The 115,343-nt window shown below is 51.3% G+C and carries 108 protein-coding genes (1 of these 108 running past the window's edge); 58 read left to right on the top strand and 50 right to left on the bottom strand.

The window, feature by feature from the left end:
* The first annotated feature begins 31 nt into the window (after positions 1–31).
* The 3 genes from yaaA to ACJJI3_RS17150 are packed head-to-tail and all read left to right on the top strand — an operon-like array spanning position 32 to position 1,778.
* The gene (gene yaaA, locus ACJJI3_RS17140; protein WP_282930617.1) at positions 32–808 is read left to right on the top strand and encodes a peroxide stress protein YaaA; all 777 of its coding nucleotides are present in this window, start codon (positions 32–34) and stop codon (positions 806–808) included.
* Positions 805–1,416 (top strand): DUF938 domain-containing protein, encoded by a 612-nt coding sequence (locus tag ACJJI3_RS17145; protein WP_413663836.1) that lies wholly within the window; start codon positions 805–807, stop codon positions 1,414–1,416. Before yaaA ends, ACJJI3_RS17145 begins: the two co-directional genes overlap by 4 nt.
* A gap of 2 nt (positions 1,417–1,418) precedes the next feature.
* Positions 1,419–1,778, top strand: a complete 360-nt coding sequence (locus ACJJI3_RS17150; protein ID WP_282930619.1) for a hypothetical protein — start codon at positions 1,419–1,421, stop codon at positions 1,776–1,778.
* Positions 1,779–1,790: 12 nt separating this feature from the next.
* Here the strand turns inward: ACJJI3_RS17150 and phoR are convergent, their stop codons facing one another.
* From phoR to ACJJI3_RS17170, 4 genes are all read right to left on the bottom strand, one after another.
* The gene (phoR, locus tag ACJJI3_RS17155) at positions 1,791–3,170 is read right to left on the bottom strand and encodes a phosphate regulon sensor histidine kinase PhoR (protein ID WP_282930620.1); all 1,380 of its coding nucleotides are present in this window, start codon (positions 3,168–3,170) and stop codon (positions 1,791–1,793) included.
* An 84-nt stretch (positions 3,171–3,254) separates the two neighbouring features.
* Complete coding sequence (gene phoB / locus ACJJI3_RS17160) at positions 3,255–3,959, bottom strand: phosphate regulon transcriptional regulator PhoB (RefSeq protein WP_108735044.1); 705 nt, start codon at positions 3,957–3,959, stop codon at positions 3,255–3,257.
* Between the two features lie 110 nt (positions 3,960–4,069).
* Complete coding sequence (ubiA, locus tag ACJJI3_RS17165) at positions 4,070–4,951, bottom strand: 4-hydroxybenzoate octaprenyltransferase (RefSeq protein WP_444911815.1); 882 nt, start codon at positions 4,949–4,951, stop codon at positions 4,070–4,072.
* Positions 4,948–5,625: a chorismate--pyruvate lyase family protein gene (locus tag ACJJI3_RS17170; RefSeq protein ID WP_413663835.1), complete on the bottom strand. Its 678-nt coding sequence runs from the start codon at positions 5,623–5,625 to the stop codon at positions 4,948–4,950. The genes ubiA and ACJJI3_RS17170 overlap by 4 nt, the downstream gene beginning before the upstream one ends.
* A 74-nt stretch (positions 5,626–5,699) precedes the next feature.
* On the opposite strand from ACJJI3_RS17170, the gene ACJJI3_RS17175 reads away from it, so the two are divergent.
* The gene (locus ACJJI3_RS17175) at positions 5,700–7,016 is read left to right on the top strand and encodes a dicarboxylate/amino acid:cation symporter (RefSeq protein WP_444942570.1); all 1,317 of its coding nucleotides are present in this window, start codon (positions 5,700–5,702) and stop codon (positions 7,014–7,016) included.
* A gap of 10 nt (positions 7,017–7,026) precedes the next feature.
* Here ACJJI3_RS17175 and recG read toward each other — a convergent pair whose 3' ends face one another.
* Together recG and ACJJI3_RS17185 are read right to left on the bottom strand one after the other, a co-directional pair.
* Positions 7,027–9,132 carry an ATP-dependent DNA helicase RecG gene (gene recG, locus ACJJI3_RS17180; protein ID WP_444940384.1) on the bottom strand — a complete coding sequence of 702 codons (2,106 nt, stop codon included), beginning with the start codon at positions 9,130–9,132 and terminating at the stop codon, positions 7,027–7,029.
* Positions 9,111–10,034: a hydrogen peroxide-inducible genes activator gene (locus ACJJI3_RS17185; protein WP_282930624.1), complete on the bottom strand. Its 924-nt coding sequence runs from the start codon at positions 10,032–10,034 to the stop codon at positions 9,111–9,113. The genes recG and ACJJI3_RS17185 overlap by 22 nt, the downstream gene beginning before the upstream one ends.
* Positions 10,035–10,223: 189 nt before the next feature.
* On the opposite strand from ACJJI3_RS17185, the gene ACJJI3_RS17190 reads away from it, so the two are divergent.
* Positions 10,224–10,484, top strand: a complete 261-nt coding sequence (locus tag ACJJI3_RS17190) for a GlsB/YeaQ/YmgE family stress response membrane protein (protein ID WP_108735039.1) — start codon at positions 10,224–10,226, stop codon at positions 10,482–10,484.
* 141 nt (positions 10,485–10,625) lie between these two features.
* Positions 10,626–11,510 (top strand): sugar nucleotide-binding protein, encoded by an 885-nt coding sequence (locus ACJJI3_RS17195; RefSeq protein WP_282930625.1) that lies wholly within the window; start codon positions 10,626–10,628, stop codon positions 11,508–11,510.
* Positions 11,511–11,557: 47 nt separating this feature from the next.
* Here the strand turns inward: ACJJI3_RS17195 and ACJJI3_RS17200 are convergent, their stop codons facing one another.
* The 8 genes from ACJJI3_RS17200 to ACJJI3_RS17235 all read right to left on the bottom strand — a co-directional run bounded on the left by ACJJI3_RS17200 (position 11,558) and on the right by ACJJI3_RS17235 (position 20,859).
* On the bottom strand, positions 11,558–11,941 hold the full coding sequence (locus ACJJI3_RS17200; protein ID WP_282930626.1) for a Rid family detoxifying hydrolase: 384 nt from the start codon (positions 11,939–11,941) through the stop codon (positions 11,558–11,560).
* Between the two features lie 155 nt (positions 11,942–12,096).
* On the bottom strand, positions 12,097–14,214 hold the full coding sequence (gene spoT / locus ACJJI3_RS17205; RefSeq protein WP_282930627.1) for a bifunctional GTP diphosphokinase/guanosine-3',5'-bis pyrophosphate 3'-pyrophosphohydrolase: 2,118 nt from the start codon (positions 14,212–14,214) through the stop codon (positions 12,097–12,099).
* 51 nt (positions 14,215–14,265) lie between these two features.
* The gene (gene rpoZ, locus ACJJI3_RS17210; protein WP_413663830.1) at positions 14,266–14,529 is read right to left on the bottom strand and encodes a DNA-directed RNA polymerase subunit omega; all 264 of its coding nucleotides are present in this window, start codon (positions 14,527–14,529) and stop codon (positions 14,266–14,268) included.
* Between the two features lie 98 nt (positions 14,530–14,627).
* Positions 14,628–15,248 carry a guanylate kinase gene (gmk, locus tag ACJJI3_RS17215; RefSeq protein ID WP_444906844.1) on the bottom strand — a complete coding sequence of 207 codons (621 nt, stop codon included), beginning with the start codon at positions 15,246–15,248 and terminating at the stop codon, positions 14,628–14,630.
* Positions 15,249–15,471: 223 nt separating this feature from the next.
* Positions 15,472–16,716 (bottom strand): sterol desaturase family protein, encoded by a 1,245-nt coding sequence (locus ACJJI3_RS17220; protein WP_444911813.1) that lies wholly within the window; start codon positions 16,714–16,716, stop codon positions 15,472–15,474.
* 334 nt (positions 16,717–17,050) lie between these two features.
* Entirely contained in the window at positions 17,051–18,799 is a 1,749-nt protein-coding gene (locus ACJJI3_RS17225) for a S8 family peptidase (RefSeq protein ID WP_444940385.1), read from the bottom strand.
* 529 nt (positions 18,800–19,328) lie between these two features.
* On the bottom strand, positions 19,329–19,883 hold the full coding sequence (locus ACJJI3_RS17230; protein WP_444918598.1) for a rhomboid family intramembrane serine protease: 555 nt from the start codon (positions 19,881–19,883) through the stop codon (positions 19,329–19,331).
* 88 nt (positions 19,884–19,971) lie between these two features.
* Positions 19,972–20,859 (bottom strand): YicC/YloC family endoribonuclease, encoded by an 888-nt coding sequence (locus ACJJI3_RS17235; protein WP_444940386.1) that lies wholly within the window; start codon positions 20,857–20,859, stop codon positions 19,972–19,974.
* 109 nt (positions 20,860–20,968) lie between these two features.
* Between ACJJI3_RS17235 and rph the strand changes: the two genes are divergently transcribed.
* Positions 20,969–21,688 (top strand): ribonuclease PH, encoded by a 720-nt coding sequence (gene rph / locus ACJJI3_RS17240; RefSeq protein ID WP_413663824.1) that lies wholly within the window; start codon positions 20,969–20,971, stop codon positions 21,686–21,688.
* A gap of 66 nt (positions 21,689–21,754) precedes the next feature.
* Here rph and ACJJI3_RS17245 read toward each other — a convergent pair whose 3' ends face one another.
* Positions 21,755–22,522, bottom strand: a complete 768-nt coding sequence (locus ACJJI3_RS17245; protein WP_413663823.1) for an exodeoxyribonuclease III — start codon at positions 22,520–22,522, stop codon at positions 21,755–21,757.
* Between the two features lie 114 nt (positions 22,523–22,636).
* Here ACJJI3_RS17245 and pyrE point away from each other — a divergent pair, with 114 nt between their 5' ends.
* Together pyrE and ACJJI3_RS17255 are read left to right on the top strand one after the other, a co-directional pair.
* A complete protein-coding gene (gene pyrE, locus ACJJI3_RS17250) occupies positions 22,637–23,281 on the top strand; it encodes an orotate phosphoribosyltransferase (protein WP_444940387.1) in 645 nt (214 codons plus the stop codon).
* Positions 23,282–23,336: 55 nt separating this feature from the next.
* Positions 23,337–23,936 carry a hypothetical protein gene (locus ACJJI3_RS17255; RefSeq protein WP_444940388.1) on the top strand — a complete coding sequence of 200 codons (600 nt, stop codon included), beginning with the start codon at positions 23,337–23,339 and terminating at the stop codon, positions 23,934–23,936.
* A gap of 64 nt (positions 23,937–24,000) precedes the next feature.
* Here ACJJI3_RS17255 and slmA read toward each other — a convergent pair whose 3' ends face one another.
* From slmA to coaBC, 4 genes are all read right to left on the bottom strand, one after another.
* Positions 24,001–24,609 carry a nucleoid occlusion factor SlmA gene (gene slmA, locus ACJJI3_RS17260; protein WP_108735025.1) on the bottom strand — a complete coding sequence of 203 codons (609 nt, stop codon included), beginning with the start codon at positions 24,607–24,609 and terminating at the stop codon, positions 24,001–24,003.
* A 111-nt stretch (positions 24,610–24,720) separates the two neighbouring features.
* A complete protein-coding gene (argB, locus tag ACJJI3_RS17265; protein WP_444915165.1) occupies positions 24,721–25,638 on the bottom strand; it encodes an acetylglutamate kinase in 918 nt (305 codons plus the stop codon).
* 146 nt (positions 25,639–25,784) lie between these two features.
* Positions 25,785–28,160: a phosphomannomutase/phosphoglucomutase gene (locus ACJJI3_RS17270; RefSeq protein ID WP_444940389.1), complete on the bottom strand. Its 2,376-nt coding sequence runs from the start codon at positions 28,158–28,160 to the stop codon at positions 25,785–25,787.
* Between the two features lie 65 nt (positions 28,161–28,225).
* On the bottom strand, positions 28,226–29,431 hold the full coding sequence (gene coaBC / locus ACJJI3_RS17275) for a bifunctional phosphopantothenoylcysteine decarboxylase/phosphopantothenate--cysteine ligase CoaBC (protein ID WP_444942571.1): 1,206 nt from the start codon (positions 29,429–29,431) through the stop codon (positions 28,226–28,228).
* Between the two features lie 148 nt (positions 29,432–29,579).
* Between coaBC and radC the strand changes: the two genes are divergently transcribed.
* The 7 genes from radC to ACJJI3_RS17310 all read left to right on the top strand — a co-directional run bounded on the left by radC (position 29,580) and on the right by ACJJI3_RS17310 (position 34,271).
* Positions 29,580–30,254, top strand: a complete 675-nt coding sequence (gene radC / locus ACJJI3_RS17280) for a RadC family protein (RefSeq protein WP_444892377.1) — start codon at positions 29,580–29,582, stop codon at positions 30,252–30,254.
* Between the two features lie 215 nt (positions 30,255–30,469).
* Positions 30,470–30,706, top strand: a complete 237-nt coding sequence (gene rpmB / locus ACJJI3_RS17285; RefSeq protein WP_020413982.1) for a 50S ribosomal protein L28 — start codon at positions 30,470–30,472, stop codon at positions 30,704–30,706.
* 35 nt (positions 30,707–30,741) lie between these two features.
* Positions 30,742–30,897 carry a 50S ribosomal protein L33 gene (gene rpmG, locus ACJJI3_RS17290; RefSeq protein WP_020413983.1) on the top strand — a complete coding sequence of 52 codons (156 nt, stop codon included), beginning with the start codon at positions 30,742–30,744 and terminating at the stop codon, positions 30,895–30,897.
* Between the two features lie 97 nt (positions 30,898–30,994).
* Positions 30,995–31,810 (top strand): bifunctional DNA-formamidopyrimidine glycosylase/DNA-(apurinic or apyrimidinic site) lyase, encoded by an 816-nt coding sequence (gene mutM, locus ACJJI3_RS17295; protein ID WP_444940390.1) that lies wholly within the window; start codon positions 30,995–30,997, stop codon positions 31,808–31,810.
* 71 nt (positions 31,811–31,881) lie between these two features.
* Positions 31,882–32,034 carry a DUF5993 family protein gene (locus ACJJI3_RS17300; RefSeq protein ID WP_282934619.1) on the top strand — a complete coding sequence of 51 codons (153 nt, stop codon included), beginning with the start codon at positions 31,882–31,884 and terminating at the stop codon, positions 32,032–32,034.
* A gap of 11 nt (positions 32,035–32,045) precedes the next feature.
* Positions 32,046–32,594, top strand: coding sequence for a disulfide bond formation protein B (locus tag ACJJI3_RS17305; RefSeq protein WP_444940391.1), 549 nt, complete (start codon positions 32,046–32,048; stop codon positions 32,592–32,594).
* Between the two features lie 84 nt (positions 32,595–32,678).
* Positions 32,679–34,271, top strand: coding sequence for an amidohydrolase (locus tag ACJJI3_RS17310; protein ID WP_444940392.1), 1,593 nt, complete (start codon positions 32,679–32,681; stop codon positions 34,269–34,271).
* A gap of 46 nt (positions 34,272–34,317) precedes the next feature.
* Here ACJJI3_RS17310 and ggt read toward each other — a convergent pair whose 3' ends face one another.
* The 3 genes from ggt to rsmD form a co-directional block, all read right to left on the bottom strand.
* Positions 34,318–36,042 (bottom strand): gamma-glutamyltransferase, encoded by a 1,725-nt coding sequence (ggt, locus tag ACJJI3_RS17315; protein WP_444940393.1) that lies wholly within the window; start codon positions 36,040–36,042, stop codon positions 34,318–34,320.
* Positions 36,043–36,104: 62 nt separating this feature from the next.
* Positions 36,105–36,581 (bottom strand): pantetheine-phosphate adenylyltransferase, encoded by a 477-nt coding sequence (gene coaD / locus ACJJI3_RS17320; RefSeq protein WP_282930647.1) that lies wholly within the window; start codon positions 36,579–36,581, stop codon positions 36,105–36,107.
* Positions 36,582–36,667: 86 nt separating this feature from the next.
* Positions 36,668–37,258 (bottom strand): 16S rRNA (guanine(966)-N(2))-methyltransferase RsmD, encoded by a 591-nt coding sequence (gene rsmD / locus ACJJI3_RS17325; protein WP_444940394.1) that lies wholly within the window; start codon positions 37,256–37,258, stop codon positions 36,668–36,670.
* Positions 37,259–37,766: 508 nt separating this feature from the next.
* Here rsmD and ftsY point away from each other — a divergent pair.
* From ftsY to trmB, 6 genes are all read left to right on the top strand, one after another.
* A complete protein-coding gene (gene ftsY / locus ACJJI3_RS17330) occupies positions 37,767–38,717 on the top strand; it encodes a signal recognition particle-docking protein FtsY (RefSeq protein WP_444942572.1) in 951 nt (316 codons plus the stop codon).
* Between the two features lie 36 nt (positions 38,718–38,753).
* On the top strand, positions 38,754–39,440 hold the full coding sequence (ftsE, locus tag ACJJI3_RS17335; RefSeq protein WP_282930649.1) for a cell division ATP-binding protein FtsE: 687 nt from the start codon (positions 38,754–38,756) through the stop codon (positions 39,438–39,440).
* Complete coding sequence (ftsX, locus tag ACJJI3_RS17340; RefSeq protein ID WP_444940395.1) at positions 39,421–40,437, top strand: permease-like cell division protein FtsX; 1,017 nt, start codon at positions 39,421–39,423, stop codon at positions 40,435–40,437. Before ftsE ends, ftsX begins: the two co-directional genes overlap by 20 nt.
* Positions 40,438–40,659: 222 nt before the next feature.
* Positions 40,660–41,514, top strand: a complete 855-nt coding sequence (gene rpoH, locus ACJJI3_RS17345; RefSeq protein WP_282930650.1) for an RNA polymerase sigma factor RpoH — start codon at positions 40,660–40,662, stop codon at positions 41,512–41,514.
* A gap of 108 nt (positions 41,515–41,622) precedes the next feature.
* Positions 41,623–42,000 (top strand): DUF423 domain-containing protein, encoded by a 378-nt coding sequence (locus ACJJI3_RS17350; protein ID WP_444940396.1) that lies wholly within the window; start codon positions 41,623–41,625, stop codon positions 41,998–42,000.
* An 84-nt stretch (positions 42,001–42,084) separates the two neighbouring features.
* Complete coding sequence (gene trmB, locus ACJJI3_RS17355) at positions 42,085–42,870, top strand: tRNA (guanosine(46)-N7)-methyltransferase TrmB (protein WP_444940397.1); 786 nt, start codon at positions 42,085–42,087, stop codon at positions 42,868–42,870.
* 73 nt (positions 42,871–42,943) lie between these two features.
* Here trmB and ACJJI3_RS17360 read toward each other — a convergent pair whose 3' ends face one another.
* Positions 42,944–43,954: a hypothetical protein gene (locus tag ACJJI3_RS17360; protein WP_413663809.1), complete on the bottom strand. Its 1,011-nt coding sequence runs from the start codon at positions 43,952–43,954 to the stop codon at positions 42,944–42,946.
* 203 nt (positions 43,955–44,157) lie between these two features.
* On the opposite strand from ACJJI3_RS17360, the gene ACJJI3_RS17365 reads away from it, so the two are divergent.
* The gene (locus ACJJI3_RS17365; protein WP_444940398.1) at positions 44,158–45,096 is read left to right on the top strand and encodes an outer membrane beta-barrel protein; all 939 of its coding nucleotides are present in this window, start codon (positions 44,158–44,160) and stop codon (positions 45,094–45,096) included.
* An 86-nt stretch (positions 45,097–45,182) separates the two neighbouring features.
* Here the strand turns inward: ACJJI3_RS17365 and ACJJI3_RS17370 are convergent, their stop codons facing one another.
* Entirely contained in the window at positions 45,183–47,102 is a 1,920-nt protein-coding gene (locus ACJJI3_RS17370) for an ATP-binding cassette domain-containing protein (RefSeq protein WP_444940399.1), read from the bottom strand.
* Positions 47,103–47,210: 108 nt separating this feature from the next.
* On the opposite strand from ACJJI3_RS17370, the gene ACJJI3_RS17375 reads away from it, so the two are divergent.
* A complete protein-coding gene (locus ACJJI3_RS17375; protein ID WP_413663807.1) occupies positions 47,211–47,705 on the top strand; it encodes a TIGR02444 family protein in 495 nt (164 codons plus the stop codon).
* A gap of 115 nt (positions 47,706–47,820) precedes the next feature.
* On the opposite strand, the gene ACJJI3_RS17380 is transcribed toward ACJJI3_RS17375, so the two are convergent.
* Positions 47,821–48,783, bottom strand: coding sequence for a histidine kinase (locus ACJJI3_RS17380; RefSeq protein ID WP_444918587.1), 963 nt, complete (start codon positions 48,781–48,783; stop codon positions 47,821–47,823).
* 457 nt (positions 48,784–49,240) lie between these two features.
* Here ACJJI3_RS17380 and bamJ point away from each other — a divergent pair, with 457 nt between their 5' ends.
* Complete coding sequence (bamJ, locus tag ACJJI3_RS17385; protein WP_444906864.1) at positions 49,241–50,029, top strand: FKBP-type peptidyl-prolyl cis-trans isomerase; 789 nt, start codon at positions 49,241–49,243, stop codon at positions 50,027–50,029.
* A gap of 134 nt (positions 50,030–50,163) precedes the next feature.
* Here the strand turns inward: bamJ and rsd are convergent, their stop codons facing one another.
* The 9 genes from rsd to rpmE form a co-directional block, all read right to left on the bottom strand.
* Entirely contained in the window at positions 50,164–50,631 is a 468-nt protein-coding gene (gene rsd, locus ACJJI3_RS17390) for a sigma D regulator (RefSeq protein ID WP_413663804.1), read from the bottom strand.
* A 169-nt stretch (positions 50,632–50,800) separates the two neighbouring features.
* Positions 50,801–51,487: an LrgB family protein gene (locus tag ACJJI3_RS17395; protein ID WP_444918586.1), complete on the bottom strand. Its 687-nt coding sequence runs from the start codon at positions 51,485–51,487 to the stop codon at positions 50,801–50,803.
* Positions 51,484–51,870 (bottom strand): CidA/LrgA family protein, encoded by a 387-nt coding sequence (locus ACJJI3_RS17400; protein ID WP_413663802.1) that lies wholly within the window; start codon positions 51,868–51,870, stop codon positions 51,484–51,486. Before ACJJI3_RS17400 ends, ACJJI3_RS17395 begins: the two co-directional genes overlap by 4 nt.
* Positions 51,871–51,906: 36 nt before the next feature.
* Entirely contained in the window at positions 51,907–52,398 is a 492-nt protein-coding gene (locus ACJJI3_RS17405; RefSeq protein ID WP_282930663.1) for a disulfide bond formation protein B, read from the bottom strand.
* A complete protein-coding gene (locus ACJJI3_RS17410) occupies positions 52,395–52,997 on the bottom strand; it encodes an acyl carrier protein phosphodiesterase (protein ID WP_282930664.1) in 603 nt (200 codons plus the stop codon). Before ACJJI3_RS17410 ends, ACJJI3_RS17405 begins: the two co-directional genes overlap by 4 nt.
* Positions 52,998–53,031: 34 nt before the next feature.
* Positions 53,032–54,660, bottom strand: a complete 1,629-nt coding sequence (gshA, locus tag ACJJI3_RS17415) for a glutamate--cysteine ligase (RefSeq protein WP_413663800.1) — start codon at positions 54,658–54,660, stop codon at positions 53,032–53,034.
* 40 nt (positions 54,661–54,700) lie between these two features.
* Positions 54,701–55,132, bottom strand: a complete 432-nt coding sequence (locus tag ACJJI3_RS17420; protein ID WP_444918585.1) for a hypothetical protein — start codon at positions 55,130–55,132, stop codon at positions 54,701–54,703.
* A gap of 130 nt (positions 55,133–55,262) precedes the next feature.
* Positions 55,263–56,516: a malic enzyme-like NAD(P)-binding protein gene (locus tag ACJJI3_RS17425; protein WP_444940400.1), complete on the bottom strand. Its 1,254-nt coding sequence runs from the start codon at positions 56,514–56,516 to the stop codon at positions 55,263–55,265.
* Positions 56,517–56,898: 382 nt separating this feature from the next.
* Positions 56,899–57,111: a 50S ribosomal protein L31 gene (gene rpmE / locus ACJJI3_RS17430; RefSeq protein WP_108734996.1), complete on the bottom strand. Its 213-nt coding sequence runs from the start codon at positions 57,109–57,111 to the stop codon at positions 56,899–56,901.
* Between the two features lie 353 nt (positions 57,112–57,464).
* On the opposite strand from rpmE, the gene ACJJI3_RS17435 reads away from it, so the two are divergent.
* The 7 genes from ACJJI3_RS17435 (at position 57,465) to ACJJI3_RS17465 (ending at position 66,194) form a co-directional block, all read left to right on the top strand.
* A complete protein-coding gene (locus ACJJI3_RS17435) occupies positions 57,465–59,678 on the top strand; it encodes a primosomal protein N' (RefSeq protein ID WP_444940401.1) in 2,214 nt (737 codons plus the stop codon).
* Positions 59,679–59,760: 82 nt separating this feature from the next.
* Positions 59,761–60,339: an SPOR domain-containing protein gene (locus tag ACJJI3_RS17440; RefSeq protein ID WP_413663797.1), complete on the top strand. Its 579-nt coding sequence runs from the start codon at positions 59,761–59,763 to the stop codon at positions 60,337–60,339.
* Between the two features lie 165 nt (positions 60,340–60,504).
* Complete coding sequence (gene hslV, locus ACJJI3_RS17445) at positions 60,505–61,044, top strand: ATP-dependent protease subunit HslV (RefSeq protein ID WP_108734993.1); 540 nt, start codon at positions 60,505–60,507, stop codon at positions 61,042–61,044.
* A gap of 73 nt (positions 61,045–61,117) precedes the next feature.
* Entirely contained in the window at positions 61,118–62,434 is a 1,317-nt protein-coding gene (hslU, locus tag ACJJI3_RS17450; protein ID WP_282930670.1) for an ATP-dependent protease ATPase subunit HslU, read from the top strand.
* Positions 62,435–62,439: 5 nt separating this feature from the next.
* Complete coding sequence (locus ACJJI3_RS17455; RefSeq protein WP_444940402.1) at positions 62,440–62,814, top strand: gamma-butyrobetaine hydroxylase family protein; 375 nt, start codon at positions 62,440–62,442, stop codon at positions 62,812–62,814.
* Between the two features lie 265 nt (positions 62,815–63,079).
* Positions 63,080–64,615, top strand: a complete 1,536-nt coding sequence (locus ACJJI3_RS17460) for an alkaline phosphatase (RefSeq protein WP_444940403.1) — start codon at positions 63,080–63,082, stop codon at positions 64,613–64,615.
* A gap of 16 nt (positions 64,616–64,631) precedes the next feature.
* On the top strand, positions 64,632–66,194 hold the full coding sequence (locus tag ACJJI3_RS17465) for an alkaline phosphatase (protein ID WP_444940404.1): 1,563 nt from the start codon (positions 64,632–64,634) through the stop codon (positions 66,192–66,194).
* 55 nt (positions 66,195–66,249) lie between these two features.
* On the opposite strand, the gene ACJJI3_RS17470 is transcribed toward ACJJI3_RS17465, so the two are convergent.
* Complete coding sequence (locus ACJJI3_RS17470) at positions 66,250–67,062, bottom strand: CHAD domain-containing protein (RefSeq protein ID WP_444940405.1); 813 nt, start codon at positions 67,060–67,062, stop codon at positions 66,250–66,252.
* 123 nt (positions 67,063–67,185) lie between these two features.
* On the opposite strand from ACJJI3_RS17470, the gene ubiE reads away from it, so the two are divergent.
* From ubiE to tatC, 8 genes are all read left to right on the top strand, one after another.
* Complete coding sequence (gene ubiE / locus ACJJI3_RS17475) at positions 67,186–67,935, top strand: bifunctional demethylmenaquinone methyltransferase/2-methoxy-6-polyprenyl-1,4-benzoquinol methylase UbiE (protein WP_108734987.1); 750 nt, start codon at positions 67,186–67,188, stop codon at positions 67,933–67,935.
* A 55-nt stretch (positions 67,936–67,990) separates the two neighbouring features.
* Positions 67,991–68,620 carry a ubiquinone biosynthesis accessory factor UbiJ gene (locus tag ACJJI3_RS17480; RefSeq protein WP_444940406.1) on the top strand — a complete coding sequence of 210 codons (630 nt, stop codon included), beginning with the start codon at positions 67,991–67,993 and terminating at the stop codon, positions 68,618–68,620.
* Between the two features lie 2 nt (positions 68,621–68,622).
* Positions 68,623–70,233, top strand: coding sequence for a ubiquinone biosynthesis regulatory protein kinase UbiB (gene ubiB / locus ACJJI3_RS17485; protein ID WP_444940407.1), 1,611 nt, complete (start codon positions 68,623–68,625; stop codon positions 70,231–70,233).
* 51 nt (positions 70,234–70,284) lie between these two features.
* Complete coding sequence (hisI, locus tag ACJJI3_RS17490; RefSeq protein ID WP_282934621.1) at positions 70,285–70,677, top strand: phosphoribosyl-AMP cyclohydrolase; 393 nt, start codon at positions 70,285–70,287, stop codon at positions 70,675–70,677.
* Positions 70,678–70,684: 7 nt separating this feature from the next.
* A complete protein-coding gene (locus ACJJI3_RS17495) occupies positions 70,685–71,017 on the top strand; it encodes a phosphoribosyl-ATP diphosphatase (protein WP_282930677.1) in 333 nt (110 codons plus the stop codon).
* An 88-nt stretch (positions 71,018–71,105) separates the two neighbouring features.
* A complete protein-coding gene (gene tatA / locus ACJJI3_RS17500) occupies positions 71,106–71,369 on the top strand; it encodes a Sec-independent protein translocase subunit TatA (RefSeq protein ID WP_444892350.1) in 264 nt (87 codons plus the stop codon).
* A 29-nt stretch (positions 71,370–71,398) separates the two neighbouring features.
* Positions 71,399–71,992, top strand: a complete 594-nt coding sequence (gene tatB, locus ACJJI3_RS17505; protein ID WP_282930679.1) for a Sec-independent protein translocase protein TatB — start codon at positions 71,399–71,401, stop codon at positions 71,990–71,992.
* Positions 71,989–72,738 (top strand): twin-arginine translocase subunit TatC, encoded by a 750-nt coding sequence (gene tatC, locus ACJJI3_RS17510; RefSeq protein ID WP_413663789.1) that lies wholly within the window; start codon positions 71,989–71,991, stop codon positions 72,736–72,738. Before tatB ends, tatC begins: the two co-directional genes overlap by 4 nt.
* A gap of 311 nt (positions 72,739–73,049) precedes the next feature.
* On the opposite strand, the gene ACJJI3_RS17515 is transcribed toward tatC, so the two are convergent.
* Positions 73,050–73,223, bottom strand: coding sequence for a DUF3149 domain-containing protein (locus ACJJI3_RS17515; protein ID WP_282930681.1), 174 nt, complete (start codon positions 73,221–73,223; stop codon positions 73,050–73,052).
* 110 nt (positions 73,224–73,333) lie between these two features.
* Positions 73,334–73,567: a hypothetical protein gene (locus ACJJI3_RS17520; RefSeq protein ID WP_444906879.1), complete on the bottom strand. Its 234-nt coding sequence runs from the start codon at positions 73,565–73,567 to the stop codon at positions 73,334–73,336.
* 71 nt (positions 73,568–73,638) lie between these two features.
* Here ACJJI3_RS17520 and ACJJI3_RS17525 point away from each other — a divergent pair, with 71 nt between their 5' ends.
* Complete coding sequence (locus ACJJI3_RS17525; RefSeq protein ID WP_444940408.1) at positions 73,639–74,775, top strand: aminopeptidase; 1,137 nt, start codon at positions 73,639–73,641, stop codon at positions 74,773–74,775.
* Positions 74,776–74,917: 142 nt separating this feature from the next.
* Here the strand turns inward: ACJJI3_RS17525 and gap are convergent, their stop codons facing one another.
* Together gap and tkt are read right to left on the bottom strand one after the other, a co-directional pair.
* Positions 74,918–75,928: a type I glyceraldehyde-3-phosphate dehydrogenase gene (gap, locus tag ACJJI3_RS17530; RefSeq protein ID WP_444940409.1), complete on the bottom strand. Its 1,011-nt coding sequence runs from the start codon at positions 75,926–75,928 to the stop codon at positions 74,918–74,920.
* A 109-nt stretch (positions 75,929–76,037) separates the two neighbouring features.
* Positions 76,038–78,038: a transketolase gene (tkt, locus tag ACJJI3_RS17535; RefSeq protein WP_444940410.1), complete on the bottom strand. Its 2,001-nt coding sequence runs from the start codon at positions 78,036–78,038 to the stop codon at positions 76,038–76,040.
* 258 nt (positions 78,039–78,296) lie between these two features.
* On the opposite strand from tkt, the gene ACJJI3_RS17540 reads away from it, so the two are divergent.
* From ACJJI3_RS17540 to metF, 4 genes are all read left to right on the top strand, one after another.
* Entirely contained in the window at positions 78,297–79,253 is a 957-nt protein-coding gene (locus ACJJI3_RS17540; RefSeq protein ID WP_108734975.1) for a metalloregulator ArsR/SmtB family transcription factor, read from the top strand.
* Positions 79,254–79,325: 72 nt separating this feature from the next.
* Complete coding sequence (gene metK / locus ACJJI3_RS17545) at positions 79,326–80,546, top strand: methionine adenosyltransferase (protein ID WP_444940411.1); 1,221 nt, start codon at positions 79,326–79,328, stop codon at positions 80,544–80,546.
* Between the two features lie 107 nt (positions 80,547–80,653).
* Entirely contained in the window at positions 80,654–82,030 is a 1,377-nt protein-coding gene (ahcY, locus tag ACJJI3_RS17550) for an adenosylhomocysteinase (protein WP_369974263.1), read from the top strand.
* A 64-nt stretch (positions 82,031–82,094) separates the two neighbouring features.
* Complete coding sequence (metF, locus tag ACJJI3_RS17555) at positions 82,095–82,934, top strand: methylenetetrahydrofolate reductase [NAD(P)H] (RefSeq protein WP_444940412.1); 840 nt, start codon at positions 82,095–82,097, stop codon at positions 82,932–82,934.
* A gap of 57 nt (positions 82,935–82,991) precedes the next feature.
* On the opposite strand, the gene ACJJI3_RS17560 is transcribed toward metF, so the two are convergent.
* From ACJJI3_RS17560 to ACJJI3_RS17575, 4 genes are all read right to left on the bottom strand, one after another.
* A complete protein-coding gene (locus ACJJI3_RS17560; protein WP_444940413.1) occupies positions 82,992–84,941 on the bottom strand; it encodes an alpha/beta hydrolase family protein in 1,950 nt (649 codons plus the stop codon).
* A gap of 56 nt (positions 84,942–84,997) precedes the next feature.
* Positions 84,998–88,234 carry a TonB-dependent receptor domain-containing protein gene (locus ACJJI3_RS17565; RefSeq protein ID WP_444940414.1) on the bottom strand — a complete coding sequence of 1,079 codons (3,237 nt, stop codon included), beginning with the start codon at positions 88,232–88,234 and terminating at the stop codon, positions 84,998–85,000.
* A gap of 734 nt (positions 88,235–88,968) precedes the next feature.
* Positions 88,969–90,930: an alpha/beta hydrolase family protein gene (locus ACJJI3_RS17570; RefSeq protein ID WP_444940415.1), complete on the bottom strand. Its 1,962-nt coding sequence runs from the start codon at positions 90,928–90,930 to the stop codon at positions 88,969–88,971.
* A gap of 64 nt (positions 90,931–90,994) precedes the next feature.
* Complete coding sequence (locus tag ACJJI3_RS17575) at positions 90,995–94,228, bottom strand: TonB-dependent receptor domain-containing protein (RefSeq protein WP_444940416.1); 3,234 nt, start codon at positions 94,226–94,228, stop codon at positions 90,995–90,997.
* Positions 94,229–94,790: 562 nt separating this feature from the next.
* Between ACJJI3_RS17575 and ACJJI3_RS17580 the strand changes: the two genes are divergently transcribed.
* Positions 94,791–95,456 carry an RluA family pseudouridine synthase gene (locus tag ACJJI3_RS17580; RefSeq protein ID WP_444940417.1) on the top strand — a complete coding sequence of 222 codons (666 nt, stop codon included), beginning with the start codon at positions 94,791–94,793 and terminating at the stop codon, positions 95,454–95,456.
* Between the two features lie 64 nt (positions 95,457–95,520).
* Here the strand turns inward: ACJJI3_RS17580 and ACJJI3_RS17585 are convergent, their stop codons facing one another.
* Positions 95,521–97,875 carry a Tex family protein gene (locus tag ACJJI3_RS17585; protein WP_444942573.1) on the bottom strand — a complete coding sequence of 785 codons (2,355 nt, stop codon included), beginning with the start codon at positions 97,873–97,875 and terminating at the stop codon, positions 95,521–95,523.
* Between the two features lie 294 nt (positions 97,876–98,169).
* On the opposite strand from ACJJI3_RS17585, the gene ACJJI3_RS17590 reads away from it, so the two are divergent.
* From ACJJI3_RS17590 to ACJJI3_RS17615, 6 genes are all read left to right on the top strand, one after another.
* Complete coding sequence (locus tag ACJJI3_RS17590) at positions 98,170–99,420, top strand: efflux RND transporter periplasmic adaptor subunit (RefSeq protein ID WP_444940418.1); 1,251 nt, start codon at positions 98,170–98,172, stop codon at positions 99,418–99,420.
* Positions 99,420–102,551, top strand: coding sequence for an efflux RND transporter permease subunit (locus tag ACJJI3_RS17595; protein WP_444940419.1), 3,132 nt, complete (start codon positions 99,420–99,422; stop codon positions 102,549–102,551). Before ACJJI3_RS17590 ends, ACJJI3_RS17595 begins: the two co-directional genes overlap by 1 nt.
* A 131-nt stretch (positions 102,552–102,682) precedes the next feature.
* On the top strand, positions 102,683–103,429 hold the full coding sequence (locus ACJJI3_RS17600) for a 16S rRNA (uracil(1498)-N(3))-methyltransferase (RefSeq protein WP_444940420.1): 747 nt from the start codon (positions 102,683–102,685) through the stop codon (positions 103,427–103,429).
* A 44-nt stretch (positions 103,430–103,473) separates the two neighbouring features.
* Entirely contained in the window at positions 103,474–103,839 is a 366-nt protein-coding gene (locus ACJJI3_RS17605; RefSeq protein ID WP_282930692.1) for a hypothetical protein, read from the top strand.
* Positions 103,840–103,853: 14 nt separating this feature from the next.
* On the top strand, positions 103,854–104,501 hold the full coding sequence (locus tag ACJJI3_RS17610; RefSeq protein ID WP_282930693.1) for an HAD family hydrolase: 648 nt from the start codon (positions 103,854–103,856) through the stop codon (positions 104,499–104,501).
* 86 nt (positions 104,502–104,587) lie between these two features.
* The gene (locus tag ACJJI3_RS17615) at positions 104,588–105,163 is read left to right on the top strand and encodes an OmpA family protein (RefSeq protein ID WP_444926251.1); all 576 of its coding nucleotides are present in this window, start codon (positions 104,588–104,590) and stop codon (positions 105,161–105,163) included.
* 43 nt (positions 105,164–105,206) lie between these two features.
* Here ACJJI3_RS17615 and ACJJI3_RS17620 read toward each other — a convergent pair whose 3' ends face one another.
* Complete coding sequence (locus ACJJI3_RS17620) at positions 105,207–106,910, bottom strand: phytoene desaturase family protein (RefSeq protein ID WP_444940421.1); 1,704 nt, start codon at positions 106,908–106,910, stop codon at positions 105,207–105,209.
* A gap of 151 nt (positions 106,911–107,061) precedes the next feature.
* On the opposite strand from ACJJI3_RS17620, the gene ACJJI3_RS17625 reads away from it, so the two are divergent.
* Positions 107,062–107,268, top strand: coding sequence for a ParD-like family protein (locus tag ACJJI3_RS17625; protein WP_413663773.1), 207 nt, complete (start codon positions 107,062–107,064; stop codon positions 107,266–107,268).
* Complete coding sequence (gene map, locus ACJJI3_RS17630) at positions 107,261–108,046, top strand: type I methionyl aminopeptidase (RefSeq protein ID WP_444940422.1); 786 nt, start codon at positions 107,261–107,263, stop codon at positions 108,044–108,046. The genes ACJJI3_RS17625 and map overlap by 8 nt, the downstream gene beginning before the upstream one ends.
* A gap of 84 nt (positions 108,047–108,130) precedes the next feature.
* Here map and ACJJI3_RS17635 read toward each other — a convergent pair whose 3' ends face one another.
* Positions 108,131–109,093 (bottom strand): right-handed parallel beta-helix repeat-containing protein, encoded by a 963-nt coding sequence (locus tag ACJJI3_RS17635; RefSeq protein WP_444940423.1) that lies wholly within the window; start codon positions 109,091–109,093, stop codon positions 108,131–108,133.
* A 303-nt stretch (positions 109,094–109,396) separates the two neighbouring features.
* Here ACJJI3_RS17635 and ACJJI3_RS17640 point away from each other — a divergent pair, with 303 nt between their 5' ends.
* Together ACJJI3_RS17640 and ACJJI3_RS17645 are read left to right on the top strand one after the other, a co-directional pair.
* A complete protein-coding gene (locus ACJJI3_RS17640) occupies positions 109,397–109,645 on the top strand; it encodes a hypothetical protein (RefSeq protein ID WP_413663771.1) in 249 nt (82 codons plus the stop codon).
* Positions 109,646–109,659: 14 nt separating this feature from the next.
* On the top strand, positions 109,660–110,307 hold the full coding sequence (locus tag ACJJI3_RS17645; RefSeq protein WP_282930700.1) for an SOS response-associated peptidase family protein: 648 nt from the start codon (positions 109,660–109,662) through the stop codon (positions 110,305–110,307).
* Here the strand turns inward: ACJJI3_RS17645 and ACJJI3_RS17650 are convergent, their stop codons facing one another.
* The 4 genes from ACJJI3_RS17650 to ACJJI3_RS17665 form a co-directional block, all read right to left on the bottom strand.
* Positions 110,308–110,961: a DUF6058 family natural product biosynthesis protein gene (locus tag ACJJI3_RS17650; RefSeq protein WP_444940424.1), complete on the bottom strand. Its 654-nt coding sequence runs from the start codon at positions 110,959–110,961 to the stop codon at positions 110,308–110,310. It lies immediately after the preceding gene.
* A 106-nt stretch (positions 110,962–111,067) separates the two neighbouring features.
* Positions 111,068–111,865, bottom strand: a complete 798-nt coding sequence (locus ACJJI3_RS17655; RefSeq protein ID WP_444940425.1) for a prolyl hydroxylase family protein — start codon at positions 111,863–111,865, stop codon at positions 111,068–111,070.
* Positions 111,866–111,899: 34 nt separating this feature from the next.
* Entirely contained in the window at positions 111,900–113,231 is a 1,332-nt protein-coding gene (locus ACJJI3_RS17660) for an aldehyde dehydrogenase family protein (protein WP_444940426.1), read from the bottom strand.
* 65 nt (positions 113,232–113,296) lie between these two features.
* Complete coding sequence (locus ACJJI3_RS17665) at positions 113,297–114,211, bottom strand: CmcJ/NvfI family oxidoreductase (RefSeq protein ID WP_444940427.1); 915 nt, start codon at positions 114,209–114,211, stop codon at positions 113,297–113,299.
* A 1-nt stretch (position 114,212) separates the two neighbouring features.
* On the opposite strand from ACJJI3_RS17665, the gene ACJJI3_RS17670 reads away from it, so the two are divergent.
* A complete protein-coding gene (locus tag ACJJI3_RS17670; RefSeq protein ID WP_444940428.1) occupies positions 114,213–115,244 on the top strand; it encodes a LysR family transcriptional regulator in 1,032 nt (343 codons plus the stop codon).
* A gap of 23 nt (positions 115,245–115,267) precedes the next feature.
* Positions 115,268–115,343 carry the 5' portion of a YHYH protein gene (locus ACJJI3_RS17675; protein ID WP_444940429.1) on the top strand. Its footprint extends 938 nt past the window's final position, so 76 of the gene's 1,014 nt are visible here — the first part of the coding sequence; its start codon is at positions 115,268–115,270; the stop codon falls past the right edge of the window.

A 115,343-nucleotide genomic window follows, 5' to 3' on the forward strand; every position in this document is an offset into this window, starting at 1 on the left:
TTGAGGCGATAGCGAAGCGAGAAGGCACCCGATGTTAATAGTTATTTCACCGGCGAAAACCCTGGACTATGAAAGTGATATTCCCTCACTGGAAACCACCCAGCCGGACTTTTTGAAAGAATCAGCAGCCCTGATCAAAGAGCTGCGCGAACTGAGCCCGCAGCAGGTTTCCAGCTTGATGAAAATTTCAGATAAGTTGGGAGTCTTAAATTACGATCGCTTCCATACTTGGAAGCGTCCGTTTACCGATAACAACGCCCGCCCCGCCCTGCTCGCCTTTAAAGGTGATGTTTATACCGGACTGGAGGCGGAGACTATGGGTAAGCGGGACTTTGCCTATGCGCAAAAGCACTTACGTATGCTCTCTGGCCTTTATGGTTTGCTGCGCCCATTGGACTTGATGCAGCCCTATCGCCTCGAGATGGGTACTAAATTTGAAAATGCCAAGGGTAAGAATCTCTATGAATTTTGGGGAGATAAGATTACCGAAGCATTGAATGCGCAGTTGCAGGGCGTGAAGAGTCGCGAGTTGGTAAACCTCGCATCCAATGAATATTTCAAATCAGTCAAAACCAAGCAGCTTGATGCTCAGGTGATCACCCCGCATTTTAAGGACCTGAAAAATGGTCAGTATAAGATGATTAGCTTCTTCGCTAAAAAAGCCAGAGGCATGATGAGTCGCTGGGCCATTGACCAGAGGGTAAAGAAGGCTGAAGAGCTGAAAGGGTTTGATGTGGCCGGTTATGTCTATAACCCGAATATGTCCACTGAGTGGGATTGGGTATTTACCCGGGATGAACCGCAGTGAGTAGTACTGAATTGCCGAATGCGCCCTCCTGCGGGCGCAATCGCGAGCCGATTCTCCAACAACTGACTCGCCTGTTGGCTTTAAGTCGCAAAGTGCTTGAGGTTGGCAGTGGTACTGGTCAGCACGCAGTATATTTTGCTCCGCATTTACCGCATCTTGAATGGCAAACTTCAGAGCGATCGCAACAGCTGGAGGTAGTAAAGTCCTGGCTGGCGGAGGTCCCCAATAGCAACCTGCCACAGCCGCTAGTGCTCGATGTTGGCGAATTTTGGCCCGAGATTTCGGCTGATGCTATTTTCACTGCAAACACCTTACATATTATGTCGGCTGAACTGGTACAAAAGTTCTTTCTGCACAGTGCCGATGTTCTGGAGCCGGAAGGTTTGTTGATCGTTTACGGTCCAGTGAAAATTGCAGGAGAGTTTATTGGCCCTACTAATGCGGATTTTGATATCGAGTTGAAGGAGCATGATCCCGAGCGGGGGATTCGCGATCTCGAATGGCTCGATCAGCTGGCAGAGAGTGCGGGGTTCAGTCGCACAGAACTAAATTTCTTGCCGGCCAATAATCAATTAATTGTTTGGCGCAAAAATGATAATAAGGAGTAACTATGCCTGAGTGGTTTGAAATAGCGGTGATCGTAGCTTTTGCCATTGGAGCCGTATTCTTTTTTGCCAAGTACCGTGAGACAGCGGCGGCACTGCATGAGAGTGAGCGCATGAAAGCCCGTTTGTCGAATGACTTGAATCGCTATCGCGATGTGCCCAAGCTGCGCGCTCTGCGAGATGCCCTCATTGGTGCTAAGGCCCTGCCTACCGATGATGAGGGCAATGAGCACCTACTGCTGCGCGATGGGGATTTGCAGTTGCACCATTTGGTTTTGCGCCGGGAAGCAAACGCTCTGGGTAAAGAGGGCACGGCCAGCTATGTCAAAGACGGTAAAGAAGTAGAACTGCAGGAACTGGAGTAATCGAAAGCCGCTTTAATTAGCGGCTTCAGAACTCAACCTGGATGCTGGCTTTTGAGCCAGCTTTGCTGGCGGAAAGTGAAGCGTGAAGAGACTGCCCTGCCCGGGCGTGCTTTCTACACTCATTTCTCCATTGTGTCGCAGCAACACATGCTTAACGATCGCCAACCCGAGACCTGTGCCGCCACTGTCCCGTGAGCGGCCTGGATCAACTCGATAGAAGCGCTCAGTCAGGCGGGGAATATGGATCGAATCGATACCGATACCATTGTCCTCTACGGAAAAGTGCCCGCCTTTGTCATCCTGCCACCAGCGCAATTGAATTCCGCCCTCTTCGGGAGTGTATTTCACTGCATTTAAAGCTAAGTTGGCAAACGCACTGTGTAATTCGCCGGGGTCTCCATTGAGGTAGCAATCCCCTTTGCAATCAACTTCGATATGATGATGCCGATCGCCACTGAAGCTGCGCGCTTCCTGGGCCACCCTCTCAATCAGTTCTGGTACGGCTACAGCCATATCCCCGCTTTTGCGTTCTGAGGTCTCCAAGCGAGCCAATAGCAGCAGGTCATTGACCAGCGTACTCATGCGGCCAGTCTGCTCCTCCATTTGAGCCAGGGGTTTCCTCCAGGGAGGCGGTGCCATATCACTGCTTTGCAGTGTTTCCAGGTAGCCGGCAATTACCGTGAGGGGGGTGCGCAGCTCATGGGAAACATTGGCGACAAAATCCCGGCGCATCTGCTCGAGATTGTGTAAACGGGTGATGTCGCGAACAATGACCAAAGCCTCATCTTTACCGTAGCGGGTGACTTCCAGCTGTAACATGCGGGCTTCATTGCCAGGTGCGGGCAGAGTGAGGGGTTCTCCGCTGTTATCACCGTGCATATAGCTGACAAAGCCAGGGTCGCGGACAAAGTTGACTAATGACTGGCCGGAATCACTGGCTTGCAACCCAAGGAGTTCACCCGCTGCAGGGTTCCACCAAGCCAGGTTATCGCCGTCTTCCAGGGCTACAATGCCTTCGCGCAGTGCGCTGGTGCTGTCTTGCACTCGGCGCAACATCACGTGCAGCTTCTGCTTCTCGCGGCGGTGGCGCCGCTGCATACGGTAAAAGTCGTCGTAGATTTCGCCCCAAATACCAAAGGCGGTTGGGGCTGGGCCGCGTCTGCCGTTTGCCAGCCAGCGGTTGAAACGTTGCTGTTGCCACAGCACTGAGATCAGATAGCTGGCCAATCCCGCAATCAGGGCGAGAGACCAGCTGCCGGAGGTGACACCGAGAATGGTGCATCCCAGGGCGATAATTACGAAACGCGAGAACTCGCCAATACTGCGATCCAACATAGAGTTGCCGTGTTGCCTGATAGATGGCGGCAGTGGCACAGCCTCTTCCGCCCGCATTCAATACCTCATGGAACCAGGCCCGCACCCGTTAAGCGCGGAGGTTTGATTCTGCAGGGATCGGTACCGATCCAGAGAGGATTGTCACACTTTTTCTGCGGTTTGCACAGAAAACCGATACCCGGTGCCGCGAACTGTCTGGATATAGCGGTCGTGGCCATCAATGGCCAGGGCTTTGCGCAGACGGCGGATATGGACATCCACGGTGCGCTCCTCCACATAGACATTCCCACCCCATACATGATCGAGGAGTTGGGTGCGTGTATAGGCGCGCTCCTGGTGGGAGAGGAAGAAGGTGAGAAGGCGAAATTCTGTTGGCCCCATATCCACCGGCTGCCCTTTGATAGTGACTCGGTGACTCAGTGGGTCCAATATCAATGCGCCGGCGCTGAGGGGTTCTTCCGGGGTTGCCGGGCCCGCGCGGCGCAGTACGGCCTTTAAGCGTGCAACCAGCTCCCGGGGGGAGAAAGGCTTGGTGATGTAATCGTCGGCCCCGGTCTCTAACCCTTTGATTTTATTGTCTTCTTCACCTTTTGCCGTGAGCATGATGATCGGCAATGAGGTGGTGAGTTCATCGCGCTTGAGGCGCCTTGCCAGCTCTACCCCGGAAACATCCGGCAGCATCCAGTCGAGCAGCACTAAGTCTGGCTTCTCGTCGATAATCAGGGCGTGAGCTTCCTGGGCGTTTTCCGCCTCAAGGCAGCGGTAATCCGCCATTTCCAGTGCGACCCGCAGCATATCGCGCACTGCGGATTCGTCATCGACAATCAGGATCGTTTTACTGTGCATTTGCCTGCCATACCCGCTCTGTTGTCAGGGTTTCCCCAGTTATGGCCGAGGATTAAACGGGATTTATATGACAAATATATGACGCTCCACTTCTAGGGCCCACTCATCTTTCAATTCAGCAGAAAATGCAGCGATATGCCGGCGAAAATGGCAAACCCTACCCAATTATTGTTGATAAAAGCCTGAAAACAGCCCTCTCGCTCTCGGTCCCGAATCAGCCACTGCTGATAAACGAATAAACTGCAAACCGGCAATAGCGCCAAGTAGTAAAAAATACCGAGTGAGAACCTTGATCCAATAAGCAGCAGGGCTATTAGAACTAAAAGTTGTAAGGTTCCGGTGATCACCTTGTCCATTTCCCCAAACAAAATGGCGGTGGATTTAACGCCGATCTGAAGATCGTCATCGCGGTCCACCATCGCATAGAAAGTGTCATAGCACAGGGTCCAAACCAAGTTGGCGGTATAGAGCAACCAGGCCTCTGCTGGTACTTCTCCTGTAACCGCTGCAAAAGACATGGGGATTCCCATACTAAAGGCGGCGCCCAGGACCATCTGGGGTAGGTGTGTGTGGCGCTTTGCAAAGGGATAGCCGAATGCCAGAGCCAGAGCTAAAAACGAGAGGAGAATTGTGAGTGTGTTGGTGGTGAGTACCAGAAGGAAGGCGGCAGCGCTGAGGCCGGCGAAAAGCGCCAATGCAGACTTTGGCGTCAGTGCGCCGGTGGCCAGAGGACGCTCCGCAGTGCGCTTTACATGGGCGTCAATTTTGCGATCGGCGAAATCATTGACTGCGCAGCCAGCCGCTCGCATCAGGATCACACCGAGTGTAAATACGATAAACAAGTGGAAGCCCGGCCACCCCTCAGCGGCTAGCCATAGTGCGCACCAAGTGGGCCAGAGTAACAGCAGTGAACCTATGGGTTTGTCCATCCTCGCTAATTGCCAGTAGGGCAGCGCGGTGGGCCAGCGTTGTGCGATCTGTTGGCTGATCACAGTGAATCCTCAGTTGCGATAGTTTTGGCTGCTTCTTGCGCTATGGGGTCACCTGTCGGTGTGAAGTTGGGAAGAAAAGCCTCCGACACCAGTAAAGGCTTGTCCCGCAGCCAGAATAGCGAGCGGCGACCCCAGACTTCAGAATCCTTTTCCCCAAGTTCACGATCGGCGCAGCCAGGGGATTTTTGCAGCAAATTGAGGGCGATCTCCCCTCTGCGAATACCCGGTTCACTAAACAGCAGCTCCCCCAGCGGGCGGGTATCCAGGCTGCGCAGATTGCGAGATTTTCCTTGAAGGCTGCGTTCGGGCAAAACGCTGCGGGCATACACCCAGGGCTGTCCGCAACCGTAGAGCAAAACTTCCCGAATCAGGGCCCGGCTACCATTGTGTAAACCCAGTACAAGGCATTCTTCTGGGCGAGGTGTCTGCCAACCCTGATACAGCACGCGAACATAAAAGTCCCCGTCACTTTGCTGCTTGAGAGCGGCGGTGAGTGATCCGGAATAGGTCAGCCAGGGCACCAGATTTTTGGGTGGTTGCTGCTGGGTTTCAAGAGGCAAACTCTGCCAATCGCCAGAGGGCACAAATGGTGATTGGTGCAACGATAACTCCGCAGTCTGGATAAAGGCCCCATTGTATCCCGGCCGGTGGCAACAGGTCTCTCCCTGTTGCATTTTTGCTCCCCAGCACGGCAATGGATATAGTGCTCACTGCAATGAAAACAACGATTCATAAAGAGAAGCTTGTTATGGGGCTTACTACCAAAATCTTAGTGGGGATGGTCGCAGGCGGTGCCCTTGGTGCGTTATTCAATTATTTGAATATGAGCCAACTGCTTGGTCCAGGTGTTACGAATTTTATTAACCTTTATCTAACTGAGGGTCTATTCGACGTTATTGGTCGAATCTTTATCGCTTCACTGAAGTTGATGGTGGTGCCTCTGGTGCTGGTTTCTCTGATCAGCGGTGCTTGTTCCCTGTCAGAGGGTAGCCGAATAGGACCGCTGGCAGGTAAGACGATAGTGCTTTACATACTTACTACTGCCATTGCCATTACTTTGGCTCTGTGTCTTGCACTTATTTTCCAGCCGGGTGTTGGTGTTAATGAAGCCGCAGCTGAAGCTGCTTCAACTTTTGTGCCGAAAGAATCCCCACCGCTTTCCGAGGTGCTGGTCAATATATTCCCGACCAACCCTGTAGCCGCTATGGCTGAGGGGAATATGCTGCAAATCATTGTGTTTGCCTTGCTGATGGGCTATGCAATTTCCCGATGCGGGGAGCCGGGCCAGCGTGTAGCTGCTCTTTTCAGTGATCTCAATACGGTTGTTCTGCGTATGGTTGGGGTACTGATGGTTTTCGCCCCCTATGGTGTCTTTGCATTGCTGGCAAAGACATTTGCACAGCTAGGGCTCGATGTACTTTTACAGCTAATTAAGTACTTCCTGGTCGTTCTCGGAGCCTTACTTGTCCATGCTTTTGTTGTTTATTCGGTACTTTTAAAGCTTCTTACAGGCCTCAACCCTTTAGAGCTGCTCAAGAAAATGCGTTCAACAATGATGTTCGCTTTCAGCACTGCCTCTTCTGGGGCCACTATACCTGTCACCCTGGCAACCGTAGAGAAACGCTTGGGTGTGGATAATAAGGTTGCTGCATTTACTGTTCCTTTGGGCGCGACTATCAATATGGATGGCACCGCGATTATGCAGGGTGTGGCTACGGTCTTTATTGCCCAGTTCTTTGGAATTGAGATCGGCCTGACCGGCTTTCTGACGGTGATCCTGACAGCAACTCTGGCGTCTATTGGTACAGCTGGAGTGCCCGGCGTCGGCCTGATTATGTTGGGTATGGTATTGCAGCAGGTGGGTCTGCCACTCGAGGGGATTGCCATTGTGATCGGCGTAGATCGCCTGCTGGATATGGTGCGCACTGCGGTCAATATTACCGGTGATGCGGTAGTAAGTAGTGTGGTGGCGAAGAGTGAAGGTGCCCTGGACGAAGAGACTTACTACGATGCCAATTACAAGAGTGTCAGCATTAACGACAACAACACAGTAGGCGCCCACTAGGGCGCTCTCCTCAAGCCTCGGCAAATCGGGGCTTGTTCTGTAACCAGCGTTTAATCAACTGTTGTCGCATGCCCTCTGTCAATTGAGGGGAAATAGCAATTTTTTGCACTTGCGGCAGCAGCTCAGCATCCCTCTGCAAGTCTGCGATGCGGTGCTGGATCTCCCCTGTCTGGCGGGTGCCGAGGATTTCCCCGGGACCTCGCAGACGCAGGTCTTCCTCTGCAATAGCAAAACCATCACTGTGTTGACGCAGCGCTTGCAAGCGGGCGCGGCCATTCTGCGATAGCGGTGTGCCGTACAGCAGCACACAGTGGCTGGCGATGGAGCCGCGCCCGACCCTGCCGCGCAACTGGTGCAATTGGGCCAGGCCCAGGCGTTCGGGGTTTTCGATAATCATCAGGCTGGCATTGGGCACATCTACGCCCACTTCAATGACCGTGGTTGCCACCAGCAAATCCACTTCCCCGGCCTTGAAGGCGCTCATCACCTGCTCTTTTTGCTCGGGCTTCAGGCGGCCGTGTACCAGGGCCACGCGAACGCCTTCGAGCATTTCGGCGAGTTCTTCAGCGGTGGATTCTGCGGCCTGGGCTTGCAGGCTTTCCGACTCCTCGATAAGGGTGCAAACCCAGTAGGCCTGGCGGCCCTCGGCGATGGCGCTTTGCACCCGTTCCATAACCTGGTCGCGCCGATCATTGGCAATGGCAACGGTGTTGATGGGTTGTCGCCCTGGCGGCAGCTCATCGATGATTGAGCAATCCAGGTCGGCGAAGGCGGACATCGCCAAGGTGCGGGGAATCGGTGTAGCGGTCATAATCAGCTGGTGGGGTTGCAGCCTGCCGGTAGCTCCACTTGCCGCCCCTTTCTCACGCAGCTCCAGGCGTTGCTGTACGCCAAAGCGGTGTTGCTCATCGATAATCACTAACACCAGGTTGTGGAAAGCCACCTCTTCCTGAAAAAGTGCGTGGGTGCCCACCACTAACTGGGCATCGCCACTGGCGATCTTGCCCAGCTGTTTACGCCGCTCGGCAGTCTTTAAGCTGCCCGTTAGCTGAGCAACTTCAATACCCAAAGGTTCCAGCCAATTACAAAAATTGATCCGGTGCTGCTCTGCTAGGATTTCTGTCGGTGCCATGACTGCTACTTGAGCACCGGTCCCAATGCCCTTTAGGGCAGCCATAGCGGCGACCAGGGTTTTTCCCGCACCCACATCTCCCTGCAATAAGCGCATCATCGGGGCTTGTTGAGCCAGATCCTCAGCGATTTCCTCGCAAACTCTCTGCTGTGCGCCGGTGAGGGAAAATGGCAGACGCGACAAAAAGTCTCGCTCCAGGGATCGGTTAACGGACAGAGGTGGTGCCGCTACCCTAGCGCTATTGCGCCTCAACTCCAGCAGACTCAGATGGTGTGCCAGTAACTCTTCCAGGGCCAGACGCTGCTGGGCGGGGTGAGTACCTGCTGCCAGTTGATCTAGCTGGGTGCCAGCCGGAGGGGCGTGCAAATACAGCAAGGCGTCCCGGAGGGGGTAGCGCAGAGATTTGGGTAACAGCTCTGCCGGCAAGAACTCGGTAACAGCACCGTTTTTCAGTAGAACCAGTGCCTGCTCCACCAATCCTCGCATACGGGCCTGGCTCACACCTTCTGTTAGCGGGTAAACCGGCGTAAGGGTATCTGCGGTCTCCGCGTTTTCGATACCGACGATTTCCGTTTCCGGGTGGTAGAGCTCCAGGCCGTTGGCTCCGCGACGGGCCTCCCCAAAGCAGCGTATTCGGGTTCCTCGGGCAAAGCGGCTTCTCTGTGCGGCAGAAAAATGAAAAAAGCGCAGGGTTAAGGTGCCGCTGCCATCCTGTAATCTGACCACCAGGCTGCGGCGGCGGCCGAATACGACATCGGCAGCACTGACCTCTCCTTCGATTACCACATCCATACCGGCGGTGAGGCCGGCAATAGGCACCACCCGGGTGCGGTCTTGATAGCGTAGGGGCAAGTGGAAAACCAAATCCTGTAGGGAGTTGATATGGAGTTTGGCCAACACCTGGGCAAATTTATCCCCCACGCCTTTGAGGGTGGTAACGGGCAGCTCGGCCAGGTTGTTATCTATCCCACGGTCAGGTGACACTGGCTGATGGCCTCTCGCAGTATGTCGATTGCGCGGTGTCGGGGGAAGCTTGCCCGCCAGGCCAGTGCTACGGTGCGGCGTGGGCCCGGTGCGGTAAAGGGGCGGGTCTCCAGCAGGCCACTGGCGTACTGTGATGCGGTGGCGGCTGAGAGTGGCAATACGGTAATTCCAAGCCCTGAGGCCACCATATGGCGGAGTGTTTCCAGTGAGCTGCCATCTGCGGCTGTGCGTATGCTGCCGCCGCCCGCTTCTTTTTCCATGGTTAGTTGCAGGTGCGGACAAGCTTCCAGTACCTGATCACGGAAGCAGTGGCCCTCACCCAGCAGAAGCACATTGTCTTCAGTGAGTTGATCCGGGGAGATAACCTCCTGCTTTGTAAGTGGATGGCCTGCGGGCATCAATACAACAAATGGCTCGTCGTACAGGGGTTGGGTGACAACGTCGGGCTCGGTAAAGGGGAGAGCAATAATGATGGCATCCAGTTCGCCCTTGCGTAGCCTCTGTCTCAGCGTGGCGGTATATCCCTCCTCAACATAGAGTGGCATTTCTGGTGCCAAATGCTGTAGTTGGGGAATAAAGTGTGGGAACAGGTAGGGCCCAATAGTAAAGATGGCGCCAACAGACAGGGGGCTAGCCAGCTGGTCCTTGCCGGCGCTGGCAATGTCTTTGATGGCTGCTGATTGTTCCAGAACCAGCTGGGCCTGGGCGACAATTCTCTCGCCCAATGGTGTTGCCTGCACTCGAGTTTTTGAGCGCTCAAACAGGGCGACACCGAGCTCTTTCTCCAGTTTTTTTACTGCGATAGAGAGTGTCGGTTGGCTGACGTAACAGCGCTCGGCGGCACGGCCAAAATGCTGTTCCTGGGCGAGAGTTACGATATAGCGCAGTTCATTGAGAGTCATGGTCGAGGCAATTAGATGGCCATTAGTAATAGTAATTATTCATAAATAATCGCCGCTAGCCAATACCCTGTCTCAATCTGTAAGCTGAGAGCGAATATTGGGAAAATTTACTAGTTTTGGGAATTCAGGTGGGATTGAGGCGCAAAATTTTGCTATATCTGTAAGGGGCACACCGAACGGAGATACGTCATGGGAGTTCTGTCCTGGGTCATTCTCGGGTTGATTGCCGGCGCTTTAGCAAAGTGGATTATGCCCGGGAGAGATCCTGGTGGTTGGATAGTCACTATGGTCATCGGCATTGTCGGTGCCTTTATTGGAGGCTGGCTGGGTGCCCTGATTGGGTTCGGTGGCCCAGTGACTGGTTTCGGAATTGGCGACATAATAACGGCTACGATTGGTGCGATAATTTTTCTTGCGATCTATCGCATGTTCAAAAGGCGTGGCAACTAGTCCGCCTTTGGGGAGAGCCTCGGCGGCGAACTATAAGCATTCCGAATTTGAATTTGCCCAAATGACCCCAGCACCTTAGGACTGAATAGCACTGAATCAAGGGAATAAGGTGAGCAGCAAAGATTGTTCACCGGGAACTATATGACACAACAAGAAAAGCTTTGGATCCTTGGGTGTGGTGACCTCGGGGCGAGACTGGCACTGCATATAGACCGAAAGCAATACGCGGTTTATGGAATGCGGCGCAATCCCCTGGTAGCTCTGGCGAGTAAGCGCCGGGCAGATGTGGTGAATTGGCGCCGGGGGGATGCCACTAAGAAAGAGGATATTGAACGCTTGTTGTCTACGGGGGCGGATGTCATTCTCGCGACATTTACCCCCACTGAGCACACGCCAACCGGCTATCACCGCGCCTATGTGGAAACGGCAAAGGCAGTCGCTGAAGTTGTTCCGCACCTTCCATCCCCACCGCGTTTGGTTATTTGGGTTTCATCTACTCGTGTTTATGGCCAAAGCGGTGATGACTTTATCGATGAGCAAACCTTACCTCTGCCCAGTGGTTTTCAGGGAGATAGTTTGCTTGCAGCCGAAGAGATCATTCGCAACGCAATTCCCAACAGTTGCATTGTGCGCTTTGCGGGAATTTATGGGCCTGGTCGAGATCGCTTGTTGTCGCAGGTTCGCGCTGGTCGCTGCGCTCCTCCCCAGCCACCGCAATATAGCAATCGCATCCATGTCGATGATTGTATTGGTTTTTTATTGCACCTTATTGAAAGGCACAAACAGGGGTGGGTCCCGGAGCCTCTTTATATAGGCGCCGATAGCCAGCCTGTGCCGATGTACGAGCTGCAACAGTGGTTGGTAAAAGCGATGGGATATACCAGTGCCCACCTGCGCGAGATTGTGCAAACGAGCGAGCGCCGCTCGAAAAAGCTCAGCAATCAGTTGATGCTGTCCAGTGGTTACGAATTGAAGTATCCAGATTACAAGGTGGGCTATAGCGCTCTGTTGGAGTCGGAGGGCTGAGCTGCCCTCCTCAATTATTGCCACAGCATCGGCGAGAACTTCTTGCCTCAGGTCACCATAATCGCTTCGGCTTCAAAAAGGGCTCCCCGCGGCAACTCCTTGACGACGACGGTTGCCCTGGCGGGATAAGGCTCTTCGAAAAACTCTGCCATTATCTCATTTACAGCGGCAAAGTTGCTGCTGTCGGTAATGTAGAGATTGAGTTTCACAATATGCTGGAGCGATCCGTCAGAGGCCTCACAGACTGCACTGAGGTTGCGAAAGACCTGGTGGACTTCATCGCTAAAACCTCCGCTAATCATCTGTTGTGTCTCTGGGTCCAGAGCGATTTGTCCCGACAGGTAAACAGTATTATCCACTTTTACTGCCTGGGAATAGGTACCAGCTGCGGCGGGTGCCCGGTCGGTTTTAATAACGGCTCGATTGGGCATGGGGTACTCCATTACTTATCAATATTGTTGAAAAGGAAGACCTATACGGAACTTCCGAATAATCCCTTACTTATTTGCGGGGCTTTCAGAAGTCGGTTAAATATATCGCGCTTTGAAGCCTAATGGCAGTTCCCAATGGGATTCCCTTGTGTTCCTCAAGGGCGGGCGATGCGTATGACAGAAGGGAGGTTGCGCAGGCGCTTCATAACCCGCGCCAAATGTACACGGCCACTGACTTCCAGGGTCAGGGAGATCACGCTGTTGTGAGCATCCTTCTCATCCACATTGATCTGCTCGATGCTGGCGCCCTCTTCCGTAATACGAGTAGCCAGTCGGGCAATAATCCCTCTCTCTGACTCAACTTCTACCCGCACATCACCGAGGAACTCCCCTGTCACATCCGGTGACCAGTTCACCAGCATGATGTTTTCTGGGTGCTCGCGAAAATCACCGGTATTGCGGCAGGTGTCGCGGTGTACTACTACGCCTTTGCCCGAGCTGATATGGCCGATAATGGCATCCCCGGGAATAGGACGGCAACAGCGAGCGAAGCTGATCATCATGCCCTCTTGGGCATCGATCGTTAAGGGAGAAGAGATATTGCTGGCTTCAGTCTCTTCACTGGTGACGGGCGCGAGTAATTTAGCGGCAGAGAAGGCCACTTTACTGCCCATACCTATCTCTTCCAGCAGCTTGTCCAAAGTTGCGCATTTCGCTTCTTTGAGGCCCGCTTCTAATTGCTCTGGCGATAGCGCGTCTAGGCTCGTGTCGAACTTACTGAGTGCTTTTTCCAGCAGGCGCCGGCCCAGGGTAATGGAATCGTGGTGACGCTGGTGCTTGAGGAAGTGACGGATAGCACTGCGCGCTTTGGCGGTTACTACAAAATTGAGCCAGTTAGGGTTTGGCTGTGCAGTTTTGCGCGTGAGAATCTCGACTTTTTGCCCGCTTTCCAGAGGTTGGGACAAAGGGGCCAGGCGCTGATTGATACGCACGGCAACACAGGAGTTGCCGATATCCGTGTGTACGGAATAGGCGAAGTCCACGGCAGTGGCTCCTGCGGGGAGGTCAACGATCTGCCCTTTAGGGGTAAAGACGTAAACTTCATCCGGGAACAGGTCAATTTTTACGTTTTCAATAAACTCTAACGAGTCGCCGGCGCGCTGCTGCATCTCCAGCAGTCCCTGGACCCAGCGCCGTGCGCGCACCTGGCTGGTGCCACCGGTATTGATCACCTCATCGCCGGAGGCTTTGTACAGCCAGTGGGCGGCAATGCCACTGTTGGCCATTTCATCCATTTCCTTGGTGCGGACCTGAACTTCAATGGGCACCCCGTGCATACCCAGCAGCACTGTGTGCAGTGACTGGTAGCCATTGGATTTGGGGATAGCGACGTAATCTTTAAACTCAGAGATTACCGGTTTGTACAGGCTGTGCATAACACCGAGAACCCGGTAACAGGTATCCACACTGTCCACAATGATGCGGAAAGCGTAGACATCCATTATCTCCTTGAAGGACTTCTTCTTGGCGCGCATCTTTTGGTAGATGCTAAATAGGTGCTTTTCCCGACCAATCACCAGAGAGCTGATGCCCTCCCGCTGCAAGCGCAGTTCTATAGCATTCTGAATCTGTTCCAGCAGCTCTTTGCGATTGCCGCGGGCGGCGACCAGGGCGGCGCGCAAGCGGCTGGCACGCAGTGGGTAGATGGCAAAAAAAGCGCGATCCTCGAACTCGATACGAACGTCGTTCATACCCAGTCGGTGGGCGATGGGTGCGTAGATCTCCAGCGTCTCGCGGGCAATACGGGCACGCTTCTGCGGTTTCAGTGCGCCGAGAGTGCGCATGTTGTGCAGGCGGTCGGCCAGTTTGACCAGAATCACGCGGATATCGCGGGCCATGGCTAGCGCCATCTTCTGGAAGTTTTCCGCCTGCTTTTCTGCCGGGCTGTCGGTCTCGAACTGGGTTAGTTTCGAGACCCCATCGACCAGGTCGGCAACCTCTCCACCAAACTGCTCAGCCAGAGCTGCCTTGGGGATACCCGTATCCTCGATCACATCGTGCAACATGGCTGCCGCCAGGCTCTCGTGATCCATATGCATGCCCGCGAGAATAGTGGCAACTGCCAGCGGGTGGGTGACATAGGGCTCGCCGGAACGGCGCTGCTGACCATCGTGAGCCTGCTCCGCGTAAAAATAGGCGCGGCGGACGATTTGGATCTGGTCGGGGGGAAGGTATGAGGAGAGGCGGTGGGCCAAACTATCTATGGTGTGCAATGCCGCGCGCGCCTCTCGTAAAACTCAAAAAGTACCCAGTAAGAGACCTGATCAGACTTGCTGATCTGTTAGGTAGTTGGGGGCAACGATAGGAGCAGGTGCCTCTTCGCGTTCCGGCTCGTCGAGGATGGCGGCATCCACCAAGCCCTCTTCGATTTCGCGCAGGGCAATTACCGTGGGCTTATCGTTTTCTTCGGGAACCAATGGATCCCTGCCGCCTGTAGCGATCTGACGGGCGCGTTTGCTGCCGACGATAACGAGCTCGAAGCGGTTGTCCACATGCTCAAGGCAATCTTCAACGGTAATACGTGCCATAAACTTTCGTTTCCATTTGCTGTGCCCGAAGGCAAATTCTGTACAGGGGACCGGCTATTTTACCGGACCGGGAAATGTATGCAATTCGATCAATTGGTTCAGTGGCGCAACAGTGCCTGAAGTAGATCGCCGTGGCGCAGTTGCTGCAGCTCTAAGCGCTGTCGCTGGGCAACGATAATCGCACGCAGCTCTGTTAACGCTTGCTCGAAGTTATCGTTGATTACCAGGTAATCTGCGGCGACATAATGGGTCATTTCGTCGATGGCCTGGTCCATACGGCGATCAATGACCGCTTGATCGTCCTGACCGCGTCCGGTGAGGCGCTCGCGCAGGGCTTCCTGGGACGGAGGTAAAATAAAAATACCCACTGCATCAGGGCGCAGGCGACGAACCTGTTCGGCCCCCTGCCAATCGATTTCCAGGATTACATCGCGACCACTGGCAAGAGTCTCTTCGATCTCAGCTTTGGCGGTGCCGTAATAATTATCGCCATAAACTTGGGCGTGCTCAAAAAAAGCATCACGCTCCAACATTGCCAAAAATTCTTCTCGCTCGACAAAGTGATAGTCAACGCCGTGAGTTTCGCCTGGGCGCATGGCACGAGTGGTATGGGAAACCGATACGGTAACCTGGCTGTCGCTGTCTACCAGCGCTTTGACCAAGCTGGTTTTTCCTGCACCGGAGGGAGCGGAGACGGTGTAGAGGGTTCCTGTTTGCACAACTGATCCTGTTCGCGAGCAAAGAGCCCATTATAACCGAAGCTTGCGTCTGGAGATGAAAGAGTGTCATGAAGGGACAAGGCTAGCCCCCGACCGGGGTGGGGGTATCTGTTGGGAGATTCAGGGCGCGTTACCACCTGCGCGCCTGGGCCCGGCCGGGATAGCCTCGCGGGAGTTTCTCAATCACCGCCAACCACCTGTGATTAAGGGGATCTCCCTGTTGTTAATCGCTAACGAAAGTGACTCTATCCTCTTTGCGCCGGGTTGCCAACCACCACCATACCAAAGAGCTTGCGAGCAAGTAGGATATGAAGAGTGGTACATATGTATTGTTTAGTAGCGGAATAGCGCAGATGAGTGCTGCGAGTCTCAAAGTTTCGAGGCGCCCTGAAATAGGATGACCATCCAGTATCCTTCCATTAATTGCCAGGCAAATAATCAAGGCAATAACCGAGCCCATAAGTTGCCAGAAACTCAATACGCTGGTGAACCAGAGGAGAGATAAGGTTGTGGCGGTGTAACAGAGGTGTTGTGCGAATGCGTAGTTGCGCAAACCAGGGCTAATTTCAGGGTTGAAACGTTTAAAGTTTGTCAGATCGGTAGAGGCTACTGGCATGGATTTTTCTATATCTGCGGGTCTGTAGCCTGTGGGGCGGAACCAAAGAGTGCACTTGTCCCACCAGCTTTTCGTATGCCAGGCATCAATTGCCATGCGCTTTAAGTGTTGTAAATTGGCTGCTACAGGATCAAAGGTATTCAGGGGTTTACGCACACCGTAAAGACAGGGCTCAGATTCGAGTTCCTGCTGGTAGGTGCCAAATAAGCGATCCCAAAGTATTAATATTCCGCCGTAGTTCTTATCTACGTAGACAGCGTTCTGGGCGTGGTGTACCCGGTGATTCGAGGGGGTAATGACAAACCACTCCAACCAGCGGATCTTGGGTATTTTTTGTGTGTGAACCCAAAACTGGTAAATAAGATCAATTGCTCCGGCGACAATAACAATTTCTGCCGGCAAACCAATCAATAGAAGCGGTAGATAAAATATCCAATCCAGCTGTAGCCCCCCCGAAGACTGACGCAATGCTGTGCTCAGGTTATAGTCCTCACTCTGGTGGTGCACCAGGTGTTCTGCCCAAAAGATGTTTACCTCGTGACAGATACGGTGCTTCCAGTAGTAGCAGAAGTCGTATGCGAGAACCGCCAGGGCCAGGTGCCAGACATTGTCGATAGACCAGTTGAAACCAACCCATTGATAGTAGGGTTGTAGCAACGTAAACAGCGGGATATAGATAACGAGGAATAAGCTTTTATAGGTAAGCCCGATAATACGATTGAGAATCCCCGTGCTGAGATTGCCAATAGTGTCATTCAGCCTGTAGAGCCCCCAGCCTTTCCAGCGATCCAGGGCGAACTCCATAAGCATGGCGGTCAGAAAAAATGGAATGGAGAAAGTAAGCAGGTCCACAGAAACCCCATATTTTTATTATTAGATAGCGTATCTATCGAACTCTGCCACACGGCTACTGGGCCGCATATGCCAGTGAAGCATGGATTCTGAAATCAGTCAGTATTCGCTGAAGGGATTTTGACGTAATTAACTTTCAGGTTTACAAAAGTAGTGCCTGATTGGCACTAATCAAAAGATTGGCAAGAGCATGCGATACGTCGAATTGGTACCACGGCTAGGTGCGACTTTTGATGTTTTGGCATGGTTTTCTTCGTGAAAGGATTTTCTTTGGAGTTTATAAATAGAAAGACCGGCAAATGCCGGTCTTTTTTTACTCTGAACGGGTCGCTATTTACTCGCTAGCTTCCGCTTCCAAAGTCACACCGCTGTAGGATTCATACCCATAGACACTGATGTACCAGGTGCCGGAATCCGGGTTACTAATGGTGCAGCTCTCCTCGTTACCCCAGAGGTATGGACGACAGTCATATCGACGCAGGGTAGGATAGTTACCGTGGCGCACGTAGAGATCAACTTCGCCGGAGCCACCGGACATCTCTATAGTAAGGGTGGAAGTCCCCGACTCAACATCAATGGTGAAGTCATTCCAGCTGCCCTGGCTGCCAGAAAGGTTAGTTTCTGTCCAACCTGAACCATTGCTGCCACTGTCGTCATCGTCGTCGCCATTACCACTATCGTCGCCGCTCGCCATAGCTACAGCTGCTGCCGCGTCCACAATACCGGAGCCGCAGTTGTTGCAAGAAGAGGGGAAGCTGCGAGCGGTGCTGGTGAGGATCGATTCAACTTCATCCGGAGTAACGTCGGGGTTAACCGAATAAATCAGCGCTGCTGCGCCGGCGACATGGGGGGCTGCCATACTGGTGCCCTGGCTGTAATAGTAGCTATCGCTGCCCGCATCGGTAGAGCCGTTGTTGTAGGTGGAAAGGATACCGTCGGAATCGTTTGCGAAGCTCTGTGCGCCACCGGGTGCAGCGACATCAACCACATTGCCATAGTTGGAGTAATAAGAGCGGCCGCCGGTACGGTCAGTTGCCGCAACGGTAATAACCCCATCACAGCTGGCAGGCGAGTATTGGCTTGCGTTGGCACCACTGTTACCAGCGGCGACAACCACAGTAGCGCCGAGGCTGCGCGCAGTGTTGATAGCGCTTTGCGTGGTAGTGTCACAGCTACCGCCACCGCCGAGGCTCAGGTTCAATACTTGGGCTGGGTTTTGGTTGCTTGGTAATCCGCTGACAGAACCACCGGCACCCCAGATAATGCCGTCGGCAATATCAGAGGTATAGCCACCACAGCGTCCAAGCACACGAACGGGCACTATCTTCGCATCATAGGCTACACCGGCGATACCCATGTTGTTGTTAGTAACCCCGGCAATGGTGCCGGCTACATGGGTGCCGTGCCAGCTGCTGTCGCTCTCGGAGGGGATGCTCGGGTCGTCACCGCAGGCTTTATCTGTATACCAATCCCCTGGGTCAGTGGGATCGTCATCACGTCCATCTCCATCTACGGAGACGAAAGTGTCAGAAATCATATCGTAGCCTGGTAGGATATTGTCTACCAGATCGGCGTGGGGGAGATAACCGGTATCGAGTACGGCAACCACTACGCCATCGCCCTGGGTAACGTCCCAAGCTGAGGGCAGGTTCAAGCCGCCGGTGGACTCGTAGTAATGCCACTGGCTGAGATAGCTCGGGTCATTGGGCTCGGCCATCGCTTTCATAATCAGGTCCGGCTCTGCGTATTCCACATCCGGATCCTGTTTCAGGCGATCGATGATCGCGCTTACTTCAGCTCTACTTTTACGGCCTTCCAGGCGCATTACCTGGGCGCCAGTGGCCATACGGCGGAGGTGGCGCATCTTGTGGCCGGCGCGACGGGAAGCTTTTTCGACCGTCTCTGTGGCCATGGTGGCCGCCTTCCCAACTTTAGCGCTCTCCTTGTACTTTACGATGATGCGGTCGGTTAGCAGTGTTTTTTCCGCGTCCGCTGCGTGAGTAGCGAAAGGGGTAGCACACAGTAACGAAAACGCACTCGCCAGAGTCGTCTTTTGCAAAAGACTTTTCAATGATGATTTCATTATTGTTATATCTCCGAGATATTTTAAATCCGGCTATCAGTATCCCGATAGGCCGGAGACTCCTGAAAAACTCCGCACTAACAAAATAAATTTGCTTAACGGATAGGCCTAGAAACTGTCTTTCTCACAGTCGGTAAGTCAGTTTGACCAAAATTGGTACCAAAGTTTCAAAATGGTACTTCTTTATAACGTTCGTGAAATTATTATCCTCAGCTTAAGCCTTTAAATTTGTGTGGCTTTTGGCGACAAATTTATAAGTTTTGGGAAAAAAATCTGATAGTGAGAATTTATCTACGGAAGAGATGTGGAGGGGTTCACAGGGGAGAAATTGGATAATAAACGAATATTTTCAGATAAAAGAATTATCGTGCGTAGAAAAGATGAATCGCTAAACGCTTCTTAGTGACGTGTACGTAGCATTTACGTAGCTTGGCTTTGGGGCCTGCTTCCTGAGGGTACCCCAGTAATGAAAACCTTTGCTGGCTACTACTGGGGTTTGAGGTTAAAAGGTTGGTGTTAGGACATGTGTTTATCTGGCCTTGCTATAACTGGGAACTTTGGCCCACAGCTTTGCAGCCAGCAATCCAAAGATAAATCCAAATAGGTGGGACTCCCAGGAGATAAAACCACCCCGTGGCAAGACACCGAAAATAAGCCCTCCATAAAGGACGGCTACCACTATAGATATTAATAAACGGCTAAATTTCCTGCTGATAAATCCCGCAAGAAGCAAAAAGCCGAAATAGCCATAGATAACTGAGCTAGCTCCCAAATGATTGCCCCTGCCAGCAAAAAGCCAAACGGCCACTCCGGTGGTAATCACAACGAACAGGGTCACTTTAAGGTAAGTTTTTACCCCGTACTGCAGCACTAAGAAACTGAAGATGCATAGGGTGAATATATTCGAGAAGAAATGCCAGCTATTTCCATGCAGTAATGGTGCAGAAAAGATATGGGGGAGGTGGTTGATTGAGCGGGGAACAATACCAAAGTAATTAAGCGATCGGCCGCTCAGAATATTAATAATCTCAATTGCAGCAAGCACTAAAAAAATAGCGCCGACCCACTTCAGGTTGTGTCGCATTAATATTCCTTAAAGGGTGAGCTATCACAAATCCCCCTGTCTGGTGACAGAGGGGCATTCGCAGTCTCGGTGAGAATGCCCCAGAGGGTTATTCGATGTTTTGTACTTGCTCGCGCATCTGCTCGATCAATACTTTGAGCTCTACCGCAGCCTGGGTTGTGTCGGTAACCACAGACTTTGAGGAAAGGGTGTTGGCTTCACGGTTAAACTCCTGCATCAGGAAATCCAGCCGCCGGCCGATTGATCCACCGCCGGCTAAAACCCGACGTGTTTCAGAAGTGTGTGCACTGAGGCGGTCGAGCTCTTCATCCACATCAGCCTTCTGGGCCAATAGGACGATCTCCTGCTCGAGCCGGTCCTTGTCCAGCTCCACTTGCAACTCTTCCAGGCGGCTGCGAAGCTTGTCTCGCTGTGCCTCAAGAATTTGGGGAAGCAGTTCTCGAACTTTGGCCACCTGCTCTTCGATTCCCTTGAGTCGGGCCTCAATAAACTTGGCTAGCTCAGCGCCTTCGCGTTCACGGTTTGCGCGCAGCTGTCCCAGTGCCTCGCGAAAAGCCTCCAATATCGTTGCCGACTGTTGATCGGTATCCGCTTCCGGTTCACTGATAACACCGGGCCACTGGAGAATTTGCAAGGGATTGAGTGGTTGAAAATCCTCGCCACCCGCTACCTGTTTTGCCGCATGAATCAGCGCCTGGGCGAGGGGTTGGTTGATTTCCAGCCCAGTGTCTTCGGCGCTATTGGTCTTCAGGCTTAGGGTCAGTTCAATTTTGCCGCGGGACAGCGTCTTGCGCAGCGTATCGCGCAGTTGTGTTTCCAGGGAGCGAGCCGCTTCGGGCAAACGGAAATGTGGTTCTAGGTAGCGATGGTTGACCGAGCGCAGTTCCCAGATAGCGGTGCCGTTTGCGTAATTGGCCTCGGCGCGTCCAAAGGCTGTCATGCTGCGCACTTTGTTCTGTTCCCGTTGACTGGCCATAGCTGATCCCCTACAGGCGTATTAATCGGCCCGGCATAATAACACAGCGTTTGGATCGCCATGCTGGGGTATATAATGCGGGGCTTTCATTCAATGTTTGAGGTGGACTATGCAGCGTCCCAGTGGCCGCGCCCCTGCGCAATTGCGCCCGGTAAAAATTACCCGCAACTATACCCGTCATGCGGAGGGGTCTGTGTTGGTGGAGTTTGGTGATACTAAGGTTTTGTGTAATGCCTCTCTCTCCAGTGAAGTCCCAAGGTTTTTACGCGGCCAGGGCAGCGGTTGGATTACTGCAGAGTACGGCATGCTGCCACGCTCCACAGGCTCTCGTATGCCCAGGGAAGCGGCCAAGGGCAAGCAGAGTGGGCGCACCGTGGAAATTCAGCGCTTGATCGGGCGCTCACTGCGAGCGGCGGTAGACCTGGAGAAGCTAGGTGAGAATCAAATCACCGTCGATTGCGATGTTATCCAGGCCGATGGCGGTACCCGAACTGCAGCAATAACTGGTGCTTGTGTGGCACTGGTTGACGCCCTGCGTCATATGCAGAGGGAAAAAATCATTGCCGAAGATCCGCTTAAGAATATGGTAGCGGCGGTATCAGTGGGAATTTATGAGGGGGAGCCGTTACTGGACCTGGATTACCCGGAAGACAGTTCAGCGGATACCGATATGAATTTGGTGATGGCCGAAGATGGCGGCATGATCGAGGTTCAAGGCACTGCAGAGGGTGAGCCATTTACCGAAAAGCAGTTCGCTCAGATGCTGGGGTTGGGCAAGGCGGGTATTGATGAATTGATCGCTTTGCAAAAGCGGGCACTGGACGAGTAAAACAGCCGCCCCTTGGTTTGTATCCGGCCCTCTCCCAATAGGGAAGGGGCCGGAACTCCGTGCGATTCAGACTTCGATTTCGTAGTCCATGATTACCGGCAAGTGACTGGAGAATTTCACATTCTTATTGATTGCACCGTACTCAATGCGATTTTTTAGACCGTGAGAAACGATCTGCATATCAGTACGCCAGCCATCTCCTTCTCCGACAGTACCGCTGGGCCACCAGCTAAATTCGTCGGTATCTTTTACTACACGGCGAAAAGCATCGACATAGCCAACATCATTAAACAGTTGGTCCAGCCAGCGCTGTTCGTGACGCATAAAGCCGGGAGAATCCTGATGATCCTGCCAATTCTGTACGTCTGCACGACGGTGAGCCATGCCCCAGTTACCACAGAAAATAAAGTCGCGGCGTTTGCGGCTTATTTTTAGCAAGTGCGCCTGCATGTCCTCAAAGAATTGGACTTTTTTCTCTAACGACGTCTCATCTGAGGCGACTGGCGCGAGCAGGGAGCCAACACTCAGTCGCTCGAAATCCGCCTGTAGATAGCGGCCGTACATATCCTCACCATTGGCAAAGCCCATGCCGAATATGATGGCTTTGGGCTGGCTGCGGGTGTAAATAGCCACACCATTTTCGTGGGGGGTTCCCGAGTCGAAAAAGTAACTGTAATAACCGTCGGGGTGAAATATTGGGTGGTCCAATTCAGGCTCGAGAGAGCGCAGGTCCTGAAGGCAGATAATATCTGCGTCCTGCTCCGCCAACCAATCGTAGAGACCGCGTTGGGCGGCCTGATGAACGCCGTCTACCGACAAGCTTACTATTCGCATTATTAGCCCCTTACCAGCGGACTGTGTATCATTAGAAACATTATATGCATGCCTACCCCCGGGAATGCTACGGGGAGGTCTCCCTTCACCTTAGCCAATAGTTAACAATTTTCCATGCAGCAATATCAGCGCGATTTTATCCAACTTGCCCTGGATCATCAGGTTTTGTGTTTCGGCGACTTCACATTGAAGTCGGGCCGTCAAAGCCCCTACTTTTTCAATGCCGGCCGTTTCCACACCGGTGCTGCACTGGCAGCGCTGGGGCAGGCCTATGCCGAGGCGATAATCGCTTCGGGAGTGGAGTTCGATGTCATTTTTGGGCCGGCCTACAAAGGTATCCCGCTGGGTGCGGTGACTGCTGTGGCTCTAGCCCAAAAGGGGATCGATAAGCCTTTCTGTTACAACCGAAAAGAAGCCAAGGATCACGGTGAAGGCGGAACCTTAGTGGGTGCGCCGCTTAATGGCAAGGTTTTGATTATCGATGATGTTATTACTGCGGGCACAGCCGTGCGCGAAGTGATGCAAATTATCGAATCTCATGGCGCAGAGGCGGCGGGAGTTGTGATTGGTCTCAACCGCCAGGAAAAGGCTAGCGAAGATTGTGAATTCTCCGCTATTCAGCAAGTTGAGAGACAGTACAATATTCCTGTGGTCGGCATCGTGCAGTTAGACGATGTGATCAGCTTTCTCGAGCAGGAGTCGAATGATAGCGATACTCTGCAGAAAATTGTGGACTACCGGCAGCGCTACGGTGTCTAGGGTCAATAGGTCTTGCCCCTTCTAGCTGTGGGCAATTAATTCAGAGAGAAGAGCGATGCGAGTCGCCCCTATAGCACCACTATTAATCAGCACTCTTTTGTTGGTGCCTGTTCTGGCATCTGGCAATAGTGGGCAGGTCATGTATCGATACACTGATCACCAGGGTGTCCTGGTGATCAACGATGCTATTCCACCGGAATTTGTTCCTAACGGTTATGAGATTTTGGCTCTCAGTACTGGCCGTGTGATTGAAGTGGTCGCACCGCAGCTCAGTCCCGAAGAGTACCGGGCTAAGCTTAAGTTGGAGGCTCAGATTGAAGCTGATCGCAAGTTGCTCAAGCGCTATCACAGTATTGCGGATATCGAGAGTGCACGGTCGCGCAAGCTGGCTATCGTTGAGCAGGATATGGCCATTATGCGCTCAAATATTGGCAGCCTGCGCCGGCAAATTGTGCAGGAAGAAGCTTCTGCTGCGCGCACGCAGCGGGGCGGCCGTGAAGTGGCTCCCGAATTGTTGCAGAGAATTGCGGATCTGCAAAAAGAAATCGAGGTGCTTGAAGAGCGCCTCAACCGGCGTGCGGCTGAAGCGGATACCATAGGGGTTGATTTTGATAAGGCGGTAGCCCGCTATACCGAACTTAATGCTGAGAGCTAGCTAATTTCTCAATGCCTGAATAATTTCGGAGGGCTACCGCTAAACAGCCCTCATGAGGAAATGGTTATCTGGCTGCAGCCACTGTCTCACGGAAGAAACCAGCCGTTAATACGGGCCACTGTTCTGCCCAGTACTCTGTAGGCTTACGCTTAAAACCGCTGCGCACGTATTGGACGATACGCCCCTCCGCGCTCGCCAAAAGCAGGTTGGCAGCACCACCGAGAGGAAGAGTCGGGCGCAGGTGTTCGCGCAACTCGGCTTCGCGCAAGATCTGTCTAATTTGGGTTTCCAGTCGATCAAATAACTGCAGGATTCGTCCATGCAGCCTTTCAGTTTCACCGGTAAGCGCGTCGCCTGTGAGCAGGCGAGTGATTCCAGGGTTTCGCTCACAGAAAGCTAGCAGGAGCTGCAGAATTTTCTGGCAGCGATTGAGAGCCGAGGGCTCCTCCTGCAGGATCATTGCGATACGGCTGAAAATGGTCTCCTCAATAAATTCGATCAGCCCTTCAAACATCTTGGATTTACTGGGGAAGTGACGATATAGCGCGGCTTCAGAGAAACCAACTTCCTTGGCCAGTGCTGCTGTTGTAATACGTGCGCCGGGACTGACTTCCAGCATATGTGCTAGAGCTTCCAGGATTTGTTGACGCCGATTGATTTTTTCGCTGCTCATTGACTGCCTTTGGTCCGCTTGGGGGGCGGAATTTAGTTTTGCTCTTGTCGTCTTATTTTGACGGCGGCGGAATCCTACCGATTCGCCGGGCTGTCTTCAATTGCCAAGGGGCTAGTGGTCCACAGTTTGCGCTTCGATGTTGGTAATCAGGGTACCCACGCCTCGATCTGTAAATATTTCGAGCAATATGGCGTGGGGCACACGGCCGTCGATGATGTGAGCGGAATTTACCCCATCCTGAACAGCGTCCAGAGCGCAGGTGATTTTTGGCAGCATGCCGCCATAGATGGTGCCATCCTGAATTAAGCCCTCTACTTCATTGGTAGTCAGTCCGGTGAGAACCTCTCCCTCCTTATCCTGCAGGCCGGCGACATTGGTGAGCAACATCAGCTTTTCTGCTTTCAATTCCTCGGCGATTTTTCCAGCGACGAGATCGGCATTAATATTGTATGAAACCCCATTGCCGTCGACCCCAATGGGCGCAATAACTGGGATAAAGTCACTGTGGACCAGCATATTGATCACATCAATATTAACTTTCTCGACTTCTCCAACCTGGCCGATATCAATGATTTCAGAGGCATGTAGTCCCGCGCTCTCATTTTTTCGGGTCAACTTTCGCGCTTTAACCAGTAATCCGTCTTTACCGGTGATACCTACCGCGCGGCCCCCATTTTTGTTAATCAAATTGACGATCTGTTTGTTGACGGTGCCCCCTAACACCATCTCCACAACATCCATGGTTTCGCTATCGGTGACTCTCATTCCGTCTACGAAGCGGGACTCAATACTGAGCTTATTTAGCAGCTGCCCAATTTGAGGTCCGCCACCGTGCACTACCACTGGGTTCATACCTACCAGCTTCATCAGGATAATGTCTCGCGCGAAACTGTTTTGTAGTTGCTCATCCACCATGGCGTTGCCACCGAACTTGACCACAATAGTTTTGCCTGTAAAGCGCTGGATATAGGGCAGTGCTTCATTGAGGACCTGGGCACTTTTCAGCGCAGAGTTTAGATCTAGGGACATGGGCAGTTCCTTACACAGGGCGAAAGGGAATCAGGTTTGGGGTCCTGAATTGAGTCGCCAACGATTTAAAGCAAATGTGGTGGATTGTTTTCTAAGCAATAGGGGCAGTGGCCCGATGGCGGCGCAGTCTATTCCGCCGTTTTATCTTAATCGAGCAGCTGCCAGTCAGGTACAGTAATTGCGGGAGCAATCTTTCTGAGCTGTCCCATCACCTCAGTACGGATGCGCTCCAGGGCCTGTTCATTTTCAGCCTCAAAGCGCAGGGTTAGTGCGCTAGTGGTATTGGAGGCACGTACAAGCCCCCAGCCATCGGGAAACTCTATACGCAGGCCGTCGATAGTATTGATATCGGCATTGCCAAAATTCCCCTTATCGCGCAGCTGGTCTATCAGTGAAAACTTCTCAGTTTCCTCTACTGGTAGCAGGATCTCAGGGGTGCTGTGCATTTTCGGCAAGGTGTCGAGGAGTTCATCAAGACTTTGTTCGCGCAGTGCCATAATTTCTAGTACCCGCGCAGCAGCGTAGATACCATCGTCGAAACCAAACCAGCGGTCCTTAATAAAGATATGTCCGGAAAGCTCGCCGCCCAAAATGGCTTTGGTCTCCAACATCTTGGCTTTCATCGGAGAGTGTCCGGTCTTCCAAATAATGGGGCGGCCCCCATACTGGCTGATTAGCTGGGATAAACTGCGACTGCTCTTAACGTCGAAGACAATATTTTCTCCCGGATTGCGCGCAAGGATATCCCTTGCCAGCAACATAACCAGTTGGTCTGCCCAAGCGATACGGCCGCTGCTTGAAATTAGGGTAACACGATCACCATCACCATCCAGGGCCACGCCTAGATCTGCTCCTGTAGCCAGAACTTTTTCAGTCAAGGCCTCGAGATTTTCCGGTCTGGAGGGGTCCGGTGCGTGATTGGGGAAGTTGCCATCCACCTCACAATAGATCGGAGTTACTGCACAGCCGAGCTGCTCAAAGAGGCGAGGAGCCAGGTTGGAGGTGGCGCCATTGCCAGCATCGACAACCAAGTGCGGTTGCCCTGCGAGGGCGACATTATTAAAAACTTCATCGATATATTTATCGGTGATTTCTTGCTCCCGATTGGCGCCTTCCCCACTTTTGAATGGGCCTTTTTTCATCAACTGGTAGAGCCCCTGTAGCTTGTCTTCCGCCAGGGAGCGACCTTTCAGTACGATCTTAAAGCCGTTGTATTCCGCAGGGTTGTGGCTTGCGGTAACAATGACCCCGCTACTGGTATTTTTTCCTTTCGCACAAGCGTAATAGAGAAGTGGTGATGGAATCAGGCCGAGATTAATAGAGTTGCAGCCACTATCTAGAATTCCCTCAATCAGGCACTGGCTAAGTGTCTCACTGCTATTGCGTCCATCTCGGCCAACTAGTAAGAGATGTTCTCCAGCGTGCTGTGCCAGGGTGCCGAGCGCTCTACCTAGTTGATAGGCAAAAGGTTCGTTGATTTCCTGCCCGGCGATTCCACGGATATCGTAGGCGCGGAAAACATGCTGGGGATACTCAGAGGTCAGAGGCAGCTCGGGCTTGTCATCGTCACTTTCTGGCAAGTCCTTTGAACTATTTTCTTTTTCTTCGCTTTCTGAGTTCCCCGAATCAGAGTCCGAGATACTGGGTGCTGAGGCCAAGTTCTGCGGCAGAAAATCTGTATTGGGAGCCTGTGTAGTTCCTCCATCAGAGGCTTGTGGGTGCGCCTTATTAAGCTCGCTGCCACTAGCATCCTTACTTCTTTCCCATGGGGCTCTCGAATCGCGAGGTAGGAATTTCAGTAGGGCGAATAGGCTCACCAATATTCCAATGCCGGCTCCGATGTAAATCCAGGTTGTGGGCAGACTGTGCTGTTCGACAAAGGTTTGGGAGGGACTGAAGTGGAGGCTTAAATAGCTGTCCTCAAGTTGCTCTACAGTGTTGTAGCCTTTTCCTATGCCTGCGCGCCACAGTGTTTGTCGGTGGGCATCGGGAAACTTCTGCATTAACTGAACTTGTCCATGACTACCGCCCAGACTTTTTAAAATGTTTTCCAGCACGGAAAAGGGTTGGGTAGCCAGTAGTTGTTCATTTTCCAGGGTGATAACACTATGCAGTTGCCAGCTATTTTCCACACCGGTACGCAGTACTTCCATTGGTTGCTCAGGTGTTTCCTGACTGCGCTTTAACAGATCGACCAAGGCAAAGTTCAGGGAGGGATTTTGCCCTGAGCCCACTCGAACCTGTTCGGAAGAAAAGGCCTGGAGGGAGACCTGCTCAGGTAGTTTGGTAGATTCAATCAGAGTTGCTGCAGGGAGCTTCCTTGATTCAAGGGCCTGCAGGCGCTTCGAATAGTCTGCGACGTAAGACTGCACGACTTCAGCTAGTTCGGCAGTTTTTTGCTTGGCGGCTAGCTCAATCTGCGAATGATTGTGGGGTATTACAAGATACTGAATTAACAGATAGGCACCGCCCAGCCAAGCGACAACTACTAATAATAACGGTAAAAATAACCCTTTCTGCATGGTACCGCCTGGTTTCTTTTTGTTGTTGGAGCCCACAGATATCCCTGATTTGAGCGTAAATGTTGTCACTGAGCCTTGGAGGCGATGAGTTCAATGAGCTGTCGGGCTAGGTCGGTCTTTAATGCGGGAGCTAGTCGGCTCTGACCATCCGCATCTATCACAGTGACAGCGTTGTGATCGCTGTTAAATCCCGAGTCCGGTTGGCTCACATCGTTGGCAATGATCATATCGAGGTTTTTCCGCTGCAGCTTGCTCTGGGCGTGGGCGAGAACCTGTTCTGTCTCTGCGGCGAACCCGATAGTGAAAGGCCGCAGCTCAGTACGCATGGCTATGGCTGCAACAATATCGGGATTTTTGATGAGGGCAATTGCATCATCATCTTGCCCGTCTTTCTTTTTGATTTTCTGCTCAGCGACTTGGGCCGGGCGGAAATCAGCAACGGCTGCTGCACTGATAAAGATATCGCAGTGATCGGCGGCACTTTTGGCGGCCTCATACATATCCTGGGCGCTGATAATATCAATACGATTGACCTTTGGCGGCGTATCCAAATTTACGGGGCCGGCAATCAACGTCACTTCGGCACCGGCACTCTGCGCTGCCGCAGCCAGGGCGAAGCCCATTTTTCCAGAGCTGTGGTTGCTGAGGAATCTCACTGGGTCAATGGCTTCCCTGGTAGGGCCGGCAGTGATTACTACTTTGCGGCCCTGCAGTGAGTGGCTAGTGTGAAACAGGGACTCAGTGTGTTCCGCCAGGTTTTCTGGTTCCAACATGCGGCCGGGGCCCACGTCGCCACAGGCCTGGCTACCCGCGCCTGGGCCCCAGAATATGACTCCGCGCTCCTTTAGGGTCTGAGCATTGGCTGAGGTAGCTGCGTGGCGCCACATGGCTTGGTTCATGGCTGGTGCCAGGGCCAGGGGGGCTTCGCTGGCCAAACAAAGGGTGGTTAAGAGGTCATCAGCCATACCGGCAGCCAACTTTGCCATTACCTGGGCACTGGCTGGAGCAATCAGGATAAGATCAGCCCATTTCGCCAGTTCGATATGACCCATGGCGGCTTCTGCCGAGGGATCCAGCAAGTCTGTATGCACCGGATTACCGGATAGCGCCTGAAAGGTCAGTGGCTGCACAAACTCCTGTGCTCCGGCGCTCATTACCACTCGGACATCGGCACCGCGCTCTTTGAGCCTGCGAACCAGGTCGGCACTCTTATAGGCGGCAATTCCACCGCTGATACCTAAAAGTATGCGTTTGTCGGCCAGAGAGGACATAAATGCTGTTTCCGATTTGGTGCGAGCCGGTAAGATTAGCATTTCTGTGTCGTTTCTTATAAGACTGCAGTAGCGCCTCACAGGGGCAGCATGGAAAAGGTGTTCAGTAGATGTGCGATAGATAAGACACTGACTAACTGGGCTACAAATGAAAATAAAGGACTGGCCGGCAGGTGAGAGGCCTAGGGAAAAGCTGTTGGAGAGAGGGGCTGAAGCCCTGTCGGATGCAGAGTTGTTGGCAATTTTTCTGCGCGTGGGGCTACCTGGCCTCTCAGCAGTGGATCTGGCCAGGGGACTACTCAATGATTTTGGTGGCTTGCGTCCCCTATTAGAGGCCGAGCGGGATGACTTTTGCCGCGCGCGAGGGCTCGGCGACGCCAAGTTTGCCCAGTTGCAAGCGGCGCTGGAAATGGCCAAGCGGCACTTGGCGGAGACGATACAGCACGGCAGCGCACTGTGCAGTCCCGGAGCGGTCAGGGATTACCTGGCAATCCAGCTCAGGCACCGGCGCAGGGAAGTGTTCTGCTGCCTCTACCTGGATAATCAACATCGGGTGATCGCTTTTGAGGAGCTGTTCGAGGGGACTCTGAATGCAGCGAATGTCTACCCGCGCGAAGTAGTACAGCAAGCGCTGTTGAAGGGAGCTGCGGCGGTTATTTTGGCGCACAACCACCCGTCTGGTGTCAGTGAGCCCAGCCAGGCAGATATCTGGATTACCGAGCGTTTGACCCAGGCACTAGAGCTGGTGGATATCAAGGTTCTGGACCATTTGATCGTCGGTGAGGGCAAGGCGCTATCCTTTGCAGAGCAGGGATTGATGTAAAGGTGTCGTTCCCGGCGTTGAAATGTTGTACAAAACTTGCTCCCTACGGGCTCTTTTGGTATAAAACGCCGCTCTTTGCGGCCGGGCCAGATTCTGCACAGGTTCCGCCGCCATCCAGGAACCGGATTAGAATCCCGATTTTTATGTTCCCGCACTACCTTTTCCTCTTCAGGATTGGCGCCATGCGGGCACAAGCGTTTTGAAGAGGCCAACAGATGTCCAAGGTATGTCAGGTAACCGGTAAGCGTCCGGTCACCGGAAACAATGTATCCCACGCTAAGAACCGCACCAAGCGTCGCTTCGTGCCGAACCTGCACAGCCACCGTTTTTGGGTTGAATCCGAGAAGCGTTTTGTGAAGCTGCGTGTTTCCGCGAAAGGCATGCGCGTTATCGATAAGAAAGGTATCGACGCTGTCCTGACTGAGCTGCGCGCCCGCGGCGAAAAAGTGTAACGGCTGTAGCCAGCTAATAGATTGGAGATAGAGCAATGCGTGAGAAGATTCGTCTGAATTCCAGCGCCGGTACTGGCCACTTCTACACCACTACCAAAAACAAGCGCAACATGCCTGAGAAAATGGAGATCAAAAAGTACGATCCCGTTGTACGCAAGCATGTAATGTATAAGGAAGGCAAAATTAAATAATTGCCTACCGCTACTGTACAGAAAGCCCGGTTCTAACCGGGCTTTTTTGTGCGTATTGGAAATTGAGCAGCCAGTTTACACAGGGTAACTCCAGACGATGCCAGAGCTCCCAGAAGTAGAAACCACTCTCAGAGGCCTGCAACCTCACCTGGAGGGGCACAAAATTCGCTCCGCAAAAGTGCGCCAGCACCAGTTGCGCTGGCCCGTGGAAGCTGACTTTGAGCGCCGTGTCCGCAATGCCCGGATACTGAAACTGGAGCGCCGGGCCAAATACCTACTGGTGCATACTGACAAGGGCTGCGCTATTTGGCATCTGGGGATGTCTGGCAGCTTGCGTATGGTCGAGACTGCTCTGGCACCGGAAAAGCATGATCATATCGACTGGCGTCTGGATAGTGGTCTCACACTGCGTTACCGCGACCCGCGCCGCTTTGGTGCCCTACTGTGGACAGTGGCGGACCCACTGGCCCACGACTTACTCAGCCATCTGGGCCCAGAGCCTCTCTCGGAAGAATTTAGTGGTGAGTATCTGTTTGAAACCTCGCGCAAACGTAAGCAATCGGTCAAAACCTTCATCATGGATGGCCGTATCGTTGTGGGGGTGGGTAATATTTACGCCAGTGAATCTCTTTTCCTGGCGGGCATTCGCCCAGATCGACAGGCCGGTTCTATTTCCAAAGCCCGATACCAGCGCTTGGCTGAGTCCATAAAGCAGGTTCTCAGTCAGGCAATCGCCCAAGGTGGGACTACCTTGCGGGACTTTATTGGCGGTGATGGAAAACCTGGCTATTTCGCCCAACAGCTAAATGTTTATGGCCGTGTGGGTGAGTCCTGTCCCTCTTGCGGCCGAGCAGTCAAAGATATGGTTTTGGGCCAGAGAAATACCTTTTTCTGCTCTAGCTGCCAACGTTAAATCGCATCCTTCTGGCAGCTTTAGACAATACTAATATCATCGTATTGTCGATAAGGAGCTGCTTAGTGGTCATGATATTGCCTTTTCTTACGGTCACCCTGTCGATTTGGGCCGTTTGGAATGGTCGTCGCCGCTCTGCAATGGGCTGGTGGTTGTTGACCTTGCTGATCTTCATTATGTGGTGTGGATATCATATGACGCGAGCACTGTCGCTGTCTTTCTAGGGACCGTACCCATGATGGTGTTTATGGTCAGGAGGCTGGATAGCTTGGCGCTGTTAGCGGTAAGCATAATCCTATGGATTGCCTTGATCATGGAGTTGGCATCTCACCAACACCCCTGCCCTCTCTGTCTCTTACAACGTGTTGCCTTTGCCATGATTGGCATGGGATTGATGTTGAACCTGCGCTTTAGTATTCGTGCAGAGCATTACGGCGTTGTTATTCTTTCGTGTCTAGCCGGTCTGGCTGCTGCTGTAAGGCAGGTATTGCTGCATATCACTCCTGGCGATCCAGGGTTTGGCAGCCCAGTATTTGGCTTACATTTATACACTTGGTCTGCGCTGATTTTCTTTGTCTTACTGATCTACTGTGGCGTTGCATTAATGTTTGGCTTTAAGCGGCGAAGTTTTGCCACGAGAGAGTTTACTTTGATTGAAAAGTGCATTGCCATCTCGTTCTTCACTGTCGTGTTGGCCAATTTAGTCGCGGTTCTCCTCGAGTGCGGTCTGGGTCCCTGCACCAGTGGGTCATTTGGGTATCACTGGTTGTGGTCTCGAGGTTAGGCACACAAATGTGTCCGAGCTTTCTACACTTTTCCTGATAAGACCCGAGTCCCGGGGAATTGCGGAAAACTGTGAGGAGTCCCTATGCGCCTGGTCTGCCTGCTCATTTCACCATTGTTAATTGCTTGTGAACGAGCTGAATCCCCCTCGCCGGCCACCAGTGTTGAAACCGCCCAGCACGTTTTAAGGAATGCGTATATCTATACCGTCGACCCGGCCCGCAGTGTTGCCTCGGCAATGGCTATCCGCGATGGGCGCATTGTTTATGTGGGTACAGATCGGGGGGCAGAAGCCCTTGTAGGAGAGGGAACAAAGGTCACTGATCTCAGTGGAAAAATGGTATTGCCCGGTTTTATTCAGCAAATACCTGATGTTGGTATCAGTGACAGTTTGGATTTATCCACATATAAAACTGTAGAGGGGTATGAGAATAGCGTTCGTAAATTTATTCAGGCCAACCCCGAGAAGCAGCTTGTCGTTGGCAGCGGCTGGCGTCATGTCATTTTTGCACCACACAGACCACATAAAGCAATATTGGATCAAATAAGTGATTTGATCCCCATTATTCTTTTCTCAGAAGATGGCGCCAGTGTATGGACTAACTCTGAAGGTATTGCCGCAGCTGGGATTGATATGGAGTCTAATTTTTCTGAGGGCGGTAAAATCGAAAAAGATGAAGATGGTCTTCCCATCGGTATTTTTCATGGTCGTGAAGCGGTGGAGGTTTTTTCCCGTCTGATACCCGTAAATAATGAGGGTGAAAAACCAACTCGAAGTTTTTCAGAGATTAAGAATATTGCGGCTCAGAGAGGCGTAACTACTTTTTTTCAGGCTGTAATGCCGCTCAATGATATAAATAAATATCTCAGCGCCTTCGATCGCCCACTATCGTCAGAGAAATTGAGTTTGCGTATCCGAGCATCCTTTGAAATAGCGATGGATGTCACTGGTAAGAAACTTAGAGAATTGCAGAAGGTTGCAGAAAAATATTCCGGTGATGATTTCAAGATCAATTCGGTCAGCTTGAAAGCTGACAAGGTAGGTTTAGGTGATCAACGTGATTCAGGCCTATCGAGTGAACTTATTTCCAAGATAATTACTCGTGCTAATTCACATAATTTCCAGTTTTACCTGGATGCTAAGAGTAATAAAGAGTTGGCAGCTCTACAAAAGCTCATACAGATATCCCTGGATGGTGGCAGGGAGTTGGGATTGCGTAACACCCTGCTTAATATCAGTTCGGATAATGCTGGGAGTGTATTGTCAGCTGATAAGGAAAAACCGGTTTTATTGCTGTCAGTAGCAGCGCGCTCAAAAGTTTCTCCAGATGATAAAAGCTACTTAACTGAAAGTCGAAAATCTAATACAGAGCCTCGTCATATAGCCGTGGTTATGGACTCGGGATATGTTGCCGGGAGAGAGGTGTCACCAATCCAGAACATCCATGCTGGAGTCAGTAACCAGATATCATTGGAGACAATGATTGAAATGTTCACTTTTACCGGCGCAGTAACGAATCACCTGGAGCGGGATACTGGTAGTTTGGAGGTGGGAAAGTGGGCGGACTTTATTGTTTTGGACAAAAACCTGTTTTTAATTCCGCAGCGAGATATTGGTAGTGTCCGGGTGATACAGACTTATTACAAAGGTCATAAAGTCTATGACCGCAGGCGCTAAGGAGAGGAAGAAACCGAGGGGAAGTGCGCCCCTCGGTTGATCAATGTTAACGCCCTTGGGCGCTGCCCTCGCGGCGGGGGTCGGCTCCCCCGTACAGCTTGTTATTTTGCAAAGCGATGGCATGGATACCACTGTTGAGGCCCCTTTCGACAACCTCGTGTCCACGGGCTTCGAGTTTCTCGATAGTATCGGGGCTGAAAAAGCCGGGCTCCAATTCGACCCTCTTACCGATTGCACCGATATTTCCCGCAGAAATCGCTTCGGCAATCGGCATATTCAAGCCCAGGTGGTAGAGAATGGTGCGCGCGGTGTAGTCAATAATTCGTGAGCCGCCGGGGGAACCCACCAGAAGGCGCATGCTGCCATCTTTGTTGAAAACGATGGTGGGGGACATGGAAGAGCGTGGTCTCTTGCGTGCTTGAATGCGGTTGGCCACGCGCTCCCCACTACTGTTTTTTGGAGTGAAGGAAAAATCGGTGAGCTGGTTGTTGAGCAGGAAGCCCTTTACCATCAGGCGCGACCCGAAGCCGGTTTCAATACTGGTCGTCATACTGACGCCATTACCGTAGCGGTCGACAATCACTAAATGACTGGTGTTGGGCAGCTCTGGCGATTGGGCCATCACCCGCTTCACCCCGAGTTCGGCTGGGGTACCCGGAGTCGCAGCTGTGGCGGAGTCCGGGTCGATTAACTGCGCGCGGCGAGCCAAATAATCCCTGGACACCAGCGATTTACTGGGTACTTGGACAAAGTCGGAATCACCGGAGTAGGTGTTGCGATCGGCAAATGCCAGTTCCGAAGCTTCGATAAATAAGTGGGTGAGCAGATCACTGCCAGGCTCGAAGCGCTCCAGTGGGAACTGTTGCAGCATGCCCAGAATACCGCCTACCGTGGTACCTCCGGACGATGGGGCATCGGCACCACACACACGATATTCGAGAAACTCCGAACACAGGGGCTGGCGCTCCTTGGCCCGGTAGCTAACCATATCTTCGAGACTCAGGAGCCCTGGGTTGGCACTGTCATAGCGCACAGCTTTTACGATAGCCTTGGCAATGTCGCCGTGATAAAAGGCATCCGCACCGCCCTGGGCAATTGCCTCCAGGGTTTCCGCGTAAGCTGGGTTCTTCAAGTTGTGACCCACGGGCAGAGGTTTGCCATCACTGTTGAAGAAGTAGCTGGCAATTGCCGGTCGAGCAGCCACCTTCGGCATGCGCAGTAACAGCTGGTGAAGGCGCGGTGAGATCTGAAAGCCGGATTTGGCCAGGTGTATGGCCGGCTGAAATAACTGCTCCCAGGGTAACTTGCCATCGCGCTCGTGAGCCATTTCCAGCATTCGCACAACACCGGGAACGCCGACCGAGTAGCCGCCGATTACAGACTCAAAAAATGAACGCGGCTTGTTGTCGCGGATAAAGTAATTTTCGTCTACCTGAGAGGGGGCTGTCTCGCGCCCGTCGTAGTACTTGAGCTTCTTTGCCGCAGCGTCATAGCTGAGCATAAATGCTCCGCCACCAATCCCGGAGGATTGTGGTTCTACCAATCCCAATACCATCTGAGCGGCAATGGCGGCATCCACAGCGCTGCCGCCCCGGGCGAGAATCTGCTCGGCAGCCCGGCTGGCATGGGGGTTGGCAGTGACAGCCATATAGAAGTTGGCCGTTGAGGACTTAACGGCTGTGCGACCGGTATCAAACTCCGGTTGTGGTTCATCGGCAAAAGCGAAAGCGGGACTCAGAACCAGTGCAAAGGCGGCGAGAAGGTTGCGCACGTAACACTCCGCGGATTGTGGATAAATCCGCTCGAGTGTATCAGAAATAGCCAGATTCCGGCTTAACGAAATTTCTCTTCCAGCGCGCTTTGTACAGCAGCCGGAACAAACTTGGTGACATCGCCGCCCAGGGAGGCAATTTCACGCACTAAAGAGGATGAAATGTAGGACAAATGTTCTGCCGGTGTCAGGAACAGGCTTTCCATATTGGGCGCTAACTGGCGGTTCATATTGGCCAGCTGGAACTCGTATTCAAAGTCGGACACCGCGCGCAGACCGCGCAGTACGCCATAAGCATCTACCTGGCGCACCAGGTCGGCGAGCAGGATATCGAACCCAATGACTTCGACATTGGGCAGGTGACCGAGAACTTTTTGTGAAAGTTCTACCCGCTCCTCTAAGGTGAACAGGGGGTTTTTGCGATTGCTGGCAGCCACAGCCACGATAACGTGGTCAAACAAGCGGCATGCGCGCTCCACCAAGTCCAAGTGACCATTGGTGATGGGATCGAAGGTTCCGGGATAGACGACTTTTTTCATACGCCAAGGCTTAAATGCGGGCCGAATGGGATGCGAATGGTAAACAATTTACGGCTAAGGTCAAAACCGAATCTTTTTATTCTTCCCTAACCTGCCGGGCCAGCGCGACGAAACAAGCGCATACACACCTGTCCCGCACGTTTTTCTTTTTCCTGTTCCCAGCCAGGTATTGATGCAACCACTGTGTCTCGCGGTGTTTCCACATAGATTAATGCATCCTGCGAAAGATGGCCGGACAGGGCGCCTAGAGTTGCCTGCCAAAGATTGTCGGCAAAAGGGGGATCGATAAATACGAGGTCGTATTTACTTCCATTACTTCCGAGGAACTCTTCTGCACTACAGTTATGGACTTTGGCTTCCCGGGCGTTTAACTGTTTTAACTGTTCCGCCAGGGTTCGCGCAGCGTGAGTATTCAGCTCGACAAAATCTACCGAGCCGGCGCCTCGGGATAGCGCCTCCAGACCCAGGGCTCCTGAACCGGCAAAGAGGTCCAGGCAGTGGGCGTCGGGCAGGTAGAACTGTAGCCAGTTAAACAGAACCTCCCGCAGTCGGTCGCCGGTAGGTCTCAAGCCCTCCACTGGGGCAAACTGTAATTTTCGCCCGCGCCACTGTCCGCCAATGATGCGTAACTGTGAAAGGTTTTGCGGGCTTTGCTTTCGGGATGAACTTCTGGCCAAGGTAACTCTCTACTGGGGGCTTAGCGATGCTAAGATTAGCGTCTTTCTGCAAGCGGTACATCCGGACATACGAATGATTTTTGACTTCCTGCGCAAAAAGAAGAAGCGCAAGCCCGAACAAAGTGAGCCCCAGCAATCCCAGGCGGAGGTCACTGCTGCGTCTGAAGAGGAATCATCGGCGCAGAGCCCAGAGCCTTCAGCGCTAGAGCAAGAGCCCTCAGCGCTGGACAAAATGCCCTCAGACATAGAGGAAAAGTCGCCTGCCCAGGGAGAAACTTCCGCTCTGGAGGAGGCAAAGGTCCCTATCGATGTACCCACTACCCCAGCTTCTGCCCCCCAAGAGGAAAGTGCCGGCTGGGCGCAGCATACTGATGCGGCGGGCGAGCCGGAGGCCGTTGTCGAACCCTCACAGGTGGTTGCAGCAGCAGAGCCTGTAATAAAAGAAGAGGCCGAGAAGCCAGCCCCGATTCAACCCGAGCCAGCTCCAAAACCCAGAGCCAAAGAGCAGCTGAAACCGGAAGTCAAAAAGAAAGAGGGCTTCTTTGCGCGTATTCGTCGCGGCCTCAGCCGCACCAGCAACCAGTTTGTCGAGGGGATGGGAAACCTGTTCCTCGGGGCCAAGGAAATCGATGAAGATCTGCTGGAAGAACTTGAAACACAGCTGTTAATGGCAGATGTGGGAGTTGAGGCCACCAGCGAGATCGTCGAGCGCCTGACCGAACGAGTATCCCGTCGGGAACTGGCCGATGGCGATGCACTTTACAAGGCATTGCAGCAGGAGCTGGCTGACTTACTCGATAGTGTTGATGCTCCCCTGGAAATCGATATCAGCAAGAAGCCTTACGTCATTCTGGTAGTGGGCGTAAACGGTGTGGGTAAAACCACAACAATCGGCAAGCTGGCCCACCGCTTTCTCGGTGAAGGCAAGTCAGTGATGTTGGCTGCCGGTGATACATTCCGTGCCGCAGCAGTTGAGCAGCTGCAGGTTTGGGGGCAGCGCCACGATGTACCGGTTGTAGCGCAGCATACCGGTGCCGATAGTGCGTCAGTTATTTTCGATGCGGTTCAGTCTGCCCAGGCGCGCGGCGTCGATGTGGTAATTGCCGATACCGCCGGGCGCCTGCACACCAAATCCAACTTGATGGAGGAGTTGTCCAAGGTGCGCCGGGTGATGGGCAAGCTGGACCCCAGCGCGCCCCACGAGGTGCTGTTGGTACTGGATGCTGGCACTGGCCAAAATGCGATTAACCAGGCCTCTCAGTTCCGTGAGGCGGCCGGCGTTACTGGCTTGGTGCTGACCAAATTGGATGGTACTGCCAAAGGCGGCGTTATCTTTGCCCTGGCTCGTCGTTTCGGTATCCCGGTGCGCTTTATCGGTGTGGGTGAGCAGGCGGAAGATCTACAGCCATTCCGCGCTCGTGAGTTCGTATCCGCCCTGTTTGGCCGCGATAAGGCCTGATAATTCGCCTAGGAAATAACAAGAACAACAGAAGCCGTGATCACTTTCGATAATGTGAACAAGCGTTACGCATCGGGGCAGGATGCCCTGGTGCGAGTCAGCCTGGAAATCCCCCGTGGCGATATGGTGTTTCTCACCGGTCACTCCGGTGCGGGTAAAAGTACTTTACTGAGACTCCTGACCGCGATTGAGCGCCCTACTAAGGGCAGTATTCTTGTCGCCGGACAGAATCTCAACCGCCTGCGCAATGGCCAGATCCCCTACTACCGCCGCAACCTGGGTATTGTCTTCCAGAATCACCAGCTGCTATTCGACCGCAGCGTTTTTGACAATATTGCCCTGCCCTTGTCTGTTGCTGGTTGCAATAAGCGAGAGGTGGGGCGTCGGGTTCGCGCAGCTCTGGATAAGGTCGGCTTGCTGCACAAGGAAAAGCAAAATCCCATTATGTTGTCTGGTGGTGAGCAGCAGCGGGTTGGGATTGCCCGCGCAGTCGTTAACAAGCCCGCGATACTGGTTGCCGATGAGCCCACCGGCAACCTGGACCCAACACTCTCGCAGGAAATCATGCAGTTATTCGCGGACTTTAACGCTGTGGGGGTTACGGTGCTGGTGGCGAGCCACGACTTGGAACTGATTGCACGGATGCGCCGACGGGTATTGACCCTACAGGCTGGCCAACTGATATACGACGGAGTTCCGAGCCGTGAAGTACACCCAAGCTAAAGCGCAACGGCAGGCCAACCCTGCCGCAGACAAACGTGTGCGCAGCACCGGCGCTGTTGTTGCACAAACAGGGTTGGGCGATCGATGGAATAGCTGGTTGGGGCACCACCGTGAGATGGCCGCCGACTCCGTCAGTCGATTTTTTAGCGCACCCATGGCCAGTGCAATGACGGCGCTGGTGATTGCTATTGCCCTGGCCCTGCCGGCGGCATTGCAATTGGGATTGTTGAATTTCCAGCGGGCGGTGGCCGGTTGGGATGGGCAGCCACAAATTTCAGTTTTTCTACACAAAGATGCGAGACAGGCTGCGGTTAATTCCCTGGCCGACAAATTGCGCAGTGATCCCGCTATCGCGGAGGTAACTTATGTCTCCCCGGAAGATGCCCTGGCAGAGTTTGAACAGGCCTCGGGGCTTGGGGATGTATTGGTTGGCCTGGATGCCAACCCCCTGCCGGCAGTGCTGTTGCTGCGGCCAAGGGATGCGAAGGACGGCGATAAACTTCAGACTTTGGTGGAGAATCTGAGAGCCCAGGCACTGACGGATTCAGTGGTCTTGGATCTTGCCTGGGTCCAGCGCCTCGCCCAGATCACCGAACTGGGACAGCGTCTCTCCGCAGGTCTAGCCCTGTTATTGGCGCTGGGGGTGGTATTGGTGGTGATCAATACCATACGGCTGCATATCGAAAGTCGCCGGGAGGAGATCCTGGTAGTAAAGCTCGTCGGTGGCACTAACGCGTTTGTGCGGCGGCCGTTCCTTTACAGTGGCATTTGCTATGGACTATTTGGCGGGCTGGTGGCGTGGCTGTTGCTTGCAGGTGGTGTGGCTATGTTGTCTGGGCCAGTTGAGAGTCTGTCATCAAGTTATGGCAGCAGCTTCGAATTGAGAGGGCCGGGAGCCAGTTACTTCTTTCAATTAACGCTGGGGGCCTCCTCGCTGGGCCTATTAGGAGCCTGGCTTGCGGTAGCGCGACACACTCGCAAGATAGAACCTCGCTGACCGATCAGTCTGATCAAGAAGGATAAAGTGTTCTGGCAAAGGGAACCTGAGGCGTAAAAAGCCCCTCTAATCCCGCGAAATACAACAGAATACGGTAGTTGTTGGCGGGCTTTCTTATCTGCCCGTGCAAGTGCTACACTGAGTCCAGCTTGTCGCCGGATACAGTATCCGCCGGCAGCGGCCGGTAAGATCGGCCGACTAATAATGACAGGAGAGACCTGAATGGGAACCAGCCTACAGCCAGTGCATACGCTGTCTCCGGGCGCCAACCTGGGAGCTTATATCCAGACCGTCAGTGGTTTTGACGTACTGACCGCTGAACAGGAAAAGCACCTGGCAGAAGACCTCTATTACCGCGAAAATCTCGATGCTGCACGCCAGCTGGTCATGTCACACCTGCGCTTTGTAGTGCATATCGCCAAATCTTATTCCGGCTACGGGCTCAATGAAGCCGACCTGATTCAGGAAGGTAATGTCGGTTTGATGAAGGCCGTCAAACGCTTCAATCCCGAAAAGGGAGTGCGCTTGGTATCCTTTGCGGTACATTGGATTAAAGCTGAAATCCACGAATTTATTCTGCGTAACTGGCGTATTGTCAAAATTGCCACCACCAAGGCGCAGCGCAAATTATTCTTCAACCTGCGCGGTCAGAAGAAAAAACTCGCTTGGTTGACCAATGCAGAAGCTAAGGCCGTCGCCAAAGACCTGAATGTGGATGTCACCCAGGTCCATGAAATGGAAGGCCGCCTGGCTGCACACGATGCGGCTTTTGATGCGGGTGTCGATGACGATGACGATACCGCCTGGCAGGCACCGGCTCACTATCTGGAAGACCGCAGTTTTGATCCGGCCGCCCAGCTTGAGCGGGATAACTGGCAGGAAACCAACTTGACCAGCCTTGCCAGTGCCATGGCACAACTGGATGATCGCAGCCGCGATATTATTCAGGCCCGCTGGCTCAGTGAGGAGAAATCCACATTGCATGAGTTGGCTGATAAGTATGGTGTTTCCGCTGAGCGAATTCGCCAGCTGGAAAAAAATGCCATGAAGAAAGTGCGTGCTGCTATGGAAGCCTAAATCGGCGTTCTGGTACACGGGTAGAAAACCGCGCAGTAGCGCGGTTTTTTTTGTCCCGCCTGTTACAGGCATACCTGTCACCACTGGGTAAAACAAAAAGGGAAGGTAATGGCCAAACTCTATCTGCTGCTGTGCGCACTCTTTGGCGCTAGTGGTGTGGCTCTGGGGGCGTTTGGGGCTCACGGCCTGCGCGGTAAAGTGGCAGAGAACCTGCTAGAGGCCTATAAAACCGGAGTCCAGTACCAGATGATCCACGCCTTGGCGCTGTTTGGTGTGGTACTGCTAATGCAAAACTGGGGAAACCGATTATCGCTGACCCTGAGCGGTGCTCTTTTTACTTTCGGTATTATCTTCTTCTCCGGCAGTCTCTATGCCTTGGCACTGGGAGGCCCCCGATGGTTAGGTCCAATCACTCCTCTCGGTGGGCTGATGATGATTGCCGGTTGGCTAGTCCTGTTTTTTGCCGCATTTAATTTCTCTAAGTAGCCACCTTTACTGGGCTTACACTCAGATACCGAGCCCGAACAAAACATCAAGATATAAACCGTTTCGCATAAGAGGTCGCGAACAATGCAAGACGAATCTGCGGAAGATTTTCCCTACCGCACAGAATTTAAGAAGAAATCTATCCGCAGCTATGTGATTCGCGCGGGGCGAATGACAGAGGGGCAGCGCAATGCCTTTGACAATTATTGGGGGCAGTTTGGGCTCTCCCTATTTGATGGACCTCTGGATCGCCAACAGGTCTTTGGCCGCGAGGCGCCACTGGCGTTAGAGATCGGTTTCGGTATGGGGGATTCCCTGCTGGCCATGGCTGAAGCCGAGCCAGATAAGGATTTTATTGGTATTGAAGTACACCCGCCGGGGGTTGGCCGGTTGATCAATAATGCCGGCAAGGCAGGTATCAAGAACCTGCGTGTTTACATGGCCGATGCGGTCGATGTCCTAAACGATTGTATTGCCGATGGGAGCCTGGATCGTTTCCAGCTGTACTTCCCTGACCCCTGGCACAAGAAGAAACACCACAAGCGCCGGATAGTGCAGCCGGAATTTGTTCGCCTGATTTGCAGCAAGTTAAAAACTGGCGGTCTTATGCATATGGCGACAGACTGGGAGAATTATGCCGAGCATATGCTGGAAGTATTGCAGGGTGAAAACCTGCTAGAAAATACCGCCAGTGAGGGTGATTATGTTACCCGGCCAGAATGGCGCCCAGAGACCAAGTTTGAGCGTCGAGGGCAGAGACTGGGGCACGGTGTTTGGGATCTGGTATACCGCAGGTTACCTGGTGAAGCGCTGCCGCTAACTACCACTGACGTAGATGCGTCAACTGTTGAAGAGTCCAAAGGCGAATAATTCGCACTGACGATCGATGTTTGCCACCGGTGCTAACATGGCACCAGTGGCATGCAACAGCCCACCTCTATTGTTAGAAAAACTCATTCCAGTTTTTCTTGGCGGCTTCCCATCGGCGCTTGTCTTCTACAACATTCAGGTTGCGGATGGTGTTACTGTCATAGGACATCCAGTCCGACAGTTCAATATTATTTTGGGTGCCCGCAAAATAACGCATGCGAAAGCGGCGAATAAATTGGTTGGGAATAGCCATAAAGGCAACTTCACGTCCCTGGGTGACAGTGGAAACCTCTACGCATTGGTGGTTTCTTTTATCGAGCTCATAGATAAAACCGGTAGTGGCTAAGTCACCCTCATTTGTTCCATGCACAAAATAATACCTTTTTGGGCAATAAGTTTTGTTGTGCCAGGCAAAGCGCGCAACAATATTTGCATTGGTAGTGGTTGAGATGACTTGGTTAGATGCTCCGGTACCCAGGTGCGGATCAAAGCGGCCATTTTGATTCATCCAGGGAAAGAATCCCCCGGCTTGCCACAGCTTCTGTGGTGGGCGGGTATCGCCACGGTATAACAGCGTTGTCACTGTGTGCAGATTAAAACCACTGCGGCTAAATCGGTAATTAAATAGTGAGAAAGGGACGTCCAAATGGGCTTCGATGTTGGATATTGCTCTCCTCTCAGAGCTGAAAGCTTCACTGGCTTGTCGATACCAGCAGTAGGCTCCACCGAGTAAAGCTAAAACGGCATCTTTACGGCGTGTTATTCCATCGCTATCGAGTAGCTTGGTGGGTGTGGAGGGATCAAATCCAGTAAGCCAGGTATATAGGGTTTCCACTAGTACTTTGGCGACACGAGTAATCCTTCCATAATCATTTGTTTGAATTTGTACTGCCTGGCTTACTAATTGGTCGATCCGGGTTAGTCCATCACTACTGCGCTTGTGATACCACTTACTGTTGCTATTGGAATTATTTTGGAAGTCCTGTGCGTACTCACGGATACTTTTGGGGACATAGCAGGTGGTTTGTATGTTTTGTGGGTGAACCAAGTTCCTAACATAGTTATCGATATTGGGTGCCAGCAAGGGTTAACTCTCCTGTCTTTATTACTGTTTTTCGCCACTAGCCGTCTATGCTTCTAGTGGTGCTGTGATTATCGAATTTTATTTCCAATAAGAACCGGATTCAGGAAGCATCGCGAAAACAAAATCGAATTATTTTTATTAATAGATATTGATGTTAATAATAATTTGGGGGGTTGATCAAGGAAGGAATCTTGGTGTTTCTAATGAGAAGGCGTGACCCTCTGCTTTCATTTCTCTATAGCCTGCCGTTTATCTTACTCTTTACAATTTCTGAAGTCCGTGCTGATTTTGTTGGAACTTTAAACCTCTATGTTAATGGGGGTAAGCATTGGTTTGATGGCGACCGCCTACAAGGCACACCATTTCGCGGTTTTGAAATGCGAGATACCTCAGGTGTCGGTGCCGGTTTTGGCTTTAACATGACAAATCATTGGGCGATGGAAGGGGTTGTCGACTATTTCGTCGTGAGTGTTGCGGATACGCCCGAGAAAGTAGATGTGTATAACTACCGCATAGATCTCCTATATCAATTTGGAGGGCAGTTCTGCGGTAATTTTTGTTGGCAGCCCTATGTCGCGTTTGGCCTGGGTGAAATGCGTATTAATTACGACCGGCGTTACCGTAAAAAACACTGGCATCCAGATGACCCAAAGTATGTCTATGATCCGGATCATCCCTACGACCCATACTACCCCTATCCCTGGGATTGTCGTAAGAAATTCTATGTCCCTGAGGATCGGCCAGACGGCCACCATTATCCCTACCCGCCTTACCATTGTGACTGGCATGACCGGCAAAATATGGTGAATGTGGGAATGGGAATTAAATATCACCTGGGGCCCCGCTGGCAGGCCCGTGCAGATATACGGCTTTTCCAGGGGGTCGAAGAAGGTGGTGTCGATGGTTTTGCCAGCTTGGCGGTCGGCTATCAATGGCTTGAATATCCGGACTTTTGGTATGACGAAGATGCCGATGGTGTTATTGATGCCACTGATCAATGTCCGCAGACCCCAGTGGGAATCGATGTGCAATTAGATGGCTGCCCGCTGGATACAGATTTTGATGGTGTACCCAGCTATATCGATCAATGCCCAAATACACCGATTGGTATTGCAGTGGATGAATACGGTTGTATTCGTTAAGGACAACTAAAATCGATTTCTTCAGCGGGCGGCAGAAAGGTTCTGAAGCCCGCTGAAGATATTGTTTAAAATGATTTTCTATAAAATTACTCGCCGCGAATTTCTTCGAGCTTCTCAGAAATTTCCAGCCATTCCATTTCCAGTTCTTCCATTAATTCCTGCTGCTCCGACTGCTCTTTATTAAGTCGAGCTATTTCTTCCTGCTGGCCGCCGCTATATAGCGCTTCATCGGCAAGTTTTTCCTGTACTGCGGCCAATGCCTTTTCTGCCGTAGCCATCTGTCGCTCAATATTCTTGAGTTTGTTGGTCAGGGGCTTCAGTTGTTCGCGTAGAGCGGCGGCGGCGCGCCTTTGGGCCTTCTTATCCTCAGGGGCTTTTTCCTCTGTGCCAGTAACAGTGGAGGGGCTCTCCTCTTTGCGTTTCTTTTCCCGGTTAAAGCCGAGCAGCCACTGTTTGTAGTCATCAAGGTCGCCGCTATAGGGTTCGGCGCGGCCATTGGCCACCAGAATAAATTCGTCGGCAGTATTGGCCAGTAGATGACGATCGTGGGAAACCAATATGACGGCACCGGGAAACTCCGCCAGCGCCAGGGTCAGGGCGTGGCGCATTTCCAAATCAAGGTGGTTTGTCGGTTCATCGAGAAGCAACAGGTTAGGTTTTTGCCAGGCCAGTAGTGCCAGGGCTAAACGGGCTTTTTCACCGCCGGAAAAGCCCCCTACAGTTTCGAAAACCCGATCGCCGATAAAACCGTAGCCGCCGAGAAAATCCCGCAGCGATTGCTCCGAGGCATCGGGGCTCAGCCTTTGCAGGTGCAGCAATGGGGAACCGTTGCTATCCAGTGCTTCCAGCTGGTGCTGGGCGAAGTAGCCGATGGCCAAGTGTTCGCCACATTGGCGCTCGCCTCTGAGGGGGGCGAGTGTGCCAGCCAGGGTTTTGATTAGAGAGGACTTGCCCGCACCATTGGGGCCGAGCAGGCCGATACGGCGTCCCGGTTGAATGCCCAGCTGAACGTTCTTCACCACTATTTTTTCGGCATAGCCAATATCCGCCTCGCGCAGGTCGATTAACGGATTAGAGGTTTTCTCTGAGGATGGCAAAGTAAAATGAAAAGGGGAATCCACATGGGCTGGGGCAATCAGAGCCATCCGGTCCAGGGCTTTCAGGCGGCTTTGTGCCTGCTTGGCCTTGCTCGCTTTGGCGCGAAAGCGCCGCACAAAGTCTTCCATATGTGCGCGTTCGGCCTGCTGTTTTTCAAACTGTATTTGCTGCTGGGCCAGGCGCTCAGCGCGAGCGCGCTCGAAGGCACTGTAATTGCCGCTGTACAAGACCAGTTTTTGCTGTTCAAAACTGACAATGCCGTCGACCACTGCATCGAGAAAGTCGCGGTCGTGGGAAATAATCAGCAGGGTACCGGGGAAGCGTTGCAGCCACTGTTCCAGCCAAAGGGTGGCATCCAGATCCAAGTGGTTGGTGGGCTCGTCCAACAGCATAAGATCTGCGGGGCACATCAGGGCACGGCCCAAATTGAGGCGAATACGCCAGCCACCTGAGAAGCTGCGAACGGGGCGCTGTTGCTCTTCGTGGGAAAAGCCGAGCCCGTCGAGGAGTTGCGCGGCGCGCGCTGGGCCACTATAGCCATCAATACTGGCCATGCGCTCGTGCAGTTCTGCCAGTTTGTGACCGTCGGTATCGCCGCTTGCTTCGGCCTCTGCCAGTTGCTTTTGCAATAGCCGCAACTCGCTATCGCCGTCTAAAACGTAATCCAGTGCTGACTGCTCACTAGCTTCTACCTCTTGAGCCATATGGGAGATACGCCAGGTGCTGGGGAGGTCTACCCGCCCTGCATCGGTTTCCAGTTGTCCAAGCAGCAGTTTGAACAGGGTTGACTTGCCACAGCCGTTGGCACCGATAATTCCCACTTTGTGGCCGGGGAAGATTCTGCAATCTGCGCTGTCAAGCAAGTCGCGCTCACCTCGGTGCAGAGAAACCCCTTGTAAATTGATCACTGGAAAAACCTCATATGGATAGGCCGATGAATGCTAGGCTATTGAACAGACCCGGACTCCACAGAGACTGGGGCACTATGCCGATCAGCAAAGGGTCGGGATTCTAACGTGACAAATACTTCACCTCCATCTTCCCCCAAGGAAAACCCCCTCTGGCAGTTCAGCTTGGACTTTTACGCCTACCAGGATGTCGAGAAGTTCCTACTCGACTGCCAGGACAGAAATGGCGCTGACGTGTGTCTTCTGCTGTGGGCGAGCTATACAGCCGTTTGTGGCAAGGAAATCAGTGAAGAGGGATGGAGAGTCGCAGATCGAGGCGTTGCGCCGCGCAGGCGAATGATTCGCAGTGTGCGACACCTGCGTCGTTGGTTGGGGAGTTTGCGCCCCCATACCCAGCGGGCCTACGCACTGTGTAAACGCTATGAATTGAAGCTGGAGCAGTTACAGTTGGCCGCGCTGTGGAAAATTTATGCTGAGGACTGGCCGGGGGATCGTTCTGCACTGGAGCTAGCATCCCAGCAATATGGTTTGCAGCAAAAAGATCAGGCCCGCTGGGCGGGCCTGATCGAAAGCTACTTGGCTCACAGGGGGGCAGCGGGTTAAGCCACTGTTACACCCCTCTGGGCACTGTACTTTTCTGGGGTCGCCGGTAATACAGTCGTGAAAAGTACAGAGCCCAATTAAGCAGCACTATATTTGGCTGCGAGGAGTCCCGAGACTACTCGCCGCTGGGTTGCTCCGAAGAAAACAGGCTGTTTGCCGGAGTGCTAGGAGTAATCGTTGCTGCTGGGCGCGGAGCATCCATCGGTTTCTGCTGCTCAGCTGGAGCCATGGTTTTTGAATCGTCTTTGGGCTTCTCTACGGTTTCTGGCTTGCTGGCAGCCTTCACCTTTGGAGTTTCTGCGCTTGGCTTGACTGTTGCAGGCTTGGCTTCCGTAGAGGGTTTGCTCGCCGCTGGTTTTTTGGCAGCAGTAGTTTTAGCTGGAGCTTTCTTCGCTGGAGTTTTTTTCTCGGCAGTAGAAGCTTTCTTGGCTGGCGCTTTTTTCGCAGCAGTGGAGGCTTTCTTTGCGGGAGTTTTCTTTACAGCTTTAGTGGTAGCGGCGGTTTTTGCCGGTGCTTTCTTGGCACTAGTTTTCTTTTCTGTGGCTTTTTTTGCCACTGTCTTTTTTGCTGTTTTGGTGGTGCTGGTAGTGCTTGCTTTAGTGCGGCTCTTTGCTGCGGTTGCTTTAGGAGCAGCTACTTTTTTTGAGGTGGTAGCTTTACGGGCTTTTGGCTTGGATTTGTTCAGCAGTTTTTCTGCTTTTACACCGGCCTTACGTACAGCTTCGGCAGCTTTCAGCTCGGCTTTTGCCTGGGACTCAGTACCCTTTGCTTCGGCGTGTGATGCCTTTGCTTGCTGGAGTACTTCGTTATGCTTTTCTACATTGGCCTTGGCGGTTTCTACACGCTTTTGAGTGGCAGCTGTCTTTCGTGTCTTGGCTGCAGTTCTAGCGTCTACTAGTTTGGTTTTCGCTTTAGCTAATTTTTCTTTTGCGGAAGTCAGTGCTTTTCCGGCTTTTAAAACACTTTTGCCGGCATCGGTAACTTTCTTGTTGCGGGCTTTGTCCAGCTTGACGGTTAGCTTGGAAATTTGTGCTTCCAGTTCTGCGACTGAATTGACAGCTCTTTGTTTGGCAGCCATGAGTAAATGTCCTGACGTTTATTATCAATTGGAACATCCGGACAGTGTACGGATCAGATCTATATGTAATAGACATATTTAAATCGGGGATCTGAACACTGTAAATTGTTCTGAAACTGAAAAGCACCTCAAACAGTCCGGAACAATAACCGGCGACTGGTCGATAATAGCGCTGTTTTTAAAAAAAATGTATGCCGTAAGCAGCGAAAATAGTGCTGTAAATGTATTTTTTTCTCGCTGGTCCCTGGAACCTTAAGGTGGAATGTGGTGTCCTGCACAGTGTGCGCGTCATCGGTATGCACTTGCAGTCGCCTTAGGTTAGACTTGAGCGGACTGGCGGAAAAGGTGCGCCTGGAGGCTAAGGGCCGAATCAGGATTACTTGATAAGCCGCCGCAGGCATTGACCCAGGGTCAAGCGCGAATCATTCAACGCAATACGGACAAAGAGACAACACCCATGAATAAATACCCTTTGGCTGCAGCAATTGCCCTTGGCCTGGCGCTGACCGGCTGTAACGAACAGGGATCTAAGCAGGAAAAAGAAGTTGCCCTGGACACCCAGGAGAAGAAGGTCAGCTACATCATTGCCGAAGATATGGCGAAGCGCCTTGAAGCTCAGGATGTGAAATTAGATCCCCAAGTGGTGATGATGGCTCTTAAGGATGTCTCCAGCGGCCATGAATCCCGTTTGACTGAAGAAGAAAAGCAGCAAACTATCGCTGCCTTCCAAGAGCAAATGCAGAAGAAGCAGCAGGAAATGCTGGCTCAGCAAGAGAAAGAATTCAAAGAGACTGCTGATAAAAACTTGCAGGAAGGAAAAGCCTTCCTCGAAGAGAATGCCAAGAAAGATGGTGTTGTTACCACTGATTCCGGTCTGCAGTACAAAGTGATTACTGAGGGTTCCGGCGGCCAGCCCAGTGAGAACAGCACTGTTGAAGTGGACTACAAGGGTACCCTGATTAATGGTGAAGAGTTTGATAGCTCTTACGCCCGTGGTGAGCCGGTCCAGTTCCCAGTTAATGGTGTTATCAAAGGTTGGACCGAAGCGTTGCAACTGATGAAAGAGGGTTCCAAGTGGGAGCTTTACATTCCCTCCGAGCTGGCATATGGCCCGGGTGGTGCAGGCGGTAAGATCGGCCCTAACGCAACGCTGATTTTTGAAGTGGAGCTGCACAAAGCCAATGTTGGCAAGGAAGATGGCGCCGAGAAGAAAGAAGAGAAAAAAGAAGAGCCCAAAAGCGAGTAATTAAATTTACTACTTTGGATTCAATAAAGGCGCCCAATGGGCGCCTTTATTTTTTACCTTGAAAAATCAACAGCAAAAATATTCGATTAAAGGCGCCGGCTTCCCATCGCCTTTACAGTGATGAATTCAGTTTTTTAGACCAGCTGGTTTTTATGGGCTGTGTGCAAAAGTGCGATCATTCGATCCTCGGAACTAAAGCGGGTTTCCAGTGCTTCCCCCAGCTGTGACAAATCTGGGTTCAGGCTGGATAGATCGTCGGTTTCCTGGTACTTATCATTGAAATCGACAGCGACATCAGTGGTCACATCAATATCCCGGTAGAGTTCCCGCGCTTGTTGCAGCCCCTGTTTATCATCAAAAGCCTGGCCTTCAAGTATGAGCTGTTCGTATACCTCAAAGTGTCCTGCAGAGACGTAGTCCACCAGCAACTGGCAAAGATGACGAACACCGTTTTCGGTCTCCGAATCCCCATCGTTAAATTCTTTCTTCTCAGATAGATGGTAGTAACTTACCAGCAGGATTTGTCGGGACTGTAGCCAGCGGTCAATGATTTCACTGACGCCACCCCAGCGCTCGCGCGCAGATTTACAATTTTCCAGCATCTCCAAGAATCCTTTGGTTACTTTTGCCGTGATAGCCAGCTTTATTGCTGATCCCGAAGGCCCTAAGAAGATAGGAGATTCCCCCGCCGACGGCAAGGTGCAGAGTGTGATCTACGCCAGAATACAACGATGCCTGCGGCGATCTTCGGTGGAGCAAATCTAGGGTGTTTTATCCACTGATAATGAGCGGCAAAATCAGCGCTGTGAGCGCACCGCAGGTACCCATCGCCAATGCTGCACAGGCGCCGCACAGGGCGCTGATTTCTAATGCTCGTGCGGTCCCCACCGCGTGGGCATTGATGCCGAGTACGATACCAATAATGCGCTCATCGTGAATATTGAGCCTACTCATTAAAGCTGGGCCAGCGATAGCACCGACCACCCCGGTCAAGACCACAATAGCTGCAGTGAGGCTGAGAGAAGCGTGGATTGTTTCCGCCAGGGCCAATGCGATGGGTGTGGTAATAGATTTGCCACTCAACGCCAGTAGTACTGACTTGCCTGCGCCAAATACCAAGGCGATTAATACCGCTATAACCGGGGCCAAAATCGCACCCACAAAAATAGTGACAAGTAGCGGCCAACCGGCTTTGCGGATAATCACTAGATTTTGTTTGAGAGGGACAGCCAGGGCAACAACTGCTGGACCTAACAAACTGTACAGTAATGCACTGGAGCCCTGATAACTCTCATAGGGGATATGGAGAACACTCAATGTTATTGCGGTCAAAATGCTAGCGCTGATGATAGGGTGTAGCAGAACAGTCTTGTAGCGCCGGTAAAGGGTAACGCCGACAAGAAAAGCTATGACATTCAAGGGCAATACAAAGATTGGGCTCGCCAGAAGTTCATTCACTCTCTATTACCCCCAGAGCGAATCAGCAATTTCTTTAGTAGCTGTGCGCAAATAGCGATACTGATCAGTGTGCCAATCACAATAGCGGCGATTAAGGCTAGCCAGTCGGATAGAGTCAGGCCCTGGAAAAAAAATACCCCGACAGCCGCGGGTAGCAATAACAGCGGCAATAGGTAAAGCAGTTGTGAGCTGACTTTGGCAAGGCCTGCGGGAGCCCCACCATTGAACACGAGAATCACCAGTAGCATCAGCATCCCTATGACAGATCCCGGAATGGGTAGTGACAGGCTTGAGCTGGTGAAATTGCCCAGCCAGGTACAGGCAACCAGAATGGCAGCTCCCCCCAGCCAGCGGAGTATGTTGTGCAGCGTGGATTTTGACATGTAGGAAATGGCGGCCGGTAAAGCCGCCGGAGATTGTTAAGCTCTGCGGAATGCTTGCCAGCCACCGAACAGGATCAGACCGGCAAAACCGATAGCGGCCCAACCGGGGATACTCAGGCCCATCATGGTCCACTGTACTTCAGCACAATTGCCATCGCCGCTCAGCAGCGCCTTGAGCACATCGGCCATCGGGAAAACTTCAATCATATAGCTGACGCTTGGACCACAGGCCGGCACTTGGTCTTCCGGCAGGCTTTGTAGCCAAAGCTGGCGACCGGCAAAGTAGAGACCGCCCATTGCCCACAGGGATACCAGCAGGCCGTAGACACGACGGCCAATGGTGGCAGGGTTGTGCAGGAATGCGATCAACGAAACTACACCAACACCCAATAGCATTACCCGCTGGGTAATACACAATTTGCAAGGCTCCAACCCCTGCACGTACTCGAGATAAAAGGCGGAGCCGAGTAAAAAGGCCACCATTAGGAAGACCAGAAGAAAAGTGATGCGCGGGTTGGGTAAGGTCATGGTAATTCGGGTCCTGAATAGTGCTGTCGAAAGCGGTTCGCTTCGAGATTCAAGTCGGTTAATAGTTTATTGAAATTGCTTTCCAGTTTGTTCCGCCCGGCGATAAGTTCAGGCAGTAGCTCCTGCAGTGCTACCGGGCGGCGCAACCGCTGCCCAACCCGCTCCAGGGTCAGCTCGATTACCCGCTCCTCGCGGTAACTTTGCAGCAGTTTAATTTGCTCGGCGCGCTCAATAAATGCCATTGCGCGTGGCGGAATATACCGGCTGTCGAAATGAAAGTCTCTCCAACAGCGCCGGCAAAACTCATCCAGCGCTTCAGGGTGCCACTGCTGCCAGTTTTCTGCCAACAGGTGATCAAACCATATATCCAGTGCGATGCCGGCATAGCGACGCCAGCGCGGGTCCAGTTGCGCCAGGGCATCCCTGTAGGCCGGGTGAGCATCGGTGATGGCATCGATGCGACGGTGCAGGCGAATACCATGCTCAATATCCGTTGGCCAACTGTCATCCAGGGGACCTTTAACAAAGTCCCCCAGGAGCCCACCCAGTCGCCAGCGCGGTTTGGGCCCGGACAGTAACAGGTGTGCCAGATAGTTCATAAGCCTCGCTCAGGCTGCGGCACTGTATCAGCCGCTAGTCCTGGCAGCAGTTGTATTGGGCATAGTAACGGCTCAGGAATGTTTCAAAAGTACCGCTATCCTGCGCTTCAATTTCTTTTTGCTTGAGCAGTGAGGTTTCTGCCTGCTGTAAGAAGTCTTGCAGATAGTCGCTGTCCAGAGGGCGCTCCAGGAAGTAGCGGCGGTGCTGTTCGGCTTTATCCATAGCCCACTGGGAAAAGGTAATGTTTTGTTCGCGCATCTCTGCCAGTATCTGCTGTGCCGGTGTGAGGATATCCCCTTTCACCTTGGCCTTCTGCACGCCCACTGAGCCGCGGTATTGCGAGCCGCCCCAGGCGTTATCCAGCAGTTCTGCCACTGAGTCGACCTCTTCCAATAACTGGGTGGCCCAGTCGCTCAGTTTGCGCTCGCCACCGTTATCCAACAGTGTTAGTTCCGGCTCGTGACCCCGGTAGACGATACGCTGTTGGTTCTCCTGGGTACTGCGGTAATCGGCATCACTGGTTTTGGGGCTGTCAGTGAGCAGGCAGTGCAATAGGAAGCTATCGAGAAAGCGCATCTGCTGGGCGTCAATTCCCAGGGGGGCGAAGGGGTTCAGGTCGAGACAGCGCACCTCAACATATTCGACACCGCGATTATCCAGGGCTGACAGCGCTGTTTCGCCCCGTTTGGCGGGGTTCTTGGGACGGATCGGTGAGTAAAACTCATTCTCGATTTGCAGTATGCCTGTGGACAATTGCTGGTAGTCGCCGCCTTCATTTTTAACCCCCATTTCCTGGTAGGGGCCGTAGGAACTGCTGATCGCTGAACAGAGCGTCGATAAATAGCTGCGCAGGTCGTTGTAGCAAACCACCAGTGACTGCTGCACGTTGCTGTTGTAGCCCAGGTCGCCCATACGCAAGGACGTAGCGTGGGGCACGTGCAGAGTGTGGTCATCCCCATTGAAGGGCTCAAGACTGTGCTCGCGGCCATCGACAAAAGAAGCGCATACCGCAGGTGCGGCGCCAAACAGGTAAATCAGCAACCAGTAATTGCGGCGGAAATTGCGAATCAGATCGAAGTAGCGACGGGTTTTAAAACTCTTTAAATCCTCGCTGCTGCCTTCGATTTCATGCAGCCACAGCCAGAACTCTTCAGGAAGCGAAAAGTTGTAGTGGATACCGGCAATGGTCTGCATGGCTCGGCCGTAGCGCAGCCCCAGGCCCAGCCGGTAAATAGTTTTCATTGTGCCGCTGTGAGAGCTGCCGTAGCGGGCAACGGGAATATCTTTATCTTCGCCAATCGCACAGGGCATGCTGTTAACCCACAGGCGCTCGTCACCGATCTGGTTGTAGGTGTAGCGGTGGATACGGTCCAAGACCTGTAACGCTTCCTCTGGGGTTGCTACTGGTGGCGTAATAAATTCCAGTAGGGCCTCAGAGAAGTCGGTAGTAATACTTTCATGGGTAAGTGCGGAGCCCAGTGCTGTGGTATGCGGCGTTTGCGCAAGGGCACCATCGGGAGCGACACGCAGGCTCTCTTTCTCGACACCGCGGAGGATGCCTTTGAGCAGTTGGGCTGGTTTGGCTTGCGATAGCGCGGCCAGGTGGGAAATGGGCACTCGAATCTCCTTGGTACTACCGGAACGCTTCTTTATCGCTGCCATCTCGGGCGACTCTCTGTGCCGGTGCTGAATGTTCTGGCGCTCAGGCGGCGGATTCAGATTTGTTTTCGTCAGGCTGTGCGGGCGTTTCAGCGGGCGCTGGTTCCGGGGCAACCTCAGGCGCTTCTTCCGGTGCGACTTCAGGCGCAGGCTGGGGTTCTATCTCCGGGTTGGCCTGTTCTGGCAGTTCCTCAGGTGTTGAGGGGGGGATTTCAGGGTCACCCTGACTCACATCACTGGATACCGGTGCCAGAGCTTCCTCGGGGATCTGGGGCTGCCCCTTAATGCTGAGTTCGCACAGTAGCAATTCAATGCGTAGGCTCACATTGCGAGTATTAGCCTCGAACATCTGGTTGATAGCGACGTCTTTATGCTCGCTGCGAAACAGTTTGTTCGGTTCGCGGCCATCGGTCCATTCGCCGCTTTTACTCAGGAACTGCTGGTGCTGATTGGTCAGCACGTACACATGACTCATTATGTTGGGCAACTTTGATGCTGTGACAGAAAGGCAGTTTAGCGACGGGGGCTTTGTGGCTCAAGAACTCCGTTAGAGCGAAAGCGGTAAATGCCTGCTCTAACGGGTTAAGTGAGGAAATCTGTGATCTTTACAGGGTTTCCAGGGGATAGTTGTCCGGGTAGGGCAGGCGCGCGCAGCCACTGTCTACGGCGGCTCGTGCTACGGCCGAAGCCACTTCTGGTAGTAAACGAGGGTCGGTTGGCTTGGGCAGGATATAGTTGGGCCCGAAGTTGAGCTCGATACCGCCATAACCTTCGCGCACTGAATCCGGTACCGGCAGGTGGGCAATTTTGCGGATCGCCTCAATCGCTGCCAGTTTCATCTCTTCATTAATGCGCGCAGCGCGAACATCCAGGGCACCCCGGAAAATAAACGGGAAGCAGAGGACGTTGTTAACCTGGTTCGGGTAGTCGGACCGGCCTGTGGCCATAATCAGGTCGTCGCGCACACTGTGAGCCAGCTCGGGTTTAATCTCCGGGTTAGGGTTAGAGCAGGCGAAGACCACCGGTTTTGGGGCCATGCGCTGTAGCTGCTCGGCGGAGAGCAGGTCCGGGCCGGACACACCGAGGAATACATCCGCGCCGGCGATGGCATCGTCGAGGGTCCGCATATCGGTATCCCGCGCCCACTCACCTTTGTAGGCGTTAATATCCGTCCGTCCCGAGTGGATAACCCCACGGCTGTCGAGCATGGTGATCTGCTCTTTGCGCGCTCCGGCGGCCAGCAGCAGTTTGCAGCAGGCCGTCGCAGCGGCACCTGCGCCCAGGCAGACCATATGCACTTCACTGATTTTCTTACCCTGAATCTCCAGAGCATTGAGCATACCGGCAACGGTCACAATGGCGGTGCCGTGCTGATCATCGTGAAAAACCGGTACCGGGCAGCGCTCGATTAGGGTCTCTTCAATATGGAAGCACTCTGGCGCCTTAATATCTTCGAGGTTGATACCGCCGAAGGTGTTGGCGATTGAGGCCACGGTCTGAATAAACTGCTCCGGGCTGCTGGCATCAACTTCGATATCTACTGAGTTGATATCGGCAAAGCGTTTAAACAGCAGTGACTTGCCTTCCATCACGGGTTTTGAGGCCAGCGGGCCCAGATTGCCGAGACCGAGAATGGCACTGCCATTGGAGATGACTGCTACCAGATTACCTTTGCCGGTGTATCGATAGGCTGCTTCTGGGTCCTTGGCAATTTCTCGCACCGGTTCGGCGACGCCGGGGCTGTAAGCCAGGGACAGGTCTTCCTGGGTTTCGGCAGGGGTCGTCAGTTCTACTGAAAGTTTGCCGGGACTGGGGAGCGCGTGGTAATCGAGCGCTGCCTGGCGCAATGAATCCGTCATTTGGGGGCTTTTCTCTCGAATACTGTGGGCAACACTTAAGTGTTATCCCGGTTACTGCGGGGGCCAGAGAATAACCGAGGGAAGCTTGGCGCTACAAGCGTGAAAATCTGCAATATGTGGTACGGACTTCTATTTTTATCGTGCTTGTCGACGATTTTCGGGATAAATAGCCGCAATATTTTGATTTATAAGGATAAAGTGGTTGCCAATAGCGGTAAGGTTAAGCGATTCAAGTCGATTTTGATTTTGTACACAGACGCTTACGGCTGCTGGATACGATGGGGAATAAATAGATACAAAAAAGGCACCATCGCAGTGCGAGGTGCCTTTTTGGAATGGGCCCTGCCGCAAGCGGCGGGTCCATTCGAGCGAAGAGCCCGGATTATTTGCCGATACGGCTGCCGAAACGCTTCTTGAAACGGTCAACACGACCACCAGTGGTAGCCTGCTTCTGCTTGCCAGTGTAGAAAGGGTGGCACTGAGAGCAAACGTCGATTTGCAGGTCTTTGCCCAGAGTGGAACGGGTTTTTACAACATTGCCGCAGGAACAGGTAGCGGAGATGTCGGTGTAGTTAGGATGGATATCTGCTTTCATGATTGCCTCTTTTCGAAACCGCCACTCGATCTTTTGCCGAGCACGGCATCGTCATTGGTGCAGGAACCAGTATGGTTCCAGGCTGTTTAAAAAGTCGGCGCATACTATCAGATTAATGTCGCGGTTCAAGCACAATTGGGTGGCGAAATAACTGAGGATGGCCACTTGTTAGCATTGCACAACAGCTTTGATAACAATTGACCTCACTAATTCCTCTGTGACGCCTAAGTCGCCAATTCGGCCTTAAGGAGTTATTCAGAGGCTCCTTAACAGTCATTATCCCCGACGAAGCCCTGCAACTTGCCACATCTGCCATTACACTAGCGCCTTTTGCTTGAGTGAGTGGGGGCCAGGTGCAGGAGTCAGTCCAACAGAGAGTCATTTTAAGGCTGGCAGTGCCCGTGCCCCTGAGGCGCTTGTTTGACTATTTGCCGCCGGAGGGACTTTCGCCGGAGTCATTGCGGCCCGGCCAGCGCCTCTGGGTGCCCTTTGCCGGGCGCAAGTTAGTGGCAGTACTGTTGGATATCGTGCAGGAGTCGCCGCACAGCAGTTTGAAGCCAGCGCTGGAACTGGTGGATTCGGAGGTTCTGTTTGGTGATGGCAGCCGCAAGCTGCTGTCCTGGATTGCCGACTATTACCAGGCGCCCCTCGGCGAGGTCTACGCCGCTGCCCTGCCCGTGGCACTGCGCAAAGGTAAGCCGTCTGATCATTGGGCGGAGCAGTGGCTTCAGCTCACGACAGAGGGAAAGGGCTTACCGAAAACTGCACTGGCACGCGCCCCCAAGCAGCAGGCTCTGTTCCAGTTGCTGTTGAGTGATGGCAAGCAGAGCCGAACCCATCTTAAGACCCTCGGCCACAATACCCCCGTGATTCGCGCCTTACAGGATCGCGGCCTGGTGGAGTGGATTCCAGGCCCTACCGTACCTGCGCCGCTACCCGCAGCAGAGAGTACACCGGCTCCGGAGCTGAATAGCGAACAGCAACAGGTGCTCGACAGTATCGATTGCAGCGGCTTCTCTGCTTCATTACTGGAGGGCACCACCGGCAGTGGCAAGACCGAAGTTTATCTGCGCCTGATGCAGCGGGTTCTGGATAGCGGTCGCCAGGCATTGTTACTGGTGCCGGAGATTGGACTTACGCCGCAAACGCTGAGGCGTATTGCCGCACGATTTCCCAAGCACAGTATTGCAGCGCTGCACTCTGGCTTGGCCGACGGCGAGCGCGCTCAATCCTGGTTGGCGGCAGCGGGTGGGCAGGCAGATATTGTGATCGGCACCCGTTCAGCCATTATGACCCCCCTGCCCAGGCTCGGCGTTGTGATTGTCGATGAAGAACACGATGCTTCTTTTAAACAGCAGGACGGTGTGCGCTATTCGGCCCGGGACTTGGCCGTGGTTTTGGGGCGCAATAATAATGTGCCGGTGGTTTTGGGTTCGGCCACGCCCTCTCTGGAAACCTTGCACAACGCTCTGAATGGGCGCTATCAACACCTGCGTATGCGCTATCGCGCCGGTGATGCCAAGCCGCCGCAAATTCACGTAGTACCGACACTGCGGGAGCCTTTGGAAGAGGGATTTTCTCCCCAGGTGCTGCGCCATATCGGCGATACCCTAGCGCGAGGTGAGCAGGCCCTGGTGTTTATCAACCGGCGCGGCTTTGCCCCCGCGCTGACTTGTGATGATTGCGGCTGGCTGGCGGATTGCCCGCACTGCTCGAGCAAGCTGACTATGCACCGGCGGCAACGCCAGTTGCGCTGCCATCACTGCGATTACCGCCGCCCGCTGGTTGATAGCTGTCCACAATGTCACAGCCGTTCGATCTCGGCCCTGGGTGCCGGCACGGAACGCAGCGAGGAACTGTTGGCCCGTCGCTTTGCGGACTACCCAGTGATACGTGTGGACCGGGATACCACGGCGAGCAAACAGGCGCTGGATAAATTGTTAGCACCGGCGCGAGAGGGCGAGCCCTGCCTGTTGTTAGGAACCCAGATGCTGGCCAAGGGGCACCATTTGCCCAAGGTCACTTTGGTAGTGATCCAGGATGCCGATGGCGGCCTGTTTAGCGCAGATTTCCGCGCGCCAGAGCGTACCGGCCAGTTATTGGAACAGGTGGCGGGTCGTGCGGGGCGCGGCAGTCTCAGTGGGCGGGTATTGGTTCAGAGCCGCTTCCCCGAGCACCCGCTTTTACAATTGTTGCTGGAAAAAGGCTATGGCGCTTTTGCGCGCCAGTTGCTGAGGGATCGCACGGTTGCACAGTTGCCTCCCGCGAGTGCTATGGCACTGGTGAGGGCGGAGTGTGAAGAGCCCGGTTGGGCCGAAGAGTTTCTACAAAATGCGCGACTCTTTATGCAGTCCCTGGCACCCCCATCGCCCCAGATCCAATATCTGGGGCCGGTGCCGGCACTACTGGAACGCAAATCCGGGCGCTTCCGATTTTATATTCAGGTCACCGCACAAAACCGAGCCCACCTACAGCCGTTGCTGGCGCGAGTGTGTGCCTGGGCGGAGGGCAATAAAAATCGCCGCCTGCGCTGGGCCGTGGATATGGATGCGCAGGAATTATCGTGAATATGCGCTGGGTTACGCGCCTGGCACTAAATTGGCGGTACAATTCACAAACCGCTAAAACCTTGCAGGGAAGAAATTTTCGATGAGCCGTCGCACCAGTAATCGCCGCAGTAAAAAAGCCGCAGGCAAACCCGCATGGGTTTGGTTTGTCCTGGGGAATTTTGTCGGTGGCTTTGCGGTGGCCGTACTGTTTCTTCAGGGCATGGACAAGGACAGCCGGGGAATAAGCAGCATTAAGCCAAAGGCGGTGCAGCAGCGAGAGGAAACATCGCCTCAACCGCGTTTTGATTTTTATACAAAATTAAAAGAAAACGAAGTCACGGTACCCCCGCCCAAAGTGGCACAACCGGCGCGCCGCAGTGACTCCACCAACAGTTCCCAGAACAGTAGCTCATCGGAACCCGATCGCAGCACCCCGGCACAGGTATATATCCTGCAGGCGGCATCGTTTCGCGATGCCTCTGAAGCGGAGCGCTTGCGCGTTGAGCTGACCCTGGCCAACCTGGATGTCAAAGTGGAATCGGCCACCGATAGCCGGGGTACCTGGCACCGGGTATTGGTGGGCCCTTACAGCAACCGCTCCCGGATGGCCAAAGCGCGCCAGACACTGGCTGAGCATCGCCTGATGCCGCTGGTGCTAAAACGCCCGGCGACCCAGTGACCATCAATTCCGTTTATTAAGGTGTGTTGCCCCACTCAGTAATTGTGACCTCTCTTATTGAAATCGGCGCGTACCGTCCTCACTTACCTAGTCTGAAGACAATTCCCCGGCGCGGGCACTTCGATGCCCGCTGCCAGAGTACACGCGCAATCCGAGAGGTCTCCATTGGAACAGTATCGCGGAACTACTATTTTATCCTGTCGCCGCAACGGCAAAGTTGTGATTGGCGGCGACGGCCAGGTGTCCATGGGCAACACCGTTATGAAAGGCAATGCGCGCAAGGTGCGTCGCCTGTACAAAGATAAGGTTATTGCCGGTTTTGCCGGTGGTACTGCAGACGCTTTCACCCTGTTCGAACGTTTTGAAGCCAAGCTTGAGGCCCACGGTGGCCAGCTGACCCGCGCCGCTGTGGAGTTGGCCAAAGATTGGCGTACCGACCGCGCCCTGCGCCGCTTGGAGGCCCTGCTGGCGGTTGCCGATTCCACTGCCAGTTTGATTGTGACCGGTAATGGCGACGTGATTCAGCCGGAAGACGACCTGATTGCTATCGGTTCCGGTGGCCCCTTCGCCCAGTCGGCAGCCCGTGCGCTGCTGGACAATACCGATATGGATGCCCGCTCTATTGTGGAGCAGGGACTGAAGATCGCCGGTGATATCTGTGTTTACACCAACCAGAACCACACCATCGAAGAACTGGCTTATTGATTACCGGGTACACCCTAGAGTGACCGGCTGGCGGGCTGTTTAAGCCCCCGCAAGAATTTTTGCAGGAATTTGTATGTCCCAGATGACACCCAGAGAAATTGTCCACGAACTCGACCGCCATATTGTCGGCCAGCAGGAGGCCAAGCGTGCGGTAGCCATTGCGCTGCGCAACCGCTGGCGCCGTATGCAGGTTAGTGAAGACCTGCGCGCCGAGATCACGCCGAAAAATATTTTGATGATCGGCCCTACCGGCGTGGGCAAGACGGAAATTGCCCGCCGCCTGGCCAAACTGGCGAACGCGCCCTTTATCAAGGTAGAGGCGACTAAATTTACCGAAGTGGGCTATGTCGGTCGGGATGTAGAGTCGATTGTCCGCGATCTTGTCGAGATGGCAGTGAAGCAGGAACGCGAGCAGGCCATGGCTGGTGTTGAGCAGCGCGCCATGGACGCCGCAGAAGAGCGCATCCTCGATGCCCTGCTGCCGCCGGCGCGCTCCACCGAGCCCACCGATAAGGATTCCAGCACTCGCCAGTTATTCCGCAAGAAGTTGCGCGAAGGTGATCTCGATGACAAAGAGGTTGAGGTGGATCTGGCCGCTGCGCCCATGGGCGTTGAGATTATGGCCCCTCCCGGTATGGAGGAAATGACTAACCAGCTCCAGGGCATGTTCTCGAATATGTCCCAGGGCAAGACCCGCAAGAGCAAGCTGCCGGTGAAACAGGCCCTCAAGCAGCTTACCGACGAGGAAGCGGCCAAGCTGGTCAACGACGAAGATGTTAAGACCCGTGCGATCCGCGCTGCTGAGCAGAATGGCATCGTATTTATCGACGAAATCGATAAGGTTGCCAAGCGTCAGGAGAGCGGCGGTGCCGATGTTTCCCGCGAAGGGGTACAGCGCGATCTGCTGCCACTGATTGAAGGCAGCACGGTTAACACCAAGTACGGCATGATCAAAACCGATCACATCCTGTTTATTGCCTCCGGCGCCTTCCACCTTTCCAAGCCCTCGGACCTGATTCCCGAGTTGCAGGGTCGCCTGCCCATTCGCGTGGAATTGAATTCGCTGAGCTCCGCAGATTTCGAGCGCATCCTCACCGAGCCGTCCGCTTCCCTTACCGAGCAGCAAAAAGCATTGCTGGCCACTGAGGGGCTGGAACTGCAATTTAGTGAAGACGGTATTCGCCGCATCGCGGAAGTGGCTTTCGAGGTGAATGAGCGCACCGAGAATATCGGTGCACGCCGTCTGCACACGGTATTGGAGCGCTTGCTGGAGGAAATTTCCTTTGATGCGGGCGATGGCAATACTTCGCTGAACATTGATGCCGCCTATGTTGACAGCCATCTGGGCGAGTTGAGCCAGAACGAAGACCTGTCGCGTTTTATTTTGTAAATATAATGAAACCGCAAAAAATCCGATTAAATCGCGCAGAGAAAAGCCTGCATCTGGTATTTGGCGATGCTGAATTTACCTTGCCGGCAGAGTACCTGCGCGTCTACTCCCCCAGCGCCGAAGTGCGTGGCCACGGTGCCAGCGAACCGGTGCTGGTCAGTGGCAAAATGCATGTGGGTATCGATACGGTGGAGGCGGCTGGCCGCTATGCGCTAAAAATCGATTTCGACGATGGCCACGACACCGGTATTTATACCTGGGAGTATTTGCACGAACTAGCTGAAAACTATTCGTCCAACTGGGAGGCTTACTTACAGCGCCTGCGCGATGCCGGCCAGGGCCGCGACCCGGATGAGAGTGTGGTGAAGTTTATCGGCTAGTGGCAAATTAATCGGTAATGACAACCGCTCCCCAGGGGGCGGTTCCACGCTTCTCTCTCTTAATATCCCTCCACTCTTCTCAATAATTTATTACCGAAATAATTAATTTTTGGTACGTCTTTGCCAAATATTGTCGCTTCTAGGTAGTTCTTTGATATTCATTGATTTTCAGAGCAAAGATATTAACAACGTAACCGGCGCGTAATTCTTTTGTCACATTTTGGAACTCTAATGCTCGCCAAATTAACGAGTTTCGGAGGCCCCCATGGCAAAAACAATTGTCCGCGCACTGAGCGCCTTTTGTCTGATTCCTCTCGCTTCCGCTGTTTCAGCGGCAACCCTGCCCGACTACCAAATCAATAGTGCATGGTACACGGAAAGTGCTGACCGATTGGAAGAGCGCGCTTCGCTTTCCCGCGAGGCAAAAACTGCGAAGAATGTAATTCTGTTCGTCGGCGATGGAATGGGCATTTCCACTTTAACCGCTGCCCGTATTCTTGAAGGCCAGCTAGTCGGTGAGAGCGGCGAAGAAAATGCACTCTCTTTTGAAGAGTTTCCGTATACCGCACTGATCAAAACCTACAACACCAATCAGCAGACCCCGGACTCTGCCGGTACCATGACCGCCATGATGACCGGTGTAAAAACCCGCGCCGGTGTAATTAATATCGATGGCGATGCACTGCGAGCTAATTGCGCCAGCACTGAGGGTAAGGAATTAAATACCTTCCTGGAAATGGTGGAGAGCCGTGGCAAGGCCACCGGCATTGTTTCCACCGCGCGTCTGACCCACGCCACGCCTGCAGCCACTTACTCGCGCAGCCCGGAGCGCAACTGGGAGTATTCCGCCGAGGGTGATTGTTCCGATATCGCCTCGCAGATGGTTGAGATGTCTGCCGGCGACGGTATCGATGTCATGCTCGGTGGTGGCCGCCGCAACTTTGTTACCACCGACAACGACGGTAGACGTGAAGACGGCCGCGACCTGACCAGTGAATGGCTGGAGCGCTATGACGGCGAGCAGACTGCTGTGTACGTGGAGAGTGGCTCCGAGCTGGAAGGCGTCGATATTGCCTCCACCGATAAGTTATTGGGGCTCTTCACCAGCAGCCACATGAGTTACGATGCGGACCGCATCGCCAAGGACAGCGATGAGCCGAGCATTGCCGAGATGACTGATACCGCCATCGAGCTGTTGGAAAAAGACAGCGATGGCTACTTCCTGATGGTAGAGTCCGGGCGTATCGACCACGGCCACCACGCCGGTAATGCCTACAACGCCTTGCACGATGCCATCGCCTTTGCGGATGCGGTACAGGTTGCTTTGGATAAAGTGGATCTTGAAGACACCTTGATCCTGGTGACCGCCGATCACAGCCATGTGATGACTATCGCCGGCTATCCGACTCGCGGTAACCCGATACTCGGTAAAGTGGTTGAGAATGACAGCAGCGGTGCCGCAGAAGCGGAAGAAGGTCTCGCTGCGGACGGTAAACCTTACACCACCCTGAGCTATGCCAATGGCCTGGGTTTTGCCGATTTAGGTGAAAATACCGACGCGGATGAGCGCTACGATATCGCCGCCGATACCGGACGCAAGGATCTCTCCGGCGTGGATACCGAAGCGCCGGGCTTCCACCAGGAAGCAATGGTGCACCTGGAGTCTGAGAGCCATGCGGGCGAGGATATCAGCTTGCACGCTATCGGCGCCGGCGCCGAGCGGGTACAAGGTAGCCTGGAGCAGAGTGCAGTCTTCCACGTGATGACTGCTGCGACCGACCTGTCGCTGACAGAAGAATAACTGGGGGTAATTCACCATGAGACATTTTAAGAAAACAGTACTGGCTTTCTCTGTCGCCCTACTGGCCACCGCCTGTAGCGACGATAACTCAAACTCTGACGACGTAGTGGAATTACCCGAAGAGGAGCATGTCGGTGTTTCCTCTGCTCAGAGCAACAGTAGCTGGTTCCAGGAAGCCCAGCAGGCGATCGAAGAAGCGAGCGCTGTAGAAATCAACAACACCCCCGGTGCCGCCAAGAACATTATCCTGTTCGTTGGCGATGGTATGGGCATCTCCACAGTGACCGCCGCCCGTATCCTGGCAGGTCAGCAGCAGGGCCTCGATGGTGAGGAATACCAGCTGAGCTTTGAGAAGATGCCGTTTACCGGTCTGGTCAAAACCTACAACACCAACCAGCAAACCCCGGATTCTGCCGGCACCATGACTGCGCTGGTTACCGGTGTTAAAACCAAGGCCGGTGTATTGAGTGTTGCCGAAAATGTTGCGCGCGGCGATTGTGCTACCAGCCTCGAGTATCCGCTGACGACGGCAATTGAGCTGGCTGAAGACCTGGGCAAGAGCACCGGTATTATCAGCACCGCGCGTATCACCCACGCCACTCCGGCGGCTACTTATGCCAAGGTACCTGAGCGCGGCTGGGAAGAAGAAGCCCCGGATGGCTGCACCGATATCGCTGCTCAACTGATAGAATTTGAAGCCGGCGATGGTATCGATGTGGTGATGGGCGGTGGCCGTCGCAACTTCCTGCCCAGTGATATTTCCGATATCGAAGGTGAAGCGGGGCGCCGTGAAGATGGGCGCAATCTGGTGGATGAATGGAAGGCCCGTTACGACGACGGTGTAAATAATATTGCTTACGTTGAAGACACTACCGCTTTTGAAGCCGTAGATGCCTCCGCAACCGACAAGCTATTTGGCCTGTTTAATTCCTCACATATGGAATTCGAGGCTGTTCGCGAGGACGATAAAGCCGGTGAGCCCTCCCTGTCAGAGATGACCGCTAAAGGTCTCGAGATGCTGCAGAAAAATGAGGACGGCTACTTCCTGATGGTGGAATCCGGTCGTATCGACCACGGTCATCACGCCGGCAACGCCTATCGTGCGCTGACCGATGCGGTGGAATTTGCCGAAGCGATTCAGTACGCCATGGATAATACCAGTGCAGAAGACACCCTGATTGTTGTTACTGCGGACCACAGCCACGTGATGACTATCGCCGGCTACCCCACTCGCGGTAACCCGATTCTCGGAAAAGTGATTGGCAATGACGGCCATGGTGAAGCGGAAACTTCCCATGCTCTGGCGGAAGATGGCCTGCCCTACACGACTCTGAGCTATGCCAATGGCCCGGGCTACAGTGCCGGTGATAGCGGAGCGCGTCCGAGCCTGGTGAGCACAGATACTGCTGCCCTGGATTACCAGCAGGATGCCCTGATTCCCATGAGCAGTGAATCCCACGCGGGTGAGGATGTGGGTGTTTGGGCGCGCGGACCGGGTGCGCACCTGGTGAGCGGCACCAACGAACAAAACTTCCTGTTTCACGTAATGGCGCGCGCTGGCGGATTATTGGAACAGTAATCCCATCAGCTGTCGGTGTGGATGGCATGTTCATCCACACTATCACTTTCCCCGGTCAGATCTTGAATTGAGGCTTGGAGAAGAGCGCCTCACAGAGTGCTTCGGTCTTTTTCAGTAGTAGGCTTTGTCGGTGCCGGATAATTTTTAGCACCGTGCCAAACTCACTTTGCAGCTTGTCTCCCTGAGTGATTACCAGCCGTGCCAGCAAATGGAGATCACGCCAGTCACCCAGAACTTCTCCCAACTCCTTTAGTGACTTACAGCGCTCGCCCACAGTGAGCGGATAACGCTTCCTCAATAAGCGGCTCTGGTACCAGTGATCCTTGGCTCTTTTACGCAATAGATGCAGGCGGTTTGCATTTTTGTGCCTGCGTACTTTACGCCATGCGCTTGCGGCTTTTCGGTAGCCGCGCAGGTAACCGGCTTCCGCATCATGCCAGCCGAGTTGTTCAAGCGGCCACGATGGAATTCTTATTTGACCTTTATCGAGGAGTTTCAATGCCGCTTGAACCGCTGAGTGGTTTTGCTCTGCCTGGATCAGTTCGTCGAGGAGATGGTGTAACCGGTGAAAGTGATGTGGCGGTGCCAATCCCAGTAAAGCGATGCGCAGTGCTGTGAGGTCGCGGGTGTGGGCGAGAGTGTTTGCCAATTTTCTGTAGTGGGTATTTTCACGCTGAAAAGTGCTACTGATTTGTGGGCGGACCAGGCGCAGTAGCGCGCGAATTTTCTTGCAGCGTTTGCGCAGTTCGTGGACAGCAGTTTCTCCTCCGTTGCGGAGCAAGTATCCGTTTGCCGCCGTTACTTCTGCCTGGGCGATAGATTTGATTTGCTCGGGAAAAGGAGAGTCACATTGGAATTGATAGCTCATAGAACAGTCCCGGGTGATCCCACTAAATTTTAGTGGTTTCCGCTCTGCTTGATTTCAAGCGGTGCCCCACTGGCTCCGGCAATGTACAATGGCCTTTTAAAGTTTTCGCTCAGCAGGCATAGCATGAAGGATCGCAAGACCACCCACTTCGGCTACCAGGAAGTGCCGGTGGAAGAAAAGGCCGGTCGTGTGGCAGAAGTGTTCCACTCTGTAGCAGCCCGTTACGATGTAATGAACGACTTGATGTCTGGAGGTGTTCACCGCCTCTGGAAGCGCTTCACCATCGAATTGTCCGGGGCCCGACGGGGCCAAAGTATTCTCGATATCGCCGGGGGTACCGGTGACCTCACCGCGCGCTTCTCCCGCATTGTGGGTGCCAGCGGCCAGGTAGTATTGGCGGATATCAACGAATCGATGTTGCGAGTGGGTCGCGATCGCCTGCTCGACCGGGGAATCGCCGGCAACGTGGTGCCGGTGCAGGCGGATGCCCAGTACCTGCCATTCCCGGACAATACCTTTGATTGCATCACGATCGCTTTCGGCCTGCGCAATGTCACCGATAAGGACCTGGCACTGCGCTCCATGTTGCGCGTGTTGAAACCCGGTGGCCGATTGTTAGTGCTGGAGTTTTCCAAGCCCCAGTCGAAGCTGTTGGAGAAAGTCTACGATCAGTACTCTTTCCGCCTGTTGCCATTTATGGGCAAGCTGGTTGCCAATGATGCGGACAGCTATCGCTACCTGGCGGAGAGTATCCGCATGCATCCAGATCAGGAAACCCTCAAGGGGATGATGGCGGATGCCGGTTTTGTCGATTGTGAATTCCACAACATGACCGGCGGAATTGTCGCTTTGCACCGGGGCATCAAGCCCTAAGAAACTGCATAAGCCTATTTTTTCTTTGAGCGCAGGCACGAGGCCGTAAACCGCCATGAGCGACCCCACTTTTCGCGCGGGCTTTGATGCTGCGCTGGAAACCACAATTAATGCTGCCCTCCAGTATGACCCGGCGACACGCGAGCGCCTTTCCGCACTGGATGGAAAGACCATGGCGCTGGATTTAACCGCCCCGCAACTACAGTTTTGCCTGTGTATCGAGGGTGACCAGGTGCGGGTGCGCCAGCACTGGGAGGGGGAAGTTACCACCCAATTGAGCGGCTCAGCGCTGTCTTTTGTACGCCTGATCAAAGACCCGGATGCAACTCCAGCCGGACTGGGGGTGTCAGTGAACGGCTCCAGTGCCCTGCTGGCAGAACTGCAATGGATCTTGAGTGACCTGGATATCGATTGGGAAGCGCCGCTGGCGCAAGTGGTTGGCGATATTCCCGCCCACTCAATTGGCAATGTCCTGCGCGATGCTGCCCGCTGGTTGGGAGGCAACCTGAATCGAGCGCCTGAAGTGGCGGCGGAGGCTATCAGTGAGGAGTGGCAGCTGACCCCGCCCCAGGCCCAGTTCGAAGCATTTGTCGAAGACCTGGCCGAGGCCTCTCTAGCTGCTGAACGGCTCGAGGCGCGCGTACGCTTGCTGGAAGAACAATTTTCCCGCAGGGAGGCCGAGTAGTTTTGCCAGTTCGTCGAAGTCTTACAATCACGCGGGTTTTTCTGCGCTATCGTCTCGATCAATTATTGCCAGCCGAGGAGCGCCCACTGTGGTTGCGGGGGTTGCTACTTCCGGTGAAGTTGCTGCCGCAGTCCCAGATGCCACGGGGCGAAAGGCTGCGCCGAGCCTTGGAAGAGCTGGGCCCCATTTTCGTTAAATTTGGCCAACTTCTCTCCACTCGTCCCGACCTGCTACCGCCAGATATTGTCGAGCAATTAGATTATTTACAGGACAAGGTGCCGCCCTTCCCCAGTGACCAGTGCACGGCTCTGATCGAAGAAGCCCTTGGTGCCAAGGTGGATGAGGTCTTCGCCAAATTTGATCAGCAGCCACTGGCAGCGGCTTCAGTTGCACAGGTGCATGCGGCTGAATTAAAGAGCGGCGAATCGGTAGTCGTCAAAGTACTGCGCCCGGGCATTGATGAGGTAATCCAGGAAGACTTGAAGCTCCTGGGGGTGATCGCTCGTGGAATTGAACGCTTTGTGCCCGAAGGGCGCCGCATGCGCCCGGTGGAGGTGGTTGAGGACTATCGGCACACGATTGAAGGTGAATTGGACCTAACTCGTGAAGCGGCCAACGGCACCCAGCTCCGCCGCAACTTTACCAACTCCCCGCTGTTGTATATCCCCGAAGTGCACTGGGATTACACCCGCGAAAATGTCCTGGTGTTGGAGCGTATCGACGGTATCCCCGTCACCGACCTGGCCCAGCTTCGCGCCCAGGACACCAATATGCAGCTGCTAGCTGAGCGCGGTGTTGAGATCTTCTTTAAGCAGGTATTCGAGTACAACTTCTTCCATGCGGATATGCACCCGGGCAACATTTTCGTTTCCAGGGAGCACCCGCAACGCCCGCAATATATTGCGATTGATACCGCAATCGTCGGTAGCCTGACACGGGAAGACCAGTACTATTTGGCGCGCAATCTCCTGGCGATGTTCCGCCGCGATTACCGTATGGTGGCGGAGCTGCACGTGCAAAGTGGTTGGGTTCGCTCCGACACGCCGATCAATGCCTTTGAGTCCGCTATTCGCTCGGTCTGTGAGCCCATTTTTGAAAAACCCCTGGGAGAGATTTCCTTCGCTCGGGTGTTGATCAGTCTGTTCCAGACTGCGCGCCGATTCGATATGGCGGTACAGCCGCAGCTGGTACTGTTACAAAAGACCCTGTTGAATATCGAAGGTTTGGGTCGACAGCTTTATCCGCAGCTGGATCTGTGGAAGACTGCTCATCCATTTTTAGAGCGCTGGATGCGCGATCGAATCCACCCCAAAACAATTGTGGGTGAGATAAAGCGCTACGGTCCGGAGTGGCTTGAGAAATTCCCGCAGATGCCACAGCTGGTGTACTCAGCTCTGGAGCAGTCGCGGGAACTGGCGCCCCAGTTAGAGGTAATTGGCGAGCAGTTGGCGGGCTCGCAACGCCGAGGCTTGCGCCAATATATTCGGCGGGTTGCCGGAGTTGTGTTGGGCGTTGGCGCCATCGCCGTCAGTAAACCGGAATGGCTGGCTCAGTTGCCGCCGACTGGTTGGGTACTGGGCGTTGCTGCACTAGTGCTACTGCTGTGGCCCTAGGGCGCTTCGGCCTACACTGGAACTTCTAAGGATTGTTAGACATTGACTCAAATTCAAGCAAAGGCCGGTTTTCTCGATAAAGTCAGCTGGAACAGTGATGGCCTGGTTCCTGCGATTGCCCAGGATTTCAAAACCGGGCGGGTGTTGATGATGGCCTGGATGAACCGGGAATCGCTGGCGCTCACTGCCAGTGAGGGTTACGCAGTCTATTGGTCCCGATCCCGCAAGGGCCTGTGGCGCAAAGGAGAAACCTCCGGCTTTCTGCAGAAGGTGCGTGAATTGCGCCTGGATTGTGACGGGGACACCGTATTAATGTTGGTCGAGCAGGAAGGTGGAATCGCCTGTCATACCGGACGCAGTAGTTGTTTCTATCACCTCCTTCAAGATGAAGAGTGGCAGGTGAATCAGCCGGTGATTCAGGACCCGAAGTCCATTTATAAGTGAAACAATTATGAAAGATGTGCTGCAACAGCTCGATGCGGTGTTGGAAAGCCGTAAAAATAGCAGTGATGCTTCTGAATCCTATGTGGCCAGTCTACATAGCAAAGGCCTGAACAAGATTTTGGAAAAAGTCGGTGAAGAAGCCACTGAAGCTATTCTTGCAGCAAAAGACGCACAGAGTAGTGGCGATAATCGAGACCTGGTTGCCGAGACAGCGGACCTATGGTTTCACTCGCTGGTCATGCTATCTCACTTGGGCGCTGATTCTCAGGACGTGGTTCGAGAGCTTGGGCGCCGATTTGGTCTTTCTGGCCTGGAAGAGAAAGCGGCGCGAACTAAGTAAAATTTGAATCACTTGTGGCACCACCCCTGATGGCGGGAGTGCCCGGTAAGAAACTCAAGCCATCCTATTGAATGTAATGGAGACAATTATGGGATTCGGTGGAATTAGTATCTGGCAGTTGTTGATTGTCCTGGTCATAGTCTTGCTACTGTTCGGAACCAAGCGTTTGAAAAACCTCGGAGGCGATCTGGGTGGCGCAATTAAGGGTTTCCGCAAAGCGGTTAAGGATGAAGACAAATCCAAGGATGCTGATGAAGACAAAGATGTCGAGCGCCTCAAGCACGACGAGGAAGAGAAGCCAGGCCAAGACAGTACTGTCAAAAATAAAGATAAACAGTCTCAGGACAAATAATCGGCAACGACTAAGGCGAGTGTCACTCTGTGTTTGATATCGGCTTTTTAGAACTATTGGTAGTTGCTGCCGTGGCCCTGTTGGTGGTTGGCCCTGAGCGACTGCCCGATGCGGTGCGTACCACTTCCCGCTGGTGGTCCGGTTTGAAGCGGACCTTACATAGTGCTCGCGAAGAATTGGAGCGAGAGGTTGGAGCCGATGATATACGGCGTGAACTTCACAACGAGCGCATTATGCGTGAGATTGAGGAGAGTCGTCGTGAGATGGAGCAAACCTTTAGCGAAGCCAATAAGGAAGTTCACGACGCGCTTAATCAGCCTGAAAAACCACAAGTTGCAGGGACACCAGTAGAAAAACAGGCAGCTGGAGTAAATCATCCTGAGGCACCAAAGCCTGAAAAGGCGATAGAAGAACCTGCTCATCCTCGTGCGGAGCAGGAGGATTATTTGCCAGAACAGGATGAAACTGCCGAGGAGTTACAGGATCCGGAATACCCGGAGCATTGGCATGATTTTGGGGACCCGGATTTAAACCCGGACCATCCTGAAAACATCGATGAAGATGAAGAAGAAAAACAAGGCGAGAAGAAAACATCGCAACAGGAAAAAGATAGCCAGTCATGAGCGATCAGTCCCAAGATAAACATCAGCCTTTTATCGACCACCTGATCGAACTGCGTGATCGCCTATTGCGAATCCTCTTAGTCGTATTGGTCTTATTTGTCTGCTTGATGCCATTTGCGTCTGAAATTTATAATTTTATTGCCCACCCTCTACAGGAGCGTTTGGCGGGTGATGTTGGAATGATCGCTACAGAGGTGACTTCCACGTTCCTTACTCCGTTCAAAACGACCTTTATAGTTTCTTTTTTTATTGCAATCCCTTTTGTGCTTTACCAAGTTTGGTCATTTATTGCCCCGGGGTTATATAAAAATGAAAAACGTATTGCTATTCCATTATTAATTAGTAGCGTCGCACTTTTTTATATCGGCATTGCATTTGCGTATTTTGTGGTCTTTCCCCTTCTGTTTGATTTCTTTGTTGGAACTGCTCCAGAAGATATTAAGGTAATGCCAGATATGCGCAGTTATCTGGATCTGGTGCTGAAGCTTTTCTTTGCTTTTGGTTTTGCTTTTGAAATCCCTATCGCGACAGTCCTACTGATCTGGAGTGGGGTAGTGGATGCCAAGACCCTGGCAAGTAAGCGTCCTTATGTGATTGTGGGATGCTTTTTAATTGGGATGCTACTGACACCGCCAGATATAATTTCCCAATCCTTATTGGCCTTCCCCATGTGGCTATTGTTTGAGATTGGCATTTTATTTGGGCGTTGGATGAAGTCTTCACCCAAAGATAAGCCTGCTACCTGAGGTATAAAAAAGTCACCACTGGGCTTTCAGCGGTTAGCTTCACAAGCAGTGCTTGAGGTATTGCAGCTGCGCTCTCGATAGGATTACTCACCTGAGAGCGCTAGCTATACGGGTACAACGCCGCACTCTCTTCTCAATAGCATCAACTCCACCTCTTCCATGACAAGAAGCTTGATTACACGGTTATTTCCTCACTGCAGGGAGGTTGACCCCCCTACCGGCTGTAGAAAGCCCGCTATTAGATACCAGATCGAGAGATAAACGCTAAACTAGCTTGTGCTTGGTTGTTTACAACAACGATGGAAGCCTAGCTATTTATTGGAACCGGTTGCTTGTGCTGCGATGCGTTCCTGCTCGGCAACAGCTTTTTCAACATTGTTGCGAACCAAGCGAACGAAAAACGCTGCCATCAGGAATATAAAGGCAATAACGGCCAAGCTGAGAAGGCCAGAAAAGCTGGTAAACAGGTCAATTAAAGCATCCATTTTTCTCTCCAAATAGGCTAATGCTTCACCTATGCAGTCTAGGGAGCTGTAATGGAAATCTCTTGACCTAAATCAAGCTGGATCGACTTATTGTAAGAATGACGGATTGGTCAACGCAGGGTCATGGCTGCTAGCAGGCAGAGTAAGGACGCGCCACATAAAGAATAAAGATCGTTATTTTCTCGCCTGTCAGGCAGAAGCAGCAAAAGCGCCAAAGGTGGCATAAATAGTGCTATCAGCCCCGACAAGGGGTCGCGACTAAAACCAATAAATAGCAGTCGCAACCAGGCAACAGCACCTAAAACCAGGGCAAATACTGTTAAGACGGCTGCCACTGGTGACATGGAATAACCTTTTGCACATGGAATCGTTTGACTGGTGGGGTTCTCTAAGAAAAATACTAATAGGAAAAAGAGTGTATATCAGTATTTCTGATCTTAGGTTTTTAGCGCGCCCCAGAGTTTGGCTGCTCGTATTAGTATTGTTAGGGCTCTACGGGTGCGAGACTGCGGGCTATTACTTCCAGGCTGCAAGCGGTCAATTGCGGATACTCTCTGCCCGGCAGCCGATTGAAGAGTTGGTTCAAGACGGCAATGCCAGTGATCAACTCCAGAAGCAATTACAGCTCGTTCAGGAAATCCGTGCCTATGCAGCACAGGAGTTAAAACTACCAGTGGGGCAAGCCTATAGCTCCTATGTCCAGCTCGATGATGAGTACCCGATATGGAATGTCTTGGCCGCACCAGAGTTTTCCCTGAGCCCCAAACGGTGGTGTTACCCCATAGCTGGTTGCGCTAGCTATAGGGGCTACTTCCGCAAATCAGCGGCTATGGCCAAAGCAAACAGCCTGCGGAACCAGGGTTACGATGTCTACCTGGGAGCCGTGCCGGCCTACAGCACCCTGGGTTGGTTTAATGACCCTGTGTTATCAAGCTTTGTGAATTGGACACCGGAGAGACTAGCCGGACTCTTATTTCATGAGTTGGCCCACAGAAGAGTTTATGTGCCGGGTGATACCCGCTTTAATGAGAGCTTTGCTACAGCAGTGTCCGAAATTGCCCTACCTGATTGGCTTCGTAGCCAAGGTCTCTCGAGTTCTGCTGAGGAGACTAAGGCTCAGGCACTGGCGGTACGACAGTTAATGACAGCGACGCGTAAAGAGCTTCAACCAGTTTACCAATCCAACTTGCCGGACGCGGAAAAGCGCCAAGAAAAGGAGGAAATTCTGAGTCGATTGAGGCGTTGCTATTGGCGTATGGCAGCAGAGTGGTCTTACCCCGCGCGCTACCAGGCTTATATAGAGAAAACCAATAATGCTACTTTAGCTTTGGCTGCAGAATATGAATCTTTGGTTCCAGCTTTTCGTCAGCTTTATATTGATAGTAATGGTTGGGAGGACTTTTATAATGCAGCTGAAAGATTGGGTGAGCTCGATAAGGAAGATAGAGAGCAGAGCTTGTTGAGGCTGGCGACTCAGTACAGAAGGGAAAATAATACATCTAATAAGTTAATTATTTTTGATGCACAAGCTTGTATGCATGGTAATTCTTAATGGTTACCTCTAGCTAGAAGGAGAGCCATAATTATTACCGGAGAAACTCAATTGTTACTGTTTTATTTATTATGAAAGAGCAGATACTTTTTTGTTTTAATTATTGCACTTGATTCTGTTTTTTTGCTTATTTAGAACTGTATTATTTAAACAGTTTCTTCGCCACATCCAGCATCCGATTCGCAAATCCCCATTCATTATCAAACCAAATCAAAATCTTGGCTAAGCGATTCCCTGCTACACGAGTTTGGCCTGCATCAATAATCCCCGAACGCGGGTCGTGATTAAAATCACAGGATGCGAGGGGTTCTTGGGTGAAGCCAAGTACACCATTAAACTCAGACTCAGAAGCTGATTTTAATAGGGCATTAATATCTTCCCGTCTCACTTCTTTTTGTAGTGAGACTGATAAATCGATAGCAGAAACATTGACAGTGGGAACTCGTAGGGCCTGGGCTTCAAATTTACCTGCCAGATTGGGTAGTATTCTCTCAATACCGCGTGCCAAAGCCGTATCAACTGGGATAACAGAGGTTATCGCTGAACGCGTTTTTCTCAAATCAGTATGGTGATAGGCATCACTTACCGGTTGATCGTTCATCGCAGAGTGAATAGTGGTAATGACCCCGGCCTCAATGCCGAAGGCTTTATCCAGGGCGGCGATAACTGGAACACTGCAATTAGTCGTGCAGGAGGCTGCCGAAATTACCCGTTCCTTGCCCGTCAAAATATGGTCGTTCACTCCGTAAACAATCGTGGCATCGACATCCCGGCTGGCGGGTTGGGAAAACAATACTTTCTTGGCTCCTGCGGCAAGGTGCAACTCCGCGCCTTGTCGCTGCTTAAAGCTGCCGGTGCATTCCAGTACGATATCTACTTGATCCCGTCGCCAATCCAGATCTTCTAACCGCTCGCAATGAGTTACGGCAATAGAATCTCCGTTAACCACAAGGACATCTTTATGCACGGAAACTTCGCCTGAGAAGCGGCCGTGGACAGAATCGTATTTTGTAAGGTGTGCAATGGTGTCGCAGTCAGCCAGTTCATTGATGGCGACTATTTGTAAGTTATCGCGGGCGCCAGACTCATAGAGTGCGCGTAAAACGGAGCGGCCGATACGGCCGTAGCCATTGATGGCAATTCTAGTGGTCATAGCACAACTTTAGGCAGGAGAAAAAATGTCAGCTAAGCGTCCCCGCGCGGCGCTGAGCCAGTGCCGCACGGGGTTGATACTTAAATGATATTCAGTGGAGAGAACAGTATTACTTCAGCAGTTTTTCTACCGCTTCAGCCACATTGTCCACAGTGAAACCAAAGTAGCGCATCAAGTCGCCGGCAGGGGCAGATTCGCCAAAGGTTTCCATACCGATAATAGCGCCATCGAAACCGACAAACTTATACCAGTAGTCTTTGTGGCTCGCTTCTACTGCTACTCGTGCACGTACAGAAGAAGGCAGTACGGACTCACGATAAGCCTCTTCCTGCTCCATAAACAACTCGGCACAGGGCATGGAAACAACGCGAACTTTCTTGCCAACCAGTTTCTCCTGGGCCGCCATTGCCAGCTCTACCTCGGAGCCAGTGGCAATAATAATGGCTTCAGGAGTACCTTCGCAGTCGGACAGTACGTACCCACCGCGCTCAATTTGAGCCAGCTGTGCGCTGTCGCGATCTTGAGGAGCCAGGCCCTGGCGGCTAAAGACCATGGTGCTTGGGCCTTCTTTGCGCGCGATAGCCATCTTCCAGCTCACTGCGGATTCAGTGGCATCACAGGGGCGCCAAGTGTGCAGGTTCGGAGTGGCGCGCAAGGCGCTGAGCTGTTCTACCGGCTGGTGAGTCGGGCCGTCTTCTCCCAGGCCAATAGAGTCGTGGGTGTAGACAAAGACCACACGCTGCTTCATCAGTGCGGCCATGCGCACAGCATTGCGGGCGTATTCCATAAACATCAGGAAGGTAGCGCCGTAGGGCACGAAACCACCGTGCAGAGCGATACCATTCATAATGGCGCTCATGCCGAATTCGCGCACACCGTAATAGATGTAGTTGCCGGAGGCATCCTCGGCGCTGACGCCTTTGGAGCCTGACCAGATAGTGAGGTTGGAGCCAGCCAGGTCGGCGGAGCCGCCGAGGAATTCGGGCAGCAGCGGGCCGTAGGCATTCAGAGCGTTTTGGCTGGCTTTGCGAGAGGCGATCTTCTCTGCATTTTCCTGGCAGGCTTTGATGTACTCATCTGCTTTGCTGAAGAAATCTGCGGGCAGCTCACCGCTCATGCGGCGCTCAAATTCGGTTGCCAGCTCCGGGAATTCTTCGCGGTAATCGGCCAGGATATCTTTCCACTCGTCTTCCTGGGCTTCACCTTTGGCTTTGGCATCCCAGCCAGCGTAGATATCTTCGGGGATTTCAAATGGGCCGTGGGCCCAACCAAGGGTTTCGCGAACCAGGGCGATCTCTTCGTCACCCAGCGGTGCACCGTGACACTCTTCGCGCCCCTGTTTGTTCGGGGAACCGAAGCCGATCACGGTTTTGCAGCAAATAATGGTGGGCTTATCGGTAACAGAGCGCGCTTCTTCAATAGCGGCTTTGATAGCGGCGGAATCGTGGCCATCCACATTGGGAATTACGTGCCAGCCGTAGGATTCAAAGCGTTTGGGCGTGTCGTCGGTGAACCAGCCTTCCACTTCACCATCGATGGAGATGCCGTTGTCGTCATAGAAGGCGACCAGCTTGTCCAGGCCCAGAGTCCCGGCCAGGGAGCAGGCTTCGTGGGAGATGCCTTCCATCAGGCAGCCATCGCCGAGGAATACATAGGTGTGATGGTCTACCAGCTCGTAGCCAGGGCGATTGAACTGGGCACCCATTATCTTTTCTGCCATTGCCATACCAACAGCGTTGGTGATGCCTTGGCCCAGTGGGCCGGTGGTGGTTTCTACACCAGGGGCATAACCGTATTCGGGGTGGCCCGGAGTTTTGGAATGCAGTTGGCGGAAGTTCTGCAGCTCTTCAATCGGCAGGTCATAGCCGGACAGGTGCAGCAGGGAATAAAGCAGCATGGAGCCGTGACCATTGGACAGTACAAAGCGGTCGCGATCGGCCCAGCTGGGGTTGGCCGGGTTGTGCTTTAAGTAGTCATTCCACAGCACCTCGGCGATATCCGCCATACCCATGGGCGCACCGGGGTGGCCGCTTTTGGCTTTCTGGACCGCGTCCATGGACAGGGCGCGAATGGCGTTGGCCTTTTCAGCGCGAGAGGGAGTAGAAGACATAAGAAGAGCTCTCTGGTTTCTTAGCTAGGGTGCGGCGCTGCTCTGCCGGCAGATTCCCGCAACAACAAAATGGTGGCGTATTTTCCCGTAAAGGGCGGCCCCGCGCAAAGCTTTGGTTGGGGATTTGTTGTTGAGTGCAGCAACAAACTTCTAATTCTATGCATTAGGCGGCGCCATTAACATCTATATCAAAAATATTTAATAAAGCTATATCAAAACATTTTGATATAGGTGTGCTCCCCTGCTAGACTTCGCCCCATGTCTGAAAATGAGCCAGCACCCGAACTGAGTCCAGCCGAGGCAATTCCTCAGTTGGCCTTGACCCTGAAAGCCGCCGGAGATCCCCTGCGGCTCGAAATTTTGCGCCTGCTTAGCCAGGATTCTTACAGTGTTTTAGAGCTGTGCCGAATCTTTGATTTGCGCCAACCGGCCCTGAGTCATCACTTGAAAGTGCTCGCCCAGGCAGGTCTGGTGAACAAGCACCGCGAAGGTAATAACCTTTTCTACCGGCGCACTGCAGCTACTCCACTGCTGGCACAGCTATTTACAAACCTGGATCATTTGCCTCTGGCCGATGTGCGGGTGCAGGCGGTATCCCGGATTTCTGAGGAGAGAGCGGAAGCATCGCGACGTTTCTTTGCCGATTACGGCAACCGCTTTCGCGAGCAGCAGGAATTGATTGCCAGCTATGACGTATACGGACCACAGGTGGCTCAGCTGCTCAAACCTGGTCGTCATGCCTTGGAAGTTGGGCCTGGAGAAGGTGAATTTCTACAGGAGTTGGCTCAGCGTTTCGCGACAGTGACAGCACTGGATCTGTCTTCTGCAATGTTGGAGCGGGCCCAATCTTTTGCCGATGAACAGGGTATTAAAAATATCGAGTTTGTCTGTAGCGATACTCGCGCTGCTGCGGCACGGCCGGCCAGTGCCGACACCATCGTGGTGAACATGGTGCTCCACCACACTCCTGACCCGGCACAAATTTTTCATGATTTGCACGGCGCCCTAAAAAAGGGCGGGCAGCTTTTAATTGCAGAATTGCAAGAACACAGCCAGGACTGGGCCAGAGAGGCCTGCGGAGATTTATGGCTGGGTTTTGCTCCAGAGCAGTTGAGTGACTGGGCCGCGACTGCCGGCTTGCAAGATGGGCGCAGTATTTACAGCGCCCTGCGCAATGGCTTTCAGATCCAGATAAGAGAGTTTATTAAGCCCTGACGGGGGTTTGTCAGGCACAGCCTGAAGTTAAAAGATATTCAACCGCTGCGGCGGGACAATGGAGACCTCAAAATGAGTGAATACAGACTGTTTACCTCAGAATCCGTATCTGAGGGGCACCCGGATAAAATTGCCGACCAGATTTCCGATGCTGTATTGGATGCTCTACTGGCCCGTGACAAGCAGGCGCGGGTTGCCTGTGAAACCCTGGTGAAAACCGGTATTGCTGTTATTGCCGGTGAGATTTCCACCTCTGCCTGGGTAGACCTGGAAGAGCTGGTGCGTAAAGTGATTACCGATATCGGCTACACCTCTTCTGACGTGGGTTATGACGGTGAGACCTGTGGTGTTATCAATGTGATCGGTAAACAATCTGTGGATATCGCACAGGGTGTAGACCGCGCTAAGCCGGAAGACCAGGGTGCTGGGGACCAGGGGTTAATGTTTGGTTATGCGACCAACGAAACCCCCACCTTTATGCCTGCGCCGATCTACTATTCCCACCGTCTGGTTGAGCGCCAGGCTGAAGTGCGTAAATCCGGTCTGCTCCCTTGGTTGCGTCCCGATGCAAAAAGCCAGCTGACCTTCCGTTACGACGAACAGGGCCGCCCCTGCGCGATCGATGCGGTTGTTCTTTCAACCCAGCACAACCCGGATGTCAGCCAAAAAGATCTGCGCGATGCAGTGATGGAGCTGATTGTTCACAACACCTTGCCGCTGGAATGGCTGCATAAAGACACCAAGTTCCATATCAACCCGACGGGCAACTTTGTTATTGGCGGGCCAGTTGGGGACTGCGGTCTCACCGGGCGCAAGATTATCGTCGATACTTACGGTGGCTCCGCTCGCCATGGCGGCGGTGCGTTTTCCGGTAAGGACCCCTCTAAGGTTGACCGCTCTGCCGCTTACGCAGGTCGCTATGTGGCTAAGAACATTGTCGCTGCAGGCTTGGCCAAGCGCTGTGAGATTCAGGTTTCCTACGCCATCGGTGTCGCCGAGCCGACTTCCGTAGCAATTAATACTTTTGGAACCGGTTTGGTACCAGAGGATAAGCTGGTCGAGCTGGTGCGCGAAAACTTTGACCTGCGCCCTTTCGCCATCTCCAAATCCCTCGACCTGCTGCACCCGATGTATCAGTTGACTGCAGCTTACGGTCACTTTGGTCGCGATCCGTTTACCCACACTTACAACTGGATCGACAGCAACGGCCAGGAACGTAGTGAGAGCTTTACTGCTTTCCCATGGGAAAAAACCGATAAAGCGGATGCGCTCCGCTCCCAAGCCGGCCTCTAAGTTTCAGAAATAAATATTCATGCCCGCGCCAAAAGCGCGGGCACACAAAATATGCTGGGTACCACTCGGCAAGCTGATAATTTTTGGACTCAAAAACGATGAATCAAATGAGCACTGAATTTAAAGATTACAAAATCGCGGATATTTCCCTGGCCGAGTGGGGGCGCCGTGAAATTGAAATTGCAGAAGGTGAAATGCCGGCACTGATGACTCTGCGTGAGAAATACCGCGCAGAGCAGCCGCTGGCGGGTGCCCGTATCATGGGTTGTATCCACATGACGATCCAGACTGCGGTGCTGATCGAAACTCTGGTCGCGCTGGGTGCTGAAGTTCGCTGGTCCTCCTGTAATATTTTCTCCACTCAGGACCACGCCGCTGCCGCTATCGCTGCGCGCGGAATCCCCGTATTTGCCTGGAAAGGTGAAACTGAAGAAGAGTACGAGTGGTGCCTTGAGCGCACTATTGGTGCCGATGTTGCCGGCTGGCAACCCAATATTATTCTGGACGACGGTGGCGACCTCACCGAGCTGCTGCACCGCGAATACCCACAACTTCTGGATGCTTGCCACGGTGTGAGTGAAGAGACCACCACCGGCGTACACCGCCTGCAGGATATGCTGCGCGAAGGCACCCTGAAGATTCCTGCGATCAACGTCAATGACGCTGTGACCAAGAGCAAGAACGACAATAAATACGGCTGTCGCCACAGCCTCAACGACGCCATCAAGCGCGCCACTGACCACCTGCTCTCTGGTAAGCGAGCGCTGGTTATTGGCTACGGCGACGTAGGTAAAGGTTCCGCAGCATCCCTGCGCCAGGAAGGCATGATCGTACGGGTTTCTGAAGTGGACCCGATCTGTGCGATGCAGGCTTGTATGGACGGCTTCGAGCTGGTTTCCCCCTACATCGACGGCGTTAATACTGGTACCGCTGAGGGTATTAACAAGCAGCTGCTGGCCAATACAGACCTGATTGTTACTACAACTGGCAACGTAAACGTTTGCGATGCCCACATGCTTTCCGCCCTGAAGAGTGGTGCGGTGGTTTGTAACATTGGTCACTTCGATAATGAAATCGACACCGCCTTTATGCGTGAAAACTGGGAGTGGCAGGAAGTTAAGCCGCAGGTACATAAGGTGGTTCGCAATAGCGAAACCAATGATCACTTGCTGCTGCTGTCTGAAGGCCGCCTGGTAAACCTTGGCAACGCTACTGGCCATCCGAGTCGCATCATGGATGGCTCTTTTGCCAACCAGGTTCTCGCCCAGATCCATTTGTTCAAAGAAAAGTTTGCCGACTTACCGGCAGATCAAAAAACTTCAGCGCTGTATGTAAAAGTACTGCCCAAGCACCTGGATGAAGAAGTTGCACGCTATATGGTTGAGGGTTTTAGTGGTGTTATTACCCGTATGACCGAGCAACAAGCTAACTATATCGGTGTTTCAGTTGAAGGTCCGTTCAAACCTGAAAGTTATAAGTACTAATCACCCCTAACTAAAAGGTGCCGGTATCGCCGGCACCTGAATTGTGCGGGGTTGGAGAAATATAATGAAAGACTCCATTCGCATAAGTTTCGAATTTTTCCCTCCAAAAACGCCAGAGGGTCGCGAGAAGCTATACAAAACTCGCGAAGCGCTCCAGGCATTTAATCCTGAGTTCTTTTCTGTTACCTATGGTGCCGGTGGTACCACGAGAGAGACAACGTCGAGTATTGTGACCAATATGCGGCGAGATGGTATTTCCATTGCCCCTCATTTATCGTTTGGTGGTGATAATGAAGAGACCATACTGGGTTTGTTAAATGAATATAAAGAGGCGGGGATTAATCGAATAGTTGCACTGCGTGGTGATATGCCGTCGGGCATGGGTGCAGTGGCGCAACTGGTTTATGCGAATGAATTAGTCGCCTTTATTCGCCGACATACCGGTGATCAATTTCATCTTGAAGTAGCTGCTTATCCAGAGATCCACCCGGAGTCGAACAGCTATGATGATGATATTCGCTATTTAAAAGGTAAATTTGAGGCAGGTGCTAATAGCGCACTGACTCAATATTTCTATAACCCGGATTCCTATTTCTACTTTATTGATCAGTGTGAGAAGGCGGGTATCGATGCGCCTATTTACCCCGGTATTATGCCTATAGCTAATTTTACTAATCTTGTGCGTTTCTCTCGAAATTGTGGTGCGGAAATCCCAAGGTGGTTGGTCAAGCGTATGGAAAGTTACCGTGACCCTGAGGATGTTAGGAAGCTTGGGTTGGAGGTTGTTACTGACCTCTGCGAAACTCTGTTAGAGGGAGGAGCGCCAGGCCTGCACTTCTATACCATGAATCAGGCTGGTATGAGCGCTGAAATTTTACGAGAGTTGAGTATTTCTTCAGAATAAAATACAGATTTACGCCCGATAAAATTCGGGCATAAATCTAGAAAGTATTTGAAAATACTAGAGGCCTTCTGGGCCACATTCATCCTTAAGGTAAGTGATCATTGACTCGAACAGTTTATTTTGATGCTCGAAGAACAAAGTATCTGAAAAGTGATCTGCACCATCTAATTCGACATATTTAAAGTCTTTACCATATTTTTCGAGTGCTTTGCGGTATTTTTTTGCGTGAATTGGTGGAACGCGCTGGTCTACACTGCCATGGATTAGCAGGAGTGGAATATTGACATCTTTTGCATATTCTAGTGGTGAAATGCTGTCTCCCCACATTTTTAGTTGTTCTTCTTTTTGGGCACCACGCATACGGTAGCGATAGTAGTTCACTTGCATTAGGGGGTCTGAAACAGCTGCTCCAGCTATTGCGCATTGATAAATTTGCTCTTTTCGACTTGCGGCTACTAATGCAGCATAGCCACCATAAGACCAGCCAAACATTGCTAATCTTTCAGGATCTGCGAGCCCTAACTCCACTAAATGGAGCATTCCATCATCTTTGTCGTCTTGCATTTTGTAGCCGCCCTGGCCGCCATTTTTAAATGCTGACATATAATGATCTAAACCATACCCCATGGAGCCACGATATTGAGGTTGTAGGACAAGGTAACCATTATTAGCTAACAATTGAGCCCATTCATCATATAAAACAACTTCAGAGACGAAAGGCCCCCCATGAGGCATGACGACTGCAGGATAGGGCGGTTCGCCATTGGGTACTGTCAAATAAGCCGGTATTTTCTTACCATCGCGAGCGGTGTACTCAATGTAGCGAACGTCTGCTAGTTGATCCGCTTTTAACAGAGGTTGGCGGCTTCCCAATTTCGTTAACTTACCTTTATGTAATAAAAAATAGGAGCCTGGATCATGGGCCCCATCATTTCTTATTATCATTGAATTTCCGGAGCTATTGCTATTAGAAATTCTAGCGTAATCGGCATTTGGTATTATGCCCTGAAGTTGCTTTGAAATGGCTGCAGATTCTGTATCAAAGTATTCTACTTGTATGCCATCCTTGAAATAATAAACCCCAATTACTGTATCGGGATTGTTCCATCGATTGCTGTGATATATTACTCCGGCAACATCAACATCATTACGCAGATAGATGGGTTCAATAAACTTCTTTTTACGTATATCAAATTCCCAGAGACCAGCTTTATCCTTGCCGTTATTAGCTAGAACAAATATTATATTAGGGTTATTTTCGTCAAAACCTTCTATTCTAAACTGCTCGAAGCTATCTTCGCTGAGTCGATATATCTCACGCCAATTTTTCTTATCTGTAACTCTCTCATACCAGATAAATTCCCCTTTACCTTCATCAAAACCTCGTGCAAGCCATGGGTCACCTTTTCCATTGAATTCAATTGATCCAAGTTCTAGTTTTCCACGTAGTATAAGTTTTTTACTTCCTCGTTTTAAATCTAACTCATAATAAGCTTTTGGCCTAAAAGCTTCTTTTATTTTAGAGTTTTCTCCGCCAGGATAATATGAATAGATAATTTTATTTTTTTTGTTTGGTAATAAATGTTCAATTTCTGCGCCAAGGTCGTCATATTTTTTTAATTTTTTCTTTTTTATATCAACCGAGGCTAGTAAGGTTTCATATACGCCTTCATTAAATCCATCGATCTTATCGCGCACTTTTTGGCGTAAACCCATTAAAATTACATCATTGGATGCCCAGTTAAAACTCATGATTTCCATTGGGTCAGAGTTGATTCGATAAGGTTCACTATCTGTGTCGTTTGTTTCATATACCTCAATAATAGGGTTACCATCTTTTGTGGGTATTTTTATTAAAGCAAAGTGTTTGCCATCTGGGGACACCTCTACATTTTTAACTACATCTCGTAGGGCCCAATATTCCAAAGGGTAAGGGGTGTTTCCATAAGCTTGATAAGTAAAAAATAAAAAAGAAAAGCACAAAAATATACTTTTTAAATTGATCATCCTAAATCTCATATATGCTTGATATTTAGGGGCTCGCCAAGCGAGCCCCATAAAAATTAAAACTTCATTTGTATATCCATAAATATAGTTCGACCTTGTAGGTCGTATCCATATCCGATCGGAGTGTTGCTTACAGAGGTAATATAATATTCGTCGGGGTCCACCTCTGGAGGTGCCTCGTTAAATATATTGCTAACGCCCAGGCCTGCAGTCCATGTATCTGCATAATAATAAAGGGATAAATTATGAATTAGATAATCATCCGCATAGTCTACATTTCTACAGTCAGTTCCACCATTGGACTCTCCAATACAGGTTGAAGAGTAATAACCTGTACCATTAGTGTCATAAATATCACTGAATTCATCAGTATAAGCAGGATTTTGTTTTACAGAGCTTACGTAACGAGAGCTCCATGTGAGGCGAAAATCATCATATTGGGCTTTCAATTCACTATTACCGGTCCACTTTGCGTATCCAAAAGTACCTGCATAGTCTTCAAAGTCAGTAACTCCCTCATCATTAATATATGTTAAAGAATTTTCTAGGGTTCTATTGATATTTATATTTGCAGATAGCTCTATAGGAGCACCAAAAATTGTAACAGGCTGTTCATATCGGATATTGTAATCAATACCTCTTGAGGTCTCGTTATCCCGATTGATAAAGCCAGCATTGATTCCAGTAATTACACCTGATTCATTTCGTTCTATTAAACTGCAGAATGAACTCTGAACGGCACCAGTGTAGCAATCATTTACCAGATATTGATAAGATGGTTCTACAATAGCATTTTCTATTTCTATATCATAATAGGTCATGCCAAGAGTGAGACCAAAGGCATCAAAGAAAGGCTGTTCCCAGGAAAATCCTACTGTGTATGACTCGGATGTTTCTGCCTGAAGCTCTAATGACCCTCCAGAAATTATTTCTGTGCTATATATATCTAGGCCATTATTAGCAAAAGAAGTTGGGTCTACACCATTAGCTAAACAATTAGCCAATATTTCAGGAGAGCGCTTATCTAGATCCGGGTTATAACCTCCGCCGGTAACATTATCTATGGCACTTTCAGGTATAACACAAGGGTCATAAACATTATTAAAGCCAGTCTGCCCTTTTAAGAAATTTTCACGAAGATTAGGGGCTCGGTAAGAGGTACCGAAAGTTCCTCTCAGCAACAATGAGTTTACTGGGCGATAGCCTACTTTTACAGATTCTGTCCAGTCTCCGCCATAATATTCATCATCGGTGTAACGAGCTGATAGGTTGGTGGTTAGTTCCTCAGCCATAAATTTTCCAGCAAGTATGGGGATCTCGATTTCACCATAAATCTCTCTGGTATCTTTATGTCCTGTAGCTCCTTGATCCGCCGTATACCCAAAAAATAAACCCTCACCGGCTACATCATTAGGTATTGATTTTATTCTGTCATTTCTAAACTCAATCCCTAAACCAAGAACCATTTCACCTGCAGGAAGATTCAATACAGTTCCTGATGCGTAAGCTGATAGAATAGTTTGATAGTATTCCGTACGGAATTTTCTAGTACCAAATACGTAATCTCTTTCTTCCTGTGTAGCGAAATCTCCAATTACACCTTCGTATAATGAGCCTGCATACATATTAATAGGAACACAACCATCGTTATCACCACAAATATAGCTTCCTGGATTGTCTGGATCTTCCCTAGTAGTTTCTAGTGAATAATTTAATTTATCCTCTCTGACTCCCCAGGTAGTAGAACGCCCATCGGATTTACTGAAAGAAGCATATGTTTCGAATGACCAATTTGATAATGAACCTACATTTAGCATTGGGAGATCTCCTCGTAAACCAGTTACGAAGCGAATACTCTCAAGGGATACATCTGTAGTATTCCGATCACCTTTAACAGCAACTCCGGGCCTGCTCATTTGTGCTCCAAGAGCTCCATTCAAAAGGCCAAAGTCACTAGGCGCTGCGCCATAGTAATCTATGAAGTCATCTACTACATTGGGATTAGTTAGTAAGGCGTCATAAGCTAGCCCACAATCTACACCGTTGATTCCTTCAGGGTTACAAATGTTGTATGGATTGTCTGCTGGAACCCAAGGGAATAGTTGAGGAACACTTGTAACAATAGCTGTTTTACGTTTTGAATATAAAGTTTCGAAGAAGGAAGTTAGATTCATTTCTCCCTCAAAAGTATATTCACCAAATGCCATAAAACTGGAGCGATCCTGCTCAGGGAATAAATTTGCAGAATCCATGTATCCATTTAGGCTATAGTCGAGAAAAGACACATCAGTTTGTCCATCTCCATTTCCATCTACACCAACAGAATACAGGTTAGACTCAGAAAAATTTTTCCAGCCTCCATTTGATTGACCAGGAGTATAGTAAACTAAACCTGCCCCGGGAACGGTTACGCGGCTAGCAAGATATCCAACGTCACATCCTCCACTCCAGTCCATACCATAAAGCGTACTGTAATAGGCATCTTTTTTATATGTATTGCCATCTCGTCCGATTTCTATATTTTGAGCACAACCAGATGTCCACTCACGGTCCCCAAAATTGACAGCTGCACTTTCAAAATATTCGGCACCTATACCAATAAATCCACGGTCATAGTTTTTACCCCAACTTAGGCTATAGGTACTTTCCTGGCCGCTACCTTGTGTAGGGTTGTCATGGAAAAATTCAAAATCAAATCCTTCAAAATCTTTTTTCAATATAACATTTGTTACTCCGGCAACAGCATCAGAACCATAAACAGATGATGCGCCGTCTAGTAATAAGTCATATTGTTGAACAAGAGACGATGGAATCAGAGTTAGGTCTGGTGCGGTTGGGGCGCCACCTACTCCCGCAGGTGCCATACGTCTTCCATTTAAGAGAACTAGGGTTCGCCCTGGGCCTAAGCCTCGGAGGCTAATGGTTGAAGATCCAGGACCATTATCTAGTACAAACCCCGAAAATGTCAGGTCAATTTGTTGGCCTGAGGCAGCCTGGCTACTCTGTAGAATAGAGGATGCATCAATTACTCCTGCTTCACGAGTACCTTCAGTATTGATGATTTGTAACGGAGAAATACTAGAAAAGGTGTCTCTAGCTAGACGAGAGCCTGTTACTACAACCTCCTCGACTTCTGATTGATGATCTTGAGAAGCTTCTTGATTGTCTCTAGGTTTTACACTTTTTTCAGTAATTTCTTCAGACGCCACTTGAGCTAACGTATTAAGAGATAATAAGGAAAAAGTACTTGCTACAGAAAGACTTATAAGTTTTTTCTTGAACCGGTGTTCCATTTAACCCTCCAAGGCGATAATATATTCACTTTATGTACTTGCGTATCAATTTATTTTGAGTTTTTACGCAGGAACACCGGATAATATCTTTTCACGTCGATAGTCTCGAGCTATTAATAAAAAATGTGCAGCTTATCATAAATATCATTTTTATTTGAAAAGTTTCTTTCAGGATTAATAGGATGGTTGGGTGTTTATTGCATGTATCTTGTAATTATTATTATCTAACTTTTGGGAAGTTTATCTTTTTTCCTCATTTTAATAAAAAAAATTATGTTATATTTTTAATTAGCCACCTCAGTGAATCTATAGTACCAATCTTTTGATATTTAAGTTTGGTAATTTGTACTATTCTGATTTAGTCGGGTGCCTATACTTATTGTAAGCTCAAGTATAAATTTTTATGATTCCTTTGATCTGAACCAAAACCTTCTCCTCTTTATAAAAAACGGACTTTCCTTACTATAACTTTTAGTCTCTATATTTTGTGATAAGACCTGGGTGTATATTTTTAATGGCTTATCTGAATTTTTTGAATAATATGTGGTTGTAATATTGTCTTAAATTGGTAGCGTGAATTTATATGGGCTGGATTTATAGTAAATAAAAAGAATGTAGTAAGCTTGCCACCGCCCGCGCTGCAGGAGGTGGCTATTTAAAGTGGACTTAAGAGGTATAAAACACGTTTATAGATCGTATGTTATATCTGTTAATTATATTTTAATCTATATGAATTAAATATTTTTAATACCACAATCTTCATTTAAGTAGCTGATCATCGATTCAAATAACTCTTTTTGATGATTAAAGAATAAGGTGTTAGAGAAATGATCTGCTCCTTCTAACACTAGGTACTTATAATTTTTTTCATATTTGTCTAAAGCTTTTTTATATTTTTCGGCATGAATTAATGGTACGCGCTGATCTACACTTCCATGAATAATTAGTAAGGGAATATTTACATCGGCAGCGTGTTTTATCGGGGATATACTATCTCCCCACATGGTGAGCTGTTCTTCTTTTTGAGCTCCCCTCATACGATAACGATAGTAATTTACTTGCATTTGGGGGTCTGAAACTGCGGCTCCAGCAATAGCACACTGGTATATTTGATCCTCTCTACTCGCAGCAATAAGAGCTGCATAACCACCATATGACCAACCAAAAATTGCCATTCGCTCAGGGTCTGCAAGTCCTTCTTTAACTAAATAGAGCATTCCATCATCTTTGTCATCCTGCATTTTGTAGCCACCCTGACCACCATCTTCAAATGCGGATTTGTAGTGCTCCAATCCATACCCCATTGAGCCTCGGTATTGTGGTTGGAGTACTAAGTAGCCGTTATTAGCTAACATTTGCGCCCATTCATCATAAATAACCACTTCGGATACAAAAGGTCCTCCATGTGGCATAACAATAGCGGGGAACGGAGGCTTTCCATTTGGTATGGTTAGGTATGCGGGTATGTTTTTGCCGTCACGTGATTTATATTCAATATAACGTACATCTGACAGTTGATCTGCTTCGAGTAGAGGTTGGCGGCTACCAATTTTTCTCAGTTTTCCTTTATGTAATAAATAGAATGAACCTGGATCATTAGATCCAGTATTTGTAATAACTAAGGAGTTCCCGGATCGGTCTCGACTAGTTATTCTTGTGAATTCTGAATTAGGTATAACCCCTTGTATTTGATTAGCCATTGCGGAACTGATGGCGTCTAAATATTCAGTTTTCACGCCATCCTTATAGTAATAAACGCCCGTTACAGTATCTGGATTTGTCCATTCATTACTATGATAAGTCACTCCTGCGACATCTACATCTTTTCGTAAATATATTGCTTCAGAAAATTTCTTTTTGACAATATTGAATTCCCAAAGACCTATTTTATCTTTTCCGTTATGTGCCCTTACGAAAAAAATTTCTGGATTTTTCTCATCAAAGCCATCTACTTCAAATGTTTCAAAACTATCTTCACTAAGTCTATAAATTTCTTGCCATTCTTTCTTGTTTGTTACTCTTTCATACCAAACATATTCGCCTTCAGAAATATCAAAACCCCTAGCTAACCAGGGACTTCCCTTTCCATCAAACTCTACAGCTCCTAAGGCAAGCTTTCCACGAAGAATTAATTTTTTGCTTCCAGTTTTTAGATCTAATTCATAATATGTTTGTGGTCTAAATGCCTCTTTTATCTTGTTGTCATCTCCACCCGGAAAGAATGAATATATGATCTTATTTTTCTTTTCTGGGAGTAGATGCTCTACTCTTGCACCTAAATGATCATATTTTTTTAATTTTTTCTTCTTTATGTCCAGAGATGCAATTATTCCCTCATAAACCCCCTGGTTAAAGCCGTCAATTTTATTCCTGACCTGCTGTCGAAGATTCATAATTATTACATCATTAGATGCCCAATAAAATCGTGTGATTTCCATTGGATCGGAATTGACTCTATAGGGTTTTTCCTCCATCGCATTTGTATTATAGATTTCAATTATTGGAGAGCCGTCTTTAGTTGGTATCTTAATTAATGCTAGATGTTTTCCATCAGGAGATATTTGTACATTTCTTATTACATCCCGAAGTGCCCAGTATTCTAGAGGGTAGGGGGTATTAGCCAGTGAGGCCAGTGGTAGTAACAGTATTACTAGTAGCGAGAAATATACGTAAATATTGTAATTAATTTTCTTCATCTGGATTTTACTCGAAATACAAATAAAAAAGGCCCGCATAGCGGGCCTAAAAAAATAAAGCAAATTAGAAATTCATTTGCATATTCATAAATATGGTGCGGCCCTGTAAATCATACCCATAACCAATTGGTGAGTTATTAATGGATAGAATTTCGTCGCCATCTACTTCAGGAGGTGCTTCATTAAATATGTTGTTAACACCAATACCTGCTGTCCAGGTATCTGCGTAATAATACAATGATGCATTATGAACTATATAATCATCAGCATAGCCGACATCACGGCAGTCAGTACCACCGTTTGCTTCACCAATACAGGTGTCTGAAGTATAACCTGTATCATTGGTATCATAGATATCACTAAACTCATCCAAGTATATTGAGTTTTGCTCTACGGAGCTGATATAGCGTGAACTCCAGGTAAAGCGGAAGTCATCATATTCTGCTTGTAGCTGACTGCTGCCAGTCCACTTAGCATAACCAAATCCACCAGTGTAGTCTTCAAAGTCTTCGATACCTTGATCGTTGATATAGGTAAATGACCTTTCCAGCATACGGTTAACATTGATATTGGCAGATAGCTCAATAGGAGCTCCAAAGATTGTTACCGGTTGCTCATAGCGGATGTTATAGTCGATACCTCTAGATACTTCTATATCACGATTAATAAAGCCAGCGTCAATAGAAGTTATAAAGCCTTCGTCATCGCGCTCTATGAGCTCACAGAATGAGCTTTGAACTGCACTTGTATAACAGTCGTTAACAAGATATTGATGAGATGGCTCAACAATTGCGTTCTCAATTTCAATATCATAATAAGTCATGCCGATAGTTAGACCAAAGGCGTCAAAGAAAGGTTGTTCCCAAGAGAATCCAAGCGTGTAAGACTCAGAAGTCTCGGCTTCTAACTCCAGCGAACCACCTGAGATAATCTCAGATGAATAAGTGGCAAGACCGTTGTTGTCTAGTGCCGTGGGATCCACACCATTGGCAATACAATTTGCCAGAACTTCTGGTGCGCGTGTATCCAAGTCAGGGTTATAACCATTACCGGTTACGTTATCAATTGCTGCCTCTGGAATAACACAGGGGTCTGTAACGTCATTAAACCCTGTTTGTCCTTTGAGGAAGTTCTCGCGTAAGTTTGGAGCGCGGTATGAAGTACCAAAAGTACCCCGTAAGAGCAAAGAGTTAACAGGGCGATATCCTAACTTAACAGATTCTGTCCAGTCGCCACCATAGTACTCATCATCGGTGAAGCGAGCAGATAAATTAGCTGTAAGCTCTTCAGCCATGAATTTACCCGCTAGCAAAGGAATTTCTAACTCTGCGTAAGCTTCACGAGTATCTTTGTGACCGGTAGCACCCTTATCAGAAGTATAGCCAAAGAATAAACCCTCAGCGGCTACATCGTTCGGAATTGACTTAATGCGGTCATTACGGAACTCAAGTCCGAGAACCAAAGCCATATCGCCAGCCGGAAGGCTTAAGATATTACCTGATGCAAAGGCGGATAAAATAGTCTGATAGTACTCAGTACGGAACTTACGCTCTCCAAATACGTAATCTCTTTCTTCTTGTGTGGCAAAATCCCCAATAACCCCCTCGTACAGTGAGCCTGCATAGAGGTTAACGGGCACGCAGCCATCAGTGCCATCACCACAAATATAGTTTCCAGGATTATTTGGGTCTTCTACTGTTGTGTTCAGGGAATGCATCAAGCGGTCTTCACGTATCCCCCAAGTCGTGGACCTACCATCGGACTTACTAAATGAAGCATAAGTTTCAAATGACCAGTCTGACATTGTGCCTACATTAAGCATTGGCAGGTCTCCACGGAGACCGGTCACAAAACGAAGGCTTTCCAGACTCACTTCAGTTTTATTTCTGTCTCCACGCACTGCAACGATAGGCGTTGTTGACTGCGCACCGAGTGCGCCATTTAAAAGACCAAAGTCACTTGGTGCACCGCCATAGTATGCAGTAAAGTCATCTACGATATTTGGGTTAGTAAGTAGGGCATCATAAGCTAGACCGCAGTCGGCCCCATTTACGCCGTCAGGATTACAGATATTGTAGGGGTTCTCAGCTGGAACGTCAGGGAATAGCTGGGAGGCTCCAGTATTAACAAAAGTATTTCTTTGGGAGTATAGGGTTTCAAAAAATGGAGTAAGGTTCATTTCCCCATCGAAAGTGTACTCACCGAACGCCATGAAACTTGCACGATCTTGTTCTGGGTATAGATGTGCAAAATTTTCTCGACCGTTCAAGCTGTAGTCCAGGAAGGAAACGTCAGTAACGCCATCCCCATTGCCATCAGCCCCTACTGCATAAAGGTTGGACTCAGAGAAATTACTCCAACCTCCATTACTTTGACCAGGCGTATAGTAGATGCTGCCTGCACCCGGTACACTTACACGTCCAGCGAGCAGCCCGACATTACAGCCACCTTGCCAGTCCATTCCATAATTAGTGCTGTAATAAGCATCACTTTTATAGATGTTACCGTCACGACCTACTTCAATGTTCTGCTCACAACCTGATGTCCATTCACGATCAGCATAAGTAACAGCATCGCTTTCAAAATATTCAGCACCGAAGCCTATAAAACCGCGGTCGTAATTTTTACCCCAGCTAAGACTGAAAGTGTTTTCTTCGCCGCTGTCCTGAGTAGGATTAGTTGAGAAAAACTCGAAATCAAAGCCATCAAAGTCTTTCTTCAGAATAACATTTGTTACACCGGCAACCGCATCTGAGCCATAAACAGAGGAGGCGCCATCCAGCAATAGATCATACTGCTGAACTAAGGAGGAGGGGATCAGATTTAAGTCTGGGGCACTAGGAGCACCACCCACACCTGAAGGGGCTAAACGTCTACCATTGAGCAAGACAAGTGTGCGTCCAGAACCAAGACCTCTAAGGCTTACAGTTGATGAACCTGGCCCATTATCAAGTACATACCCAGAAAAAGTTAAGTCAATTTGCTGGCCTGAAGCGGCTTGACTGTTTTGCAAGATAGATGAAGCATCAATTAAGCCAGCAGCTCTAGTCCCTTCTGTATCAATAATCTGAAGGGGGGATACACTGGAAAAGGTATCACGAGAGATACGTGATCCGGTAACCATAACTTCTTCAACTTCTTTTTGAGAGCTGGGCTCTACAATTTCAACTTCTTTTGCAGAAACATCCTCTTGAGTTAACTTATCTTCCCCCTCTTGAGCAATACTTGGGAATGCCGTTAAAGAAAAAGTACCAGCGACTGCTAGACTTAAAAAGCTCTTTTTAAACTTGTGTTCCACTTAACCCTCCAAAGAAACTAGCTAAATATTCTATATGTAATATTGTGACTTATCTGTCACTTATTTTTAGTGGAAGTTAGATATTAACTGGTAGAACAATGAGTCTCGAGCCATTTAAGACAAATCGTTTAAAATGAAATGTTTGTCATATTTTTTAAAGAAAAATAGTTTTTTTATCTAGATCAAATTAAGGAATTGGTCAGTTTTGATTGATGTACTGGAGATGCAGCTAATCTATCAGTTTGATTGGAGAGTACTAGCAAATCTAATTTGGTTAATCTGTACTGTTTTGGTTGTTTATTGGTCGATTTGGTCTGAAAATTAAGACTTTAATCTATTATTATGATTAAATGTATTTTCTGCTTATTGTGACTTTCGTTTATTTTTACGTAAATAGTATACAAGCTAGAAAGATGCCTTCTATTTCGTCAGTTAAAACACCTTTAACTACAAGATATTTAATTTCGTAAGTATTCACTCTAGGTATCGGGCGTTATAGGTTTTATATATATTTAATTTTAATGGTTTTTGAATAAAATATTGTGATAGAAAATTATAGGTAATGCGTAACTATTCACCCCCGGTAAACCCTTTCCTATCTGTGCTATTTGAGGATGAGTCGCTATTAATATTGGAAAAACCAAGTGGCTTACTTAGCGTGCCGGGAAAAAATATAAATCATAAAGATAGTTTGGCTTCTCGAACTCAGAAACAATATCCAGGATCGTTAACTGTTCATCGTTTAGATATGGATACTTCAGGATTAGTGGTTATGGCGCGGAATCCTGAGGTTCACAAGGAAATGAGCATGTTGTTTCAAAATCGAGAAGTTGAGAAAACATATTTTGCGCGAGTATGGGGGGTGCCAGGAAGTGCAAATGGTGAAGTGAATTTCCCCCTTATTTGTGACTGGCCAAATAGGCCAAGGCAAAAAGTAGATTTTGCCGAGGGCAAGCGATCTCTAACCCGCTGGGAGAAAGTCTCCAGCTCTGAAAACAGTAGCTTGATTCGACTTATGCCAGTTACTGGACGCTCTCACCAACTCCGCGTGCATATGCAGGCAATAGGACATCCAATATTGGGGGACCCCTTTTATGCCCATCCTGATGCGTTGAAGGGGGCTTCGAGGCTACTGTTACATGCTAGCGAGCTGAAATTTTCTCATCCTGTAAGTGGAGAAGCATTGCATTTTACTAGCGAGTTGCCCGGAGAGTTTTTAATTGAATAATATGGCAAGAGGGGTTGTCAGAGAGATATAAAAAGGGCGGCCATTTGGCCGCCCTTTTTATCGGTTATTTTTTATTCTTCATCGCCGCCATCAAAATATCACCCATGCTGCCACGGCCATTACCTTGGCCCCCTTTCTGGGAGCGGTTGCCCTGCTGCTTGTTGTAGCGCTGGGCTTGGCGGTTTTCGCGCTGGTCACCTTTTTTAATACCGCCGCTACCCTGCTCACCGGGCTCGTCAGATAAACGCATGGAAAGGCCGATACGTTTGCGGGCAACGTCCACTTCCATCACTTTAACTTTGACAATATCACCGGCTTTTACGACTTCGTGAGGGTCTTTAACGAACTTCCCTGAAAGTGCAGAGATATGTACCAGGCCATCCTGGTGAACACCGATATCCACAAAAGCACCGAAGTTGGTGACGTTGGTGACTGTCCCCTCGAGTACCATTGCCGGGCGCAGGTCTTTAATTTCCTCTACGCCCTCTTCAAATTTGGCCGTGCGGAATTCCGGGCGCGGGTCGCGGCCCGGTTTTTCCAGTTCGGCGATAATATCGGTAACGGTAGGTACACCGAATTTTTCGTCGGTATAGTCTGCCGGATTCAGTCGACGCAGGAAGCCGGAGTCGCCGATGAGACTGTTAATTTCACGGCTATTTTTCTCGGCAATGCGCTTAACCACGATATAGGACTCGGGATGCACACCAGATTTATCCAGCGGGTTATCAGCATTGTTAATACGCAAGAAGCCGGCGGCCTGTTCGAATGCCTTGGGCCCCAGACGTGGTACTTCCATTAGCTGTTTGCGGTTGGTGAAGGCACCATTTTGGTCGCGGTAGCTGACGATATTGCTGGCGATAGAAGCTGTCAGGCCAGAGACTTTGGCCAGCAGCGGTGCTGAGGCGGAGTTCAGCTCGGCCCCAACACCGTTTACACAGTCCTCGACCACAGCGTCCAGTGAGCGGGCCAGCTGAGTCTGGGAAACGTCGTGCTGGTACTGGCCTACACCAATGGACTTGGGTTCGATCTTCACTAGCTCTGCCAACGGGTCCTGCAGGCGGCGGGCGATGGAAATAGCTCCCCGGATAGTAACGTCCAGATCCGGGAATTCCCGCGCAGCAAATTCAGAGGCGGAGTAAACGGAAGCACCGGCCTCGTTAACCACAACTTTTTGAGCCGTCAGCTTATATTGCTTAATAGTTTCCCCAACGAATTTGTCGGTTTCGCGGCTGGCCGTGCCGTTGCCAATGGCGATTAGGCCCACATTGTATTTATTACACAGGGCGGCAATAACCGCTGCAGACTCCTGATGACGATTCTGTGGCGGGTTGGGGAAGATAGCGGTGTGATCGAGTATCTTGCCGGTGGCATCGACTACGGCGACTTTGACCCCGGTGCGCAGACCCGGGTCCAGGCCGATGGTGGCCTTTTGCCCGGCCGGAGCTGCCAGTAGCAGGTCTTTCAGGTTGCGGGAGAATACCTTGATGGCTTCCTCTTCTGCCTTCTCGCGCAGTTCACCCATCAGGTCAGTTTCCAGTGCGGTCAGAAGCTTGATTCGCCAGGTCCAGCGCACTACTTCGCCGAGCCATTTGTCTGCAGGACGACCTTCATCGGTGATATCCACATGGCGGGCGATCATGGCTTCGCAGGGGTGGCTGGAGGTTGGGGAGGTCCCCTCTTCTTCGGCGAGGCCCACACTGATAGCGAGTACGCCTTCGTTGCGGCCGCGGAAAATAGCCAGGGCGCGGTGCGAAGGCACCTTGGACCAGTCTTCGGCGTATTCAAAATAGTCGCGGAACTTGGCCCCTTCCTCTTCTTTGCCTTCGAGCAGTTTGGATTTCACCTGTCCGTCGCGCTTGAGGAATTCACGCAGCTTGCCCAGCAGCTCGGCGTCTTCGGCAAAGCGCTCCATCAGGATAAATTTGGCTCCATCCAGAGCGGCTTTGATGTCTTTGACGTGAAGGGTGGCGTCTTCGTTGTCGGTGTTGAGGTATTGCTCTGCTTCAGCTGCGGGGGCGAGGGAGGGGTTGTTGATCAGTGCATCGGCCAGCGGTTCCAGGCCAGCCTCGATGGCGATTTGCCCTTTGGTGCGGCGCTTGGGTTTGTAGGGGAGGTAGAGGTCTTCGAGGCGATTCTTGGTGTCGGCACTGTTAATTTGTTGTGACAACTCTGGAGTCAGCTTGCCCTGCTCATCGATGCTTTTCAGGATGGCAGCGCGGCGTTCTTCCAGTTCGCGCAGATAGCGCAGTCGGTCTTCCAGGGTGCGCAGCTGGGTGTCGTCCAGGGCCCCTGTCACCTCTTTCCGGTAGCGCGCAATAAATGGGACTGTGGCTCCTTCATCGAGCAGGGATACTGCGGCGGTAACCTGTTGTGGTCTGACATTGAGTTCTTCGGCGATGCGAACGTTGATATCCAGCATTTGATGTTTACATCCGTTTTCCGGGAAATTTCGTACCGTTAAGGGCGATGTTGGACCAGTAAGTAGCCTTTCAGTTTCCGTGGTATTTGGCGGGTAAACGAGAGGGCCCTTACAGGAGTAATTTTGGGTCGGCATTATGCGTTACCCGAGCGCAGCGAGGAAGGTTTGCGGCAGGGCACAAACTTGTGCGGCAGTCTGCATCCAAATTGCCTCTTATGTGCGTCGAACTCCAGTAGAATGCGTACTAACTAAAATTTGACCAATTCAGGTCAGGGAACGGGGTAGAGGGTACCTGTGAAAGTCTCGAGTAAAAACAAGCTGTTATTCATTGTATTGTTAGTCGGGGTGGCTGTTATTGCTGCGGTGGTTGTATTGAAACCGAAGCCGGAGGAAAAACCGCCAGAGGTGGTGGTACCGCCAATGGCCGATGTTCTCTATATAGAACCCCGTCGCCAGACACTATTGGTACCCAGCCAGGGAACCGTTCATGCCCGCCATGAAATCGATGTGATCGCACGAGTCGGCGGTGTGATCGAAAGCGTGGATGATGCATTTGTTCCCGGTGGCTTCTTCAATAAAGACGCCCGTTTATTACAGCTTGAGCAAGCAGACTATCGCTATCAGGTCACTCGCGCAGAATCGCAACTGGCAAATGCCAAGTCCGCCCTGGCTCAGGAGCAGGGCCATGCCAAGCAAGCTAAGCGCGAGTGGCGTGACCTGGGATCTGAAGCTGCCAATGCCCTGTTCCTGCGCAAACCCCATCTCGAAGCTGCCCAGGCTGCAGTGGAAGCCGCGAGAGCTGACCGCGACCAGGCAAAGCTGGATTTGGAGCGCACATCGCTCAAAGCCCCCTTTGCAGGTCGTGTAGTTGAGACTTTTGTCGACCTGGGACAGTACATTACCCCCGGCACCCCTCTGGCAAAAATTCACAGCACCGGTATCGCTGAAGTCCGTCTCCCTCTGACCGACCAGCAACTGGCGTTGCTCGATCTTCCCCTGGGTAAAACTATTGAGAATGGTCCCGCTGTGCGTCTGAAAGCTGTTGTGGCTGGACGTGAACACGAGTGGCGTGCGCAATTGGTGCGAACCGAAGCGAGTATTGATCCCAACAGCCGCTTTATTTTTGCTGTTGCTCAGGTACAGAAGCCCTATGAAGGGGATGTACCGCTGATGAATGGCCTGTTTGTAGAGGCAGATATTGCCGGCAGAACCTTTGATGATGTTGTGGAGTTGCCCCGTCAGGCACTGCATGAAGGGGATCACCTGTTGGTGCTGAATGACGAGAGTCAGCTGATCTACAAAACTGTTGAGCTGTTACAAACCATCGGTGACAGAATCTGGCTCCGCGGGGATATTGCTATGGGTGACCGAGTGATTGTTTCAAGCTTGGGCTACTCCCGTGAGGGTATGGTACTTACCGCTAACCCCCTCAATGAGCGGCCAGCGGGCCTGGGGAGTCTTCCTAAGGATTCAGCAGATCCCTCTACAGTATCCGCTGCTGGTGATGCCGGTGGTGTTAGCAATGCTTCCCAGGGAGGCAAGTGATGAGCGGAATCATCCCGTGGTTTGCGCGCAATAGCAAAGCCGCAAACCTGCTGATGATTATGATAATCATCGGCGGAATTTTTGGCCTTATGAGTATCGACCGGGAGGTGTTTCCCACGCTGCAGCTTGGGATTGTAGAGGTTAATATCTCTTACCCCGGCGCCGGTCCGGCAGAGGTGGAGCAGCAGGTAACCGTTCGGGTTGAGGAGGCTATCTCCGAAGTAAAGGGTATTAAGGAGGTAAATTCTGCTTCCCGACGGGGTAGTGCCTCTATTGAAATCCAGGCGATGGATGGCTACGACGAGCTGCGACTGCTCAACGATATTAAGGTTCAGGTGGATAGTATCAACACCTTTCCCGACGGTATTGAGCGTCCCGTTATTCGCTTGATTGAAGCCAACGCCGAGTTAATGATGATCGCCATCGGTGGGCCAGTTTCTGAGCGTCAGCTCAAGGAAACCACCCTGGATTTGCGCGATAAGCTCAACCTGATTTCCGGTGTGCGCAGAGTTGATGTTTGGGGTGATCGACCAGACGAGTTGTCCATTGAAGTTTCCGAGCTTGATTTACGTCGTTACAACCTGAGCTTTAATCAGGTTGCCGACGCGGTGCGCCGTTCCTCCCTGGATTTGCCTGCCGGCATGGTGCGCTCGGACCGCGGTGATATTCAGGTGCAAACTCGTGGCCAGGCCTATACCGCCGAAGACTTCGAGCGTATCCCCGTAGTTAGCCGTGCCGATGGCTCTGTATTGTTGCTGCGCGATGTAGCGACAGTGCGCGATGGCTTTGAGGAATACAACAACGTTATTCGTTTTAATGGCAATCCCGCCATGAACCTTCGCATTATTCAGGGCGAGCCCCTGGATGTGGTGAAAACCGCTGAGCGAATAAAAGCGTTCCTGGAAGAGACTCGCGAACAATTGCCACCGGGCATGGAACTGGATGTCTGGTTCGACTTCTCCAAGGCATTTGAAGGCCGCATGAATCTGCTGACTACTAATGCCCTGAGCGGTTTTGCCATGGTGTTTGTCATGCTGATGTTGTTCCTGCGCCCGGCACTGGCCATGTGGGTAACCGTGGGCATTGTTGTCGCTTTCCTGGGTGCTTTCTGGCTGTTGCCGGTGACCGGCGTCAGCCTAAATATGCTGTCACTGTTCGCCTTCCTGTTAATACTCGGGATTGTGGTGGACGATGCCATCATTGTGGGGGAGGCAGTGCATGCTGCCCACGATAGAGGTGAATCTGGCTTAGCTGCGGCTGAGCAAGGGGTGAAGCAGGTAGCTTCCCCGGTAATTTTCGCCGTGACCTCCACCATGGTGTTCTTTATTCCCATGCTGTTCCTACCCGGCGTTACCGCACAGATGATGCTGGCTTTGCCGGTGGTGGTACTGCTGTGTCTGGTCTTCTCCCTGGTGGAATCCCTGTTGATCCTGCCGGCTCACTTGGTGGGCATGAAGCCAGAGAAACCTGCCAAATCGACACTGGGAATTAAATTACAAAACATACGTAGAAGTTTTGCCGGTGCGATGAAGATGGCCGGAGATAAGTACTACCTACCTTTGCTGGAAAAGTCCCTTAGCAATAGCCGCACCACAGTGATGAGCTTTATGTTGGCACTGGGTTTGTCGATCGCTGTTTTCCAGAGTGGTTATGTGGGCTCTTCATTCTCACCCCAGGTTCCCTCTGATTTATTGCAATTGCGAATTTCTATGGCTTCGGGTGAACCCTTCAGTGAAGCTGAACGGGTAATGGAGCAGGTACTCACTGCCGCTGATAAGTTGGAAACCGATGAGGGAATGCTGGAGCAGAACAAGGGTGAGTCTTTCTTGCAGAACTCCCTGGTTTTCAATTGGCGTGGCAATATTTATGTAACCTTACAGCTTACCGATGGAGAGATGCGCGATGTCACCTCCGAGTCTTTAGCGTTGCGCTGGCGCGAATTGATTGGCGAGCTGCCTGCTAGCGTCGAGGACATGAATATTGATGCGAGCATCAACAATAGCAGTAATGGTATGAGCCTGAACCTGAGCACAGCCTCAGGGGATATGGGTGAACTGCGCGCTGCTGCTGATTTGGTTAAGGAAAAACTGGATAGCTATATCGGTGTCTATGATGTGCGGGATAACCTGACCAGTGCCCGTCGCGATATTGAGATCCAGCTGAAACCCTACGCCACTACGATGGGTATTAACTTGGCAGACGTGGCCAGGCAGGTTCGTCAGGGTTTCTACGGTGAGGAAGTTCAACGTATCCCACGTGGTCGTGAGGATGTTCGCGTAATGGTTCGCTACCCCATGGAGGAGCGCGCCAGCGAAGAGCAGATGGACCGTATCCGCATTCGTACCAACGATGGGGAGGTACCTTTCTCAGCGGTGGCCGAGGCAGTTTACGTGCCGGGCTATACCACGATTCGCCGCAACGATCGCGAGCGCACCGTGCGGGTATTTGCTGAAATAACGCCGAATACTTCCAGCGCGCAGGATATCCTTAAGGATATGCGCGAGACCCTGGTACCAGATCTGGAGCGCCAGTTCCCCGGTTTCTCCCTGAGAACCGCTGGGGAAATGCAGGAAGAGGAAGAGTTTAACGGTGCTATCCTGGCCTTCTTCGTATTGTCCCTGTTCGGCATTTATGCGTTGCTGGCGATTGCTTTCCGCTCCTACTCCCAGCCGTTGCTGATCCTTACTGCTGTGCCGTTTGGGTTCTTCGGTGCCTTAGTTGGTCATCTATTGATGGGGCACAACATCAGCATCATGTCGATGCTCGGCTTCCTCGCAGCGGCGGGCGTGGTTGTGAACGATAATCTGGTATTGATGGATCGTATTAATCAGCTGCGCGCTCAGGGTATGGCCGTGATGGATGCGGTAGTACACGCGGGCCGGGATCGTTTCCGCCCGATTATCCTGACCTCGATTACTACCTTTATCGGTCTGGTACCGATTATGTTCGAGCGTTCAATCCAGGCCCAGTTCCTGATCCCGATGGTGATCAGCCTGGCATTCGGCGTTCTGTTTGCAACGGCAGTGACTTTGATCTTGGTCCCCAACCTGTACAAAGTGATTGAGAAGTTACGCCCGAAGCACAAAGTTGCAGTAGAAGACGATACCCCGGTCTCATTGGAGACTGTGTAGCGCGGGTACCCAGGCGCAATGGTGGATCGCCTTCACCATTGCGCCTTTGGGGTATAAATGCCTAAACTAACTGCCAGCAAAATGCCGACATTCCTGTCGGCTTTTTTATGGTGTTTGAATAGGATTCTCCCATGCGCATCCCGCGTATTTTTTCCAAGCAGCCTCTGGCTTCCGATCAAGAAGTAGACCTGGATGAGCTGGCTTCCCGTCACCTGGTAAAAGTACTTCGCTTGAATGTGGGCCACCCTTTAGTTCTTTTTGACGGCAATGGCGGTGAGTACACGGCGGAGTTGGTCGAGACCGGCAAACGGGCGCGCGCGCGCACGGGAGAATACTGTGCAGAGGATCGCCAGTCACCGTTGGCACTGACCCTGGCGATCGGTATTTCCCGTGGCGATCGCTTCGATTGGGTGATACAGAAAGCCACTGAGCTGGGAGTGGCGGCGATACAGCCGCTGTTTACCGAACGTTGTGAAGTGAAGCTGTCCGGGGACCGCTTACAGAAAAAACTGGGTCACTGGCGCCAGATTGCTATCAGTGCCTGTGAGCAGTGTGAGCGCAACCGGGTGCCGGAGATTGCCGAACCGATAAAGCTGGCGCAGTATTTACAGAAAGAATCTGCTGAAGCTGAGCCCCAAGCCAAGTTGGTACTGCATCACCGCACAGAGCTGGATCTGCGCCAATGGCAGGCGGAGCGCGGTACACCGGAATCCGCCCTGCTGCTGGTAGGTCCAGAAGGCGGGCTATCGCAGGTGGAAATCGATGCGGCACTGGCGCAGGATTTTATGCCTCTGCGCTTGGGACCAAGGGTGATGCGCACTGAGACAGCGCCGATAGCAGCATTGTCGGTATTGCAATTTCAATGGGGTGATTTGTAAGTCACTGAAGGATTGGACTCGAGAGTATTCAGGGAGAGAAGAGCATGATAAAAGCATTTATCTGGTTGTTGGGCATTGTCATCGTTGTGTTATCACTGGCGATTATTGCCAAGCCGAAGCTGGCACAAAGCCTCAGCGAGCGGCTTAACGAAACTGGCTATGCCCTCTCCGCCTGGGCGCGAATTATTATTGGCCTGATCCTTTTACTAATTGCAGACACTCGCCACTGGTATATTTTGTTCAATGCCCTCGGCGTACTGGTGCTATTGAGTGGTGCCTATATGCTGCAAATTGGTTTTGAGCGGGGCAAAGAATTAGCGGTTAAAATTTCCCGTGGCAATGAAAATTTCCTGCGTATTAGCGGCGTCATCGGTGTCATCCTCGGCCTGATGCTGCTCTCTGCGCGTTAACGATGTAGGTTCCCATGTCTTCTACCGATTTAATTATTTTTGACTGTGATGGTGTGCTGGTAGACAGCGAGAGCATCGTCTGTCGCATATTGGCAGAAGAAATGAATCGCCTGGGCTTGCAGACCACCGCCGAGGAGCTGGACGAGCAGTTCAGCGGTCGCCCGGCCAGGGACTGCTTGGTGGAAATCGAGAAGCGCTTTGGCGGACCACTACCGGATAATTATTTTGGCAATACGGAGCGGCGTATCCGCGAAGCGTTCCAGCAGGAATTACAGCCGGTTGTGGGTATTGAAGGCCTGCTCGACCAACTGCAACAGCTGGGTCTGCGCAGCTGCGTGGCCTCCTCGGGCTCTCACCAGAAAATGCAGCTGACACTGAATAAGACCGGTTTGTACGATTATTTCGACGGGCGGATTTTTAGTGCCGACGATGTATCCCGGGGCAAGCCCTGGCCAGAGCTGTTCCTGCACGCGGCAGATGCCATGGGGGTGGCGCCGGAGCGCTGTCTGGTAGTGGAGGACTCCATTGCCGGTGTCTCTGCGGCGGTCTCTGCAGGTATGCGCGTGGTTGGCTACAGCGCTCACCCAGTGCGGGGCCCCCAGCTGGAACAGCAGGGTGCCCGGGTAGTCACTGACATGATGGCAGTCCTGAACTTTATTTAATGGCCTCAGTGGCCGGGGCTTCCGGTTGATCAGCGCTTTCGCTGTTCTACACTGAATTTGACGTCGAGAAACCGGAAGCTGTACCTATGGCGGGTAAATTCTTGTCTGCCTGTTGCCTATTCTTATTGGCCTTTACTCTGGTGGGCTGTGACCAGTCCGAATCCCCAAAGAAATATACGCTCGAGCCTGTCGATGGAATACAGTCAGGTGACAGTGAGAAGACTGCCCGAAAAGCGGCCCCCTTTGCCGATGAGCTGGTGAGGTTTTTACGGGGAAATAATCGGTCCATCGGAGACACGTTCCGCCTGCGCCTGGAGTTCGATCCCGGCGGTTTTGCCCCCCGCATAGAAACCATTGCCGATCTGGAAGCCTTGCTGGTGATCATGCGCGATTTTTCAGAGATGCGAATCTCCATTGAGGGGCATACAGACAGTGGCGGCGATGCGAAGAAGAATCTCAGTCTGTCCCAGCGCAGAGCGGATTGGGTAAAGCATTTCCTGATAGAGCGGGGCGTCTCCGCTGACCGTATGGAAGCCCAGGGCTACGGCGATACTGATCCGATTGCGGATAATGAGACAGAGAAAGGCAAGCGGGAGAACCGCCGCCTGATGATCCGGGTACTAAATTTTGATCGTGTTCCCAGCAAACTGCCGAGGCGCTAACCCCGAACAGCTTGCAGGTGAAGAGCTAGCTTAGGATAGTGTCTCAGCTAGAGGCATTACCCAATTCCTCACTGGAATTTACCGGCGTCTTTGGGGCTTGGTTGGAAAATATTTTCTTCATTAATTTTCCAGTTTGACGCAATCCAATAATACTCTGCGCTGTGAGCATACCGGAGATCATTGCACCGGCTACGCCGCAGCTCATCACATCCTGCCCGGTAAGGTAGAGCCCTTTGACCCGGCTTTTGGGTCTCAACCAGGATTGCTCAAAGCGGTTGGGATCGTGATCCAGTCCGTAGATCTCTCCCCGTGGGTAGAAGCAGAAATAATCCGTGGATAACGGGGTTGAAAGCTCGTAGTAATCGATTTCCCCACGCAACTGCGGCATGTGCTTATACAAATGCTCCAGCAGGCGCTGGCTAAATGCCTCCTTCAGGTCCTCGTAATCATCTCCCCGCTTGCCCCAAGGCTTGTCGTGCCACTGGGCAAACCAATCGTAGTTGGCCGGTGCCACAATTTCGATAGTGGCGCGGCCCGGGTAGCGCTGGGTAAAGGTGGGGTCTTTCGCAGACGGGAACGAAATATAGACTAACGGTATTTCCTTATCCTGATCGTCGATAAAGGCCTGCATATCCTCTTCGTACTGATCGCTGGAATAGATCCAGTAATTAGTCTTGGGCAGGTTTAATTCTTCCGCAGTTTTTTCCAAGCCAATATACAGACACAGGTGAGACATGGAGCGGTTGACGGTGTCCAGGTCGCGGATATATCCCATGCGCTCACTGGTACTGCGCGGTAACAGCTTCTCGAAGGTATTAAATACCCCTGCGCCGGAGACAACTAATGGTGCTTCGATTTCATGTCCGTCGGACATTCTTACACCGCGAACCTGATCCCCATTCATCAGGATGGTTTCCACCTTGGCATAGGTAAATACATCTCCACCACTGGCCTGGATTTGGGGAATAATCGTTTCGGAGATTTTGCTGGCGCCGCCGACAGGATAGTAACCGCCATAGAGATAATGCTTGGCGATCAGGGCGTGAATAATAAAGCTGCCCTCGGATGGGGTCATGCCATTATCACCCCACTGCCCTGTCAGCACAGAGATCAGCTTTTCATTGCTGGTGATTCCACTGAGAACTTCGCGGGTGGTTTTATTGAGCCAGGCGGGTTCGCGCAGTTTTCTCCACAGGCGAATAAAAGGTCCACACCAGGAGGGCAGCATTTTTTCCATTGCCAGTCGCTGCATAGCTTTGGCAACCACATTCAGCCGTTGCAGGTACTCCTCGATATTCGCGCGCTCATCGGGGAAGTGGCTGACCAACTCATCGATAAATTGCTGGCGGCCGGCTTTCAGGTCGTATTGTTTATCGCCAATACAGATGCGGTCATAGGTGCTGTCCATTGGCGCCCAGTGCAACTGGTTATTGGAAATAAAGTCGAAGATCTTGCGGGTCATGGTGGGGTGTTCGCCCACATCGCCGATATAGTGGACGCCGACATCCCACTCATAACCATTGCGGTCATAGGCGTGGGTGTATCCCCCGGCAGTGTAGTGTTGCTCAAGGACAAGTGCTTTCTTGCCCATGGCACTGAGCATCGCAGCACAAGTCAGACCGCCAATGCCTGAGCCGATGATAATGGCGTCGTAATTGCCTTCCAGGCGGCTCGGGCGATAGCGCCGACCAATACGCAGCCGGCTTGGTTTTGGGGCACTGCGCTTCTTCTCAGGGGTCTCTGTCATGATGGCCTCGCCACTATTGTTTTTATTCCTCAACCATAGCGCCCCCTATCGAGCTATGCAATAAGTTGCATATTAATATTCTGTATATCTATTGTGCGCCTTTATATATAGCGTATACAATTTGTATATAAAACATATCAAGGTAATAGTTATGGGCATCGTCAAGATATCCGATGAGCTACACGATGAGATTCGCAAGGCCAGTACGGTGATGGCCCGTTCAATTAATTCCCAGGCGGAGTACTGGATCAAGATTGGGATGCTGGCGGAGCTAAACCCGGAATTAAGCTACAGCGACTTGTGTAAGAAGTTGCTGCGCAATCAGGCATTAACCCTGGAAGAGCTGACACGTGAGTGAAATAAAAATAAAGACTCCTGATGAGCAGGAGTTAATGCGCCAATCGGGTCAATTGTTGAGCCGTGTATTTGCCATGCTGGACTCCTTTATTGAACCGGGGGTCTCGACAATGCAAATTAATGAGCGGGTAGAAGAATTTATTGTCAATGAACTCAATGCCCGCCCCGCCAGCAAGGGGCAATATGATTATCCCTACGCCCTGAACACCTCAGTCAACGAAGTAGTCTGTCACGGCATGCCCAGTGATAAGCAGCTACTGCGGGAGGGAGATATCATCAATGTGGATATTACCCTGGAGAAATCTGGCTATATCGCTGATTCCAGCAAAATGTATAGCCTCGGTACCGTGACCCCTATTGCCAGAAAACTGGTAACCACCTGCTATGAAGCTATGTGGGCCGGTATTGCCACGGTAAAGCCGGGAGTTACTTTTGGTGATATCGGCAATGCAATCCAGCGCCATACCGAGCGCAACGGCTTCAGTGTCGTACGGGAATATTGTGGCCACGGTATTGGCCGGGAAATGCATGAAGCACCTCAGGTTCTTCACTTTGGGCGGCCTGGTTCCGGTGAAGTTTTGCAGGAGGGAATGACATTTACCATTGAGCCCATGATCAATCAGGGAAATCGCAAAACCAAACTTAAGAAAGATGGCTGGACCGTGGTAACTAAGGATAAAAAGCTATCGGCCCAATGGGAGCATACGATTTTGGTAACTGGTGACGGTTATGAAGTGCTAACGCTTAGGGATGAAGAGAGATCTTCTAAGATTAAATAGCGGCCAATTAGTGATCGTTAGGTAGATAGCAATGGGTAGCGAGACACTTTATATTTTCGCTACCCACTGTTTTCAATAGATATTTTAATCCAGGCATGCAGGTTCTGCTGCGGTAAACGTGTTAAAGACCCAAGTATTGGTGCCGCTGCAATCGCCCGGATCGGTATCATCTTCCAAATCGTAAGGTGAGTTATTGAGAGAGGTATTTCGAACAATCTTGTTAAATTCACTACCCTCAACAAAGATACCGATACCTCCTTCGCCATTACTCTCTACGGTATTTTGAGTTACTAGAGTATTTGAGGAAAGCCTAATCGGAATACCTAAACCAGAATTTCCTGAGACGTTATTTAGTGAAATGGTAGAAAAATCAGCATTGTCAGATTCATCTCCTTCCCCTACGGCAATACCATCATTTAATCCGTTGGTCACTATATTAGAGAAGACATTGGTAAATTGCCCATTTACTTCGATTCCCTGATTGCCACTTCCACTTATCTCATTAAAACTAATATTGTTAAAGGATCCTCTTAATTCAATGCCCGAGTTATCAATACCCGTTATGGTATTTCGAGTTACGGTATTAGTGTTACCATTTAATTCTATGCCATCGCCGCGATCGCTGTTGGTGATAATATTATCCCTGGCAATACTGTTATTGGATTCTATGTAGATGGCATCGAATATCGTATCAATGATTTCCATAGAATAAATACTGTGTGAGCCTTCCCCTTCCGCATTGACCCCGTCTCGACAGGCCGCAATGATCCCACCATATACCTGGGCTCCAATACCAGTTAACAGTATTCCGGCCTGCCCCGTTGCCTCTTCATCATCACAGGTAAGCTGAAAGCCGTCCATATTCAGGCTTCCACTAGGACCCTCTATGGTTAAAGCGACTTCATTTTGTTCCGTTATCACACAGAGCAAATCCCTATCCAGAGTGGTTGGTGCTGTAATAATATCTCCACAGTCAATAGCCCAAACAGAAAATGGACTCAATAATCCTGAAAATAAAACTGTTGCGTAAATGTTACGTATTTTCATTATGTGTACCTTTTAAGTGGAGAGTGTTCCTATGACATTCGTTATGTTCCAATTGCGAATTTATAGGAATTAATTCCACTTTGGTAATATATAATTGGAATCTATTTTCTTTTTTATATCATAATTTTAGATTTATTTATTTTTTTGTTTAGTGGCTGGCGCGCCAATTATTTATGTCGAATTCATAAGGAAAGTATTGCGTTCGTGTAATGGTGACAGTGACGTCAGTCTTCTGTTTCCTTGACAGGTTCACGTCAAATGAAGATATACTGTATTTTTGTACAGTATTGTAGGTGTTTAATTATGCGCCCCAGAGTTATAGTTTTTGATAGTGAACCGATTCGTATCTGCCGCTATAGGTCCAGTTATGACAATCGCCCTATGTACGCGATTAGTATTTTGAACTATGAAAAGTACGTACGTCGGTTTTCTGTTGCTGTGGGAGTGGATTTGCGCAAGGAATTGGAGTTAACCTTGTGCCAGATGAGAGGGATCGAGAGTAATTTAAGGTGGCTGTCCGAATATACTGAAAAAACCAGTTCAGCGGGATAAGTGGGAGGCTCTGGGTGTGTAGTGTCTTTGATGTCAGTGATCATGCGGGTATGGAGCGTTTTCTCGATACCTATGGCATTCGGGGTGCCGGACATATGATTTACGGTAGGCGCCGGAGGCCCACCCAGCAGGTGTCTATTGTAACTACTCGGAAGGGTTCTGCTGAAATAGAAAATGCCATTTGGCATCTCTATCTTGAAAGGCATGGTGATACTTGGCGGCCCCATAAAAAATACTGGTCCATCAACAGTAATTGGAAGAAACTGGACTCCAGACCGGAATATCGAAAATCCCGCTGCTTAATTCCGGCTACCGCCTGGGTGGAAAGCCAAGGTGGCAAGCACCCGGTGGAATTCAGTTATGGTGAGCCTTTTTTCTTTTGTGGTTTGTATAAAATCTGGGGAAATTTGCTCAGTTGCTCAATCATTACTTTGGACTCCCACCCAGCCACTAAGCGCTACCATGAAAAGTCACTTCCCATGATTGCGCCCAATCGCCCAGATTTTGTAGCATCCTGGTTAAATTGTGCGGCGGCGACAGAAGATTTTAGCCCTTTCTTAAAACCATCCATTGAGTACTCGGGGAAAATACTGACAGCCCACCCTTTGTTGCGGGCAACTTCGACTGAGTATATCGGTGATCCTATCCCCGTAATTGGATAATTATTTACTTTTTGATACAGAGCAATCTAAATTATACTTCCTGCGCGGTATATCAATTAGCTTCGTTCTTGAACTTATACTTCTTTCGTGAAGTGCAAAATATGCGCTGGTTTCATCTAGAAGATCTACAAAGCGATTAAGCCGATGTATTTGTTTTTGGTTTAAATTATCTTGAGCAAGAAGTGCATTGATTTCTGTGCTAGCCAGCTCTTTTGCTGCTATATCTTCTGGCAGGCCACTGCGAGTACATAATCCATAAGTCCCCTCAATAAAGTGTTGCCATTCCTCTTCGATATATTGAGAAATTTCGGATGAAAATTTTGGGTTGCTGGATTCGTATCTTAAATTTCGCAATTGAGCTATTTTAGCCATATATCGATTAGCAAAGCATTGATAAATAGAGTTAAAGTCTTGCTTAGCCTCTATGATACCAATCCAGCTGGCGTAGCCTTTTGCAAAGTACTCAACTGTCTGTTTTTCGGAGTGGGGTCCAAAAAAGGATTCACTCTCCCATTGAATATTGAGCTTATAAGAGGGCTTTGGCATAACACCCTCGTCATGGTAGCGCTGCAATTGTAGTTCGCTGATTTGAGTAGCCTGAATAAGCTGCTCTTTGGTTAGGAAGTGTTTATCCAGATAATTAAGCAATTCCACTGAATGTGCTCCAAGGTAGAAATCGAATGAAATTCTAGCGCCTGGAGCACTTAATACTTCGATGTGAGTCGAAGCATCTTTTCCCTTTTAACAGGTCTTGGAGAATTTATTCCTGCAGGAAGAGAATATCCGTTCTAATAATATATTTGATTCCTCGGGTGATTGGAGTAGAGCTGTGAATCCTGTGTAAGGGATGCATTCCATGGGGGAAGCACAGTACGGCTCCGGCAGGGGTGCGGACATCGATGTCTAATAAAGAGTCCCGACTGGGTTGTTTTAGGGGATCATCTGCACTCACCCTGAATCGGGTTGCACCACCTGCAAAATCTTCACTCAGCAGTACTAAAAATGTCATTTCACTATAGCGATCGGTGTAGCCATTGGTGATCAACTGGTTGTTGTCAATGCGGCTACCGGGCCAGGCGCCATCGGTGTGGAACTGGAAGAAATCTCCCTCTCCATAGCGATAAAAGCGGAAACGCCGATTGATGCCGACAGCCTCTCTTCCACCAAAGTAACCATTTAAGTCCTGCGCCAGGTCTCGGCATCGCTGCCAGATCAGTCGCTCTGTAACCTCGTCTACCACCCAGGTCAGGTTATCGTTATGGCGGACCTCCCGGGGCAGGGAGACGGCTGCATCCGGTAAATAACCCACCGCTTCAGTGATATCAATCAGCCGTTGGCACTCGTCTTTGGAAAAGACATTGAGCAATTGGAAGGCTCCGGGTACCTCGGCGATATCTCGTCGTGAAACCGGTTGCGGTGCTTGCTCGGCCAGCGCCGCCGGGTTTTTACTGCGTGTAGCCCAGGTGGGTAGAGCCGGGTGTTCTGCTCCGGGTTCGCGAGCGATAACAAAGAAGTCATCCAAGTGGGTGACAGTATCAATACTTTCAGTCGTGGACATCTGCTGTACTTCTATAGAAAAACTTTTAAAAGACTTAGCGGTTTAAAACGGTAATTTGTGCAAACTGCCGGTGCCCTTCAGCTCCACCGTGGAAGCCAAAGCCACTTTGCTTGGCGCCTACCCAAGGTGACCCGCCGGCGCCCTGGTTGATGCCAATCATTCCCGCTTGCAGCTGGCTGGCGACTTGCTCGGCCTGTTTGCTTTCACCAAACACAACCGCACCGAGACCGTAAACAGAGTTATTGGCCCGCTCGACCACATCGTCCACTGAGCTAAAGCGGTCGATGGCTACGATAGGCCCAAAAGTCTCATCATCTTCCACCAGCATGCCCGGTCGAATACCACTGATAACTGTGGGCGGAATAAACGGCACCTGTGGATCGCGCTCCCCTAGAAGAAGCTTTGCGCCTTTATTCAGGGCATCGTGGATATGCTCCACCACCTTTTGGTGTTGGCGGTGATTAACCAAGGGGCCGATATCCACCTGTGGCTCCTGCCACCCGCCGACACGATATTGCTTCGCCAATGCCACCACGGCATTTTCGAATTTATCGGCAATTTTTTCGTCCACATAAATACGCTCTGTGGAGGTGCACATTTGGCCAGAATTCTCAAAACTGGAGCCAACGGCAAATTGTGCAGCCTGGGGAATATTGGCGCTCTGCAACACGATCATTGGGTCATTGCCACCCAACTCCATAACCAGGCGTTTCAATGCCGGAGCGGCATTGGCCATAATTTTTTGGCCCGTTGTTCGCGATCCGGTAAAGGCGATCATATTGATGGGGGATTTCACCAGGGCTTCACCGGTTGCGCCATCGCCGTGAGCAATTTGTAATATGTCCTGGGGCAGGGTCTGATTGAGTGTTTTCACCAATAAGTCAGCGACCAATGGCGATTCTTCTGAAGGTTTTAAAATCACAGCGTTGCCGGCGACCAGGGCGGGAACAATCAGGTTATTGGCCATGGCCAGTGGATAGTTCCAGGGGGAGATAACCGCAACAACGCCCAGTGGTCGATATTGAATTTCGCTACCGCCACTGCGTTTTGCCCGCAGGGCCTCTCCGGCATCCCCCGCTAACCAGGCACCGCCTTGAACTACGCCGCCGGCTTCATACTGTGCACGCCGGGCATCTTTGCCCATTTCACGGCTGATAAGTTGTGCCAGCTCTCTCTCTTCCGCATTCAGTTTTGTGTAAGCCTGCTGAAGTAGTTGTACCCGCTCCTGAAGAGATTTACTCGACCACACTCGCTGCGCTTTGTGGGCTTTCTCCACCATGTTCTGAATATCTTGGGGCTTGCTGACAGGTAGCGATCCGATGGCCTCTCCGGTTAGTGGATCAATTGATCGAAGTATATTTTCCATAATGAGGTCTCACTCAATCCGGCCACTTTATTGAGTGGCCGGGTGTTTTCTTAAAAGCGTTGGTGTTATTGGTCAAACAGGACAACAGTGCGAATTTCCAGGCTGGTTCTGCGTGGAGCCCCTGCACTTCCCGGCAGGTCGAAAGCGCAGTGGGGAACACCGGTTACATCGCCTCGATGCTGGCTATCGAAGACCCGCAATAAAATGCCTTCGCCGGGCTGCATATCGCTAAACCAAATCCAGCGGTGAACCGGGTTGAAACTCAACACCGAAATCTGCCCTTTTCGCTCCGGGTAAATTAATCGCATATTGTGGAAATCACTGGCGGCGACAGTGCGCAGGTCCACCATTGCCAACGGTGACTCCTGCACCGGGCGCAATAGGGGCAGCCAGAGATTAATAAACTGGTAGCGCGGATAATCTGATGGCTTGTACCCCCGGGCCTCCAGGGTTTCCTTTAGCTGGCGCTCTGCGGACCAGGGTGTGTAGTCGTTGTGCACCAATTTCACAGGGGATCGGCGACTGCGGCTCAGCTCCGGTGTCGCATCAGTCGATGGTTGGGCTCGTAACGTGTGGTCAAAGGTCAGTACCTTTGCTGCACCCAGGTGAGCGCCTATCCAGGATTCAATAGCTGGATACCATTGGGTGCGAATCAACTGGTCGCGCTCCTCAGGGCTGGGGCTACTCCCTGAGGGTTGGTCCAGCGCGTGTAGCGCATCATCCAGCTGGCGCAGGTTTATGCCGAGCATAGGGCGTACAAGCTCAAATCCCTGGGTATCGAGACGAAAACGCTCCCCGGCGGTTTTCAGGGCGCGACCATCGTAGATGTGAACCTGCTGGGAAATAACATTCTCGACCAGATTGGCGGGCCCGGGGCCCTCTGAACGCTTGTCGTACACCAGATCGCTACTGGGATCAGCGTAGTGAATAATTGCTGTAACTAATTGATCCTGAAAGGAGGATCGGGCTGCGGTTTGCATAGTGAACTCTCCCCCCACCGAAGTGGATGCCATACGGGCCAATCTACTCACAATGCTAGGGTTACGTGGATACAATGAAAACCAAGTAACAGTTGTGAGTGATACAGGTTTGAGCAGAAATCATCGGGCGAACCCACTGGAGAGGCTGGAGTTACGTCAACTTCGCTTAATGAACGCTATCTTGCGGGAATTGAACTTATCCCGGGTGGCTGACCAACTGGGTGTGAGCCAGCAAACAGTCAGTGAACAATTGAAACGCCTGCGGGAAATCTTTGATGACCGGCTTTTTATTCGCACCAGCAACGGTGTTATTCCCACCCCCCTGGCCGAGCGCCTGGCTCCCAAATTGGATGAGGTCCTGAATAATGTCGCGGCGCTGCTGCGTACGGATGAATTTGATCCGGCACAGCATCGGGGCATCTTTACCATCAGTGCAACGGACTTTGAGCAGCGGGTGGTACTGCCGGTTCTCCTCAAGCAACTGCGTCAGCAGGCTCCTGATATAAAAGTCGTGGTGCTTAAGTTGGAGATTGATCGCATGGCCCAGCAATTGCAAACCGGTGAAGTGGATCTGGTGTTTAGCACGCCGGGATTTGTGCCGGATAACAGCCCCAGCATGTTGTTGTATCGAGAGCACTACGTCTGCGTATGTTGTCAGCACACCGATATGCTGCACAGCGCCAATCAGCCTTTGGAAATGGAAGAGTTGGCGGCTTTGCCACAGCTGGTGGTATCACCTTCCAGGGGAGATCTGCGGGGCATGGCGGATAGTTGGTTTGAGCAATTTGGTTTGGAGCGCAATGTGGTGCTGTCTGTCCCCTCTTTTGCCGCCGCAGCCGAGTGCATTGCCTCTACCAATACCGTTGCCTTTTTGCCCTCGCGACTGTTTCCTGATCCCCGCCTCAAAACACTGCCTATTGTCGAACAGCCCCCGGGATTTGATGTAATTGCCGCCTGGCATACCCGCAGCAGTCAGGACCCTTTGCACAAGTGGATTCGCGCCCTGTTAGCACAACAATTTCCCAGTAATTAGTGAGGGAGGCAGCGCTGCTAAACTTGAGCAGTCCAAGGATTCAGGTAGTGGTCGCCATGCGTGTAGCATTTTTTCTGCTGATATTTTTAAGCGCTTCTG

It is taken from the genome of Microbulbifer maximicatervae (SeqCode), from assembly GCF_052466985.1.

Excerpts from the sequence above, each read along its gene's own strand:
- ACJJI3_RS17170 (WP_413663835.1), bottom strand. The coding sequence starts at position 5,625 with ATGCAACAGGGAGAGACCTGTTGCCACCGGCCGGGATACAATGGGGCC.
- ACJJI3_RS17230 (WP_444918598.1), bottom strand. The coding sequence starts at position 19,883 with ATGCGACACAACCTGAAGTGGGTCGGCGCTATTTTTTTAGTGCTTGCT.
- ACJJI3_RS17465 (WP_444940404.1), top strand. The coding sequence starts at position 64,632 with ATGAGACATTTTAAGAAAACAGTACTGGCTTTCTCTGTCGCCCTACTG.
- argB (WP_444915165.1), bottom strand. The coding sequence starts at position 25,638 with ATGTCCCTAGATCTAAACTCTGCGCTGAAAAGTGCCCAGGTCCTCAAT.
- ACJJI3_RS17560 (WP_444940413.1), bottom strand. The coding sequence starts at position 84,941 with ATGATCAATTTAAAAAGTATATTTTTGTGCTTTTCTTTTTTATTTTTT.
- ACJJI3_RS17460 (WP_444940403.1), top strand. The coding sequence starts at position 63,080 with ATGGCAAAAACAATTGTCCGCGCACTGAGCGCCTTTTGTCTGATTCCT.
- ACJJI3_RS17610 (WP_282930693.1), top strand. The coding sequence starts at position 103,854 with ATGTCTTCTACCGATTTAATTATTTTTGACTGTGATGGTGTGCTGGTA.
- slmA (WP_108735025.1), bottom strand. The coding sequence starts at position 24,609 with ATGAGCAGCGAAAAAATCAATCGGCGTCAACAAATCCTGGAAGCTCTA.
- ACJJI3_RS17410 (WP_282930664.1), bottom strand. The coding sequence starts at position 52,997 with ATGAACTATCTGGCACACCTGTTACTGTCCGGGCCCAAACCGCGCTGG.
- ACJJI3_RS17235 (WP_444940386.1), bottom strand. The coding sequence starts at position 20,859 with ATGGCCAGTCAACGGGAACAGAACAAAGTGCGCAGCATGACAGCCTTT.
- ACJJI3_RS17310 (WP_444940392.1), top strand. The coding sequence starts at position 32,679 with ATGCGCCTGGTCTGCCTGCTCATTTCACCATTGTTAATTGCTTGTGAA.
- rpmB (WP_020413982.1), top strand. The coding sequence starts at position 30,470 with ATGTCCAAGGTATGTCAGGTAACCGGTAAGCGTCCGGTCACCGGAAAC.
- ACJJI3_RS17245 (WP_413663823.1), bottom strand. The coding sequence starts at position 22,522 with ATGCGAATAGTAAGCTTGTCGGTAGACGGCGTTCATCAGGCCGCCCAA.
- ACJJI3_RS17515 (WP_282930681.1), bottom strand. The coding sequence starts at position 73,223 with ATGGATGCTTTAATTGACCTGTTTACCAGCTTTTCTGGCCTTCTCAGC.
- ACJJI3_RS17150 (WP_282930619.1), top strand. The coding sequence starts at position 1,419 with ATGCCTGAGTGGTTTGAAATAGCGGTGATCGTAGCTTTTGCCATTGGA.
- gap (WP_444940409.1), bottom strand. The coding sequence starts at position 75,928 with ATGACCACTAGAATTGCCATCAATGGCTACGGCCGTATCGGCCGCTCC.
- ACJJI3_RS17455 (WP_444940402.1), top strand. The coding sequence starts at position 62,440 with ATGAAACCGCAAAAAATCCGATTAAATCGCGCAGAGAAAAGCCTGCAT.
- ACJJI3_RS17585 (WP_444942573.1), bottom strand. The coding sequence starts at position 97,875 with ATGCTGGATATCAACGTTCGCATCGCCGAAGAACTCAATGTCAGACCA.
- ACJJI3_RS17190 (WP_108735039.1), top strand. The coding sequence starts at position 10,224 with ATGGGAGTTCTGTCCTGGGTCATTCTCGGGTTGATTGCCGGCGCTTTA.
- coaD (WP_282930647.1), bottom strand. The coding sequence starts at position 36,581 with ATGAAAAAAGTCGTCTATCCCGGAACCTTCGATCCCATCACCAATGGT.
- ACJJI3_RS17625 (WP_413663773.1), top strand. The coding sequence starts at position 107,062 with ATGGGCATCGTCAAGATATCCGATGAGCTACACGATGAGATTCGCAAG.
- ACJJI3_RS17660 (WP_444940426.1), bottom strand. The coding sequence starts at position 113,231 with ATGGAAAATATACTTCGATCAATTGATCCACTAACCGGAGAGGCCATC.
- ACJJI3_RS17185 (WP_282930624.1), bottom strand. The coding sequence starts at position 10,034 with ATGACTCTCAATGAACTGCGCTATATCGTAACTCTCGCCCAGGAACAG.
- ACJJI3_RS17480 (WP_444940406.1), top strand. The coding sequence starts at position 67,991 with ATGAGCGACCCCACTTTTCGCGCGGGCTTTGATGCTGCGCTGGAAACC.
- ACJJI3_RS17580 (WP_444940417.1), top strand. The coding sequence starts at position 94,791 with ATGCGTAACTATTCACCCCCGGTAAACCCTTTCCTATCTGTGCTATTT.
- ACJJI3_RS17175 (WP_444942570.1), top strand. The coding sequence starts at position 5,700 with ATGGGGCTTACTACCAAAATCTTAGTGGGGATGGTCGCAGGCGGTGCC.
- tkt (WP_444940410.1), bottom strand. The coding sequence starts at position 78,038 with ATGTCTTCTACTCCCTCTCGCGCTGAAAAGGCCAACGCCATTCGCGCC.
- ACJJI3_RS17420 (WP_444918585.1), bottom strand. The coding sequence starts at position 55,132 with ATGAGTCATGTGTACGTGCTGACCAATCAGCACCAGCAGTTCCTGAGT.
- ACJJI3_RS17195 (WP_282930625.1), top strand. The coding sequence starts at position 10,626 with ATGACACAACAAGAAAAGCTTTGGATCCTTGGGTGTGGTGACCTCGGG.
- rph (WP_413663824.1), top strand. The coding sequence starts at position 20,969 with ATGCAGCGTCCCAGTGGCCGCGCCCCTGCGCAATTGCGCCCGGTAAAA.
- ACJJI3_RS17470 (WP_444940405.1), bottom strand. The coding sequence starts at position 67,062 with ATGAGCTATCAATTCCAATGTGACTCTCCTTTTCCCGAGCAAATCAAA.
- hslU (WP_282930670.1), top strand. The coding sequence starts at position 61,118 with ATGTCCCAGATGACACCCAGAGAAATTGTCCACGAACTCGACCGCCAT.
- ACJJI3_RS17540 (WP_108734975.1), top strand. The coding sequence starts at position 78,297 with ATGTCTGAAAATGAGCCAGCACCCGAACTGAGTCCAGCCGAGGCAATT.
- tatC (WP_413663789.1), top strand. The coding sequence starts at position 71,989 with ATGAGCGATCAGTCCCAAGATAAACATCAGCCTTTTATCGACCACCTG.
- rpoH (WP_282930650.1), top strand. The coding sequence starts at position 40,660 with ATGGGAACCAGCCTACAGCCAGTGCATACGCTGTCTCCGGGCGCCAAC.
- ACJJI3_RS17565 (WP_444940414.1), bottom strand. The coding sequence starts at position 88,234 with ATGGAACACCGGTTCAAGAAAAAACTTATAAGTCTTTCTGTAGCAAGT.
- ACJJI3_RS17305 (WP_444940391.1), top strand. The coding sequence starts at position 32,046 with ATGATGGTGTTTATGGTCAGGAGGCTGGATAGCTTGGCGCTGTTAGCG.
- ACJJI3_RS17615 (WP_444926251.1), top strand. The coding sequence starts at position 104,588 with ATGGCGGGTAAATTCTTGTCTGCCTGTTGCCTATTCTTATTGGCCTTT.
- ACJJI3_RS17405 (WP_282930663.1), bottom strand. The coding sequence starts at position 52,398 with ATGACCTTACCCAACCCGCGCATCACTTTTCTTCTGGTCTTCCTAATG.
- ACJJI3_RS17400 (WP_413663802.1), bottom strand. The coding sequence starts at position 51,870 with ATGTCAAAATCCACGCTGCACAACATACTCCGCTGGCTGGGGGGAGCT.
- ACJJI3_RS17300 (WP_282934619.1), top strand. The coding sequence starts at position 31,882 with ATGATATTGCCTTTTCTTACGGTCACCCTGTCGATTTGGGCCGTTTGG.
- tatA (WP_444892350.1), top strand. The coding sequence starts at position 71,106 with ATGGGATTCGGTGGAATTAGTATCTGGCAGTTGTTGATTGTCCTGGTC.
- ACJJI3_RS17200 (WP_282930626.1), bottom strand. The coding sequence starts at position 11,941 with ATGCCCAATCGAGCCGTTATTAAAACCGACCGGGCACCCGCCGCAGCT.
- ACJJI3_RS17225 (WP_444940385.1), bottom strand. The coding sequence starts at position 18,799 with ATGAAATCATCATTGAAAAGTCTTTTGCAAAAGACGACTCTGGCGAGT.
- ACJJI3_RS17255 (WP_444940388.1), top strand. The coding sequence starts at position 23,337 with ATGCGAGTCGCCCCTATAGCACCACTATTAATCAGCACTCTTTTGTTG.
- rpmG (WP_020413983.1), top strand. The coding sequence starts at position 30,742 with ATGCGTGAGAAGATTCGTCTGAATTCCAGCGCCGGTACTGGCCACTTC.
- pyrE (WP_444940387.1), top strand. The coding sequence starts at position 22,637 with ATGCAGCAATATCAGCGCGATTTTATCCAACTTGCCCTGGATCATCAG.
- coaBC (WP_444942571.1), bottom strand. The coding sequence starts at position 29,431 with ATGTCCTCTCTGGCCGACAAACGCATACTTTTAGGTATCAGCGGTGGA.
- ACJJI3_RS17595 (WP_444940419.1), top strand. The coding sequence starts at position 99,420 with ATGAGCGGAATCATCCCGTGGTTTGCGCGCAATAGCAAAGCCGCAAAC.
- ACJJI3_RS17425 (WP_444940400.1), bottom strand. The coding sequence starts at position 56,516 with ATGACGGATTCATTGCGCCAGGCAGCGCTCGATTACCACGCGCTCCCC.
- ACJJI3_RS17665 (WP_444940427.1), bottom strand. The coding sequence starts at position 114,211 with ATGCAAACCGCAGCCCGATCCTCCTTTCAGGATCAATTAGTTACAGCA.
- metK (WP_444940411.1), top strand. The coding sequence starts at position 79,326 with ATGAGTGAATACAGACTGTTTACCTCAGAATCCGTATCTGAGGGGCAC.
- bamJ (WP_444906864.1), top strand. The coding sequence starts at position 49,241 with ATGAATAAATACCCTTTGGCTGCAGCAATTGCCCTTGGCCTGGCGCTG.
- trmB (WP_444940397.1), top strand. The coding sequence starts at position 42,085 with ATGCAAGACGAATCTGCGGAAGATTTTCCCTACCGCACAGAATTTAAG.
- ACJJI3_RS17600 (WP_444940420.1), top strand. The coding sequence starts at position 102,683 with ATGCGCATCCCGCGTATTTTTTCCAAGCAGCCTCTGGCTTCCGATCAA.
- ACJJI3_RS17270 (WP_444940389.1), bottom strand. The coding sequence starts at position 28,160 with ATGCAGAAAGGGTTATTTTTACCGTTATTATTAGTAGTTGTCGCTTGG.
- ACJJI3_RS17495 (WP_282930677.1), top strand. The coding sequence starts at position 70,685 with ATGAAAGATGTGCTGCAACAGCTCGATGCGGTGTTGGAAAGCCGTAAA.
- ACJJI3_RS17365 (WP_444940398.1), top strand. The coding sequence starts at position 44,158 with ATGAGAAGGCGTGACCCTCTGCTTTCATTTCTCTATAGCCTGCCGTTT.
- ACJJI3_RS17605 (WP_282930692.1), top strand. The coding sequence starts at position 103,474 with ATGATAAAAGCATTTATCTGGTTGTTGGGCATTGTCATCGTTGTGTTA.
- phoR (WP_282930620.1), bottom strand. The coding sequence starts at position 3,170 with ATGCGGGCGGAAGAGGCTGTGCCACTGCCGCCATCTATCAGGCAACAC.
- ACJJI3_RS17380 (WP_444918587.1), bottom strand. The coding sequence starts at position 48,783 with ATGGCTGCCAAACAAAGAGCTGTCAATTCAGTCGCAGAACTGGAAGCA.
- ACJJI3_RS17620 (WP_444940421.1), bottom strand. The coding sequence starts at position 106,910 with ATGACAGAGACCCCTGAGAAGAAGCGCAGTGCCCCAAAACCAAGCCGG.
- rpoZ (WP_413663830.1), bottom strand. The coding sequence starts at position 14,529 with ATGGCACGTATTACCGTTGAAGATTGCCTTGAGCATGTGGACAACCGC.
- ubiE (WP_108734987.1), top strand. The coding sequence starts at position 67,186 with ATGAAGGATCGCAAGACCACCCACTTCGGCTACCAGGAAGTGCCGGTG.
- ACJJI3_RS17640 (WP_413663771.1), top strand. The coding sequence starts at position 109,397 with ATGCGCCCCAGAGTTATAGTTTTTGATAGTGAACCGATTCGTATCTGC.
- ACJJI3_RS17635 (WP_444940423.1), bottom strand. The coding sequence starts at position 109,093 with ATGAAAATACGTAACATTTACGCAACAGTTTTATTTTCAGGATTATTG.
- gshA (WP_413663800.1), bottom strand. The coding sequence starts at position 54,660 with ATGGCAGCGATAAAGAAGCGTTCCGGTAGTACCAAGGAGATTCGAGTG.
- phoB (WP_108735044.1), bottom strand. The coding sequence starts at position 3,959 with ATGCACAGTAAAACGATCCTGATTGTCGATGACGAATCCGCAGTGCGC.
- metF (WP_444940412.1), top strand. The coding sequence starts at position 82,095 with ATGAAAGACTCCATTCGCATAAGTTTCGAATTTTTCCCTCCAAAAACG.
- mutM (WP_444940390.1), top strand. The coding sequence starts at position 30,995 with ATGCCAGAGCTCCCAGAAGTAGAAACCACTCTCAGAGGCCTGCAACCT.
- rpmE (WP_108734996.1), bottom strand. The coding sequence starts at position 57,111 with ATGAAAGCAGATATCCATCCTAACTACACCGACATCTCCGCTACCTGT.
- ACJJI3_RS17350 (WP_444940396.1), top strand. The coding sequence starts at position 41,623 with ATGGCCAAACTCTATCTGCTGCTGTGCGCACTCTTTGGCGCTAGTGGT.
- ACJJI3_RS17570 (WP_444940415.1), bottom strand. The coding sequence starts at position 90,930 with ATGAAGAAAATTAATTACAATATTTACGTATATTTCTCGCTACTAGTA.
- yaaA (WP_282930617.1), top strand. The coding sequence starts at position 32 with ATGTTAATAGTTATTTCACCGGCGAAAACCCTGGACTATGAAAGTGAT.
- radC (WP_444892377.1), top strand. The coding sequence starts at position 29,580 with ATGAAAATAAAGGACTGGCCGGCAGGTGAGAGGCCTAGGGAAAAGCTG.
- ACJJI3_RS17440 (WP_413663797.1), top strand. The coding sequence starts at position 59,761 with ATGAGCCGTCGCACCAGTAATCGCCGCAGTAAAAAAGCCGCAGGCAAA.
- rsd (WP_413663804.1), bottom strand. The coding sequence starts at position 50,631 with ATGCTGGAAAATTGTAAATCTGCGCGCGAGCGCTGGGGTGGCGTCAGT.
- ahcY (WP_369974263.1), top strand. The coding sequence starts at position 80,654 with ATGAGCACTGAATTTAAAGATTACAAAATCGCGGATATTTCCCTGGCC.
- ACJJI3_RS17520 (WP_444906879.1), bottom strand. The coding sequence starts at position 73,567 with ATGTCACCAGTGGCAGCCGTCTTAACAGTATTTGCCCTGGTTTTAGGT.
- ACJJI3_RS17655 (WP_444940425.1), bottom strand. The coding sequence starts at position 111,865 with ATGTCCACGACTGAAAGTATTGATACTGTCACCCACTTGGATGACTTC.